We start from the raw sequence: 115,343 nt of genomic DNA, 5'->3' as shown, positions 1-115,343 counted from the left end.
CTCATTCAAAATCGGCCTGAAAAATACATCGTATATTGCGATGACTTGGCTTTTAATGCTGAAGATGAAAACTATCGTAGTTTAAAAAGTGTATTGGACGGCTCATTACAATCTGGTGCGAGTAATTTTATTATTTATGCAACCAGTAACCGTCGCCATTTGTTACCCGAATTCATGCATGAAAATACACCTGTAACCAAGGTCGATGTTCCTCAATATACTGAACTACACCCTCAAGAAGCGATTGAAGAAAAGATCTCTTTGTCAGATCGTTTTGGTTTGTGGTTATCTTTTTATCCAATGGATCAGAATTTATATCTAGAAATCGTAGAACATTATATTCAAAAGGCAAATATGTCTTTTAATGATGAAGTTCGTGCCGAGAGTTTACGTTGGTGCCAAATGCGTGGTCAACGCTCTGGACGGGCTGCTTACCAGTTCTCAAAGCACTGGATTGGTTTAAATGGGTTAAAACAGTTGTTCTAACAATTAAATGACGAATGTCCCGCAAAGCCTTAGCTTTGGCCTGAAAACCGCTTAGATTTGGCAGTTGTTTTTCATAACCTAAAACAAAGATAGTCCTATCCTTATTTAGGTTTATATATGAAAAAACAATTGCCAAAAATTTCAATAGGCAGCAAAGTCCTTGGTAAAAGCTTATTGCTCGCGCAAGGCGCCTTGGATCAAGCAGAAAAATACTCAACTCTTCCTTTTACTCAGTCTCATATCATCCGCCCACGAGTTGACGAAAAATATTATAGCTGGACACATTACGGTATCTTTTTTCCCCTTTTACCCGAACCGCATCGTTATCTAAACATTATGATTTTATTAGGCACGCCCGGTGCGCTAGCCTTTGATCATGACAACATAATTAATGAAGACCCCAGAAAAACAGCCACGTTCTTTTCAAGTACTGCCGCGGTTGAGCAAGCTTTACTTAAGGCTTATATCATTCCCAAAGATACACAAATTAATAAAGATGGAAGCTTAATAGAATTAGGCAAAGAAATTTCAATTCAAGGAAAATTCCCGCAAGTTCATATCCATGGACATTATGATGGGCTTGATTTCGACTTTGATATTGATGTTACAGCACATGTTTCGTGGTTTATAAAAACACCGATTTATGATCATTTTAGTTTATTAGCAAAGTTTAAAGGCTTTTTAAGTTATCAAGCAGAACGCATTGAAAGTGAAGGACTCTGTACATATGAATATGCACGAGCAGTTGGCCCACATAGTTTCATAAACAAACTTCTTCCTGACGCTTATAAACTGCCGCTTGATTTTTTTACTTATCAAATTATTAATTTAAACGACACTACTCAACTTCTTCTTACTAAAGCAGATATTGCGGGACAGACTGTAGCTTATACCCTGCATATTAGATATCTTGATCAGCCAGCTGAAATTTATACAGATGTTAGCTTTGACGTTATTTCTCATCAAGTCGATGACTACATCTCACCGACTGGAGAAAAAATGCGACTTCCGAAATACTTTTCGTGGATTGCTCGAAATGAGAATAAACAAATTATTTTGAATATTCAGGCAGAAATTGACTGCCCATTCCGCTATGGTCATGGGCGTGGTTATGCTAGTGGCTATAAATTTACTGGTAATTACTTCGGCAATGAAGTTCAAGGCCGTGGCTATATCGAATACATTGATGTCGAAAACCAAAATGCCTTTCAAGATGAATAGTTTTATTCAGGAATCGTGAGTTCCGTCATTGGCCAACGTGGTGTTGTCGTTACTGCCAAACCATCATGTTGGCCTACTTTTAAACGTTGATAACCAGCAAAAGCAATCATTGCACCATTATCAGTACATAAGGCAGGTTCAGCATAGTAAACTTGTGCCTTAATTTTACCCAATGAACTTTCCAACTGTTCACGTAATCGTAAATTTGCGCTTACGCCACCTGCGATAACTAAACGTTTCAGTCCAGTTTGCTTTAGAGCTTTTACTGATTTTTTTACCAAGGTATCTACAATTGCTTCTTGGAATGAAGCTGCAATATCCGCGTCTCGGTTTTCACCATTCAATTTTTTCAATTGCACAGAAACCGCTGTTTTTAAACCACTAAAAGAAAAATCTAAACCTTGGTGAAGCATTGGTCGCGGAAATTCAAATGCTGACGGATTACCACTTAAAGCTAATTTTGCAATATTGGGACCGCCTGGGTATGGCAAGCTCATCATTTTTGCAACTTTATCAAAAGCTTCTCCAGCTGCATCATCAATAGACTCACCCAAAAGTTCATATTGACCAATACCGTGAGCTGCCATTAATTGTGTATGTCCACCTGAAACTAGCAATGCAACAAATGGAAATTCGGGTGGCTGACTTGAAAGTAGAGGTGCCAACATGTGCCCCTCCATATGATGAACACCAATTGCAGGTTTATTTAAAGAAAAAGCTAAAGTTCTTCCAAATAAAGCCCCTGTCATTAAGGCTCCCATTAAGCCAGGACCACGCGTATAAGCAACTGCATCAATCTCTTGTTTTTTTATTCCACTTTGTTCAAGCAGTTGATTCATTAAAGGAATTAATTTACGAACATGGTCACGAGAAGCGAGTTCAGGTACTACTCCACCATATTCGGCATGAAGTTTAATCTGGCTATAAAGAACCTGTCCCCGTAAGCCGAGTTCGCTATCATAAAGTGCCAACCCTGTTTCATCACAAGAAGTTTCCAAGCCTAAAACAATCATCAAAACTGCCTTTTATATGAGTCAAAATATTGCAATCGCTATTATAGACTTGTGATATGAGTTGTAAATGAGTAAAATACTGACCTTCACTTGTGATCCGGCACAATAGTGTGCTTGATCTTATCCATAATCTAGAGGATTTTACATGCCACAAGTTAAGTTGAAAGAAGGCGAACCAGTTGACGTAGCTATCCGTCGTTTCAAACGTTCATGCGAAAAAGCTGGTGTTTTAGCTGACGTTCGTAAACGCGAATTCTACGAAAAACCAACTCAAGAACGTAAGCGTAAAAAAGCTGCTGCAGTTAAACGCTACCAAAAGAAATTGGCTCGCGAATCTGTACGTACTACTCGCCTTTACTAATTAATTTGTGATTGACTGCTGAATTATGACTACTTTAAAAAACCAAATTACTGATGCATTAAAAACTTCTATGCGTGCCAAAGATATGGCAACAGTGACGGTTTTGCGTAGTCTACAAGCAGCAATTAAGCAAATCGAAGTCGATGAGCGCATAGAGCTTGGCGACGCTCAGGTTCTTGCGGTCATTGAAAAGCAAATTAAACAACGTAAAGAATCGATCAAAGCCTTTGAAGGTGCTGGTCGTGATGATTTAGCTAGTAAAGAACAAGCCGAAGCTGAGATTTTATCTCAGTTTCTACCAGAAGCTATGACTGAGGAAGAGCTTGATTCTCTCATTGAGCAAACGATTTCTGCTCAAGAAGCAACTAGCATGAAAGATATGGGTAAGGTGATGAATTCTCTACGTCCGATCATAGCCGGGCGTGCCGATCCTTCTATCGTTTCAGCAAAAATTAAAGCTAAATTAGCTTAATTTTCTCTCTTAAATTTTATATTCCTTCAAACCAAAATTCCTTTTAGTTTGTGCATATTTGCATATCTGAAAATTTTAAAAGATATATTTTTAGATTTTCATTCGTCGCTCATCTTGCATTTGTTTTAATCTACTGTCTATTCTAGCCGACATTGCTTGATTGTCTTTTGCTAATCGTTGAGCATGCAACATCGATTTAATTGCATTTTCTTCACTCCCCGACCAATATTCAGCTTCTGCTCGATAGCGCAAAACATTAACTGCTCTCAACTTTCCTGCCTTGTCCAAATTAGCAGCTTGCTGTAAAAATTGCCAACCTTGTATATCTCTTGGGTTTTTATTAATAAATCGTTGAACAAGAGTTTGAACTTGTGCAAATTTTCCTTGACGTAATAGCACTTCAGCCAATTTATAGCTAAAAGCTCTATTTTCAGGCATAGTCATTTGTGTAGAAGCAATTGAAGTATAGGCTTGATCCAGCTTGTTTTGCCCTAGATAAATATCGGTCTGCAATAGCGCAACAAGAGGTTTTCCGCTAGATTTGGCTTGATCTAAGGTAGACTGTGCCTGTGCATAATCACCTTGTTTTACGTAAAAAGCTGCCAAAGCAATAAGACCTGCAATATTTTTTTGAGAGGCCAAACTCTGTAGTTGATTTTCAGTAGCCTGATTTGAAACCACCATTGTGTACCATTTTAAAATTTCAAAATCGGCATCATATATACGATTTTTGACTTTAGGCATCTGGTTCGCACGAAGTCGAGCTTCACTCATACGCTCAGTCGTCAATGGATGAGTCAGCCAGAAATCTGGTAAAAAACTTACCCGACTCGTCGCACGGTGCATTGTTTCAAAATAGTCTGCCATACTTTGAGGGTTATAACCCGCTGCATACATATATTGCATGCCAATACGGTCTGCTTCACGTTCCTGATTTCGACTATATGTTAACTGGCTATCCATTAGTGCAGCCTGTGTTCCCAACATCACTGCTGCCCCAGCATCTCCACCGCCCTGTGCAGCGATTGCCACGCCCGCCAAAAGCCCAGCCAAACTTAATAAAGTTTGCCCCTTAAAGGCTTCCTCTGAACGACTAAAATGTCTTTGAGATACGTGTGCAATTTCATGCGCCATAACCCCAGCAATTTCATCAATATTGCGAGCTGAAGCAATAAGGCCAGTATTAAGCGCGAATAAACCACCCGGAACAGCAAATGCATTGATTTGTGGATCTTTAATTACAACTAGACCAATAGGCTGACCAAGTTGAGTCTCACTCAAAATACTTGAAAATACTTGGAAAAATTGATCTTCGAGCCAGATATCTTGGAGAACTGGCATTTGTTTATGAACTTCACGGAATACTTTTTCACCAATAAATTTTTCTTTTTGTTGATCAAGCAAGCCTATCCCACTTCCAATATTTGGAATTTCCACCTGATTCGCAGATGACCGAGGGTCGAAAGACTGTGCATACGCAGCATTTGCTATAAAAGTCGCACTTAAAATAACTGGCAAAAATCTCAAAAGTTTTTCTCTATTAAAATTAAACCATAAAAAAAGCCTACTGATGTAAACCATAAAAAATGATGTTCAATCAATAGACTTTTACTATATCACTCGAAATCGACTAGTTTTGCAATGAAGTGTTATTCATCACTTATACAAAGTTTGGGTTTACCAAATATCTAGGAGTTTTATTCTCTAGAGCATCAACCAGATTTTTATAGGCAAGATTTGCCATTTTCTTACGGGTTTCAGCAGTAGCTGAACCTACATGAGGTAAAGTGACCACGTTTGGCAGTTTAAAAAGTGCTGAATCTTGTAAAGGTTCTTTTTCATACACATCTAAACCAGCAGCAAAGATCTGATTTTGCTGCAAAGCCTCAATCAAAGCTTGCTCATCAACCACTGAACCACGTGCAATATTAATAAAAATAGCGTGTTTCTGCATAAGCTCAAATTGAGCTTTGCCCATTAAAGCTTTCGATTCGTTATTTAAATCAACTGCGGTTACTACAAAATCGGACTGCTGTAGTAATTGATCCAAACCAAGATATTGTGCGTTTAATGGCTCAGCTAATTCAGGCTTTTCACGACGATTATGGTAAACAATATTCATGTTAAATCCATAAAAACCACGTCGAGCAATTGCAGCCCCAATATTACCAAGCCCAATAATTCCCAATGTCTTTCCAAAAACATCCAAACCAAACTGCTGAGGCCCTACAGTTCTTTTCCATTCACCTTGCTTTGTCCAATGATCAAGAAAAGGAACTTTTCTAGCAGCGCTTAGTAATAATGTAAAAGCAAGATCAGCTGTTGTTTCTGTTAAAACATGAGGCGTATTTGATAACCAGATTTTTCTTTGATTTAAATAAGCCAGATCATAATTGTCATAGCCCACCGTTACAGATGAAATAATTTTTAGTTTTTGGGCTGGTGCAAGGTTATTTTCATTCAGTAACCGTCCTGCACCAATCATCCCGTCAGCATCTACAACGTGTTGTCGTATTTGTTCATTAATATCACCCAGTTTTGGGTTAAGAACTACAACATGATAATTCTGTTGTAATCGAGACAAAATTTCTTCATCAATTTGGCTAAATACTACAACTTTTTTCATGTAAATCCCTACTACTCGTTGTTATCTTGCATTAATTTCCATAACCTTTTTTTAAGGAGTGGTTTCTCCAGCATTTCTTTTAAACTTGCTAAATGAATAATATTCGCGTGTTGAATATAAGAACAGTCACCAAGACACAATATCTTTTTCTCTGCTGCGACAGCATCTAAAAAGCCTTGTATATATGAACCAGCACCCCGTTGATCTTGATAAGTCGCTAAAGGAAAAGGCCATTTTAATTCAGCATACTGCCCTATTTTTGCTTTTTGTATGTTGCTCCAAAGCTGTTTTTCTTCTTCGCTTAAATTCGTAACATCTAAAAAAATAACACATTTTTCAAGAGAAAAAGCCTGCAACTCAAATGATGCAATCTTAATTACAGGTGCTTGCACTTCATTGTGAGGTGCTATAACGGGCTGAACATCTATTGAGACTGGCGCCACAATTTCAGGTTCAACTTTTGGAATGTCGTTGATTTGTGGCTTTGTAGGCTGCTCAAGAATGACTGGTTCTACAGAAGGCAATATAATCGGTTCAGGTTCTTCAACAACATGATCTCGCCAAAGGCTTTGAGCATTATTTTTTTGGCACACCTGTGTCTTAGGAATCCATAAATCAATTCCTAAAGTTGCCAGTATATTTCTTTGCTGCCCAATCATGTTTGAATCAATACCTCTACTCAATCTACATTCTAACGGGCTTCAGTTTTTTTTTCAGTGTTTTATTTCGTTCAGCTGTTTTTATAATCATAGATGTCTTTTAAATAATCATAACACTATTTCTTTTTTGCATTTGCTCAACAATTTCTTCTGTCTCAAAGCCGAAACGCCAATAAAGCAATTCAAGTACGTCCAACTCATCTTGAGTGATAATGCGGTCGCTCCACAAGCACATTTCCGCAATCGCTAAAATACTCAGACGGTCACGTAACAATAAACCCGCAATATCATTTAAAATTTCAGCAAGATCTAAAGGCTCATCCGAAATTTCATCATAAATATTCATTTCATCAGGATTGAGCAAAGAACGTAAAATACGATCACGGACTTCTAACTGATTTGGGCTGTTAATTTGTTGAACATGAAGTAAAGCGTCAACCAAGCGAACAATTTGGGGTTTTACTTCTTCAAATGCAGTTGGTAAATGCAGCGGCATCAAATTCAGTTCATATTTAACCCGTTCTAACAAAAGTGCATCCAGCAACCCAATCTCGCCATCTTCTTGAATAATGAGCGCTAGTTTTGTGAGAAATTGCCGCGCAATGCTTGCCGGCATATGTCCAATGTTTTTACAGGCATCATGGAATATCTGAATATGAATACGACCATCCAGATTTAATAAGGCATCAATAATGGCATGGCTAACTGGCGCATCTTTAGGGATGAATTCTCGATATTGACGAATCATCAAAATAGCCACCATTACTTCACGTGACCCTGTAGCCGTTTGTAGCGCACGCTGAATTAGCTCAGGGCGCTTTTTATTGCGACGCACATCACTACTAAGAGGCTTAATGGCATCATTTAGTGCAAAACTAATAGGCGACAACCTTAGTAAAGGCAAGGGCTGTGGAGATGACCACGGAATATAAATTTCTTTCTCAGATTCCTCTAAAAAATGAAATAAGCTAAATAACGGACGGTTACGTAGTTTTTTTAAATTTTCTAATTGTAAATCTTGTAGCAAAGTCGGGTTTAATTCATAAATGCGTTCACGAATACTCGGATGAATATTCATCCAGCTTTGAGGGCTAAGTGAGTTTGCAAAACACATATGTGCGATGGATTCGGAATAAGCACTATGAATTTGAGAACCCGAATGGTGAACATAAATACGCAATAAAGTCTGGGTATTCGCACTATTTTTTAATAATCGCACTGTTTTTTGGTCATTACGAAATGTGCGTCCACTCAGAGTTAAGTATTTAATAAATCGGGTAATCAATACACCAAGGCTACCCGCTAACCAAATTACACCACCCACCGCAACAAAGACGGTTTCAAACTTATGCTTATAACCTGGGCTATAACGTTTAAAACCCTGTTTCGCTAATTTACTACCCCACTGACTAAAGGTTGTTAAACCACTATATAAAATCTTTAATTTAGTGTTTTCAACTGCCTCCCCCGATAAAATCTGATTAAACTCATGGCCCAACAAGCCATATAGTTCAAGTTTATCCAGATTCTGCAAGGCTCCCCATGTCAGAATAATCACAATATCTTTAGGGTGAAAACCTGCTGTGAGTGCATTGACCCCGACTTCATCAGGTAAAACATACAAGGTTGGAACTTTTAGTGAGAAATTCTGCGCCAAATTTTCTGTAATTTTTAATGCTGCAAGTTCTTCTGGGGTACTTTCTTCTTTCACCAAACGACGTGCTTTAAGTTGTTTCGCTAAAGAATGTCCACCTTTACGCAGGATATAAAGTTCGGTAACTACAGACCAAACCATAATAAAAAGTAATAGTGCGACAAAATAAGGACTTAAAATGTGCCACCAAATGGGCTGACTATAATCAAAAAAATGAACGAGCAAACCTAAAATTAAATTTAAAATAAAAATAGTAAGCAGCACAGCAACCAAACACATAGTGATGGACCATGCCATATTCTTATTTTCGATTAGATAGTGGCTTACTTCTTTCAATGTAAATAATCCCAATTACATTGTTAGGTTTCATCATAAAAGAAAAAAGCGGGAAACACCCGCTTTTTTCAGCTATTCCTATTCTTCTTTAATGCCTGTTAGATCTACAGAAGCTGCGTCAACATTCACATCAATGTAACCATCTTTTTTCTTTTTAGCAGAATCATTACGCTTCTGCTCCAAATTATTTAGATAAGCACCATCAATATCACCTGTTACATAGATTCCATCAAATACAGAGCAATCAAACTCAGTTAGATCAGGCACTTTGCTCGTACGTACAGCATTTTTCAAGTCTTCCAATTCTTGGAAAACCAAACGATCCGCACCAATAATTTCTTGGATCTCTTCTACACTGCGTTCTGAAGCAATTAGCTCAGTTTTAGCAGGCATATCAATACCGTAAACGTTTGGATACATAACCTGAGGTGCAGCTGATGCAAAGTATACTTTTTTTGCACCAGAATCACGCGCCATCTGGATGATTTCGTTACAGGTTGTACCACGAACAATTGAGTCATCAACTAATAAAACGTTCTTGCCTTTAAATTCCAACTCAACAGGGTTTAATTTCTGACGTACAGATTTTTTACGCTGTTGCTGACCTGGCATAATGAAGGTACGACCGATATAACGGTTTTTCATAAAACCTTCACGGAACTTAACACCTAGAATATTTGCAAGTTCTAATGCTGAAGTACGGCTCGTATCTGGGATTGGAATAACCACATCAATATCATGGTCTTCACCCCAGTCACGTAAAATTTTATGAGCAAGCTTTTCACCCATTTTTAAACGGGCTTTATAAACTGAAATTCCGTCAATGATGGCATCAGGACGTGCAAAATAAACATATTCAAAAATACATGGGCGGTATTTTGGATTAGCCGCACATTGTCTTGTGAACAATTCACCATCAGCAGTGATAAAAATTGCTTCACCAGGTTCAATGTCACGCTCAATTTTAAAACCAAGCGCTGTAATAGCAACTGATTCAGAAGCGATGATGTATTCCATCTCGCCTTGTTCAGTCATACGTGAACCATAAATGAGTGGGCGGATACCGTTTGGATCGCGGAAACCAACTAAACCATGACCGGTAATCATCGCCACTACGCCATATGCACCTAGACAGCGCTCGTGTACACGAGTAACTGTATGGAAAATATCATCTGGTGTAGGGTTTAAAGTACCGTTCTTCTGCAACTCATGCGCGAATACGTTCAAAAGAACTTCTGAGTCCGAATCTGTATTCATATGACGTAAATCTGTTTTAAACAGGTCATCATGAATGTCTTCAGCATTGGTTAAATTACCATTATGTGCAAGCGTAATACCGTAAGGTGAGTTCACATAAAATGGTTGTGCTTCAGCACTGCTAGCAGAACCAGCAGTTGGGTAACGTACATGGCCAATACCATAATTACCAAGTAATGCTCTCATATGACGAGTATGAAAAACATCACGCACCATACCGTTATCCTTACGAAGGAAAAGACGGCCTTCATGGCAGGTTACTATTCCAGCTGCATCTTGCCCACGATGTTGCAACATCGTTAAAGCATCAAACAACATTTGGTTCACTGGCGATTTACCGGCTATACCAACAACTCCACACATAGCAACCTCGCAGACAAGCTAGGAATTAATAAAAAGGATTCTTTGTCGAATGGTCGGATCGGTTTTCTAAATCTTCCGATTCGTCCATTGGTTTTGAAGGGGTGCTTGATGCACTACCTCCAGATGTTATTTGATGAAGTGCCTCACTTGCTGCATCTTTAGACAATTCGGTAGCTAAAGGCGCATAAGGCAATAAAAATTGTATAAGTTTGGACTGTTTCCAGTGTGGTGAACTTTCAACCCAAGGCCCTACACCCTGCATTGTAATCAACACAACCAACAAGCCTTTTAAAGAACCAAAAGCACCACCCGCTAAACGATTTAATGGCCCCAATTTCAGACTTTTCAAGAGGCCATTTAAAAATGCAGTGACGATCCATGTTAAAACAATGATCATAAGTGCGATAAATGCGAAAGCTGCAATTTTTTGAACAACCGGATCATGACTTAAACCTGACATGGACGGCGCAAGAAGGACAGCATATTTTGCACCCATAATTAATGCAATGATCCATCCTACCAAGTTCGCAAAGGCTTTGATAAATCCTTGTCGCAAACCGTTTAGCCCCCCAATGAGCAAAAGTATCAGAATGATGATATCAATTGTGTTCATATTCACTTAAGTCATGGCTGCAACACATTGTTTTACTAATATAGGACCGGTATAAATCAATCCGCTATAGATCTGTACTAGTGTTGCTCCAGCTTGCTGTTTGGCTACTGCTTGTTCGCCCGACAAAACTCCACCCACGCCAATTAACGGGATTTGTCCTTTTAACGTTTGGGCAAATAAACGTAAGCATTCGGTACTTTTTTCAAAAACAGGCGCACCTGATAAGCCACCCGACTCATTACCATAAGGAAGATTTTCTACACCCTCTCTAGATAAAGTCGTATTGGTAACGATTAAACCATCAATTTTAAATTGCAATAATTGCGCTGCAATAAACTCAACATCTTCTGCTGTTAAATCAGGCGCAACTTTTAAAACCAAAGGAACATAATGGTTATATTGCTCGGCAAGCTCAAGTTGTCTTTCTTTTAAGGTTTGCAATAATTCAGTTAATGCATCACCACTTTGTAAACTTCTTAAGTTCTTAGTATTTGGAGATGAGATATTAACGGTAATATAAGAAGCGTAATTATAAACTTTCTCAAGGCAAATCAGGTAATCATCAACAGCCTTTTCTACAGGCGTATCTGCATTCTTACCAATATTGATACCTAGAATTCCTTTAAATTTTGAAGCTTTGACATTCTCAACAAGTTTATCAACACCATCATTATTAAAACCCATGCGGTTAATAATGGCTTTCGCTTCAGGAATACGGAACAATCGTGGTTGTGGATTACCCGACTGAGGACGAGGTGTAATTGTTCCAATTTCAATAAAACCGAAACCCAGTCCGGCTAAAGAATCAATATGTGCACCATTCTTATCAAGTCCAGCCGCTAAACCTACCGGATTTGGAAATTCAATTCCCATACAGGTTGTTGGTTTTGATTCTACGCTTTGGCGTAGCAGGCCGAACTTATGTGCTTTATCAAGCATAGATAATGTTAATTCATGGGCACGCTCTGGTGCTAAACTAAACAACATCGGGCGAGCAAGTGAATATAACATACCAATCACAGTCTACTGATTTTAGGTAGGCATATTATAGGCACAGGTAGCACAAAACACCATGCTTAAGAACACCATATTTTAATATGTTATTGAACCGTCGCTGTTAATTTAATCTGTCCATCACTTGAAACCATTTCCATTTTTTCAATACTTAAGCCCATTTGCGCAAGTTGGGTTAAAAAGTTCGCTAAAATTGCATAATTCTGATGAGTAACAATAATTTGTAACTGCTCACCATTTTGTTGAGAAGTGACCGTTAAGCCTTGTTGCTGAGCTACTCGTTGTATTTTTTCCGATTGGCCTAATTCGAGTTCATTCGCTGGTTTCATGGTAACTGCATTACTCTGCATCCATACCATTAAATCTTTTAAATCATTTAACCGTTTTTGCTGTTGCTCTGCCAAGGAATGCATTTTCCAAAGTGAAGCACCCACAATGGCAACCACAACAAAAATTGTAGTAAAGACCACCATAACCCGCTCACGCACAGTCAAACGGTCTAAATATTGAATGACCTGTTCAATCCACTGGTCAAAGCGGTTTTGCAATTGAGTTATCATTTTCATTATTGTATTTTCACCACCCCAATTGCCCCACCACCATCGGCTTGAACATTACCTAGCTCAGCTTTGAATCCCTGCTGGTTAAGTTGCTGTGTTAAAGCTTGCAAATCATCTGCCGACTTTGCTTTTAATGCCATAGTTAGTGTTGATGCATCATAAGCTAACTGCTGAGCTAAAATTTGTCTTTGCATTAAAATAGGACCAACACGGCTCAATAAAGAAAGTGCTTGTGTATCGCCTTGTTTACTCATGCGTAAATGACTTTCAAATTGGCTTTTTATATTTTGCTCATTTACCCGACTTGAAGGACCAAACCAATATTTATATTGCTCGACCGTCTGTTCGGCAGTTTGATTAGCCACATTTCTTAACTTTATCCAACGCAAAAAATCATAACTAAACTGAACTACTATAATGGCTAAAACAATAGCGGCACACGCTTTCCAATAACCAGAAACCGTATGCTCTTGCCCTTTAGCTTTAGGCAGAACATTAAAAGGATGCTGTTTAGGTTTATCTAAACCCTGAAATTGATAGATAAATTCAGAATGATGCTCGGCATCTGATGCTGCCACCAAACTTTCGAGTTGCTCTGTTGTTAAACCACTATATTGATAATGAGTTTCGACTGATTGAAACTCTAAAAATAATGCTAAATCATCTAGTGAATTACCCACCCATTTACTTTCACGCACAAGTAATTTCTGGTCAATATTACATAAGACCACTTGCTGCTCTTGAGGTTCCGGTAAAATCAGAAAGTCTGGCAATAAAGCAACGAGTTTAATAGGCAGTAAAGCCATTGCATGCTGCCATGTTTCAACTGTTGTTTTTGCCACTCCCAATACGGTTAATTGATCAGCATGAAAATGATGCACCACTTTCATATGATCAATAGGCAAAGTTACAAATTCTTCAAGCAAATATTTAACACCATCTGCCCCTAGTTGCTTGTAATGAGACTTTGCCATGTGCTGCTGGAGTACCTGAGCATGGCGACTAGGGAAAAAGATGACAGCTTCTTTTCCTTGATGTAATTGCAGGTCTTGTATTAATTGATCAAGACTTGCTGCCTGCAACCAGTTTTCTCCGTTAGACCAATGCCATATTCCATTGGTTTCAGGCATCCATAAATACAGCATAATGGGCTAAATGACCTTTTTAATTATATTGTGGGTATAAAACTATTTTTTTGTGTTGATAAACCAGTTGCAATAACAGCCTGATCATAAATTCGAGCTTCGGCAAGTGCAAATGGATTAAAGTTTTCATGTGTCAGCAGTTCAGCAATATGCCCTACCACGTTCATATGACACACGACTACAATTGACTCATAAGGAACCTGAGACAACCACTCAACTGCTTCTTTCGCATTATCATCTGGTTTAATTTTATCGCATAACAGCACAGGAACATCTTTAAAATAAGCTTGAATATGCGCCAATGTCTCTTGAGCACGCAATAAAGGACTAACTACAAAAATATCAGGCTTAACAATATCTTTTAAAAATGTTGCTGTCTGCTCAGCTTGAGCATGCCCACGAGCGGTAAGTGGACGTTTAGTGTCATTACCATTCACTGGAGGAGCGGCTTCCCCATGACGAACCAATGTCAGTTGCATAAATATTCCTTGTTAATAATTCTTGCATTATAACCGTAATTTATGACATTTCTTCTTCAGACTTCATGATGAGGTAAAACAAACTCAACATCACTACGGTGTCCATTTTTCATAAGAGATAAGGCAATATTTAAAGGTGGCGCACCCTCAAAAATAACCTCATATAAGGCATTGGTAATAGGCATATATACGTCTAGTTCTTCTGCTTTACCACGCACCTGAACAATTGTATTAATTCCTTCAGCTGTTTGCCCCAACTCTTTACTCGCTTGGTCAAGTGTTTTACCTGAACCCAAAGCATAACCAATCTGATAATTACGGCTTAAAGGACTATTACAGGTTGCAAATAAATCACCAACACCAGATAAACCTAAGAACGTTAGCGGATTTGCCCCTTGTTTGACTGCAAAACGACTCATTTCGGCCAAGGCACGCGTTAAAATCATACTCTTGGTGTTTTCACCAATCTTGTAAGCAGCACCAATTCCCATTGCAACTGCATAAATATTTTTAAGTGCGCCACCTAATTCAACACCATGCACATCATCACTACCGAAAACTCGGAATAAAGCACTATGAAGAGCATGCTGCACAGCATAACGAACTAACTCAGAATCACTGGCAATAACAGTACCAGATGGCATACCTGCCATAATCTCCTTAGCGAGATTTGGTCCAGATAACACACCATAAGGAACTTCTGGCAATTCTTCACGAATAATATCGCTCATGAAGCTAAAAGTTTTAGCCTCGACGCCCTTCGTTAGAGAGACAACCGCTTGCGCAGTAATAAAAGGCGCAATTTGTTTTAATACATCACGAAATGAATGACTAGGAATTGCCACCAAAATAATATCTCGATCACACACGGCTTGTTCTAGATCAGACACAGCGCGTAATGATGACTCTAAAACAAAGTCTGGCAAATAACGTTTATTAATATGAGTTTTATTGATTTCTTCTGCTGTTTCGGCATCACGAATCCAGATCATGGTATCGCAACCATTACGTGCAGCTAAATTGGCCATAGCCGTACCAAAGCTGCCTCCACCTAAAACAGTAATACGTAATGCTGTTTTTTTATCAACCTCAACGGGTTCCACTAAATCTGTAAACTTAAATTCAGCCATGCTTTATTATCCTATTTCTTACTTTTGAGGCTCGTTAAGCCTGCCAAACCTTTACAAATTCTTTACTTTCAATCTCTGCACGCGGTGCAATCGCTTTAGCTGCTGTGCCCACATAAATAATACCTGAAATTAAATCATGTGGTTGCAATCCTAAATGCTGTTTTAACCAATTTGATTCAACAACCGCGCCACTACGCCACATGGTGGAAAAACCTTGAACTTGTAAAGACAATAAAAGGTTTTGTACGGCAGCCCCAGTACTCAAAATCTGTTCAAAATGCGGAACCTTAGGATGATCTTGCAATTGCGTAAGCGCTAAAATGAGTAAAGGCGCGCGGAAAGGATGTTGCTTAACTCGTTCAAGTTGCGCTGAGTCAGTTTCACCCAAATCAGCCAGTGCTTTTGCTAAAACCTCACCAAATGCAGCACGTTGTTCAGCCTCGATAACAACAAAACGTGTTGGTTTAAGTCTATGATGATCAGGAGCAGTTAAAGCAGCTTGAAAAGCCAACTCTAATTGATCTGCATTTGGTGCAGGCTCAATCAATTGGCCAATAGATTGACGTTGGTGAATATTCTGATGAATTATGTGTGTTGCTGAATCCGTCATTAATATTGATCTAACTCAAAAAATTCAAAATAGATTAGCATAATCTACAGATAATCCACCATTGTATCTAGAACATAAAAACAACGAGCTCATGCTTTGACATATTTTTAAGACAAAACATCAAAACTAATACAACGTCTTCAAAGTCAATTAGAAAACTTGTGTTCAAATAGTGAGATCTTTTGACGATTAACGATATTAGGTGAAACATGAAAAAAATAATTTTAGCGAGTGCGTTGAGCAGTGTTGTTTTATTACTAGGAGCTTGTGCCACTACCCCTAAAAACACCTTGGCGGTTCAAAAAGAAAATAATCAATTTGAAGTCACAGGCATTGGTAAAACAAATCTAATTGCAAAAAATAATGCGATTATTGCCGCTCAAAAAACTTGTTCAAAAAATACTACGCCCGTTGTTGTAGATGAAAAAACAACATACAACGGTGTATTAAAAGATGTAGTAAGCGAGAAAACAGGCCAAATGGTTGAAGCAGCAGCTGGTGTGATTGGTACATTAACTGGTAAAAATGCATCTCTAGCAAAAGATGATGATTATCAAACAACACTTACTTTCTATTGCAAAATTAATTAATCAAAAAAAATCCCAATCAAATGATTGGGATTTTTCTATTAGCAATAACCCTCTATACGGGTTAATGGCAATTTCTTACCAATTGCTTTTTCAATTTCCGGCAAGTAAAAAGCATCATCTTCTGAAAGAAAACTAATACTTACACCTTGTGACCCAGCACGGCCTGTACGACCAATACGGTGTACATAGTCGTCTGACTGCTCAGGTAAGGTATAGTTAACCACATGAGATACGCCATCAACATGAATACCACGGCCAGCAACATCAGTTGCGATCATGATGTTATTTTTACCCTGCTTAAACTGGTCTAACATTTTTAAACGTTTATCTTGAGCAATTTCACCTGAAAGCATCCCGACCCGATACCCATCTCTCTTTAAATGATCATAAAGACGGCGTACTTGATCACGTCGATTAGCAAAAATCATGACTTTATCGATAGGCTCTTCACGTAAAATATCTTGTAGCAAACGATATTTATCTTGTTTAGCTACTACATAAACACGTTGCTCAACATCGTTATTGGTTTTTTGCTCAGGCTCAATTTCAACAGTGATTGGCTCAAACAACCATTGTCTGGCCAAATTAAGCACGTCATAACTAAAAGTAGCCGAGAACATGAGGGTTTGACGTTCTTCCTTACGCGGGGAATAACGCACGATACGTTTTACAGACGGAATAAAACCCATGTCCAATAAGCGGTCTGCTTCATCAATGACTAGGAATTCAATTTGATCGAGCCAAACTTCTTTTTGTTCTACAAAATCAATTAGACGCCCAGGCGTGGCAACCATGATATCGACAAAATTAGCATCTAGCTGTTTCTTTTGCTTATCAAAATCTACACCACCTAATAGTGTCACGACGTGTAAATCTGAAAATTTTGTGAGTAACTTCGCATCGCTTTCAATTTGCAATGCCAATTCACGAGTAGGCGCCAAAATCAAGGCACGTGGCTCACCACGAAAGCGCTGCTCTTGAATCGGGTTATGTAACAAGTCATTAATTACACTAATAAGGAAAGCAGCAGTTTTACCTGTTCCTGTTTGTGCTCTACCAATTGCATCATGCCCGCCCAACGTATATTTTAAAACCTTTTGCTGAATCGGGGTCATTTGCTTAAACCCTAAAGCATCAATCGCCTTTTTAAGTTGCGGATGTAAATTCAAGGTTTCAAAACCAGATGTCATAAATACGTGCTCTAACAAACAATCTCTCTAATGAGAAGATCATTATAAACAAAAACGCCCCAATTCAAAAATTGGAGCGTCCGTGATTCATCAAAAGATGAATTAGTCTAAAGGCTGAACGTTCTCAGCTTGAAAACCTTTTTGACCTTGTACTACACTAAATTCTACGCGTTGGCCGTCACGTAAAGAACGGTGACCGTCACCAACGATTGCACGGAAATGAACGAATACGTCGTCACCGCCGTTACGTTGAATAAAGCCAAAACCTTTAGTGTCGTTAAACCACTTTACTACGCCTTGTTCGCGAGCTGTCATAAGTCAATCCTCAGATGTTGAAAAAAGGACCTTCCGGTGTTGCAAACAGCAGAGCAAACAAGTTTTTAAAATATTTATAATCTTAAAGCTTGTAATCATTCTGTGAAACTATCAACAATTTCCGGTTACATCCATTTGTTATAGGATTTTTAAACCAATTTAAGTGTGTGGTAAATCCTAAAACGGTTCGAGCTTACCACGGGTTTATGACAATTAATAGAATTTTTTTCAAATATTCCCCCTATTTTTAGTCCTTTTTTTAAACAGCTTATTACAATATTTTTTATAGGTAATTGCTTGTTTCTTCTTTTATAAAATGTGCGGCGTTTATAAAAAAATTTGTTAGAATAATCTTTTTAGTTGTTTTGATGATGAATGACCAACACTTCTTCTACTACAGCACTTATTGAAATTAATGCCTTGGGCCAACCTTGTCCGATGCCTTTATTAATGCTTAAACGCGAACTCAAAAAAGTATCGGGTAAACAGCTATTTTTATTAAAATCTTCTGACCCCCATAGTGAAATAGATGTAACTCGTTACTGTGGTTTGCATCATTTTATGTGTCAAACCACACATATCTCCGAAAGAGAATTTCACTATTTAATTGAAACTCAATAATTCTTTGATAAACTAAAAGATTAGAAATTGCATAAAATTTTACATTTCTCTACCCAATTTTCCTTAATTATGAAGCTGATTCAAACTAAGATGAATTTATTGGTTATCCCATCCGATCCTATAAGGAGAAATCATGAGTGACAGCAGCAATCAATTGATGCCCCTGTCATTGTCTGCGCCCGGTGTAAACCTTGGTGCATATATCAGTACTGTCAATCAGATTCCTATTTTAACGGCCGAGCAAGAAAAAGAACTTGCTGAACGTTATTATTATGACCAAGATCTTGATGCCGCAAAAATGCTGGTAATGTCGCATTTACGTTTCGTCGTTCACATTGCGCGCAGCTATGCAGGTTATGGCCTACCACAAGGCGACCTTATTCAAGAAGGTAATTTAGGCTTAATGAAAGCCGTGAAGCGTTTCGACCCAAATATGGGCGTGCGTCTTGTATCTTTTGCCGTCCACTGGATTAAGGCAGAAATTCACGAATACGTTATCCGTAACTGGCGTATTGTCAAAATTGCAACGACCAAAGCACAGCGTAAATTATTTTTTAATTTACGTAGTTTAAAAAAATCGAGTAAAAAATTAACGCTCGAAGAAGCTCAATCGATTGCGAATGATTTAAATGTAACTGCAGAACAAGTTCTGGAGATGGAAGGTCGTTTAACCGCTTATGATGCTGCTTTCGAAGCTCAAGGCGACGACGATGATGACACCCCACATACTGCACCGGCATTGTATCTTGAAGATAATCGCTATGATCCAGCCCGTTTAGTCGAAAATGAGGACTGGGAAGAGCAAAGTACATCTGCCCTACATAATGCAATGGATCAGTTAGATGACCGTTCGCGTAATATTTTACAACGTCGTTGGTTAGATGATGACAAATCTACTCTCCACGAGTTAGCGGCCGAATATAATGTATCAGCAGAACGTATTCGTCAGCTTGAAAAGAATGCAATGGAAAAAATTAAAATTGCCATGTCTGCAAGCTAAAATAAGTTTAAAAATAAAAGGGCGATTAGCCCTTTTGTTTTATCTGGCTATGTTTAGCCAACCCAATCTATGATAACGTTGCCCTTCATTATTCATTTGCGTTTTTTGTTATGTGGATTGCCATTTCAGCCCTTAATCTTGCCTTTGCAGTCATGTTGGGTGCTTTTGGAGCACATGGTCTTAAAGCTCATGCGAGTCCTGAGCAACTTGTTTGGTGGCATACTGCAACCGACTACTTTTTCTACCATGCTTTAGGTCTCTTAGCACTTGGTATTTTAAGCAAAGTTATCCTTACGTTCCCCATTAAATTGCCATTCATATTGATTCAGATTGGTATTTTATTCTTCTGTGGTTCACTCTATATCATGGCGCTTGGATTACCGAGAATTTTAGGGGCAATTACCCCAATTGGTGGAGCATTTATGATAGCTGGATGGCTCGTTTTGGCTTGGAATGCCCTCAAATACGCAAAATAATTGGAATGTGATCATGCAAATTTATTTAAATGGCGAATTAACGGACACGCCTTGTCAAAACCTAATGCAGCTCATTCAGGCTTTGGCACTTGAAGGAAAAAGATTTGCGGTCGAATACAACCAGCAAATTATTCCAAAAAGCAAATTAGAGCAGATTTCTATCGCTCAACATGACCGTATCGAAATTATTCACGCTGTTGGCGGCGGCTAAGTCGGAGTTATCCATGCAAGACACCCCTCTCATTATTGGTTCACGTTCTTTTCAATCTCGTTTATTGGTAGGAACTGGCAAATATAAAGACTTAAATGAAACAGATTTAGCCATTCAAGCGAGTGGTGCAGAAATCGTTACTGTTGCAATCCGCCGTGTGAATATTGGACAACATCCAGATCAGCCAAATTTACTCTCTGTCATTCCGCCAGAAAAGTATACAATTTTGCCAAATACCGCAGGTTGTTTTGATGCTGACAGCGCAGTTCGTACTTGTATGTTAGCGCGTGAACTTCTAGACGGTCACAACTTGGTAAAACTTGAAGTTTTGGGTGACGAAAAGACCTTATATCCAAATGTAACCGAAACTTTAAAAGCAGCTCGAACTTTGATTGATGATGGTTTTGAGATTATGGTTTACACCTCTGATGACCCGATCATTGCTCAAGAACTTGAAAGTATGGGTTGTGTTGCAATTATGCCTTTAGGCAGTCTTATTGGTTCAGGTTTAGGTATTTTAAACCCACATACTATTTCAATTATTAAAGAAAATGCAAAAGTGCCAGTTTTGGTAGATGCAGGCGTTGGTACAGCAAGTGATGCCGCAATTGCTATGGAACTCGGTTGTGACGGCGTATTAATGAATACTGCGATTGCTGCGGCTCAAAACCCTATTTTAATGGCTTCTGCAATGAAAAAAGCTGTTGAAGCTGGGCGTGAAGCATTTTTAGCTGGTCGCATGCCACGTAAACGTATGGCAAATGCAAGCTCACCAGAAACAGGTTATTTCTTTAAATAATTTATTTCTAAGGAATCACTGATTTTTCAGTGGTTCCTCTCTCCCTCATATAACCATTTTTAATTTTCTAAAAGTTTTAAAATCTATATCGCTTTATTCAAATCAACAGATCTAAATTCTTATATTTACTTAGGCTATGCCTAATATCCTCTGTAAATTTTGCTTTGCTCTTAACTCAAAATTCTGTTGAAAATAAGTTGTCTGATAAAGTGGGTCTGACTGATAAAAATGCACTAGAACTTCTTTTCTTTTGATTGAATATACTTCTGGATCGACCCAAGCATATTCCTGCTGAATTTGCTGTTCATATTGCATAAAACGTTCTGGAGTTGCTGCCAAAATAGCTAAATCGATATCCAATAAAAATTGTAAATCTAACTCATCAGTCGGTATATGCTTTTGCGTGGCAAGAATCCACTGCTTTATTTTCTGAACGGTATTTACTGGTAAATCTTGAGCCATACATTGCTCAAAAAGCTCAGCACTTTTAAGCTCATTATCTTTAGCTTGTGGGTTATAGATCGCATCGTGGAACCAAAGTGCCAATGCAACCGCATAGGCATCATTCAAATCAGATCGAACTGATTCGAGTAAAGCTAAGCATTCATATAAATGTTGAACAGTATGATAGGCCCGCTGCTTTTCACTATAAGCAGCGATGAGTATATTTAAGATTTTTTGTGGCTCAGAAAAATGATAATGCTGATGCAGCTCAAACCAAACATGTTCCAGTTTTAATAAGTAAAGCTGCATCATCATATATTAACCACGCTCAGGACTATTGCTCATCGCGTTTAAATACTAGCTCTTTTGCTGATGAGTTTTCAGCATCAAAGTAGTATCCATCGGTGTTGAACGCTTTAATATCTTCAGCTTTATTTAATTGGTTTTCAATCATAAAACGAGCCATTAAACCGCGTGCTTTTTTCGCATAGAAACTAATGACTTTATATTTGCCATTCTTCTGGTCAAGAAAAACAGGCTTCACAATTTCAGCCTTAATTTTCTTCTCGTTGACCGATTTGTAATACTCATCTGAAGCAAGATTTACGAGTAATTCAGATTTAATTGCCGCCAAGTCTTCATTAATCTGGTTCGTGATAATTTCACCCCAGAACTCATACAAATTATGACCACGTAAATTTTTTAATTTAGTGCCCATCTCAAGACGATAAGGCATCATTAAATCTAAAGGACGTAATAAACCATATAAGCCAGATAGCATACGTAAATGCTGCTGTGCAAAATCAATATCTTTATCTTTTAAATTATAGGCATCCAAACCTGTATACACATCACCTTTAAACGCATAAATCGCCTGACGAGCATTTGAAAAATCAAATTCAGGCTTCCAATCTCTAAATCGGTCTGCATTTAGTGTGGCAATTTTTTCACTGACACTCATTAAATTGGCAATGTCGGAAGCAGAGAGTTTTCGGCAAACCTCAATTAATTGTGCTGAGTGTTCTAACAACCGAGGCTGAGTAAACTCATCTGTAGGTAACGCTGTTTCATAATCCAAAGTTTTTGCAGGAGAAATTAAAGCAAGCATAGACAACCTGAAAAAATTATTCTTAATCCCAACTATAACAGTAGATATTTTTTAATGCTAACTCGTGTTTTCAATGACGACTATCGGTAAAATAGCATCACGTATTGTTATTTAGCGGTTCTTATATGTCTGAGCAAACTTTCATCCAGGGTCCAGTAGGTAAAATTGAACTTTTCGTTGACCGCCCTGAAGGTGAAATCAAAGGCTTTGCGGTTGTTTGCCATCCGCATCCATTGCAAGGTGGAACCCCTCAACATAAAGTCCCTGCCCTTTTAACCCAAATCTTTAATGAATATGGCTGTATTGTTTATCGCCCTAGTTTCCGTGGCTTAGGCGGCAGTGAAGGTATTCATGATGAAGGTCATGGCGAAACCGAAGATATTTTAGCCGTAATTGAACATGTTCGTAAGCTACATGAAGGCTTGCCATTTTATGCAGGCGGCTTTAGCTTCGGCTCACATGTTTTGGCAAAATGCTTTGCACAGCTTAATCCTGAATTACGACCTGTACAGTTAATTTTGTGTGGTTTACCAACGGCTACCGTAGTGGGTTTGCGCCACTATAAAACTCCAGAAATTCAAGGTGATATTCTACTCATTCATGGTGAGCAAGATGATATTACCTTGCTTTCAGATGCAATTGCATGGGCAAAACCTCAAAAGCACCCAATTACGATTTTACCTGGCGCTAACCACTTCTTTACAGGCTATTTAAAACAGCTTCGCCAAATCATTACACGCTTTATTATTATGAAATAAACAATAGTTTGATGGACATAGATTGAGTCTATGTCCATCATTTCATAAGCCCTGTAACTACTAAAAATTATTCCAACTTAATCCAAAACGGGCCAAATATTTTTTCACTCGATCACTATCGTTCGTTGTATTACGTTGTTGACGAGACACTGAAAAGAGTTGTCTTCCCACCTCTGCCATTGATTTTGAATTTTCACAAACTTTAAGTACCCCACGTAATTGAATCTGGTCAAATTCATCTATTTGCTCTAGTTGTTCAGAACTCAAATAGTTCAATAGAATGTCTGCATCTCTATTTCCATCATTGCAAGATGCGGTCTGAATAAGCCAAAGTTGCTTTAACCGTTGAATTTCTTTTTCTACAGTTTCACGGCGAATTAACTCACCTTGCGATAAAGTTGCTAAACGAGTCACGCTTGCGGCTAAATCTCTAAAATTTCCTTGCCATGATGCATCTGCTGATTTAGCAAATTTTAAATACATTTCTAAAGCATCACGTTGAAAACGTAATTGTCTTTGATGAATTGCTGCAAAACGTTGTAGCTCAAATTCAATGTTAGGAGCAATATCTTCTATACGGTCTTTTAAATTTGGTAAAAAGAATGTCCATGTATTCAAACGGGCCCATAAATCTTCACGAAAACGACCTGCCTGAACTTCATTACGTAAATCACGGTTAGTACCCGCAATCAGCTGAAAATCTGCCTGAATTTCCTTATCACTTCCAACTGGAAAGAAGCTTTTGTCTTCAAGCGCTTTAAGAAGCATTGCTTGTTCATCAAGCCCTAACTCACCAATTTCATCTAAAAACAAAATGCCTTGGTCAGCACTTTTTAGTAGACCAGCACGAGAAGCTGCTGCTCCTGTGAATGCACCTTTTATATGACCAAATAAAGTGGACATGGCACTATCACCGCGTAAAGTCGCACAGTTAACATCAATAAAACGACCGCTTAATTGAAATTTATCTTTCTTTAACTGAAAAATCTGTTTTGCCAAATGAGACTTACCAACACCTGTTGCACCCATAATTAAAATAGGCGCACTAGAGCGGGTTGCAACTAATTCAACCTCCTCAATAAGCTGATTAAACGCTTTATTATGAGTAGAAATATTTTCTTTAAGTTGTTGCCAATTTTGCTTTAGTTCATCATCGAATCGCTGTTTTAAAACATCGTATCGAGATAAATCCAGATCAATAATTCTATATTCACCTTCTGGGGTCTTTTGTTGATTAGGTGAACTCTGAATAAGTTGAGCTGGCAAATAATGTGCATCGACTAATAAATACCAACAAATTTGGGCAACATGTGTTCCCGTAGTGATATGCAATAAATAGTTATTTTTTTCGACATCAAACGGATATGTTTTTACAAAATCATAAAGTGCCCCATATACCTCTGCAAAATCCCAAGGATCTTTAATACTGACTTTATGTCCAGAAATCTGTGTTTGTGGAGAAATTTCTTTCGCGTCTGCTGCTATAGATTTAACTAAATTATGATGTTGCCGATCATGTAACAACACCAATTCATCTACAAGCAAATCTTCATGCATTAACAGGCTAATTGTAGGACGCCAACGCTGCCAGCGATCTGGCCTTCTTCCCTGATCAAGTGTAGAACCGACAAAGCCAATAACGACTGTTTTCTTTGCATCCGCCATAATTTCTATAAAATTTTATAAGTGTCTATAATATACAATACGCATTTGACCAAAAAATTCCAAGAATATGCTTCATTTTACTTTTTTAGGCACATCTTCAGGTGTACCCACCCTGACACGTAATGTTTCAGGATTAGCAGTTCGCAATAACAAGAATAAGGACTGGGTTTTAATTGATGCAGGCGAAGGGACACAACACCGCATTCAACAAGCCAAACTTTCCTTACAAAACCTAGTTGCCATTTGTATTACACACGTTCACGGCGACCATTGTTATGGTCTAGTTGGTTTACTTGCAAGTGCAGGCATGAATGCCCGCAGCAAACCATTAATCGTGATTGCACCAAAAGAAATTCAGCAATGGTTTGAAATCACCGCCCAACTTACAGATTTATATTTGTCCTATTCACTCCAATTTATTGATGTGAATGAAGCAACTCAGCCACAACAGATCACCGATGAATTCATTGTTCAAGCACACCCACTAAGCCATCGTGTTCCAAGTTTTGCTTTTAGCATTTATATAAGATCTATTCAGAAGAAGTTAGATACCCAAGCTCTAACTCAGTTAGGCGTACCTCAAGGCGATATGTGGGGCCATTTAAAACGAGGCTACAATATTGAATTTGAGGGACAAACATTAAAAGCTCAAGACTTTATCAAAGTTCAAAACCAGCAAATTCATGCAGTTATAGGTGGAGATAATGACCGACCAGAGCTATTAGCTGACGCTTGCAAAGATGCTCAACTCCTTATTCACGAATCAACTTACTTGCAAACGGTTTTAGATAAAGTAGGAAAAGGTCCAATGCATAGCTCAGCAAAAATGGTAGCTGAATTTGCAGAGCAGCAATCTCTGGGTAATTTAATTCTGACGCATTTTAGCCCTAGACATCAGGATAAAGCTGGACAGCACGCTATTGCTGAAGAAGTTCGCCAGTTTTATAAAGGTCATTTTTATTTAGCAAATGATTTTGATGATTTTACTTTAAACGAAGCTGGACAGCTTTTAAAAGTCGATAAAAATCGTAAAGCTCATTAATAATATATATCCAAAAAGATATTTAAATATATTTTTAGATATATATTAAACATTAAAATCTCCAATAAAAATTAGTCACACAGAGAAACTAATTATTTTTATATATTATTTTCAATAACTTATATTTAAATTAAGTGCTTTTTAAAAAAGTTGGCACACTCAGTGCAATAGTACAAAGCACACAACATCATTGGGATATTGTGAATAACACCTGCCTGCAAACGCTTGGCAGGCAGGCTTTGAAAGGAAAAGAAAATGTCTGTCATTGAAGAAATTAACCAACAAGCTCAATTTGAACAAAAGCAGCAAGAACGTGCTTACCAAGTTCTGCAAAATGAAAAAACTATGCCAGTCAAAATGTGGACTAAAGGCGTGCTTGTTGATGACAACTCAAAACAACAATTATTGCAAACTGCTCAAATGCCTTTTATTTATAAATGGATGGCTGTCATGCCAGATGTACACTTCGGTTTAGGCGCAACTATTGGTAGTGTGATTCCAACCAAAGGGGCAATTATTCCTGCTGCTGTGGGTGTAGATATTGGGTGTGGAATGATGGCAACCCGTACAAGTTTAACTGCCTCAGATTTACCAGATAACTTACATTCTTTACGTACTGAACTTGAACGTTTAATTCCACATGGAATGACTAAACGCGGGCGAGATCGTGGTTCATGGGAAACTCCACCAGAAATGGTAGATCAAGCTTGGGCGAATTTGGTTGCAGATTTTGAATACATTTGTGCCAAACATCCACGTTTGAAAAACACCAATAACCGCAAGCATTTGGGAACTTTAGGTACAGGAAACCACTTTGTCGAAATTTGTTTAGATGAACATGAACATGTTTGGATTATGTTGCACTCAGGATCCCGTGGTGTAGGAAATGCTATCGGTAATCATTTTATCGAACTTGCCCGTAAAGACATGCAGAAGCATTTCATTAATTTACCAAATAAAGATTTAGCATATTTAGTCGAAGGCACTGAACACTTTGATGATTACTGGTTTGCTGTAGGTTGGGCTCAACGCTTTGCGATGAAGAACCGAGAAATCATGATGCAATCTGCGATTAAAGCCTTGGCGACTATTGTACCAAAGCCTTTTCAGGCACGTTTGGAAGCAGTGAACTGTCACCATAACTATGTGGAAAAGGAAGAACACTACGGTGAAGAAGTAATGGTTACCCGTAAGGGTGCAGTCCGTGCGCGTCTAGGTGAATACGGAATTATTCCAGGCTCAATGGGTGCAAAGTCCTTTATTGTACGTGGACTTGGAAATCAGGAATCTTTCTGCTCATGTTCGCATGGCGCAGGCCGTGTTATGAGTCGTACTGAAGCAAAACGACGTTTTACTGTGGAAGATCAGATTGCACAAACTGAAGGTGTGGAATGCCGTAAAGATGCTGCAGTTATTGATGAAATTCCATCGGCATATAAACCGATTGAAGATGTAATGAAAGCTCAGAGCGATTTGGTTGAAGTGGTTTATACATTAAGACAAGTGGTGTGTGTTAAGGGTTAAATATGGAAAAAGGTTGTTTAAATATTCGAAGCTATAGAATCAGGGCAAATGAAGAAAAGCATCTGATTCTGCCTGAACAACCCTATTACATCCTTTTGGTTGTGGAAACCGATCAAATTCTGCCTAAATGGCGTAATTGGATTTGTGAGCAGATTGTCTATTCCAAACTCTGTATTCAAGCGATGGTTACAGGATATGAGTGTTCTGTTTGGCATGATGTCCTAGATGAAACATATCTAGTTCTTTATAACTATCAACCACAAGCCGATCATTGCTTTATGACAACTTGGCATGAAGATGAAACTTTAGAAGACATTACTGAATGTGCAAAAACTACTATGCAATTAGAAGATATTTCGAACTTAGTGATTGTGCATATTGAATAAAAGGTAAATAAAATGAAACTCGCAGAAGCACTTTTACTTCGAAGCGATCAACAAAAAAAGCTCGCTTCGTTAAAGCAACGAATCAATGCCAATGTATTGGTACAAGATGGCGATGAACCAAGTGAAGACCCTAATGAACTCATCAAACAGGTGTTTGCTTTAACCCAAGAAAGCAATCAGTTGATTTATCGTATTCATCTAACCAATGCTCAAGCAAAGTTAGAAGATGGAAAAACGTTATTATCACTACTGAGCTTAAGAGATAGTTATGCTGAACAGCATAAGATCTTAATGGATGCGATTACCAATACGCATCGTGAACCTGATCGTTACAGCTCACGTGAAATTAAGTGGAAGAAAGTCATTCCTGTTTCTAGCTTACAAAAGCAGGCGGATGATATCAGTGCGAAACTCCGTGACTTAAACATCAAAATTCAAGCTGCCAATTGGCAGATCGATTTAGTTGAGTAAACAACAGATTTTGTGAATTTAGTTCACAATCAAAGTTTGAGCATACTGGGCGAGTACAAGATCCTGCGTTACTCCGATCTGAGGGATTGAAAATAATTCAGGCGGCTATGGCAGCATGTGAGCCGTGCACCGATATTCACTTATCAGGCTCAGCACTATGCACCTTGTAAACCTTTGCCGAAAGCAAAGTTACACGTTACTTCGCACTACCATGTACTGACAGTATGTTCAATTAAATGAAAAAATAAGGAAAATAGAAGTGAATAAAGTTTTGGCAAATATGCTAACAACCATTCAAATTGATGGCTCACAAGGTGAAGGTGGTGGACAGATTTTAAGAACTGCCCTTGCACTTTCAATGATTACAGGCCAGCCGTTTGAATTAATTAATATACGTGCTGGGCGTAAAAAACCAGGTTTAATGCGTCAACATTTGGTTTGTGTACAGGCATCTCAACAAATTAGCCAAGCTTATGTTGAAGGTACTGAGTTACATAGCCAACGGTTATATTTCGCACCTCAACATGTTCAAAGTGGGAAATATCAATTTCAAATCGGCTCCGCAGGTAGTACAACACTGGTTTTACAAACTATTCTACCTGCTTTGTTATTACAAAATGAAATCTCTGAGCTTACTATTTCAGGTGGCACACATAACCCGCTTGCACCAACGGCGGATTTTATTGAACAGTGCTTTTTACCTGCTCTAACAAAAATTGGAATTCACGTCGACTTTAAATTAAATAAAGCAGGCTTCTTTCCTATTGGTGCAGGTGAAATTCAAGTTACGATTCAGCCGTGGCAACATCGAAACAGCTTAAATTTATTAGATCGTGGTGCTTTGCAATGTACTGAGGCTTTTGCAGCAGTATTAAATCTTTCAGAAGAAGCGCAAATTGCACAACGAGAATTAGCGACTTTAAATAAAAGACTGAAATTGGATACACAAAAGCAATTTCAGCTGAATGGAATCAGCCAAGGCAATACGGTGTATGTCAAACTTGAACATAAGCATCATACCCAGCTATTTACCTCTTTAGGCGAAATGCGAAAAAGTGCAGAACAAATTGCCAATCATTTGGCCGAAAAAGTGAAGCAATATACGGAATCTAATGCTGCTGTGGATGAGTATTTAGCAGATCAGTTGTTATTGCCTTTGGCCTTAGGTCAAGGTGGTGAGTTCACCGCACAATGTATTAGCGAACACTCTCGTACTCAAGCAGCCATGATTGAAAAATTTATTGATTGTGAAATCGAATTTATCGAGTTAGGTACAAATCATTTTCATGTAGAGGTCAAAGTTTAAGAAGCTCACTAATGAGCTTCTTATTTCTAAAAAATTACTCTACAGATGCCAAAGCCGTCACCAACAACTTCCAGCAATTATCTACAGTATCAACTTTTACTCGCTCACCCGGTGCATGTGCACCTTGAATATCAGGTCCAAATGAAACCATCTGTAAATCTGGATAGTGCTCGGCAATAATCCCGCACTCTAAGCCTGCGTGAATTACTTTGAGCTTTGGCTCAATGTTAAACGCCTTTTGATAGGCCTGCTGTAAACACTTTAAAGCAGCTGAGTCAGGATTTGGTGTCCAGCCCGAAACTAATGGTGTGAGTGTAGAGGCGATATTAAATTGACTAAAATGCGCCTGAATTTTCTTTGCAAAATCTTCAGCTTCTTGGTTCACCATTGAGCGGACCATTAAGACAGCTTTTCCACCCTCTCGATTTAATTTTACAACCCCAATATTATTTGAAGTCTCAACCACATCTGGGAGCGCTTGACTCATACTTGCAACGCCGTATGGGCTTGTTGCCAAAGCTTGCAACCATTCGTTTTGCTGCTGTTGAGCAATCACTCCCGTCACGTCAGCGCTATTCGGTTGAACACTTAATTGTAGATTGTCATCAATACCCTGTAGCTGTTTTTTCCATGTCGTTTGATATTCAGCGAGTAATTTTTCTAATTCAGGTAATTGGTTAGGCGAAATTGCAATAGTTGCAACTGCTTCTCGAGGTAAAGCATTACGAGCTGAACCACCACTAAACTCGACAAGACGCCCACCAAGTTGTTGTAAATACTGATTTAAAAAGCGGGCTAAAATAACGTTGGCATTGCCGCGCCCTAAATGAATATCTACACCAGAATGACCACCTTTAAGGCCAGCAACCTGAATGTTCACAACACTCAAGTTTTCAGGGATTGGTTCATAATTAAGTGGCTGCTCGACTTCAACATCAATACTGCCAGCACATCCAAGATATAACTCGCCCCACTCTTCTGTATCAATATTGAATAACCATTTACCTTTTAACACACCCGCTTGCAAAAGCCGCGCACCACTCATGCCCGCTTCTTCATCCACTGTTAAAAGAACTTCAATTGGCCCATGAGCAATATCATTTGAATCTAATACAGCTAAAGCTAAGGCTACCCCAATGCCATTATCAGCGCCTAAAGTGGTGTCTTTGGCAATTAACCAACCATTCTCAAGCACTGGACGGATCGGGTCTTTAAAGAAGTCATGTACAGTACCTGTGTTGGCTTGTGTGACCATATCTAAATGGCCTTGAAGAATGACTCCAGATACATGTTCTTTACCTACAGTCGCATTCTTGCGGATAATCAAATTACCCACTTCATCTACATAAGTTTCTAAATTTCGACTTTCAGCCCAGTTTTGTAAAAACTCACGAAGTTGCTGTTCATGCTTTGATGGACGAGGAATAGTGCAAAGTGTTTGAAAATGCTGCCAAACGACTTGAGGAGATAACGCCGCAATATCAACTTGTGTCATGAAAACCACACTCTAATTATGTAAATATCTTAATAATTTCAATATACACAACACATTAAAGATAGGTAGAGATTTGAGTAAAGATTTTGTATTTTTATATTTAATTTAAACAGAAAGTACGACTTTTCTAAAAGCCGTACTTCATGAAAAAGTTTTAAGAATCGTTTTATTTAATTTTTCCATTCAAATGCTGAAAAGCTTTGATCGGCTTTCAAACTATTTTCAACAGCCTGCGCGAGCTGACGAATAATACTTTGTGTTTCAATTTTCTCAAACCAGTCTTGTTCTTCATCTGGATTGGCAGAGATTTCACACATCAAATGCCCATCATGGTCTGTTTTTTGGCAAGTAATAGACAAGGGTAAAAGATGATTATCAATACTCACTTCTACTTTTTCATGTTCATGCACAATATGTTGCGCATCAAAACCATAATGCCCCAATTGTTTAAATAATAAAGCTGCTACATATTCTTGGGTGATATGGCATTCATTTGGTGGATGATCAAGCACCCCATGTTGTGGGCAACTAGCAATAAATTGTAATTTTTTCATCCTTTGTCCTAACACTATTATCATTATCTGCGCTTAGCATAAGCAATAAACAAACAGCAGCCAAGCCTTTAGCCCGCTGCTGCCGTTGCTATTGTGTTAGCAATTATAAAATGTGTTAGGTAAAAAGTTATTGGCTAACTTCGATCGTTAAGCCTGCACGATTCGCCAACTCAGTAAAAGTTGGGAAGCTGGTAGCAACTGTTTCAGTACCCTGAATCGTAATCGGACCAGAATTACGAAGGCCTGCCATACTAAAGCTCATGGCAATACGGTGGTCATGGTGCGATTCAACTTCACCACCAGTAAAAATTGGTGACCAATCGCCAGACTTACCCTTACCTTCAATAATGATGCCATCTTCAGTTGGTGTGCAGTCAATACCCATGATTTTTAAGCCATCTGCCATCACTTGAATACGGTCAGACTCTTTCACGCGAAGCTCTGCTGCCCCAGTTAATACGGTCTGGCCTTCCGCACAAGCTGCTGCAATAAATAAAGCTGGGAATTCATCAATTGCTAAAGGTACTTGGTCTTCAGGCATGTGAATGCCTTTAAGCGTGCGTGAACCCTTAATATGAATATCAGCAATCGGCTCACCACCAGCAATACGTTCATTTTCAACAGTTAGGTCAGCACCCATTTGTTTTAAAATTTCGATCACACCAGTACGTGTTGGGTTAATACCTACAGCTTCAAGCACAACGTCGGCGCCTTCAGTAATTGCAGCACCCACCATAAAGAAAGCAGCGGATGAAATGTCTGATGGTACTTGAATGTCAGTACCTACTAATTTACCGCCACCAACAAGGGAAATTTTGTTGCCTTCGGTTTTAACATCATAACCAAATGCACGAAGCATGCGTTCAGTATGATCACGTGTTGGCTCTGGTTCAGTTACCGAAGTTTCACCTTCAGCCCATAAGCCTGCAAGTAAAATACCAGACTTCACTTGAGCTGATGCCATAGGTAAATCGTATTGAATACCTTTTAATTGCTGAGCACCAGTAATGCTTACAGGTGGTGTACCTTTTTCACCTGTAGTTTGAATTTGCGCGCCCATTAAACGCAATGGCTTAGCAATACGCTCCATTGGACGTTTAGAAAGTGACGCATCACCTGTCATCACTGAATCAAACTTTTGTGCTGATAACATGCCTGAAAGCAAACGCATGCTTGTACCAGAGTTACCCATATACAATGCACTTGCAGGTGCTTTTAAACCATGCATGCCTACACCATGAATGGTCACTTCACCATTCTTTGGGCCTTCAATGCTTACGCCCATATCACGGAAAGCTTGCAAAGTTGCTAACGCGTCTTCACCTTCAAGAAAGCCAGTGACATGAGTCGTGCCTTCGGCAATAGCACCAAACATAATGGAGCGATGTGACACAGATTTGTCACCCGGTACGGTAAATTTACCTTTAAAAGTTTTATTTCCCGGTAATATACTGAATTGCTGTGTCACCTTATTTTTCTCCATTAAAGGTTTTTTGGCTAACATATGATTGAAATGCTGACGTGCTGCCTGAGCATGTCCAAGCAAACCCATTAATGCATGAGAGTCTTCGTTTTCAATCAATTTTCTAAGTACAGTAAGCTGCTTTTCGAAGCCATCTACAGCATTTAATATAGCTGTTTTATTGGCAAAGAAAATGTCATGCCACATTTGGGGATCACTGGCAGCAATCCGCGAAAAGTCACGAAAACCACCTGCTGCATAACGGAAAATATCGAGATTATCTTCACGGTTTGCAAGTTGCTCGACCAGATTAAATGCCATCAAATGTGGTAGATGACTCGTATGGGCCAACACTTCATCATGCTTGGCAACATCCATACAAATGACTTCGGCTTTTGCTGCCGACCAAAGTTGAATCAGTTTATCAACAGCCCATTCTGCACTTGTTGGTAACGGCGTTAAAATCACTTTATGATTTGCAAATAAGTCAACTTTACCCGCGTGAACACCTGTATGTTCACTACCTGCAATAGGATGCCCTGGCACAAAACCTTCTGGTAAATCTTCACCAAATACAGCTTTTGCTGCATCAACGACATTACCTTTTGTACTTCCCACATCGGTTAAAATTGTGGTTGCTGACAAATAAGGTTTAATTTGCTCAAGCACTTTTTGCGTAGCACGCACTGGCAAGGCTAAAACGACTAAATCTGCCCCTTTCACGGCTTCAACTGGATCAGAAAATCCTTCGTGTATTAAGCCAAGTGATTTTGCATCTTCTAAAGTTTTATGTGAGCGCGTAGATGCAACAATAGTTGTCGCCAACTTTTCTGCAACAATAACACGAGCTAAACTCGACCCGATGAGTCCTAAACCAATAAATGCAACTTTTTTAAATAGGGGGTGTGACATAACTTCAACTTTGCTTTTGCTCAAAGATATTTAAACCATTGAGCAATTTGTTTTTAAGCATAATGACATGCTTATCTTAATACATGTCATTATTCCAACATAAGTGATTACAGAACAGCGGCAGGATAAGAACCTAAAATACGAATCTCTTTCACCATTGGGCGAATATCATTAATCGCAGCAGCAACATTCTCTTGTTCGATATGACCTTCTAAATCGATAAAGAATACATAGGCCCATTTTTCAGGTAATGCTGGACGAGTCTCAATACTTGTTAAGCTAATATTATGTTTTGCAAATGGCGCTAAAATTTCTAATAAAGCACCCGCACGATCATGCGCTGAAATCAATAATGATGTTTTATCATTGCCACTTTGTGGAATTTTTTCACGACCAATCACTAAGAAACGTGTTGTATTTTCCGGATTATCTTCAATATTGCTATGTAAGATTTCAAGGTTATACATGCCTGCTGCAATATCAGATGCAATCGCAGCCGAGTGCCATTCATTACGAATACGGCGTGCAGCTTCTGCATTTGAGTTTAAAGCAACACGCTCAACACCCGGATAATGTGCATCTAACCATTGGCGACATTGAGCCAAAGTTTGTTGATGCGCATAAATCTGCTTAATACTGTCTTTACGTGTATTTTCAGAAACAAGGAATTGATGGTGAATACGTAATTCAACTTCACCAATCACGTTTAAATTCGATGTTTTAAAGCAATCTAAGGTATGGTTTACAACACCTTCAGATGAGTTTTCAACTGGAACTACACCGTAATGGGCACTACCTGCTTCCACTTCACGGAAGACTTCATCAATAGTTGGAAGTGGGCGTACAACCGCATCTTTACCAAAATGCTTAAGCACAGCAGATTGAGTAAAAGTACCTTCTGGCCCTAAAAATGCAATACTTTGCGGTGCTTCTAAAGCAAGGCAAGCAGACATAATTTCACGGAACAAACGCGCCATGGTTACATCAGACAAAGGACCTTGATTGCGCTCCATGACTTTACGTAAGACTTGTGCTTCACGTTCAGGACGATAAAACAAAGGATTCTCTTCGGAAGCAAATTTAGCTTTCGCAACTGCTTCAGCAAGGCTTGCGCGTCGATTTAATAATTCTTGAATCTGTTGATCCACGCTATCAATATCTTCGCGAATTTGTTCTAAACTAAGAGAAGTCGTTTTGTTTTGATCATCGTTGATCATTGGAATGCAGCCTCAGCAAAATCATCTTTTAAACGAGAGTATAACAATAGTCTGCTTTGATTTGTTAGGCAATATAGCTGTAAGAGCTTTTTTCATTAACCTTTTTACGCACATTCCCTGAATTACTTTATTTGATAATGATTTTCATTTATCATTTGCGTAATAAATTTTATTATTGCTCATTATGCATAAATCATTTTTGCTTTTACCTTGCTGTTTTCTTTTGAGCTCATTAATAAGTAGCTCTGTTTTGGCTCAAACTTCTACACAAAATCAATCAAAAATTGTTTTTCAAAACAATCAGGCACAATTTCAAATTAACTCTAAAAATACAGGCCATGATTATCTTATTCAAATTTATAAACCACCAGTTGCTCCACCGCAACATGGTTATCCGATACTTTATATATTAGACGGAAATGCAACCTTTCCAAGTGCAGTCAATATCGCTCAATCTATTGGGGCAGGTTCTACAAAATTAGGTCTAGACCCGCTCATGATCGTTGCGGTCGGTTATCCTAAACAGAAAACTTTTGATGTACAAAAACGTGCTTATGACTACACCCCTAAACCTTCTGCTGAATTTCAAAAGCAAGGCAGATATAAGTATGGTGGTGCTGACCAGTTCATCACATTTTTAAACGATGAACTCAAACCTGAAATCGCCAAACAGTTTCCAATTAATAGCCAGCAGCAAAGTATTTATGGCCACTCATTTGGAGGGTTATTTGTGCTTTATCAATTTTTTCAAAAACCTGAAGCATTTCAACGTTACATCGCAGCCAGCCCTTCTCTCTGGTTTGATCAAGGCATGCTATTTCAAAAATTAAACCATTGGCAGAGTCAAAAACAAAGTAATTCTCCGATGCTTTTGACTACAGTCGGCACTCATGAGCAAGGAGGACCTCGTACTCAATCTGATCATAACTTTAATGAAAAAGATTTCTTTAAAGCTTTGGAAAATCGCCGCTCAGCCCAATTTGCTTATTGGCATTTTTATAATCCTGCTGAACAACATATTACCAATTTGTATGCGAGTTTGCCGAAAGCACTTATGTTTGCTGCATGCCAAAATTTAGAAAACTGCAAATCTTTATTTGATGAGCCTACAGAACAAACAACTGAATAAAACCCACTTAAATTTTAAGAGGAGCATTTCACTCCTCTTAAAGATAGACCTCTCAATACATAGATTAGTTATACTGTCTGAAGATGTCATAACAACAGTAAAATAGAATGAATAAAATTATTGTTTTAGGTCTACTGAGTTTAATTAGTGTCAGTCTAACGGCTTGTGGCGGCTGTCCCCTAATCGCGGGGTGCAATGGTACTGATCCGTCCCCGTACTATATAACTACTGCCAGTAATCAAGTTCGTGGTATTCCAATCCCACCCCAAACCAAGCTGACCTACCAGTCGCAACATTTCAGGCAGAAATTTGAACAAACACATGCTTTAAAAGAGAAAAATTTATCAGGCATCTCTTTACCAACTGATACAGCAATCGTTTGGGGTGGCATGCCAGTAGACATGCTTATACAGTTTTATAATCCCGAAATGAAAGGATTTTCAGTCTATCCTGCCAAAGGATTTAAAACAGAATTATCAAATGAGTTTTTACGTTTATGGAAAGGTTGTGAAAGTGATTTAAACATTAACTTAAAGAATCCAAATGACTGGTCATTTAATCCTAAAAATATGGAAATAACTGGTTGTGGTGTCGTCTTTCAAAAACGCAGTGAGTATACCGAAGACTCGTTTCGTCAAGATGAAGCCGATGAGTTTTTAAAAAAGATGAATCATGCATTACAGCAATTACCTAAACAACAAGACTACCCTGTCATTCATCGTCCTAGCAAATAATTAAAAACAAAACAGCCTGTTTCAAGACAGGCTGTTTTTACTCTGCTTAATTAGGCTTTGCCAATTAATCCACGCGCTACGATTTCTTTCATAATTTCATTTGTACCACCGTAAATACGCTGAATTCGGGCATCTACAAAGAAACGAGAAATTGGATATTCGGTCATATAGCCATAACCACCAAAAAGTTGAAGCAAGTTATCTGCGACTTTCATTTGCATATCGCTACTGAAACTTTTCAATGCTGCAGCCGTTTCTACATCTAGTTTACCTTCTTGATATAGAGCAATATTTCTTTCATAAAAAGCCGCTGTAGCAAGTTCATCAATTTTCGCTTGCGCTAAAACAAAACGCGTATTTTGGAATTGTGAAATGGGTTGACCAAATGCTTGGCGTTCTTTTACATAAGCCGTTGTCAAATCAATTGCACCGCGGATTGCACCAATTGCAGTGGATGCAATTGCAGTACGTTCACGTGGTAATTCTTGCATTAAATAAGCAAAACCTTGCCCAGCTTGACCAAGTAACTGGTTTTTAGGCACTTTCACATTGTCAAAAAACAGCTCAGATGTGTCTTGAGAATGTAGGCCGATTTTGTCTAGATTTGTGCCTTTTTTAAAGCCTTCCAGATGTGTATCTGCCAATAATAATGACACACCTTTTGCACGGGCTTGAGGATCTGTTTTTACGGCAAGCACAACAAGATCAGCATGCTGCCCATTTGAAATAAATGTTTTTGAACCATTTAACACATAATGATCATCTTGCAAGATGGCGCTGGTACGCATTGATTGTAAATCCGAGCCTGCTCCTGGTTCAGTCATACCAATTGCACCAACAACTTCACCTGTTACCATTTTCGGCAACCAATATTGTTTCTGCTCTTCTGTCCCGATGTGTAAAATATATGGTGCAGCAATTTCAGAATGACAAGAAATAGCTGTCGATAATGCACAAAAGCCAGCACGTGCAGATTCTTCAACCAACATTAATGAATAGTATGTCGGAACCCCATAACCACCATATTCTTCAGGGACATCCACACATAAAAAGCCATTTTCGCCCAGTTGATTCCAAACCGAACGAGGCATGATTCCTTCACGTTCCCATTGATCATAGTGTGGCGCAATATGCTCACCCATAAAACGTTTAAAATTATCGCGGAATAATTCTAAATCTGCATCGTATGCCAACATAATATTTTCCTTCAGCTTTATTGTTTTATCGAATCTCATTGCTGTGCATGCTAATCATTTTTTTAGCTACTGTCATGGCATAGCTGCTCATTAAAACTGTACTTTTCAGTCAGCCAATAAAAAAGGAAGCTTTAGCTTCCTTTTTTATATAGGTTTATTCGAATTAATCTAGACCTTCAGCGACTTGAGGACTTTTTGGTTCCATCATTTTTCTGTCGACTTCATCTGGATTATTTAAAGCATCATTGAGCTTATCTTTATCTAAAGCACCGACCCATTTAGCAACAACAATCGTTGCTAAAGAGTTACCGACAAGGTTAGTTAAAGCACGTGCTTCTGACATGAAACGGTCAATACCAAGAATCAATGCCAAACCTGCAACTGGAATATGTCCTACAGCAGACAAAGTTGCCGCCATAACAATAAAGCCAGAGCCAGTTACACCCGCCGCACCCTTAGATGAAATTAAGAGTACTAATAACAAAGTGATCTGATGTTGAATATCAAGCTGAGTATTCGTTGCCTGAGCAATAAAGATTGCTGCCATAGTCAAATAAATTGACGTTCCATCAAGGTTAAATGAATAACCTGTTGGAATAACCAAACCGACTACAGACTTTTCACAACCTGCAATTTCGAGTTTACGCAACATGCGAGGTAAAACAGATTCAGAAGAAGATGTACCAAGTACAATTAATAACTCTTCACGAATCATGCGAATCATTTTGAGGATACTGAATCCACTTATACGGCTGATTGTACCCAAAATCAAGAAGATAAAGAGTAAACATGTAATATAGAAGCAGAGAATTAATTGCCCTAATTGTACAAGTGAACCAACGCCATATTTACCAATGGTGAATGCCATTGCACCGAATGCACCAATCGGAGCCAGTTTCATCACCATGTTCACAATGTTAAAGAACACATGTGCAACTTGATCAATAAATTTTAAAACTGGACGTCCTGCATCACCTAACTTATGTAAAGCAAAACCAAAGAGAATTGCAAAAAGAAGGACTTGTAAGATTTCACCATTTGCAAATGCACCAACAACCGTATCCGGGATGATGTGCATTAAGAAATCAATGGTAGATTGTGACTCACCAGAACTGACGTATTTTTGAATGCCCGAAGTGTCTAGAGTGGTAGGGTCAATATTCATCCCTACACCCGGTTTAGCGATGTTAATTACAACAAGGCCAATTAGAAGTGCAATTGTTGAAACAACTTCAAAGTATAACAACGCAACGCCGCCAGTTTTTCCGACTGACTTCATGCTTTCCATGCCAGCAATACCGCTGACCACGGTACAGAAAATAACGGGTGCGATGATCATCTTGATCAAACGAATAAAGGCATCACCTAATGGCTTGAGTTGCTCACCTAAACCTGGGATATGTTGTTCGACACCATTGACAATTTGCGTTGTGCTTGGGGAAAAATGTCCTACCAGAACACCCGCAATAATCGCAATAATCACTTGAAAATAAAGTGATTTATAAATCGGTTTTTTAGCCATAACTTTACTTCAATCTATATTTCCAAGTCCGTTGGAAATACCAAAATGAAACGTCTATTCTTTACGAATACACAGCCCTAACCTTTCACATGAACACCGCAAAAGGGAAACGGTTCTTTGTAAACAAAAAACCTTCCTACTACCTCAATGAAAACAAAAAAAAGTTGTTTTCTAAAACAGGAGAATACCTGAAGTTCCTAACCACTTTGAGTAGTTAGAAATAACCTCTTACTTTTTAATAAAAAGCTGAAGATATAGGAGAATCACAGAAAATTATGATATGAGTGCTCAAAAAAGCACGAGAAAGTGTACTCGAATTAAATAATGATTCGATTAAATTTTTGGCTAATACGCGCAAAAAACACTCATGTGGCCCTAAGACTTTAGTATAAGAAACACTTTTGATATTTTTTCGACAGTTTTTTATGTCATATTGATTAAATACTTGTGGACATTTCATTTTGAGCTGCCTGCATCCCATCATTTTTATTGTTTTTGAACTACGATGAATACTAAACGTAATATCTATAAAGATGCTGAACACCCCTTCGCTCAATATGTCCGTATTTTAGGGAAAGGAAAAAGTGGTTCACGCTCTTTAAGCTATGAAGAAGCGTATCAAGCGTTTACCATGATTTTAAAAGGTGAAGTGCTTGATGTGCAGTTAGGCGCTTTTTTAATGCTGCTTCGGGTTAAAGAAGAATCTATTGATGAACTCGCAGGATTTGTTCAAGCGACTAGAGACCAGCTTAATTTCCAGCCTTTAGAGGTTGATTTAGACTGGTCATCTTATGCAGGTAAACGTAAACATTATCCTTGGTTCTTGTTAGCAGCCCTCACCCTTGCTCAACACGGTTATAAAATTGTTATGCACGGTGCATCAGGCCATACCCTTAACCGAGTCTATACCGAGCAGGTTTTAGAATATGTTGGTTATCAAATTTGTCATTCTGAACAAGAAGTGCGTACTCAGTTAGCAGAGCAAAATTTCGCTTACTTACCTTTAGACGTGATTTCACCTGTTTTAAGTGAACTGATTTCTTTAAGAAATGTGATGGGATTACGCTCACCTATTCATACTTTAGCCCGCTTAATAAATCCTTTTAATGCAAAAGCCACCTTACAAGCTATATTCCATCCAGCTTATAGAACTTCCCATCAACATAGTGCACTGCGCTTAGGCTATCAAAATAGTGCAGTCATTAAGGGTGAAGGCGGTGAATTTGAGCGAAATCCAGATGCAAAAACACTCATTTGCGGTATTAAAAATGGTGAACTCTATGAACATGAGTTACCAAAGCTCACACCTGAACGTAGTCCAACGGAAGAAGAATTAGATTTAGCAACTTTTAAAGCAGTATGGTTAGGTCAGCAGCACCATGAATACGGTGAAATGGCAGTAACAGAAACCATCGGAATTGCACTATATACCATGGGAGTTGTTACTAGTTTTGAAGAGGCAATGCTGAAAGCAAAAGCGTTATGGAATAGTCGTTTCTAATATATGAATAACCAAGGTTATATCGGATAGCCTTGGTTTTAAGGCTCAATATAATAAAAATCTGGCCAAAATGGATATTCCTGACCTGAAGAATGAATATTTCTTAGTTTCAAGTGATCACCTATTTTGATTGTAATCTTATTAGAATCGTAGGAACCCGAAAGATAAGCATCTCGTTGTTGACCAATAAGTGTCTTACAATATAAATGATGCGCTTTGATCTTTTGGGAGCTTCGTATTGTTTGCGACTCCAGCACCTGAATCCCAATCAATAACATGGGATAACCGTCGTTCTTTATACTTGTATATTTAGCTTGAGGTGAAGTGTATTTCCGACTCGCAACAACCTTCACGTTGAGTAAACATTCAATCGGCTGTTTGGCTAATGCAGCACCACTAAACAATATTAGAAATAATAGTACGTAAATAGGTTTTAAACGTTTCATAGGATTCTTTATTATATTTTGATAAACATAAAAAAAGCCCAGTAATCACTGAGCTTCTTAAATTAAACAAAACGAATTGGTTTAAACTCAGGTTCCTGCTTGTGATGATCATCATCACACTCTTCACCCTCTTCTTTCGTACCGCGGTCAATATAGCCGCTACGCTGTTCTTCTGGTAAGTTTTTCAACTCCCAAGCGATGACAGCTTGCATACAAGTCTCACGCTGCTCTTTTGTTAAAACAACGCCATTTGGCCATTTACCAATTTCTACTGCTGTTTTTAAACGCTCTACAATTTCAGGGTTTAAAACAGATAGCATTTGTTCAATATTCATGATTCATCTCTTTGAAAAGATTCAAAATCTTGGTTCCAACCAAGTTTGGTACGGCAGGCCATATAGAAATCATAACCTGGTGGATGCAATAAACTTAGTTTAAATGGATGTTTGCGGATGTGTAAACTATCTCCGACATTCAGCGATATACTATGTTGTCCATCAGCACTCACCATCGGCAAAACTCGATTTTCGCGAATAACAATTTTAATTTCGCTTTGCCCGCCGACTACGATGGGACGTGATGACAATGTATGGGGATGCATTGGAACTAATGCAATCGCATCCATACTTGGATGTAAAATTGGTCCACCGCCTGACAAAGCATAGGCAGTTGATCCTGTTGGAGTAGAAACAATTAAACCATCACTATGCTGGCGATAAACATATTGACCATCAATGTTGAGTTCAAAGTCAATCATATGGACGGACTTACCCGAATGCAAAACAACATCATTTAAAGCGATTGCATCATAAATAACTTCGCCATTTGTTCGTACTTCCATTTCAAGTAAGAAACGGCGATCAAGCTGGAAATGCCCTTGAAGCACTTGGTCAAGTTTAAAAATGGCTTCTGAAGGTTTGATATCAGTTAAAAAACCTAATCGCCCACGGTTGATGCCAATAACAGGGGTATTGTAACGGACCAATGCTCTGGCTGCATGGAGTAGAGAACCATCGCCTCCAACCACAATAACTAAATCAGCAACTTCACCTAATAGATGACGGCTTACTATCTGTGCATGATCATAAGGCACTAATTCGGCTGTTTCCTGATCAAAAATGGGGTTCAAACCTAAGTTCAACAAATGATCATGAATTAAACATAGTGTTTCTACAACTGATGATTTATCTGGTCGACCGATTAACCCGACGTTTCTGAAGGACTTATGTGAAATTTGCACGAATGAGTAAGCTCCGCTGCGATACTCGGCTATAATAACATTAACCCGATTAATTTAAAAAAACATAACTACAAGATGCTGTAAAATTCAATCTAACTTTTCCAATTATTCACAGTTTTATCATTGCAAATTGATGACAAGCTATCGCATCATTACAGGCATTGTTAGGGTTTTATCTCATTTTTATGAAGTTTGAACGTGGTATCGGTTTCTTTGCACTAATCTTTTCCATTTTGGTCATTGGTGCTTTTATTGCTCTTAGTATCTATCTGATTCGTTTAGATAATATTATCCGTGAAAAATTTGAAGGCCAGCGGTGGGATATTCCTGCCAAAGTGTTTGCACGACCTTTGGAAATTTATAACAACGCGCCTATTTCTCAAGCAAATTTCACTCAAGAATTAAAGTTATTGGGTTACAAAACTTCAAGTAATTATGACAAGTCTGGAAGCTATGTTGCTCAAGGCAGCAATATGTATATCCACACACGTGGTTTTGACTACGGTGACAGTGTTGAACCTGAACAAGTCTTAGAGTTAAGTTTTGCAAATGATCAAGTTGTTGAAGTTAGAAGTACTAAACCCTCTTCAACCGGCGTTGCACGCTTGGAACCGTTACTCATTGGAGGAATTTATCCTCAACACAATGAAGACCGTGTACTCATTAAACTGAATAATGTCCCTAAACCGCTCATTGAAGCTTTAATTTCTACAGAAGACCGCAATTTTTATCATCATCATGGTATTTCAATTCGCGGTACAGCTCGTGCATTGGTCAGTAATGTCACTGGTGGAAAACGTCAAGGTGGCTCAACCCTGACTCAACAATTAGTTAAAAACTTCTATCTCACCCCTGAACGCACACTAAAACGTAAAGTCAATGAAGCATTAATGGCTTTACTCATCGAACTGCATTACAGCAAAGATGAAATTTTAGAGGCGTATTTAAATGAAGTGAATCTGGGCCAAAATGGTAGCTATTCAATTAATGGTTATGGTTTGGCTTCACAATTTTATTTTGGTTTACCGTTACGTGAACTCAGTGTCGCACAACAAGCTTATTTAGTTGGACTCGTTCAAGGTCCTTCTTTATATAACCCTTGGAAAAACCCTGAAGGTGCAAAAAAACGCCGCGATACCGTGTTAAATAACATGCGTGTGATGGGTTATTTAACCCAAGCCGAATATGAAGATGAAATTGCACGTCCTTTAAATGTGTTAAGTAAACCAAGTTTAGGCCCTGCAAAATTCCCAGACTTTTTAGATATTGTACGTCGTCAATTACGTACAGAGTATCAAGAAAGTGATTTAACCAATCAGGGATTACGTATTTTTACGACCTTAGATCCAATTACTCAAACTCAAGTTCAAAATGCGTTTAAAGCTTCAGTAGATCGCTTAGCCAACAGCAATCCAGCACGTTTGAAAAATCTACAAGGTGCTGTACTGATTGCACATCCTGAAAACGGTGAGTTAGTTGCAGCGGTTGGTTCTACACAAGACTTTACTGGTTTTAACCGTGCTTTAGATGCGAAACGTCAAGTGGGTTCTTTATTGAAACCTGTGATTTATTTAAGTGCTATTGAATCTGGACGTTATAACTGGGCAAGCCAAATTGAAGATGCGCCGATCAGTGTTCCTGTAGATGGTGGTAAAAGCTGGACACCTAAAAACTATAGCGGTGGTGGACATGGTGTAGTCAGTCTGAGTGAGGCATTAGCAAACTCATACAACCTATCTGCTGTACGCTTAGGTCAGGAGTTTGGTCTATCTACATTTAGCAATAATTTAAGAAAGTTTGGTGTTGAGTCAACGATTCCTGCCTACCCTTCTATTTTCCTTGGGGCAGTCAATATGTCACCAATGGAAGTGCTCGGAATTTATGAAAACTTCGCTACAGGCGGTTTTAAATATCCAACTCGTGCAATTCGATCTGTCGTAGATGCCAATGGTCGTCTGCTTGACCGTTATGGCCTGAATGTTCAACAAACGATTGATCCGGCTGTTGGCTATATCATGAATTATGGTTTACAACAGGTCATGTCTTCGGGTACTGGTCGTTCAGCCTATAGCAGCTTATCTCCAGCTTTAAAATTGGCTGGTAAATCAGGTACGACTAACGATACACGTGACTCATGGTTTGCTGGTTACTCAGGTAATCACGTTGCTGTAGTTTGGTTAGGTTTAGATGACAATAAAGTAACTGGTTTAACAGGTTCATCTGGTGCATTGCCAGTATGGACTAACGTGATGAAACAGTTACGCCAAACTCCTGTGAATATACGTCAACCAGACACTGTACAGTGGCAGTGGATTGACCGTGCAACGGGTGATTTATCTGCTCAGGCTTGTGATGGCGCTATGTATATTCCGATGCTAACGCATACGGTTCCACATCGTGCTACGCCATGTGCAGCACCGTATTATCAAGTTGATCCAACATATACGCCACAAAGTGATAACACAACTCCTGACTCTCAGGATGATAATACCGACAGTTATATTCGTGAAAGTGAAAGCCAGATGCAACAAGATCTGTCAAATAACTCACGTGTGATTTCAAGTGGTAGTTATAACAACTAAGCGTTAACAGGAAAGTAGGATATGTTGAAGAAAGGTGTTTTTTATATTGGTGCTGTACTTATGGTCGGCTGTACAACTTTGCCTGATCATTCCAACCCCAAAGAGAAAACACCTGCTCCACCAGCGAAAAAGAGCACGGAAACTCCATCGGGTGTAAAAATTACACCTTATGAACATCCAGAAATTCAACGCAAAAATTTACAGGTTATTGTTCCTCAGCAAAAAAAGCCTCAACATTTTAGTGATGATGGCAGCCAGTTGCCTGCATTTAAAGTTTTAATGCAAAAAACACAGCAGGCTTACAAAAACCAGCAATGGTCAGAAGCTGAACGCTATGCGCTTCAAGCACAGCGTTTAGCACCACAAGCCGCAGAAACATATCTATTTCTTGCCCTTACGGCAAATCATAAACAGCAATATTCTAATGCTGAATCTCTAGCGCGACGTGGTTTAAGTTTTGCCCAAAGTCAGGCTATGAAAAAGCAGCTTTGGTTGACCATCTTAAAAGCTGGACAACAACGCAATAATCAAAAAACTGTTCAAGAAGCGCAACAAGCATTAAAAGCCCTCTAGCTTTTAATGCTTTTCTATTTTCTTATTAGAAATTACGAATACCTGCTAAGCCATATGCACCATGCTGTTGTGCAGTAGCTAAATCATCAGGATGCACGCCTCCCAATGCAAAAACCGGAATCTGGCTTTTTTGGGCGAGATCAGCAAAACGTTCCCAACCTAATGCCAAGGCTTCTGGATGGGTCTCTGTTACTTTGACAGGACTTACAAAAACAGCATCACAGCCAATTTGCTCAGCCTGCTTTAAAGAAACTGCATCGTGGCAAGCAGCAATAAAACGTAAGCCTACTGTTAAATCGCCCTTATGCAAGTTCATGAGCTGAGATTGTTTTAAATGAACGGTCTTAATCTGTTTCTTTAACTCAGGACTCAACTGCTGCCAAATATCTGTATTAATAATTAAGTTTGATAACTGATTTTCATCTAAAGCACTTAATTGTTCTAAATACCTCTGATCAGCATCAGCTTCTTCTATACGCCAATACAATAAAGCATCACTGCCTTCTACAGGTGTAAGCATATTGCTGATTTTAATAAAATGCGGCCAATACAATCTTTTTATGATGTCTTTATTGGCTTTTGGAAAGTTTAAGTGAAGTAATTGTTCACGTGTGTACCATGCCCATGGCTGATGAATAAGATTTAATAGTTCATCAGGCACATAACTATGGAATAAATGTAAATTGACAATAATGTCATCATATTCATGGTGAATATAATCAAACTGATGCCAATCTTTTAAACCAATACCCACTTCTTCATAGATTTCACGGCGACAGGCTTCTTCGGGTGTTTCACCTTGCTCAACCTTTCCTCCTGGAAACTCATGCTTTCCACCTTGATGCTGCTGCTCTTCGCGCCATCCTACTAATATTTTTCCACGATGGATCAAGATTGCTATAGCGACATCGACTATTGGTTTGGGCATCTTTTTACTCTCTAAAACTTTTCTCAAGTGTAAGCAAATTTTATCATTTTATAAAATTTTAAAAATCTCATTGACAGATCTATTCGATAATGATTATCATTTAAATCGTTCAAGAACATACCACGGAGCACAACAAATGAACGCACCTTTTAGCTTATTTACTCGTAACAATGAAACAGCTCATGCCTTACCAATGTTACATTCTAACAACCTCTTTGCATTAGGCCGTGAAATCCGCATTATGCATGCTGGTGAGGAATATCGTTTACGCCTCACTCGCAATAATCGTCTAATTTTAACTAAATAAAAATACACTCGCGTTTCAATAATATTCGTGGGAAAACAAAAAATGGATAGCATGGGTAACCATGCTATTTTTTATAAAGGTAGATTAACCTCCACCCTCAAACCACCCTGTTCAGCATGCATAAAATGTAATTCACCATTATGCAATTCAATAATTTTTCGTGTAATCGAAATTCCCAACCCTGAACCTTGCTGCTGAGTACCTAATACCCGAAAAAAGCGCTGTCCTAAACGTTGCAATACCTCATCATCTACACCATTTCCTGTATCTTCTATAGCGACCTTAATTTGCTGTTCATCCTGATCAATCTCAACATGAATAGAGCCTAAAGTCGGGCTATAACGAATGGCATTATCGAATAAATTTCTAAAAGCAATAAATAGTAATTCTTCATTCGCAAGGGTTTTAGTTTCTGTCGACAAGTTATTTGTTTCTATCAACATTTGTTTAGCTTGCGCATCTAAAGTTACAGTTTCAATGACTCTAGCCAATAAATAATTTAAATCGATAATCGTCTTGGGAAGTTGTGGCTGCTCTGCTTCATTGGGTTCTAAGCGAGCCAGAAGGAGGAGGTTTTCAAGTATTTTTGTACTTCTTGAAACGTCTTCTTGTATGCGCTCAAAGTCCTGATGAAGCTCTGGAACATGTTGATATTTACGCTGTAAAACCTGAAGACGCATTTGTATGGCAGATAATGGAGATCGTAACTCATGAGAGGCATCTGCGGTAAAACGCTGTTCAGCAACGAGAGCCCTTTGCAACCTTGCAAGTAATTGGTTTAGCGCATCAATCACAGGTTGAATTTCTGTAATGACATCTGGATCTTGAATAGGTTCTAAATTTGATGCTGTTTTTTGGGCAATACGTTTAGAGAGTAAATTTAACGCAGCCAATTGTTGCTCCGTACGCCAACTTACAATCACCCATTGTAGCAGCCAGAACAACACCATAAGGCCACTATACCCAGCAAGTGCTTTGAGTACTTCTTCGATACGTGTACTGATTGGCTGAAAGACTTCAACCTGTAGTTGAGAGTCTTCTTGTTGTGCAGCCAGACTACGCCATAATTGACCATCAAACCAAAAATATGAAAAACCTTCTGATAAATTACCTTGTTCAAAAAGCTCGTGCTGATAGCTATGAGAGTGAGTAAGTAATTGCCCAGAACTTAATAATTCATACTGAATATCAAATTCGTCACTGAGCTCATCAAACTGTTTCATAGAGTGTTGAGAAAGATCAGAAACCAGTAAAGTATCTGAAATTTCATCCATGATTTCGTCTTGCACTGACATGTTGTGATAAACAGAAAATATGGTGAGTAAGCTTAAAGCTAGCAAGCCCACCACGACACTACTCCACATCGTGGTTTTAACCAGTTGCGACTGCAAGGATGAGCGATTAGATTTCATTTTAAATCTCCCATACGGTAGCCTAACCCCCGTATGGTTTTAATGCTGCTACTTCCGATTTTTTTTCGGAGCTGATAAATAAATACTTCTATCGCGTTACTTTCAATTTCTTCACCCCATGCATAGAGCGCTTCTTCTAATTGATCACGCGTAATAATATGCTCAGGATGAACCATAAGCTTACGTAATATTTGGAACTCTTTAGCTGTTAAATCAATAGACTTTCCAGCACATGATACAACTTTCGCTTGTGTATCAAGTTGCAGATCGCCCCATGTTAAAACCGATTGCTGACTCAACGTTTGCTTGCGTAATTGAGCGCGGATTCGAGCAGATAGCTCTTCTAAGCTAAAAGGCTTAACCAAATAATCATTTGCACCTAAATCTAGTCCTTCCACTCGGTCATGAATACTGTCACGTGCTGTAATAAAAATAACAGGAACATTTTTTTGTTTATGGCGGATCGTTGTTAAAACTTTTTCACCAGCCAGTTGAGGCAACCCCCGATCAAGCAAAATACAGTCATAATCATGCTGTTCAATTGCTGTAAGCGCATAATCACCTCTTTCAACCCAATCGACCTGATAACCGTCTAACTCTAACCACGATTGAATACTTTCAGCTTGAGAGCGATCATCTTCTGCAAGCAAAATTCTCATCTATTTTTCCTGTTATATCCTGATTTGATCTTGCCAAGCCTTTATAAAAAAAGCAAAGCCGCATCATTTAAATGCGGCTAAAAGTAGTATATCTAGAGATCAATTCATTAGAACTGAACTTGATCCACATCAATTTCTACACGTTTTAAAGGCTTATAGTCGATGTCTACTTCACCAATTAAAGTCACATTTGTATTTGGTGAAATAGGACGACCTTGCCAAAGTTCATCATCTACATCAATCGTAATGCTACCTGTCTTGTCACGAAATTGGTATTTTTCATCGCCTAAAGATTTTACAACCTGACCATGTACTTTAACCGGTGTATTATCTTTAGCCGTTAATGCATGCTTAACAGTTGTTACGGTTACTGGAGCAATTGCTGCCTGATTCACAGGTGTATTCGCCATAGCGACACTAGCAGCTGTTAGACCTGTAGTCATTATCATTGCTTTAAGCATTTTCATAAGATTACCTTTTTAATCACATCTTGGAATAACATAAGTACATCATGCATAAATGAGGTGAATCTTAAGAAAAAGTTAATTTAATGGCACAACCCGTAATACCTCTTCTAATGTCGTAAGACCATCAATGACTTTACGAGCACCCGCAATTCTCAAGGGTTCTATACCTTCTTTTTTAGTTTGTGTTCTCAAATCATTTAAGGTCATATGGCTACTAATAAGATGCTTAAGCTCAAGACTGACTGGCATAAATTCATAAATACCGACTCGTCCCTTATAACCTGTATGACGACATTGTTCACACCCTACTGCCTGATAAACTTTTTCTGGCATGTCCATAATGTAGTCGAATGTTAGGTGTTGCCACTCGTCCTCATTAATATGAGTTTGCTGTTTGCAGTGCGGGCAAAGCTGCCGTACTAAACGTTGCGCGAGCACACCCAAAATTGTGGCTGCTGTTAAAAATGGCTGCACGCCTAAATCATGCAAACGGGTCAAACTAGACGGCGCATCATTGGTATGTAAAGTTGATAAAACCAAATGACCTGTTAATGCAGCCTGAATGGCCATATTCGCTGTATCTTGATCACGAATTTCCCCAATCATAATAATATCGGGGTCTTGACGCATGAGCGCACGAACACCATCTGCAAAGCCTAATTCAATTGCATTGTTGACCTGCATCTGGTTAAAACTAGGCTCTAACATTTCAATTGGATCTTCAATGGTACAGACATTAACCTGATCTGTTGCGAGCTGCTTTAACGAAGAATATAGCGTTGTCGTTTTACCTGAACCTGTAGGACCAGTGACTAAAATAATGCCATGGCTATTTTTTGTTAACTGTTGCCACTGTTGTAATAAACTCTCTTCAAAACCCAGTTGATGAAACGAACGTACCAACACATCGGGATCGAAAATACGCATAACCAGTTTTTCACCAAATGCAGTGGGCAAGGTTGATAAACGTAGCTCTGTTTCTTGCCTCTTTGGCGTCCGAGTTTTTAATCGACCATCTTGCGGTTTGCGCTTTTCGGCGACATTTAAACGTCCTAAAATTTTAATACGAGCAATCACTGCAGTTAGCGTATTTGAAGGCATGTTGTAAATGGTGTGCAAAACACCATCGATCCGGAACCTGACTTTGCCATTGTCCTTACGCGGTTCCATATGAATGTCACTGGCACTCTGCTCAAACGCAAACTGTAAAATCCAGTCGACTAATTTCACAATATGCTGATCATTGGCATCTGGGTTTTGACTATCCCCAAGTTGTAAAAGAGCCTCAACATTTTTATTATCACGATCGTGGGCTGCATCTTTTTGAGCAGAGTTTACTGCTCGACTGACCTGATAATATTCTCGTAAATAACGTTGCAACTGTTCGGGATTAAGTAATACCCGCTCAATTTTTTTAGGAGCTAGACTTCGTTCAAGATTATTGAGCCAATCTGTTTGAAATGGCTGGTCTGTTCCAATCACAATTCGATCGGCATGGATTTCAACAGCTAAAATATGATTACGAATGGCAAATTCTTGCGACATTACCTGTGTTAAAGCACTCACGTCCGCCTTTAAAGGATCAATCACAAATAAAGGTAGCTGAACCCGATCTGCAAACCATAAACACAAACGGTTTAAACTTAAATGGGCCTGTATGTGCTGCTGATCTTTTAAATTAAAATGTGCAATCCATTGTAAAGGATGCCACTTTAACTGGTCTTTTTGGCGGTGGCTGGACTGTACCAGTAATTTATCTCGTTCTGTGATACGGCCTTCTTGTAATAATTGTTCTAGACACCAATAGGTATCTATTTCTACATGTGCATTCATGCGTTATCCCCAATATATTTTTATAATATAGCAGAGATGTTTTAGATTTAGCTCACCCCAAAATCGTTAAATCCATTATTTAAATATCCTTCAACTTCAAATAATTAAACCAATTCTCAACTTGATATTTTTTTGCGTCATAGGTCATGTTTATAAAAATATTTTGTATGTTGCTATGCCTAAAAAAGATACTATGCTGACTATAATAAAAAGCATAAACTGGAAACGAACACATGATTTTAAAATGATTAAAATCCACATATAACTATAAGCATAAGAGGAAGTAATATGGAACTTCCAATGACAATGTCATTACAAACTGCATCCTTTGAGGAATTCATTACTATAATTGCTGCTGCCCTTGGCTGTGGCTTATTAATTGGTTTAGAACGAGAGCGCAGTAAACTCAAACACGAATATAAAACTTTCGCTGGTTTCAGATCTTTTGCAATTAGTGCTTTATTAGGCGCGATCTGTTTTTTATTCGGCATTTCAATTGGGATTGTTGGAGCTTTAACCATCGGTGCAATCAGCATCGTTTCCCTCAAAAACCAGCCAAATGATCCGGGCGTTACTACCGAACTTGCATTTATCATGACTTATTTCATTGGAGCACTCTGTATTTGGAATATTTCATTGGCAGCAAGTTTAGCAGTCATCATGACCGCTATCTTAATAGCTAAGCAGTCTATGCATGGTATCGCCAGTCAGTGGATTACCGAAGCAGAATTGCGGGATGGAATTTTTCTACTCGCCCTACTTTTAATTGCTTTACCTTTAGTCCCGAATAAGCCGTTTTGGGGACCAGTTTTAAATCCCCATGTTATTTTAAAATTGCTCACTTTAATTTTATTTGTACAGGCACTAGCTCATATTGCTAAACGATTATTATCTTCTAAAAATGCGCTATTACTTTCGTCTTTGGCTTCAGGCTTTGTTTCCAGTACAGTGGCAATTGCCACTTTAGGTTTAGAAGTACGCTCTGGTCGAGCAAATGCAACAACAAACGCGGGGGCAGCCCTCATGTCTTGCGTTTCAACGCTTATTCAAACTTTAATTATTGTAATCGGTATTAGCTTTGCTTGGTTTAAGCTAATTATATTTCCTACAATTATTGCATTAGTTGTTTTAGCTGTCTGGGCCTTCATTTTATTACGAAAAGCCGAACCTAGCACTTCGACTCCTGAATTAGATTCAAGAATGTTTAGTCTTAAAGAAGCCATTATTATTGCTGCAACACTCGCTATCATTCAGTCGGGGGTCTATGGCTTAAATTTATATTTAGGGGATGCCGGATTAATTGCGGGAACCCTACTCGCATCTTTATTTGAAATACATGCGGCTATTATCGCGGTAATTGTACAAGGTGAACCTGATAGTGCTCATATGTCCCCTTTATTAATTGCTTTTATGGGAGGCTTTGCAGTGCATGCCATTGCCAAAAGTATAAACTCTGCAATTTCGGGCGGGCTGCCCTATGCACTTGCTTTCGTTCCCGCCCAGCTGATTCATATGGCTATATTCATTACTTTACTTTGGCTCAACATCCATTGGTTCTAAAATAGAATTTATTGCACAGCAGAAGCTTTGAACATATCCACTACGGTAACTTCAATCTGACCGACTTTAAAATGAATATCGAAACTTGAAAATTTCATTTTATAAATTCTGTCTGGATCTTCTTGATAGGCAGGCCGTGGGTCTAAAGCCAATACCTGCTCAAGCTCATCAAGGTATTGATCATTCATTTCTTTATTTTGTAAAAAATATTTTTGAGCATTTAGAGCAGGTTCAGACCAAATGACAGACTTACGCTCTGGTTCTGCATGTGCATAACCACTTTGTGCATCAGCAATCGCATCAGAATATTGAACATAGGGTTTGATATCTAGAATTGGAGTTCCATCTAATAAATCACTTCCTGTGACATACACTCGTACTGACTTACCGACTTTTTCCACTTTATTCAGCTTTACAACTGACAGTCCAATTGGAGATGGTCGATACATGCTACGTGTAGCAAATACGCCAATTTTTTCATTGCCACCTAAGCGTGGAGGACGAACCTGTGGACGGAATTTATCTGCATTGCCCTGATTTTTATTGTCATGAAACTGCCAAACTAGCCAGAGATGACTAAATTGCTCAATTCCTTCAAAAGCCAACAAGTCATTATAAGGTTCTACCATGTCGATATATGACTCGATATTTACCAAATTAGGCTGGCGTGGAATACCGAATTTTTCTCGATATGGAGAGCACATGTGGCCGATTATCGGGAAGGTGACAGAATTGATCATCACTTTTTCTTATAAACACAATTAAATATATTCAGTTTATCGGGAATGAATTTAGATTAGAATAGCAATCTGTTTTCTTTTAATCGTGATCGAGACCTTTAATGGCTGCTTTTAACGTCGAACGCATTACTCATGTTCACCACTGGAATGACACCCTTTTCAGTTTTAAAACTACACGCGACACTAGCTTACGTTTTAAAAATGGTCAGTTCGTAATGATCGGACTTGAAGTGAATGGCAAACCGTTAATGCGCGCGTATTCGATTGCAAGTGCAAATTACGAAGAAGAGTTAGAATTCTTCTCAATTAAAGTACAAGAAGGTCCTTTAACTTCGATTTTGCAAAAAGTACAAGTTGGCGATGAAATTTTAATTTCTAAAAAACCGACAGGTACATTGGTTCATGATGACCTTTTACCGGGTAAAAACTTGTACCTTTTATCTTCTGGTACTGGCCTTGCACCATTCTTATCAATTATTCGTGACCCAGAAACTTACGAACGTTTTGAAAAAGTAATCGTTGTTCATGGTACACGTTATATTTCTGAATTAGCTTATCAAGACCTTATCTTGAATGAACTTCCAAACCATGAGTTCTTTGAAGAATTAGGTATTAAAGACAAACTTGTTTACTACCCTACTGTAACTCGTGAACCTTTCCACACTCAAGGCCGTGTAACAACTGCAATTGAAACTGGTGCTTTATTCGAAAAAGTTGGTTTACCGCGATTTAACCGTGAAACTGACCGCGCAATGCTTTGCGGTAGCCCTGCTTTCTTGAAAGATGTTGCTGCGTTACTTGACGAACACGGTTTAGTTGAATCACCTCGTATGGGTGTAATGGGCGACTACGTAATTGAACGTGCTTTCGTAGAAAAATAAGTTTTTCTAATTAAAAAAACCGAGGCCAAGTCCTCGGTTTTTTTTATATTTGTTTTATAACTTGATTGTGCCATCGATACAGGTAACAGCGCTTCCACCCACTAAAATTTTATCTTGATATAAATTTAGTTGAAGCTGTCCGTCACGTCCTAAAACGCGACCTTGTGAAGAAAGTACCTGATCATTTTGTGCGGGCAAAATACCATGGTAACGAATAAAAGACGCTACGCTACCATTACCACTACCACAAACTGGATCTTCATTTATTCCAATTGAAGGAGCAAATGAGCGGACTTCTATGTGTTTTTGTTCATCATTATTTTCATAAAAACCATAAACCGTCGCTCCACCAACTTTCATTTCTAAATCATGTTGTTTTAAAGCAGCGAAATCTGGTTGAGTCGCTAAAACAGCTTCGGCATTGACCGCTTGTAATACAACCCAACGCGCCCCAACATCAACCAATGCAGCATTCCATTGAGTGTCAATCTGACATTTTAAAATCTCTGCCAATTTTTGAGTCTGTGTCGTATCTAATGGCGTAATTTTAGGTTGTGGTAGTTCAAAGGAAATATGATTCAATTCACTTACTGTAAGAGCAACTAAACCTGCACCACATTGCTGTACCAATTTTCCTTCTTTAGCAGTAATTAGACCAGCTTCAAGTAAAGCATGGGCTGTGCCGATTGTAGGATGGCCTGCAAATGGTAATTCATTTTGCGGAGTAAAAATTCGAACCTGATAATCGGCTTGCGAATCTGTAGGAGGCAGCACAAATGTAGTTTCAGAGAGATTGGTCCAATTGGCAATCGCCTGCATTTGCTCAGATGTTAAGGTACTAGCGTCCATAATCACCGCGACAGGATTTCCTTTAAATGCTTGTGAAGTAAAAACATCAACTTGTTTAAATGCTACAACGGACATAGACCACTCCTACTCATTTTGATATTAAAAATTATGGTTTTAAATCCTCACCATGCTTTTGATCTTACTGAGATATCTTTAATGGTTACAGTATCAGTTTTTATTAAAAATAATAGACACAGTTTTTAAGTTCAGAACTCGATCAAATGGACCAACCTAAAGTAATCACAATATTTGAGATAAATAACAGATCACTATAAAGTGTACCCATTGCTTTGGCTTTTTAATGAATTGATATGTACAAATATAAAAAAGTGAGTGATGACTTAACACTTCAAATCCATAATGGAAGGCAGCCTATTGGTTCGCGTCTACCTTCAATACGAGACTGTGCAAACCATTATCAGGTCAGCATTAACACCGTAAAAGAAGCGTATCGTCAACTTGAAGATCAAGGTTTGATTTCTGTTCGTCCTCAATCTGGTTACTATGTTTGTCATGCACCTTCAAACTCGCTAGAACTCGAAGAACGTTATGTCAGTGAAGAAAAAGTGCCACTTTCAGGTATCAGCTGCTTCCTCGCTCAAATCGTTAAAAAGCAAATGGACCCAGCCTATATTAATTTGGCTCTAGCTTGCCCCTCAGGAGAAAATTTCTACCCGATTGAACGTTTAAAACGCTTAACTGCTCAAGTTTTACGTACACAACCAGATATTTTTAAAAGCTATACCTTACCACCGGGGTCAACACGACTACGCACACAAATTGCTAGACGAAGCTTGCAACTCGGTATGTTTCTTTCAGCAGATGATATTGTGCTGACTCATGGCACCATGGAGGCTTTAAGTCTCGCGATTATGGCAACAACTCAAGCGGGTGACACCATCGCCCTTGAGATCCCGACTTTTCATAATTTGTACCCGCTCCTGCATAATTTAGGCCGAAAAATTGTAGAAGTTCCCACTTCGCCACATACAGGCATGTGTCTAGATACACTTGAAGAACTCTTAAAATCTCAAAGTGTACAAGCCATATTAACGATTCCAACAGGACACAATCCCCTCGGTTTCAGTATGCCTGAAAGCAGCCGCCGTCGCTTGGCAGAGCTAGCCAATCATTTTCAAGTTCCTATTATTGAAGATGCGATGTATGCCGAATTGCAACTAGCCGAACCTCTCTTACCCAACATTAAGGCATTTGATCAAAATGGATGGGTGTTGGTATGTAGTAGCTACACCAAAACTGTAGCACCCGACTATCGAATCGGTTGGTTAGAAGCTGGGCGCTTCCGTAATATTGTGCAGCAACTAAAATTTACGACAACGGTGGCCGAGCCTGCTTTACTCACCGAAACCTTAGGACTTTTCTTAGAAAATGGTGGTTATGACCTGCATTTACGTCAGTTAAAAAAACGCTATCAACAACAAATTGATACCATCAAATCTTATATTTGTCGTTATTTCCCACTCGGTACTCGAGTCAGTCGCCCACAAGCAGGGTTTATTTTATGGTTAGAACTCCCCGAATCTATTGATACGCTGGAACTCTTTCATCAAGCTATGGATGAAAAAATCTTATGTATGCCGGGAATTTTATGTTCGGCTGATAAACGTTTTAGTCATTGTTTACGTATTGCAGCTTGTTTTGAGTTAAATCCCAAAATGTTAAATGCTTTGATGCGCTTAGGAGAGTTAGCAAAAAATATGCTACCCGCGCAAAAAGATATAGGTCAAATCCCTACTAATTCAGTAGGTTGAATCAAAAATGCAGAGTTAATAAAATAAAACCATAATTTTTTTATGCCTTTTATTTTATGAATACCGAACTCCTCTCTCCTGCAGGTTCACTCAAAAATATGCGCTATGCATTTGCCTATGGTGCAGATGCCGTATATGCAGGCCAACCACGTTACAGTTTACGTGTGCGTAATAATGCTTTTGATCATGACAACTTAAAAATCGGAATTGATGAAGCTCATGCTTTGGGTAAAAAGTTTTATGTTGTGGTGAATATTCAGCCACATAACAGCAAATTAAAAAACTTTATTCGTGATCTTGAACCAATTGTGGCTATGCAACCAGACGCACTCATTATGTCTGATCCGGGCTTAATTATGATGGTGAGAGAGCATTTTCCTGATGTGCAAATTCATCTATCTGTTCAAGCCAATGCGATTAACTGGGCAACTGTTAAATTCTGGAAAGATTACGGCCTAAGCCGTGTGATTTTATCGCGTGAGTTGTCTTTAGAAGAGATAGAAGAAATCCAGCAACATGTGCCCGATATTGAACTCGAAGTTTTTGTGCATGGCGCACTATGTATGGCCTACTCAGGTCGCTGCTTACTTTCTGGATACATGAACAAACGTGATGCCAACCAAGGTGCTTGTACAAATGCTTGCCGTTGGGACTATAAGCTACATGAAGCCCAAGAAGATTTGAATGGTGATGTGATTCCAGTCACTCAGCTAAATGAGTCAGAAAAGTCTTGCTGCTCATCAACACAATCAGAAACAGCCTCGGCTCAAACCCTATTAGTACAACGTAATGATGAAGAAATGTTTGCTGCCGAAGAAGATGAACACGGTACCTATTTTATGAACTCGAAAGATTTACGTGCTGTACAACATGTAGATCGTTTAACAAAAATGGGCATAGCCTCGCTTAAAATTGAAGGCCGTACTAAATCATATTTTTACTGTGCCCGTACTGCTCAAATTTATCGAAAAGCGATTGATGATGCATTAGCAGGAAAACCATTTGACCCAAGCTTAATGTCTCAGCTTGAAGGTTTGGCAAACCGTGGTTATACCGAAGGCTTTTTAAGACGTCATGTGCACAGTGAATATCAAAACTATGCCGATGGCTCATCACATTTTGACTATCAACAATTTTGTGGAGAGGTTTTAGAACGTCACGGTGACTATATTCGCATTGAGGTTAAAAACCGTTTTGTGGTTGGGGACTCACTTGAACTCATGACACCGCAAGGCAATATTACCTTTAGCTTAACCGAGATGCGCGATTTAAAAGGTAACCCAATTATAGATGCCAAAGGTTCAGGCCATTTCGTTGAGATTCCACTCTCCCAAGATGTTGATATCAGTTATGCACTACTCGTACGCAACTTACCACATGCGAAGGAAAGTATTACTGCATCGACATTAGCTTATTCAGCGAGTTAAAAATGGCACTTTTAATTACAAGTGAATGTATCAATTGTGATATGTGCTTAGCTGAATGCCCGAACATCGCTATTTTTGAAGGGAGCAAAGTTTATGAAATTGATCCACTTCGTTGTACCGAGTGTGTAGGCTTTTACGATGCGCCAACATGTAAGGCGGTTTGTCCAATCGATTGTATAAAACAAGATCCAGCACATATTGAAACCCAAGATCAACTATTAGAGAAATTTAAGGGATTAAATTTGCTCGGCTAATCTATCTTTTAAAAAGTTTATAGAGGATCAAGCTAAAGTCGCTGATCCTCTAAATGACTGCACGGATCAATGATTAAATAAACGAATAAATAGCTGAGACCACTTTGCAAGTGATAAAATCAAATGATCAGTTCAGTTTAATTTACTTGTATTTGTGTACCAAAGAAATTGAACAATCGTTAAAACTGATCTAACCATTTCAATATTTCATATAGATTGATTAAAACTCACTCTGGCGTAGCTCCCCATGTCTTATCTTTATTTAGCAATTGCGATTGCTTGTGAAGTCATTGCAACTTCAGCTTTAAAAGCATCTCAAGGTTTTACTGTTCCAATTCCTTCGATTATTACTGTTGTGGGTTATGCAATTGCTTTCTATTTATTGTCTCTGACGCTAAAAACAATTCCGATCGGAATTGCATATGCTATTTGGTCGGGTGCAGGTATTATTTTAATTTCTGCAATTGGCTGGATATTTTACAAACAGCATTTAGACTTGGCAGCCTGCATTGGTCTTACTTTAATGATCGCAGGCATTATCATTATTAATGTGTTTTCTAAAAATACTCATCTATAAAATATAATTAAAAAAACAACCGAGTACGGTGAGAATCTTTTATAAAAAATTTCACCATACTCGGTATGAACAGCTTATTTTAAACTGCCCGTTAGAAACTGCTTTAAGCGTTCACTTTTCGGATTATTGAGTACTTCATCAGGATGACCCTGTTCTTCAATCTTCCCTTGATGCAAAAAAATTACTTGATTAGACACATGACGCGCAAAGCCCATTTCATGTGTCACCACAATCATGGTGCGCCCTTCTTCAGCCAAACCCTGCATTACTTTTAGTACTTCACCCACCAACTCTGGATCAAGCGCGCTGGTTGGTTCATCAAACAACATAACTTCCGGTTCCATAGCCAAAGCACGAGCAATCGCTACACGTTGCTGCTGACCACCAGATAAAAATGCAGGATATTTACTTTCAACACTTTCAGGCAAACCAACTTTGCGTAGATATTTCCGCGCACGCTCTTCTGCCTCGGCACGTTTTACCCCAAGTACATGAATCGGTCCTTCAATAACATTTTCTAGCACCGTCATGTGTGACCATAAATTAAAATGCTGAAACACCATCATGAGCTGGGTACGCATTTTTTGTAGTTGCTTTGGTTCAACCACTTTTAAATTGCCTTTTTTATCAAAGACTGTACGTAGTTTTTCACCATTAAGTTTAATGGTGCCATTGCTAGGTTGTTCCAAAAAGTTAATACAACGCAGCAAAGTACTTTTACCTGAACCAGATGAACCGATGATACTAATGACATCACCAGCATTTGCATCAAGTGATATCCCTTTAAGTACTTCATGATCACCAAATGTCTTATGTAAATCACGAATCACTAGTTTTGCAACTTGTTCCATTATTTATGTCTCCTAATGATTCGATGGCTTTAAAAATGCCAACCAACGTTTTTCCAACTTACGAAATAGCCAAATCAAAATAAATGCCAGCATCGCATACAATACTGCGGCAATTCCAAAAGCATTGAAGGTGTCATAGGTTGCCGCATTCACATCACGCGCAATTTTTAAAATGTCAGGAACAGTTGCTGTAAATGCAATGGTTGTCGCATGCAACATTAAAATGACTTCATTGCCATAAAATGGTAAAGCACGGCGCAACATCGACGGAATAATAATGCGGGTATAGCGTTTCCATTTTGACATTCCAAAAGCTTGTGCAGCTTCAATCTCGCCATGTGGAATAGAACGGATCGCCCCAGCGAAGATTTCAGTCGTATATGCACCAGTATTGAGCGCGAATGCCAAAATGGTGCAATTTATGCCCTCTCGAAAAAACGCATCAAGCGTCTGATGTTCATGGATGTAATCAAAGCTGTAAATACCTGAGTAAATAATCAGCAATTGGATGTACAGTGGTGTGCCACGAAAAACATATGTATACAACCAAACTGGGCCACGCAACCAAAGATTTTCTGATACTCGTGCAAGTGATAAAGGCACAGCAAGCACAAAACCAATACCAATAGAAAGCACCAATAACCAAGCAGTCATCGCTACCCCGGTCATTTGTAAACCATCGGTCCAAAGGTATGCCTGCCAATATTGTTGAAGGATTTCAATCATAATTGTCCCTTCCTCACACCAGCAGAATAACGACGCTCAAGCCACATTAAAATCAGGTTCGAGACGGTAGTAATGGCCAGATAAATCGCGGCAGCCACGATGCTGAAAAAGAACAGTTGCATGGTACTTCTACCTGCATCTTGCGTAATTTTTACAATATCAGTCAGACCAATAATAGAAACCAGTGCGGTTGCCTTAATCAAAACTTGCCAATTATTGCCAATACCTGGCAATGCAAAACGCATCATTTGAGGAAATAATACACGTCGAAAAACCTGCCAAGGGGTCATACCATAGGCCATTGCTGCTTCAATTTGACCCGTTGGAACAGATTGAAATGCACCACGAAAGGTCTCGGTAAAATATGCACCATAAATGAACGCTAAAGTAATCACACCCGCCACAAAAGGATTGATATCAATTTGATCCATTTGCAGTGATTCAGTAATTTGGTTTAGACCCAACTGCAAGCTATAAAATAACAACAGCATAATGACCAAGTCAGGCACACTACGGATGAGTGTGGTATAGGCGGTCGCAATATAGCGTAAGGCTTTAAAACTAGAGAGTTTTGAGCTCGCACCAATTAAGCCAATAATGACAGAAAGCAAAAGTGACAACAGCGCAAGCTGGAGGGTCATCCATGTCCCGCTGAGAAGGAGTGGCCCATAGCCAGATAAAAACATGACTCATCTTCTCCTTAAAAACAATATCTAATATTGATGAGATGAGAATAGATTTAAAAATGTCGGCCCTCAGCCGACATTTTTCACATCATTAGTAAATGTTAAAGGAGAAATATTTTTTCTCTAGTTTCTTGTATGTACCATCCGCAATAATTGCTGCGAGTGCTTTGTCAATATTCGCTTTCAAATCTGCATCTTCTTTGCGTAAACCAATAGCCGCGCCTACACCCAGTGTTTTTGCATCAACTACATTGCCACCGACAAATGCAAAGTTTTTGCCTTTTGGTTGTTTTAAGAAAGCACCATCAACCATGATTGCATCTTGTAAAGTTGCATCTAAACGACCTGACATCATGTCTTGATAAATCAAATCTTGGACTGGATAAGGTACAACGGTTACACCTTTTGTTGCCCAATAGGTTTTAGCATAAGTTTCTTGAATTGTGCCCTGTTGTACACCTACACGTTTACCTTTCAAAGAGGCAGCTGTAGGCAATAACGGCGAGCCTTTTTTTGCAACCATACGTGTTGGTGTGTTGTAGATTTTGCTACTAAACAAAATTTGTTTTGCGCGTTCATCAGTGACCGTCATTGATGAAAGAATGCCGTCAAATTTTTTCGCTTTAAGTGCTGGAATCATCCCATCAAAAGAGTTTTCAACCCAAACACATTTGGCTTTGAGTTTTGCACAAATGGCATTACCCAAATCAACGTCAAAACCAGTTAACTTGCCATTTGGTGTTTTATATTCAAACGGCGCATAAGAGGACTCAGTACCAAAACGAATCACCTTCCAATCCTTTGCTTGAACATTCGTCGCAACAGCAGCCAAAACTAAGGTTGTTGAAACGAACATTTTTTTCATAAAGCTTGCCATCTTGAAGCTTCTCCTTAAAATCCAAATAAGGTGATAAAAACTTGAGTATTTCTAAATTACTCTTCTGCCGAAATAATTGCAATTTCTATACCATAAGTTAAGGATTTATGAAGATGTCTAAGCAATGGATTGTACCAACTGATTAAATGTTGAAAAATCACTCAAACTGCGAGGCTAATTCTTGAGTGTATAAGCTTCTGCCATATTTTCATTTTTGACCAATGTCCGAATGGTGTATTCATGGTTATGTTCTTTGGCACTGGCAAATTCACATTTCTGATCCCATACCATTGAGCAACCACTCAACAATGGACAACCTGCAAATAATTCGGCCACCCAATCAACAAAAACACGAACTTTAGGCGATAAATGACGGTTTTGTAGATAAACGACTGATATTGGCATTGGTGCTGGCAACCATTCAGTCAGCACTTCCTTGAGTGAGCCATCCTCCAGATGTTTCGCCACCATATAATATGGGCATTGAATTAAGCCAAAACCCTGTACAGCCAAATCAACATATGAATCACCATCGTTAACAGAAACGCGCCCTTTCACGCCAACGCTATGAATCTCACCATCAACCATAAAATCCCAATCGATATTACGTCCGGTACGACTATTAAAGTAATGCACGACCTGATGTTTTTGTAGATCATCAATGGTTTGCGGTTCACCATGTTCAGCCAAATAACTAGGTGCAGCAACAGTCACACACTGAATTGTTCCGATACGACGTGCAACCAAACTTGAATCTTTCAACTGACCAATACGAATGACACAGTCCACCGCATCTTGTACCAAATCGACTGGACGATCACTCATTCCAATCACCAAATCAATATCGGGATACTTGGCATGAAAATCACAAAGCATCGGAATCAGGATCAGCCGCCCAATCGAGGCTTTAACATCAATACGTAGTCGGCCTCGTGGCCCACGTTCCGAGTCATGAAAATTCGATTCGACATCTTCAACATCGGCTAAAATTCGCGAAGTACGTTCATAATAAACCGCACCATCCGGTGTCAAACTGAGTTTACGAGTGGTTCGGTTCAATAAGCGAACTTGTAAATGTTTCTCTAAACCCTGAATGGTTGTGGTCACAGAAGCACGCGGTAGGCCTAAACTGTCAGCCGCTAAACTGAAACTATTTGTTTCGACAACTTTGTTAAATACTTTCATGGCATGAAATAGATCCACACGCACACTCCTATCAATGCATTTTTTAATTCAAATACATCAATTGTTATAAAAATACGAATAGTGTTATCGAATTTAATATATTTATTCGTGATTGACAAACTTTTATGCTCCGTCCATCCCCCAAACCCTGTTTCTCCCATACGGACCATAATTAAAAGTCTGAAAACAGGTATCCAAATAAGTAGGAGCACCTCATGTCATTTTCCCGCAAACAGTTCGCACTGTCTGCCATCTTTGTTGCCCTTTTAGCAACAGGAGGCAGTTTTATATTTCTACATGAAAATGCCGATGCAAAAGCTGCACCGACCCAAGCCCAACAAGCTGCTACTGTTGATATTTCTAATGTCATCAGTAAAACCATTACCGATTGGCAAGAATATTCCGGTCGCTTAGAAGCCATTGATCAAGTTGATATTCGGCCTCAAGTTTCGGGCAAACTCATTGCCGTTCATTTTAAAGATGGGAGTCTGGTTAGAAAAGGCGAGTTACTTTTTACAATTGACCCTCGTCCATTTGAAGCAGAACTCAATCGTGCACAAGCACAACTTGCTTCAGCCGAAGCGCAAGTCACCTATACAGCAACCAATCTTTCCCGTATTCAACGTCTAATTCAAAGTAATGCTGTATCACGCCAAGAGCTTGATCTGGCAGAAAATGATGCACGCTCAGCCAGTGCCAACCTACAAGCAGCCAGAGCAGCCGTTCAATCTGCACGCTTAAATCTGGAATATACCCGTATTACTGCACCGGTTAGCGGTCGAATTTCGCGTGCCGAAGTAACCGTGGGTAATGTGGTTTCTGCGGGCAACGGAGCACAAGTTTTAACAAGTTTGGTGTCTGTATCGCATCTCTATGCATCTTTCGATGTTGATGAACAAACTTATCTCAAATACATCAGTAATCAGCGCAATTCAGCACAGGTTCCTGTCTATATGGGACTTGCCAATGAAACTGGTTTCTCGCGTGAAGGGACTATCAACTCAATCGACAATAACCTAGATACAACCTCAGGCACGATTCGTGTTCGTGCGACTTTCGACAATCCAAACGGAGTTTTATTACCGGGTTTATATGCTCGAATTCGTCTTGGTGGCGGCCAACCACGTTCAGCCATTCTCATTAGCCCAACAGCCATTGGGGTCGATCAAGATAAGCGTTTTGTCGTTGTTGTCGATGCTAAAAATCAGACTGCTTACCGCGAAATAAAAATCGGTGCACAACAAGATGGCTTGCAAATCGTGAATAGCGGATTACAAGCGGGTGACCGTATTGTGGTGAATGGTTTACAGCGTATTCGTCCGGGTGACCCTGTTACGCCGCACCTCGTCCCTATGCCGAATGCACAAATCACTGCAAGTACTAACACGCCTCAACCTCAGCCAACAGAAAAAACATCAACTCCGGCAAAAGGTTAATCACATATGAATATTTCTAAATTCTTTATTGATCGGCCAATCTTTGCTGGTGTTTTATCAGTACTGATTTTACTCGCTGGTCTACTTTCCGTATTTCAGTTACCGATTTCCGAATATCCAGAAGTTGTACCGCCATCTGTGGTTGTGCGTGCTCAATATCCAGGTGCAAACCCAAAAGTAATTGCTGAAACTGTTGCCTCTCCGCTTGAAGAATCAATCAACGGCGTAGAAGACATGCTGTATATGCAATCTCAAGCAAACAGCGACGGTAACTTAACCATTACAGTGAACTTCAAACTCGGTATTGACCCAGATAAAGCTCAACAATTGGTTCAAAACCGCGTGTCTCAGGCAATGCCTCGTTTACCTGAAGATGTACAGCGTTTAGGTGTCACCACCTTAAAAAGTTCTCCCACTTTAACCATGGTGGTACATCTGACCTCTCCAGATAACCGCTATGACATGACTTACTTACGTAACTATGCGGTACTGAACGTAAAAGATCGTTTGGCACGCTTACAAGGTGTAGGTGAAGTCGGTTTATTTGGTTCTGGTGACTACGCTATGAGGGTGTGGTTAGACCCACAAAAAGTAGCGCAACGTAACCTCACAGCCACTGAAATTGTGAATGCAATCCGTGAACAAAATATTCAGGTTGCGGCAGGTACAATTGGTGCATCACCAACTAATTCACCTGTACAACTTTCAGTGAATGCTCAAGGTCGTTTAACGACTGAGCAAGAATTTGCAGACATTATTTTAAAAACTGCACCCGATGGCGCAGTCACCCGATTGGGTGATGTTGCTCGTGTTGAACTTGCAGCCTCACAATATGGCTTGCGTTCATTGCTTGATAATAAACAAGCTGTAGCGATTCCAATTTTCCAAGCTCCGGGTGCCAATGCTTTGCAAGTATCCGATCAAGTGCGTAGCACAATGAAGGAGCTTTCAAAAGATTTCCCATCTTCAATTAAATACGACATTGTTTACGACCCAACTCAATTCGTACGTTCTAGTATTAAAGCAGTCGTTCATACCTTACTTGAAGCAATTGCACTGGTTGTTGTCGTTGTTATTTTATTCTTACAAACATGGCGTGCGTCGATTATTCCATTGCTTGCAGTACCGGTTTCTATTATTGGTACATTTGCACTTATGCTTGCCTTTGGGTATTCCATCAATGCGCTATCGCTGTTCGGGATGGTACTTGCCATCGGCATTGTGGTCGATGACGCGATTGTCGTCGTCGAAAATGTCGAGAGGAATATTGAAGCAGGTTTAAGCCCAAGAGATGCAACTTATCGCGCCATGCGAGAAGTGAGCGGTCCAATTATTGCGATTGCCTTAACCCTCGTTGCGGTCTTCGTACCTCTTGCCTTTATGACGGGTTTAACAGGGCAATTTTATAAACAATTTGCCATGACGATTGCCATTTCAACTGTCATTTCGGCATTTAACTCCCTTACGCTCTCTCCTGCTTTGGCAGCCATGTTACTGAAAGGACATGACGCTAAACCTGATGCATTAACACGCATTATGAACCGCATATTTGGACGTTTCTTTGCGCTGTTTAACCGCGTATTTACCCGTGCGTCAGACAACTATGGTAAAGGTGTGAGTCGTGTCATATCTCATAAAGCATCGGCAATGGGTGTCTATGCAACACTTCTAGGTTTAACCGTTGGTATTTCTTATATTGTTCCGGGTGGCTTTGTTCCCGCTCAAGACAAACAATATTTGATTAGCTTTGCTCAATTACCAAACGGCGCTTCATTAGATCGTACCGAAGCGGTTATCCGCAAAATGAGCGATACAGCACTTAAGCAACCTGGTGTAGAAAGTGCGGTTGCCTTCCCTGGTTTATCTATTAACGGTTTTACCAACAGCTCAAGTGCCGGTATTGTCTTTGTGACGTTAAAGCCATTCGATGAACGTAAGGCCAAAGACTTATCTGCAAATGCAATTGCAGGTGCTCTCAACCAGAAATATTCAGCCATTCAAGATGCCTATATTGCAGTTTTCCCACCACCACCAGTGATGGGCTTAGGTACGATGGGCGGCTTTAAACTCCAACTTGAAGACCGAGGTGCCTTAGGCTATTCAGCCTTGAATGATGCTGCACAAAACTTTATGAAAGCAGCTCAGTCAGCCCCTGAACTTGGTCCAATGTTCTCAAGTTATCAAATTAATGTACCTCAACTGAACGTAGATCTGGACCGTGTAAAAGCTAAACAGCAAGGTGTCGCTGTAACAGATGTTTTCAACACCATGCAGATTTATTTAGGCTCTCAATACGTCAATGACTTTAACCGCTTTGGTCGTGTTTATCAGGTTCGTGCTCAAGCCGATGCTCCTTTCCGTGCGAACCCTGAAGATATTTTGCAACTAAAAACCCGCAACAGTGCCGGACAAATGGTGCCGTTATCTTCCTTGGTGAATGTGACTCAAACCTATGGTCCAGAAATGGTGGTGCGTTATAACGGCTATACCTCCGCAGACATTAACGGCGGCCCGGCACCGGGTTATTCATCTAGCCAAGCGGAAGCTGCTGTTGAACGTATTGCTGCACAGACATTACCACGCGGCATTAAGTTTGAATGGACTGATTTAACCTACCAAAAAATCTTGGCTGGTAATGCCGGACTCTGGGTTTTCCCGATCAGTGTATTACTGGTGTTCTTGGTATTGGCAGCACAATACGAAAGCTTAACTCTGCCTTTAGCTGTAATTCTAATTGTGCCAATGGGTATCTTGGCGGCTCTGACAGGTGTTTGGCTTACGGGTGGAGATAACAACATCTTTACGCAAATTGGTCTGATGGTACTGGTCGGGCTGGCCTGTAAAAATGCCATTTTAATTGTCGAATTTGCAAGGGAACTTGAAATGCAAGGTGCAACTGCATTTAATGCCGCAGTTGAAGCGAGTCGTCTGCGTTTACGCCCAATTTTAATGACTTCTATTGCATTCATTATGGGTGTAGTCCCACTGGTCACCTCAACAGGTGCAGGTTCTGAAATGCGTCATGCCATGGGTATTGCAGTGTTCTTCGGCATGATCGGTGTAACGTTGTTTGGTTTATTCCTCACCCCTGCCTTTTATGTCCTGATTCGTACACTGAACAGCAAACATAAACTGCATTCGGCAGCTGTTCATGAAGCGCCATTAGCTAACCCACATGATCACTAAGGAGGACATTTGATGGCTACAGTAAAACAAAGCTTATTATTGTCCTCACTCATGGGAAGCCTGCTCCTTGCAGGCTGCTCTTTGGCTCCTGAATATCAACCTGCAAAGGTAATAGTTCCAGTCAAATTTAAAGAGTCAGACCCTAAACTTGAAGATAGCAACTGGAAAATTGCTCAACCTGCCGATGCACAATCACGTGGCGAATGGTGGCGTGTTTTTAATGACCCACTGTTAAACGAACTAGAGCAACAAGCAATTGCTGGTAACCAAAACCTTAAAGCTGCTGCTGCCAATATTCAGGCTTCACGTGCGTTACGTTCAGCAGTACAAGCTGAACGCTTACCAAGTGTTGGTGCTGGCTTTGGCCCAACTCGTCAAAAACCCTCTCCGGCTTCATTGGGTTTAGATGACAACGCTCATACATCTGCACAAACCTTATGGCGTGCTCAAGCGAATGTTTCATATGAGCTCGATTTATTTGGTCGTATCGCCAGTAGTGTCAATGCAGCAACAGCTGATGTACAGCAACAAGAAGCGCTATACCAGTCGGCACTTTTAGCGTTACAAGCAGATGTTGCTCAAGGCTATTTTCTAATTCGCCAGCTTGATGCTGAACAAGTAATTTATAATCGCACTATTAAGTTACTTGGTGAGACTCGAGATCTAGTTCAAACTCGATTTCGTAATGGTTTAGTCAGTGAATTAGATGTTTCTCGCGCGCAGACCGAACTGGCTACAGCCCAAACCAATGCACTAACGATTGCCCGTAACAGAGCAACTGCAGAACATGCACTTGCTGTTTTACTTGGAAAAACGCCAGCTGACTTCAATCTAGCAGCTCAACCCTTAGCAACAAACAGCATTCGCCTTCCGGCAGGTTTACCATCAACTTTGCTTGAAAGACGACCTGACATTGCTGCTGCTGAACGTGCTATGGCAGCAGATAATGCACGTATTGGAATTGCACGCGCTGCTTTCTTCCCAAAACTAGACCTGACAGGTGCGCTCGGTTATGAATCATCAACTTTAGGTGATTTAGGTAAATGGTCGAGCCGTACATTCTTGCTTGGACCAGTCGCGGGCACTATTTTATCTTTGCCCTTGTTTGATGGTGGGCAACGTAAGGCTGGAGTTGCTCAAGCGCGTGCAGCTTATGAAGAAAGCGCGGCGAATTATCGCCAAACAGTGCTGAATGCATTCCGCGAAGTTGAAAATGGTTTGTCTGATCAACGTATTCTCGATCAGCAAATTCAGGCTCAAAACCAAGCGCTCTCTTCTTCTCGTCATGCAAATCAGCTTTCTCATTTACGTTATCGAGAAGGTGCTATTAGCTATCTTGATGTAATTGATTCGGATCGGACTATTTTGCAACAAGAACAACTTTCTGCACAGCTTAACGGCAGCAGAATGATGGCTAGTGTAGATTTAATTCGGGCATTAGGTGGTGGATGGCATGATGCAGATTCATCGGTAAAAACTAAAAGTTAATTCTTACGTAATTAACTAGATATAAAAAAAGCGCCATATGGCGCTTTTTTTATATCTACAACTTATTGTGCGTATACAGGGAATTTTGCACAAACAGTTTCAACTTTCGCTTTTACGTCAGCAATAACTTTTTCGTCACCTTTGCTGTCAATCACATCAGCGATCCAACCAGCAAGTTCACGTACTTCAGCTTCACCGAAACCACGAGTTGTTACTGCTGGAGTACCGATACGGATACCAGAAGTCACAAATGGAGAGCGTGGATCATTTGGAACTGAGTTTTTGTTAACAGTAATGTGAGCAGCACCTAACCAAGCATCTGCCTCTTTACCAGTTACGTCTTGTTTAATTAAAGATAACAAGAACAAGTGGTTGTCAGTACCGCCAGAAACAACGTCATAACCACGAGCGATTAATACTTCAGCCATAGCTTGAGCATTTTTCACAACTTGTTGTTGGTAAGCTTTGAAGTCATCAGACATTGCTTCTTTGAAGCAGATTGCTTTAGCAGCAATCGCATGCATCAATGGACCACCTTGGTTACCAGGGAATACAGCTGATTGAAGTTTTTTCTCGATTTCTTCATTCGCTTTCGCAAGGATTAAACCAGAACGTGGACCACGAAGTGTTTTGTGAGTCGTAGTTGTGGTTACGTCAGCAATTTGAACTGGGTTTGGATATACACCCGCAGCTACAAGACCTGCAACGTGAGCCATATCAACAAAAAGATAAGCGCCAACTTTGTCCGCGATGTCACGGAAACGTTGCCAATCTACAACACGGCTATAAGCAGAGAAACCAGCAACGATCATACGTGGCTTGTGCTCTAATGCTAAACGTTCAACTTCTTCGTAATCTATCTCGCCAGTTTCAGAGTTTAGACCATACTGAACCGCGTTATAAGTTTTACCAGAGAAGCTTACTTTTGCACCGTGAGTCAAGTGACCACCGTGAGCCAAGCTCATACCTAAAACAGTATCGCCTGGATTAAGAAGCGCTAGATAAACAGCAGAGTTAGCTTGTGAGCCAGCGTGTGGTTGAACGTTTGCGTAATCTGCACCAAAAAGTTCTTTAGCACGATCAATCGCCATTTGCTCAATGATATCCACATATTCGCAACCGCCATAATAGCGTTTACCTGGATAACCTTCTGCATATTTATTCGTAAGTTTTGATCCTTGCGCTTCCATCACAGCAGGAGAGCAATAGTTTTCAGAAGCAATTAACTCGATATGTGCTTCTTGACGCTCACCTTCAGAAGCAATTGCTTGAGCTAATTCTGGATCAAATTCAGAAATGGAAATATTGGCAAACATTAGCGGGGGTCCTATAAAATTAGGGCTTTTAAGCCGTGCTAAGATTGCGACATATTGTAGCATGAACTTTATAATTAAACAGAATGAAGTTAGCTCAGTTTTAAATAAAAATGGCTCAAGTTTTATAAAAAATGAGCCATTGTTTATAAATCAATAAAAAAGCTGGTTTAAAGCTTATATTTTAAATTTTTTCATCGTTAACCCTAGATTAAAATAATGTTAAAAATACTTTAAATATCAATAACTCTATTGAGCTGTTAGCAAAGTCTGAACATTTCCAACAATGTTGTCCACATTACTAGTCATCGCTGTATTATGGTCCCAGTTACCAGTCACATAACTATTAATTTTAGTGCCTACGGTAGTAGCATTAAATATCAATAGATCAGTTGCTAATTTAGGAACTGTTGTATCTGCTAGCCCCTGATAAATGATGATTGGTGTAGATACTTTTGCTTGTAGCGGCTGCGAATCTTTATCTAAGAATGTTTTAACCAATGGTACTGCCATAAAGTTAGGTTGTGTACGTGTGTAACCATCAAGTGTCCCACCATTAGCTTTTTTATAATCATCCATAGCTTTTATAAAAGCATCCTCCAAAGGCCCAGCACAAATTGTTTCTGCTTGTGCGGCAGTACCTGAGATTTGTGAAGTAAATACTTGTCCATAATCAAAGCTCGGTTGTGTGTTGCGAATACCAGCTGCAACCAGAGCTGTATATGTATCAAGCTGTGCATAGGTTCCAATTTTAATGTCTATCGGTGCATTCGCAACTTGTGCCTCTCCAGCTACTAAAATATTCCCTAAATTAGAAGCAGGTGCTACCGCTACCGTACCTTTATAGTCTAGCTGCGCACGACTCGCATATTGTGCAGCACCTAACGCAGCATTCCCCCCTTGGGAATGTCCGACTGTAAGCCATTTTTTTGAAGTTAATAAATTACGCTGTAATAAATAATTACGTGTTGCAACTACAGCATCCGTAATTGAGAAAGCCTCACTTTTAACATTTAAAAATGGATGTATGCCTGGAGTACCTAAACCTTCATAGTCAGGTGCGACAACAACATAACCAGCTGCAAGTAACTTACTAATTAAATCTTTTGTACTGTCTGTTAAAGCTGCCTTACTTGGCGCACAGGCATCTGCCACACCCGTAGTGCCATGTGCCCAAACCACAATTGGCCAACCGCCTGCTGGTGGTGGTGTATTTGGTGTGAATACCAAACTGGTTGCCTGCACCTCTTGCCCACTTTGGCCCAACATTTTATAAGTCAAAATACTACTTTCTGCAGCAACTGATCCTAAGTTGGTACTGGTGTAAGCATCAACTTTAACAACTGGATTTTGTATGTTGTTGGCAGGAGTACCGGATGCATCAACAATCGGTGAGTCATCGTCACTACTCCCTCCTCCACAGGCGACTAAAAATAAACTCGTGCTGAAAACACTGGCCATGAACAGTTTCATTTTCATTGGTATATCTTCCCTTAAATTCCATTTTTGTTGTGCTTTAGTTTTTTTAATCAACATTTTCTAATGTCTTAAAAACAATTACGCCTAATCTTTATTTTTCGCAAGTTCTATTGGATGAAATTAATCTATGAAAACTTTATTTTTAATATAAATTGACGTTCTCGCTAATTTCTGGCTCTACTCCATGTTTTAAAGTGAATAGCCAACTGTTACCATTCATAGCTACTCGTAATTATTTAAAGGGCCAAATATGCAAGCCATTATTTTAGATACAGAAACACATACACTAAATGGTTTGCCTATTGAAATTGCGTATGCCCCGATCGAACTTAAAGAAGGCAAACTCACCTTAGATAAAAGCAAATTGTTTGATCAGTTATATCAAGTGGGTGCGCCTATCTCTTATGCTGCGATGGCAGTACACCACATATTAGAAACAGATTTAGAAAACCAGCCTCACTATAAAACCTTTAAATTGCCAGAGACTACAACTTATATTATTGGCCACAATATTGATTACGATATTGCCGCGATTGCTCGTTGCGGTGCGGATGTATCAAATATTAAACCGATTTGTACTTTGGCTTTGGCACGTAAAGTTTGGGCAGATGCAGAGGCTCATAATATCTCAGCACTCATCTATATGATTTCTCAAGGCAGCAGCAAAGCCCGGGAAATGCTTAAAGGTGCTCACCGTGCCGATGCCGATATTATTTTGACTGCTAATATTTTGATGCATATTGTCTATCATTTAAATATTCAAGATATTGAAGAGCTCTACCGAGTTTCTGAAGAAGCACGTATCCCCACGACTGTTAACTTTGGTAAGCATAAAGGCACAGCAATTGCTGAACTTCCTAAAGACTATATTCAATGGCTATTACGCCAAGATGAGCTTGATATCTATCTTCGCAAAGCATTAGAAAGTGCCTTTTAAGATTTTAACCAAATGATATTTATAGATTATTCATCATATTGTCATTTTTAAGTTTTATTATTAACCCCATTTATATTTTATTAAAAACAGTACTGTTCAACTCAGAAGATTGGACAGTCTGATTTATTTTTTATATTGGGGAAAAGCAATGGCTGGTTTTTATAGAACCAATTTGGGAAGAGTTGCGCTTCAACAACGCAATATTGTTTTAAATGCGAAACAAAGACGTTTATTACTCTTAATAGACCATGAAGATTTTCAGAACTTAAATGGTGAATTTAAAAAACGTATTGCTTCTCCAGAGCTGATTCAACAGCTTATCGACTTAGAACTTATTGCCCCAATTGCCTCTACCGAAACATCTACTAATGAAGAAATTATTTTAAAAACATCAGCCATAAATAAAGTAGAAGAAAATCAAAAAGAATCTGTTGTTAGCTCTATACCGCATTCTGCTCATCTTGTTGGAGAAATCCAGCTTTCCGAGCAAAAAACTTTAGATCAGTCCAATACTACATATTTTCAACCAGTAATATCTTCTGAGGCTCTTTCTTTCGAAGAAATACAACAGTTAATGATAAAAACACTTAACAGCTATTGCGGACTAATGACTAAACCGCTTGTTCAAAAAATAGAGAAAACTTCAACAATACAAGAGCTTAAATTATGTCAAATGCAATGGATTACTAATTTACAAGAATCACGCATTCCCCCTCAAGAACTTGCAAGTGCTTTACGTACAATTAACTATTCAATTCAGCTTCTTTCACAAAGCATATAAAATATTGAACAACTTGCTGTTTAATTAAGCATTAAAATCACTTGGCACGTATTTCGTGCTTTACCTGCAAGTGTTTTTTTCCTATGATGTGCCCCACACATGCGCTCGTAGCTCAGTTGGATAGAGTACAGGTTTCCGAAACCTGGGGTCGTGGGTTCGATCCCCGCCGGGCGCACCAGCTTTTATATAATAATTTCTCAATTTATCTTAATTTTATAAAATTCCGACTATTTTACTTGGTTTATTAATCATTATCGCTCAAAATATACCCCTCTTTCATAATGTGAGAATTTCATGACTGATGCTTTGGTTTTAAGAGATTTGTCCAAAACATATCGTAATGGTTTTCAGGCGTTAAAAGGTATTAACCTCACTGTGCCTGAAGGTGAATTTTATGCGTTGTTAGGCCCAAATGGTGCCGGCAAATCAACAACCATTGGTATTATCAGCTCCCTCACAAAAAAAACCTCAGGAACAGTTGAGATTTTTGGGCACAACCTCGATACCCATCCTTCTCTGGCAAAACAGCAGCTTGGCGTCGTTCCTCAAGAATTTAACTTCGGGCAGTTTGAAAAAACATTCGATATTTTAGTCACTCAAGCTGGCTACTACGGTATCCATAAAAAGATTGCAGAAAAACGTGCCGAACATTATTTAGAAAAACTCGGTTTGTGGGAAAAACGTAATATACAAGCACGTATGCTGTCTGGCGGTATGAAACGCCGTCTGATGATTGCCCGTGCCATGATGCATGAGCCTAAACTTCTTATTTTAGATGAACCTACTGCTGGTGTAGATATTGAATTACGCCGTTCTATGTGGGATTTTCTAACCGAAATGAACGAAAGCGGTACTTCTATTATTTTAACGACCCACTATTTAGAAGAAGCAGAAATGTTGTGTCGTCGCATTGCGATTATTGACCGTGGTGTAATTAAAGAAGATACCAGCATGAAGAGCTTCCTTAATCAGCTCAATGAAGAATCATTTATCTTTGATTTAGCCGAACCGATTGGGCCGCTCCAGTTAAACATTATTGGTGTCAAGTTCAACTTAATTGATAGCAATACTTTAGAAGTTACGATGGATAGAGCGCACACATTGAATGACCTATTCCAGTTATTAGAATCTCAAGGTATTCGTGTTCACAGCATGCGTAATAAATCGAACCGTTTAGAAGAGTTATTTGTCAAAATGGTCGAGAAAAATCTTGAAGGAGAGGCAAAATGAATTTTAGCCAACTGCAAATTGCTCTCTGGACCATCGTTCGTAAAGAAGTACGCCGTTTTCTACGTATTTGGCCACAAACCTTATTACCACCAGCAATTACAATGAGTTTGTACTTTGTCATTTTTGGTAATTTGGTTGGTTCACGCATTGGACAAATGGGTGGCGTGAGCTATATGCAATTTATTGTGCCTGGCTTAATTATGATGGCTGTCATTACTAATAGTTATGCCAACGTGTCTTCCAGTTTCTTTAGCGTAAAATTCCAAAAAAGCATTGAAGAACTCATCATGAGTCCTGTGCCACTACATATTATTTTGTGGGGCTATGTGATTGGTGGTATTTGCCGTGGTGTATTAGTTGGCACAATTGTAACTGCAATGAGCATGTTCTTTACTGACCTTTTCATACACAACTGGTTCGTAACTATATATACAGTCTTAATTACTTCGGTTCTTTTCTCATTAGGTGGTTTTATTAATGCAGTCTATGCAAAATCATTTGATGATATTTCTATTATTCCAACCTTTGTTCTTACACCCTTAACTTATTTAGGTGGTGTGTTTTATGCCATTAGTTCCCTTGGTCCTTTTTGGCAAAAACTTTCTTTAATTAACCCTATTGTTTATATGGTTAATGCTTTCCGTTTCGGCATTTTAGGTCATAGTGATGTGAATGTTTCATTCTCTTTAATCATTGTGACATCATGCTGTGTTGTACTTTACGGAATTGCTTACTATTTACTTGCTCGTGGTTCAGGAATGCGTGAATGAGTGTCGAACAGTCTTTATTGGGTAAAGAAACCCAATATCCAACTAATTATCAACCTGATGTTTTATTTCCAATTGCTCGTGCTCAGTCTCGTGAAGCCTACTCGCATATTGAAGGCATCACACAAGGTAAAGATTGGTGGCATGTTTTTGAAATTTCATGGTTAAACGCTCATGCTATTCCGCAAGTTGCTATTGGCAGAATTACACTGCCTGCATCTTCACCGAATTTGATTGAATCTAAGTCATTAAAACTTTACTTCAATAGTCTTAACTTCACTCAGTTTGAGTCTAAACAATCATTTATTGAAACTGTTGAAAAAGATCTCTCTGCTGCGGCTGGTGCAAAAGTTGAGTTAACCCTATTTCAAGTAGATGATTTAGAGATTTCTAAGCCTCAAGGTATTTGTGTTGATGACCTCACTCCAGAGCGTTTAGAGCAGCATCCTGATGCCACTCTTTTAAAACTCGATGATTCTGGTGAAGAAGTCGAAGTTGAATTGTATTCTCATCTTTTAAGAAGTAACTGCCCAGTCACCGGACAACCGGATTGGGGTACAGTTTTTATTCGTTTTAAAGGCAAAAAACCTTGTTATCGTAGTGTTTTAGCTTATATTATCTCGTACCGTCAGCATAACGGCTTTCACGAACAGTGTGTTGAGCAGATCTTTGCCGATATTTGGCAAAATCTACAGCCTGAAAAGCTGATGGTTTATGCAACTTATACTCGTCGCGGCGGACTTGATATTAACCCTTGCCGAGTATCGGATCTTTCATGGATGCCAAAACCGATTCGATTGGCACGACAATAAAACGAATAATTTGAGGATATACCATGCCGTTTTTTGGTTTTACCCCTTCTGAAGGCTTATTGAACGATATGCAGACTGGAATTGCGAATAAAAATTCTAGTGAACCTTTATATCCACTTCGCGATAAGATTGCTTTACAACTTAATGAAGAAATTATTGATAATGTCTTGATTCAGTTAGTTCAGCATTTTCCTACAAGTGAAAAGCGCGATACTGCCGAAAAACTAGCAGGTTATGTCAAATCAACCGTTGCTGTCCTTTTAAAGCAACTGTTAAGCAAAGCACCTAACGATGTAGTTAAACAATCAGTTGAGTTCTCTGAAAAAAGCTTATTTAAAGACCCACAAGGTCAATACAAAGTAGGCGTAAATTTAGATGCAGGTTTAGTGACTAACCTTAAGCATAACTTTACTGAGCTTGAAGCAGGAAATGACATTAATAAAGCTGCTTTAGCTGAATTATATAAACAGTTCGGCGATACGATGATCAAACACTTCATGTCTGATTTTAATAAAACATTAGACCTCGGTATGATCAAACGTAAAGCAGCAGATATTGGTGCAGCAGCCGTAACAAAAGCTGTTCACATTGCAATCGACAAACTGATTCCAAGCTTAAATCGCACTGAACTTAAAGCGATGGCTGAATACCATGATGGTCTATTCTTTAACTAATAAAAAATAGACTATCGGAAACCTAGCGTTAGCTAGGTTTTTTTATTGCAAAATATTGATATACATTGCCATTCACCACGTTTATGTTAGCATGCGCCAAGCACTGATTGACCTTAGTTAACGCCGCATGTCTCCTAGCCCACAATATAAATTTTTACGCCAAGCTCCTCGAGATGGTCTTAGCACCGCTATGCAACCATCAAAGTGGCAACAACTCCATGTTGACCCTTGGTTATGCCTATTTCTGCTCTTAAATGCTTTATTAGGTTTAACCGTACTATATAGTGCTTCTGCACAGGATGTGGGGTTAGTGAGTAAACAAGCCATGAGTTTTGGTATTGGCTTTATAGTTATGTTTGGTCTAGCCCAAATTCCGCCCAAGGTCTACCAAGCTTTTTCTCCATATTTTTATTTGTTTGGCTTATTTTCACTTGTGGCAGTCATGGTGTTTGGCGAAGTCCGAATGGGTGCTCAACGCTGGATTGATATTCCCGGTTTCGGAAGTGTCCAACCCAGTGAGTTCATGAAAATCGGCATGCCCATGATGGTTGCATGGTTTTTAGCACGTAAACCCCTTCCCCCTAGCTTTTCACAAGTTGTTTTATCCTTAATGTTAATTGGTATTCCTTTTTTACTAATTGCAGAACAACCCGATTTAGGGACATCAGTGTTAGTGCTAGCAAGTGGCATATTTGTTTTATTTTTAAGTGGACTATCATGGCGTATGATCGGTGCCGCAGGAGCGTGCGCTGCGGTCATCATTCCGATTGCGTGGGAATTTCTTTTACACGACTATCAACGTCAAAGGGTTTTAACGTTGCTTGACCCAGAGGCGGATGCACTCGGTACAGGTTGGAATATTATTCAATCTAAAACTGCGATTGGTTCTGGTGGTTTTTCGGGTAAAGGATTTCTTGAAGGTACCCAATCACATTTGCACTTTTTACCCGAAGGTCATACAGACTTTATTATTGCCGCGTATTCCGAAGAATTTGGGCTCATCGGTGTACTTATTTTAGTTATTCTTTATTTTGCTATTATTTTTAGAACATTCCAAATCGGCTTACAAAGCTTCCATAACTATGGACGTTTAGTTGCTGGCGCCTTTGGTTTGTCTTTTTTTGTTTATGTATTTGTAAATGCGGGAATGGTCAGTGGTATTTTACCTGTAGTAGGTGTTCCTTTACCTTTTATGAGTTATGGTGGAACAGCTATTATTACTTTAATGGCCACCTTTGGTTTAGTCATGTCCATTCATACACATCGATAATCTGGAATTTTAAAACGATATGTTGTCTCAACACTTAAATAAAACTTTAAAAATGCTCGCTTTGTGTACTGGTTTAATCAGTACAAGTCACTTCGCTCAGGCCAACGATTTTGCAACACATCCTGATTATGTAAATTTTAAACAAAAAACCATGAGCGCTTATGGGTTAAGTGGCGATCAAGTTGATGCAGCCATGAATGGTGCAAAAAATTTACCAAACATTCTAAATATTATGACTCGTCCAGGGGAAAGCAAACCTTGGTATGACTATCGTTCTATGTTTTTGGTTGAAGGGACAATTCAACGTGGCGTCCGTTTTAAAAACCAATATGCAGATGCTTTAAATCGCGCTGAACAACAATATGGTGTATCTCAAGCTGTCATTTTGGGCATTTTGGGTGTTGAGACAGGCTATGGCGCGAATAAAGGTTCTTTTATTACACGTGATGCCTTAGCCACACTTGCTTTTGGCTACCCTCGCCGTGCTGAATATTTTGGTGATGAGTTAGCAGCTCTTATTGCATGGACTTATAAAGAAGGTTACCCAACAAATAGTATTGTAGGTTCCTACGCAGGTGCAATTGGCTATCCACAGTTTATGCCGAGCAATATTAGTAAATATGGGGTCGATTATGACGGTAATGGGCATATCGACTTAAGAAACTCTGCAGAAGATGCAATCGGTTCAATCGCAAACTACTTAGCAAAACAAGGATGGCAACGCGATCAACCTATCGGCTTTATGGCGCGTTACACGGGATCAAATCCGGAAAGTATTATTGCTAAAGATTTAACTCAGCCTTTTCCATATGGTGCATTAAAGACACTAGGCATCTCACCATTAAATCCTTTAGTTAAAATTGATGATCTGGATATGGTAAATGTTATTCAATTACAAGACTATAATGGTCCGATTTACTATTTAACTTACCCAAATTTTCAAGTAATTACGACCTATAATAAGAGCCGTATGTATGCGACTGCTGTATGGTTATTAGGCACTGAAGTGGCTAGCCGATAGGCTAGCTTTTTTATGAGTTATGTAAAAGTCAATAAATATTTTTGTTAAATAGATCACAATACGCACAAATTTAATATTTTGTTACACTTTTGATTATTTTTTAACCCATAACTGTAAGTTTTTGCCCTTTTTGTAACGATTTCTCGTTAAAGACTAGACACTCTCCGTAAGCGATGAATATTATCCACCCCAATGTAGCAATTGCAAAAGTGAATAATCAGACATGTTCACTTTAAATTTCAGTCAATCGCTGAAAGAAAAAAGTACATGTTCTCAGGAGTTTATACAAATGCAGTTATCGCTGAAATACGTTCTTGCACTGACGGCTAGTTTAAGTATGGCCCCATTGCACGCTGAAATGGTGCAATCTTCATCATTAAATAATGATGTAGATGGCTCTAATTTAGCAGCTCGTGTATTGAGTAAAGATACTCAAAATTTTAATTCTCGTTTTTCTAACATTAACAGTCTTTCAATCACTGAACGTTCTGGCGACCAAATTCGTCGTCAAGCTATCGCAGCAAAAATTGAAATCCCTGAAGATGAGCCTTCAGTGATTGAAAAACTTAACACAGTAGCTTCAAACACTGTTCGTAAGTTTAGCCAAACTGGCATGGCTTCATGGTATGGTCGTCAATTCCATGGTCGTAAAACAGCAAATGGTGAAACATTCGATATGAATGCTCTCACTGCTGCTCACCGTAGCCTACCATTGAACTGTTACATCCGAGTAACCAACAAAGACAATGGTAAAAGTGTGGTTGTAAAAGTAAATGACCGTGGTCCTTTCCATGGCAATCGTGTACTTGACCTATCATACGGTGCAGCTAAACGTCTTGGCATTACCAATGCTGGAACTGCAAAAGTAAATATTGAACGTGTTGATGGTCCAACTTCATAAGTTATAGCCTCTAGAGTTCATGTAAAAAGCCGCAATTTTTTCTGCGGCTTTTTTATGTTTTAAACTATAAAAATAATTTCTAACTTAGGTTTAAAAAATTATCTTTTTTAGCCCTTCTCCACCCTTAAATTTGAATATTTTTTACACAAAAAAGTACGTTTATCTTATCCAAGCTTATTTTGCTTCTAAATTGCACTTAGAGCGACTTTATTAAATTTCCGCTACCCTAGTACCATTTTTATAAAATTAAGGCTAATTATGGCGTTTTTAGAGTAGATAAGTAGAGCTTTTTCATGCAATTTTCCCACCTATCTCAAAATCACACTTTTTTTGATGATTTCATCATCTAGCAACCTATAAAAAATATTCTGAAATATTGCATCATTCTCAAGGTTACATTGAGTACTTTTTCTATCACCCAGACATTACGTTTTTCTCATGTTCTTTTTAAATCTTTATTGCCAAGTTCCTATAGTTGAATAATACCGGTTTCTTGTCGCCCACCTTAAGAACAGGATAAAATATATTCAGAAAAATAAATCAAAGCTAAAACAAGGAGTGTGCCATTAATGAAATCCATTACAGAATGGTTTGATGAATATAGCGAAAGCCATCAAAACCCAACCAACAAACAAATTCACTGGCTCTGCGTTCCTGCCATTTTATTTTCTATTATTGGAATCATTGCCCATTTCAGCGCTTTACTCACAGCTCTATTACTTGTACTGACTCTCGTATTTTATGCACGTTTAGATCTTGTACTTGCTGTTGCAATGGCTGCTTTACTAGTGGTTATGGCGTGGCTTATTTACACCCTACCTGTAGGAGTAGGATTTTATATCGCTATTTTTGTAGTTGCTTGGGTCGGACAGTTTTATGGCCATAAAATCGAGGGCAAAAAGCCATCTTTCTTTAAAGATTTACAATTTCTACTGATTGGACCAGTTTGGTGCATGGATGCCTATCTAGGAAAAGTCTTACCTAAATGGAAAAGCAGACAAAAACACGCTCTTTCCTAATGATTAAATTAAAGCTGGATCATCTCGATTCAGCTTTTTACATTTTACTGATTTATTAGAAAATTTATAAAATAGAAAAAAACTAAACTAGCGATAACACTTAAAAGCACTCTTTTTAGATAAATGGAAATCACAATACAAAAGATTGCTGCATAAATATAAGAATTATCTAAAACTCCTTTTAAATTATCGCCATCAAAAAAAACAACCGGAATACAAATTGCTGTTAATAAACAGGGAGCAGAATAATTAAGCATCTTATTCATAATAAGAGGCAGTTTAATTTTAACGTTAGGCTCTAAAAAATAATAACGATTAAAAAAGACGATTGCTGCCAAGCCTAAAATCATGAACCAAGACATATTATCGCTCCTTCTCTATTTTTTCAGTTAACACAGCAACCAACATCCCTAGTAATCCTGAAAGTAAAATCGCCCCTTCAACTTGATAAAATTTAAAGAAAAATCCGCTAAAACAGGTCATTAGCACACCAGCAAGTACAGGCAACCCCTTACATAACGGTACGATCATGGCAACGAAAATAGCTACAATTGAAAAATCTAAATGATAATTTAATAAATCAGGAATCACTGTTGCTAAAAGTATTCCTACCAGGCTAAACACTACCCAGAATAAATAAAAAGATAGACCTGCACCCAACAGATATTCTGGCTGCCTTTTTTCACCAGATGCACACACCGCAAATAATTCATCTGTTAATAAAAAACCCAAACTTAATCGTTTCGAAAGAGGCAAAATAGAAATGTCATTTCTTAAAGTTAATGCATAAATAAAATGCTGAGCTGTTAAAAAGAAAATCGTCACATAAATTGTAAAAGTGGATGCACCTTCCATTACCATGCTTAAGCTAACTAATTGCGCTGCTCCAGCAAAGACAATTCCTGACATCGCAAGCGCCTTATAAAAAGATAAACCTGCATGAATTGCCATAGAGCCTGCTAAAATTGCCCATGGAATAACAGAAATTGACAACGGTAAAATATCCATTGCACCGCGCAAAAAAAGATAGGATGGCTTATTTTTTGGAAACTCAACCGACTGATTAAGCTGAATATTCATATATAGAATCCAATATAAGAAGCATCTCTATAAAATGCTTGATGAAGGCCGACTTATATTGAATAAAATTGCTGTAAATAAATTTTTAATAATTTAGTTATTTAGACTAGCTACATATTGAGTTGGTGTCACTCCCATTGCTTTTTTAAAGTGGCGATTAAAATGGCTTTGATCAGAAAAGCCACACTGCTGTGCCACCATCGCAATTTGGTCACCCTGTTTTAATAATTGTCTTGCTTTTTGTAAGCGCGCTTGAACAAGCCAAGCATGAGGTGGCAAGCCCACATATTTTTTAAATTGTCTTAAGAAATGCCATGCGCTCAAGCCCACCATGTCAGCCAGATCTTGCAAAGAAAAATTCGTTTCAGGCATTTCTACCAGTAATTCTTTAACTCTTAATATTTTGGAATTTGCCTCTGGCAACTCACAAAAAGTCTGATTTGATTTACCATGTCGCTTCATTAGACAGGCTAAAGTAGACAAATACATTGTTTCTTTGAGTAAGAAATTATCTTTTTGTTCTAATAAATCAAAGAGTAAACAAAGTTGTTGGGCCAAACCCAAGTCACGAATCACAGCTTGAGGAAACCATGGTGCACCATGCGGATTTTCAAAAAAATCTTGGCTAACTTCTGCCAACATTTCAGGTGTGGGATAAATCGCTCGATATCGCCAACCCGACTCAACAGCAGATGAGCCCGTATGAATTTCGTCAGCATTTACTAAAATAATATCGCCTTTGGGAGCTACATGTAGCTGGCCTGTCCTAAAAAAAGACTGTGCGCCCTCTTCAATCACGCCAATACAATACCCTTCATGAGTATGCTTCGAAAATTGCGTTTGGTGATAATGTGCTTTTAATAACTCTAAACCGCCCAGCTCTCGCACATGCAGATAATCGGCTTGCTCCCGCTGCATAAATACGTCTCATCCATTCAATAAAAAAACCATAGCATGTTTTAAGAAACTGAATAGAATAAAATTGCTCTATAAAAACAATCTCTTTATTAATTTATTCAGCTTTATTGATAGATTTGCCCATCATGTTTGAGCCAACCGCTTTCATGACGACTTTGTGGATCACGATGAGTCCAGTGTAATACACCACCTTTAGGGTTGTATTCATATTCACCATAAAACTCTACCACGTCACCTTTTTTTAAATTAGGAATTTTAGGTGCTAAATCGATATTATGTGCGACTAAAATTGAAAGGCCATTTTTTAATACAAGGATAAATTTCTGGTGTCTCGACCCATCATTATCATCTCTTAAAATTGCTTTTACTCGACCACTTCCCTGCACTTGAACATTACTTTGTCTCTGCTCATGAGCAGCTTTTATGTTGTCGACTCCATTACTTGGTAATCTAGTTTCTGTATGCTGGGCTTCAGATATAGTTGATGACGGTAATTGATTTTGCTTATGCCCAGATAAATCCAGACCAAAATATGCAGCAACCAATAAAATAATGACACTGCCAATACTAAGATTTTTTTTATTTACCATTCTAAGCCCTCATTTTAGTCGAGATAAAAAAAGCCCCAAAGGGGCTTTTTTTATCGTGATACGAATTACTTCGCAGCAGCTTGAGCAGCAGCAACTTCTTCAGCGAAGCTAAGTTCTACTTTTTTCTCGATACCTTCACCAACTTCGAAACGTACGAAGTTAGCAACAGTAGTACCAGTTGCTTTTAATACATCAGCAACTTTTTTGTCGTTGTCGATTACATACATTTGACGATCAAGAGCAACTTCGTTCAAATATTTATCAACAGAACCAGTTACCATTTTTTCAACGATATTAGCTGGTTTGCCAGATTCTAACGCTTTCGCTTCAGCAATTTCTTTTTCTTTAGCGATAAGGTCAGCAGGAACAGCTTCAGCATTTACAGCAACTGGGTTGAATGCAGCAACGTGCATTGCAATACCTTTACCAGTATCAGCATCACCTGTATAAGAAACTACAACACCGATTTTTAAACCGTGTTTGTAGATAGCCAAGCTTTCGCCTTCAACGATTTTCGCGCGACGAACTTGGATGTTTTCACCGATTTTTTGAACAAGAGCAATACGTGCTTCTTCAACAGTAGTACCATCTTCAAGTTTCAATTCAGCAATTTTAGTCGCATCAGTTTCATTTGCAGCAAGTGCAGCAGCAGCAACTTTAGCAGAGAAACCAGCAAAGTTTTCGTCTTTAGCAACGAAGTCAGTTTGACAGTTTACTTCTAAAAGAATCGCTTTATTGCCTTCTTGAACGATTGTGATTGCACCGTCAGCAGCAATGTTACCTGCTTTTTTAGCAGCTTTTGCTTGACCTGATTTACGAAGGTTATCAATCGCTAATTCAACATCACCATTAGATTCTGTTAATGCTTTTTTGCATTCCATCATTGCAAGACCAGTACGGTCACGTAATTCTTTTACCATGCTCGCAGTAACTGCAGTCATGTTGTTCTCCTAAATACGGTAGAAAAATAAATCTTTTCAACAAAAACGGCCCAAAGAAACTCTGGGCCGTTTGCACTCTCGACGCTTAATTTGCCACCATTACATGTCGCAAAAATGACAAGCCTGCGTCAAAACGCATTAAGCCTCTGGAGCTTCTTTAGCAGCTTCTTCGCCTTTAGCTTGTGCATTTGCTTGTGATTGAGCATATTCTTTACCAGCAAGAATCGCATCAGCCATAGCAGAAGCATAAAGTGTAACCGCACGGATTGCATCGTCATTACCAGGAATAACGTAGTCTACGTTGTCTGGGTTAGAGTTTGTATCAACGATACCGATTACTGGAATACCAAGGTTTTTAGCTTCTTTAATCGCAATTGATTCGTGATCCACGTCAATTACGAATAATGCGTCAGGTAAACCACCCATGTTTTTAACGCCGCCTAAAGCACGTTCAAGTTTTTCCATCTCACGAGTACGCTCTAAAGCTTCACGTTTAGTAAGCTTAGCAAAAGTACCATCTTGAGATTGAGTTTGAAGATCTTTTAAACGGTTGATAGATTGGCGAAGAGTTTTCCAGTTCGTCAACATACCACCTAACCAACGGTGATCAACATATGGTTGACCCGCACGTTGTGCTTGTTCACGGATGATGTTAGAAGCAGCACGTTTTGTACCAACGAACAAAACTTTGTTCTTTTTGCTTGCTAATTGGTTAGCGAAGTTCAAAGCATCATTTAACGCAGGAACTGTGTGCTCAAGGTTGATGATGTGAATTTTGTTGCGCGCGCCAAAAATGTATTGACGCATTTTTGGGTTCCAGAAACGAGTTTGGTGACCAAAGTGCGCGCCTGCTTGAAGAAGGTCGCGCATGCTTACGTTGTAATCTGCCATTTTCTTTACCTTAAATTTTGGGTTAGGCCTCCATATATCCGCATTCTCCACCCTTTTACAGGCACCCAGAGTAATGTGACGATATATGTGCGGATTTTTTACCCCATCTATCAAAATTGTTCGTAAAAGATATTCACGAAAAGCATTTGATAAAATGGGCGGCTATTTATACCATAGACACTTGTAAATTACCAAAAGTTTTTAGAGATCATGAACAGTACTTATACAGCTCCACGTCGATTAATCAAAACTCCAGATGAAATTGAAAAAATGCGCATTGCAGGACGACTGGCGGCTGAAGTTCTAGAGATGATCAAGCCCTATATTAAGGCAGGTGTAAGTACACTTGAACTTGATACCATTTGCCGTAACCACATTGAAAATGTACAGCATGCTATTCCTGCCTGTGTCGGCTATGGTGGCGCTCCTGGACGCCCTGCTTTTCAGCACTCTATTTGTACTTCGGTTAACCATGTTGTCTGTCATGGTATTCCCTCTGAAAATAAAATCTTAAAAAATGGTGACATCCTGAATATTGACGTAACTGTTATTAAAGATGGCTATCACGGTGATACCAATATGATGTATGTCATTGGTGGCGAAACTTCTATTTTAGCTAACCGTCTATGCAAGGTTGCTCAAGAAGCCATGTACCGAGGTATGGCAACTGTTAAAGATGGTTCATATTTAGGTGATATTGGCCATGCAATCCAGAAATATGTCGAATCAGAACGTTTTAGTGTAGTGCGTGAATATTGTGGTCACGGTATTGGAACTGTTTTCCATGATGAACCTCAAGTATTACATTATGGTCAAGCCGGTACCGGTATGCGTCTGGAAGCAGGTATGACTTTTACCATTGAACCTATGGTAAATGCAGGCGTATGGCAAACTAAACTCTTAGGCGACAAATGGACTGTGGTAACGAAAGACCATAAACTTTCAGCTCAATATGAACATACTATTTTAGTGACTCAAACGGGCATTGAAGTTTTAACTGCACGCCCTGAAGAAGACTTATCTCGCTTCAACCAATAATTTAACTACATTTAATAAAAGGCTACTTTATGTAGCCTTTTATTATTTATTATGTATTTTTAATTAATAAATATTGCTAAATATAAACAATTATTTCAAAAAAATTACAATTATTAATTTTTAATAAACAATCATTTTAATAAAACACGGTATGGTTGGCTCAATAAAAATCAGTAAACAAATGTCGGACATGGAGTCCTTTTATGATGAAAAAGTCATTATTTTGTATGACAGCTGCCTTTTTTGCTCTGCCTACAGTCACCTCTGCCGCTTCCCCATATTTTAGTTTAAAAGATGGTGATGGCTTCAAACGTTTTTCAGTCTCAGCTGGTCCCTTATATGTCAAGCCTACAGGAAAAGCTCAACCTTTCAGAATTAATACTTCTGTTAAAGAGAATGAGAAATCCAAGGTTGGAGATATTAAAATCAAAACCATTCAGGACAATATTTCAGACGATAATAGTAATATTGTGCTTGAAAAACTTATTGATACTCTTGGTGGATTAGGTGCCGATGAAATTCCATCTTGGTTAAGCGGAACAGCTGAAGTTCGAGGTTTGAGTCAATGGGAGGCCGAGAATACTGGCTTAGAGGCAGATGATGTTACGACTTTAGGACTCATGAGCAATTACTTTTTTACAGACAACATTTCCTTAGAAGTAAAAGCAGGTATTCCTCCTAAAGTTGATTTACAAGGTAAAGGTAAAATTTATGCTCCTTTTTCAGCTACCGCTACACCAGCGGGAGGAATTGCTGGTTCTATGGAGCTTAATAATAATCTTTTCATTACAGATCTTGAAGGACATGGAAGTGCCGCTTCAGCACGCGCTTGGACTCCAGCATTTGAGTTTCAATACCATTTTGGCAAAACTGGCGTAAATAAATTTAGACCTTATGTTGGTCTAGGTGTGATGTATGCCTATTTTAGCGAATTAGAAATGAACCCAGAAATTGAGAAAGATTTAGTCAATGCTGGCCATATGATTGTAAACATTAAAGACGGGAAAGCAGGAGCAGCTTTGGAAAGAAAAACTAGCTCTGGTGATCCAAAAGTTGACCTTGAAGCATCGGATGCTATTGCTCCAGTAGCAACTTTAGGATTTACCTATGACTTTAATGACAAATGGTACGCTGTAGGTTCTGTCTCTTATGCTCACTTAAAAACAGATACGACCATTACAGTGAGCGACGCCAAGTATGGTGAATTAATCAATGCAAAAGCGGATATCGAAATTAACCCGATTTTAGGTTATGCAGGGATCGGTTACCGCTTCTAACTTTTGCATCATAGAAAGCTATAAAAACTTACGCACGTTTTTATAGCTTTCTTTCAATCTATTCCGTCTAAAAATTGCTTCTTTTTAAATCAAAATGCTAAAAAAATGAGCATTTTTTATAAACACAACAGATAAAACTAACTCCCTATACTCTTATAACCCTCCTCTCGTTTCGATCTTCTTTTTTTAGTTATTTTTATATCTACAAACTAACTTAATAAAATTAGAAAGTAATTTTTCCTTTTTAGTAAAATTCATTTTTTGGCATGGCCTTTGCTTTATTCATTGCATGATGAATCAATGATGATTCAATGAATAAACCAAGACGGCCAACGATGTCCGCTCTGATCGGTCTGCAGATAGGCAACTTATTGCCATGCAAATTAAATTTCGTTCAGTTCAGGGGGACGGCGTATGTCTTCAAATGTAAATCTAGATGCAAAAAAAGCAACTGAGATTAAATTATTCAGTTTTTCAACTCCAGCAATGCGTGCCTTCCACATGACATGGCTCGCTTTCTTTGTATGTTTCTTCGCATGGTTTGCTTGTGCACCATTAATGCCCGTTATTAAAGGTGAGTTTGGATTAACAAAAGACCAAATTGCCAATATTAATATTGCTGCTGTTGCCATTACGATTTTAGTTCGACTTATTGTCGGGCCACTCTGCGATAAATATGGTCCACGCATTACGTACACCACCCTCCTATTAGTCGGCAGTATTCCAGTATTTGGTGTAGCTGCTGCCAATAGTTATGAATCTTTTCTGTTCTTTCGCTTACTCATTGGCGCAATTGGCGCAAGCTTCGTAATTACCCAATACCATACAAGCATTATGTTTGCTCCTAACATTGTAGGCACAGCAAATGCAGCGGCGGCTGGTTGGGGAAATGCTGGTGGGGGTGCAACTCAAGCCTTAATGCCTTTATTGCTCGGTGCAATTGTGATGTTTGGTGTTGAGCAAGCCATGGGATGGCGTGTGGCATTAATTGTACCTGGCGTAATGATGGTTATTGTTGGCATTCTTTACTGGAAATTAACTCAAGATTGTCCTCAAGGAAACTTTAAAGAAGTCCGTGCACAAGGTATTGAGGTTGGTAGTGGTAAAAAAGGTGGTACGGCAATTTTAATGCAAGCCGCTCGTAACTATCGTGTCTGGATTTTATTTTTAGCGTATGGCGCAAGTTTCGGTATTGAGATTTTTATTCATAACGTTGCAGCAATGTACTATGTTGATCAGTTCAAAATGGATTTGAAAACCGCAGGTTTAACTGCAGGAATCTTTGGTTTGCTGGCATTATTTGCTCGTGCACTTGGCGGGATCATCTCCGATAAAGTAGCGCTCAAAAAAGGATTAGATGGTCGTACAAAAGTGCTCGTACTCATGATCTTAGGTGAAGGTTTATTCTTAATACTCTTCTCACAAATGAATGCTGTTGCTCTCGCAATCATTTCGATGACCATTTTTGCACTGTTTACTCATATGGCTTGTGGTGCAACTTATGCACTTGTTCCGTTTATTGACCGTAATGCATTAGGCGGCGTTGCAGGAATTATTGGTGCAGGTGGCAATGTGGGTGCTGTCGCAGCTGGTTTCTTACTGAAAGGATTGCTTGATGTTCAAACTTGCCTGTTTATTTTAGGTGGTCTAGTTATGGTTGCAGGCTGTAGCGTAATTTTGATTCGCTTCACCACCGAACATAAAGAAAAAGAACAAGTTCTTTTTGAACAAGCATTACTTGAACGTAATTCCGCAGCTTAATTTTTATAAGAAGCAGAGATCAAATTGGCTCTGCTTCTTCTCTTTTTGCATAAAGCAATACAATCCCTACTAACTCTTTAGCCCGCCTTAAATATTCTCTCTAAATATATCGATATTACTCGATATATCTTCTACAATAAATCATCACATTATTATAATTTTCCATTAATCATGACTAAAACTGGCAATCAATTTTCTCAGCCCCTCATCTATATGTTGATTGGCAGTGCAATTATTCTAGCTCTTTCTCTAGGAGTCAGACATGGTTTCGGACTCTATCTAGTACCGATGAGTCATGAGTTTGGTTGGGGGCAACATGTTTTTAGCCTTGCTATTGCTATGCAAAACCTGATCTGGGGAGTCGTTCAACCTTTTACCGGTGCAATTGCCGATAAATATGGCAGTAAAATTGTAGTCGCTATTGGTGGGCTACTTTATACCCTCGGCCTACTCTTAATGGCTTTTAGTTCTAGTATTTTAATTTTAAATTTGAGTCTAGGGCTAATTATTGGCTTAGCTTTATCAGCAACCTCATTTACGGTTTTACTCAGTGCAGTAGGTCGAGCTGCACCTCCGGAAAAACGAAGTATGGCAATGGGGATTGCGAGTGCTGCCGGATCTTTCGGTCAGTTCATTATGTTGCCATCTACCCTGCTCTTACTTAAAACGGTGGGATGGTCAGCAGCCCTAATGGTGAGTGCGCTATTAATTGCTTTTATTATTCCGCTAGCGCTTATGTTAAAAGGGTCAAGCAATCAAACACCAAAAGCAATTGCTCAACCTCAACTCACATTTAAACAAGTGCTTAACATTGCCAGAAAACATAAGCCCTTCTGGTGGTTAGCTTTAGGCTTTTTAGTTTGTGGATTCCAAGTTGTCTTCTTAGGCGTTCATTTGCCAGGCTATTTAATCGACCATGGATTTGACGCGGCTACTGGTACTATATTTCTGGCATTGGTGGGGCTATTTAACGTAGTAGGAACTTACGGTGCAGGTTGGTTAGGAGATCGCTTCTCAAAGCCTAAATTATTAATGGCGCTTTACGGCAGCCGTGGCATCGCAATCATTGCCTTTTTACTATTACCTTTAAGCACTTATACGGTATATGCTTTTGGCGTCATTATGGGCCTTTTATGGCTCTCTACAGTTCCGCTCACAAATGGCATTGTGGCAAATATGTTTGGCGTTAAATATCTTTCGATGCTGAGTGGTATTGTGTTTTTCACCCATCAAGTCGGTTCTTTCTTTGGTGGATGGCTTGGCGGCGTTAACCATGACTTAACAGGTAATTACAATGCGATTTGGCTATGTTCTATAGCCTTAAGTATACTAGGGGTAATCGTACACTTCTTTGTTAATGAGGAGGCAGTTATTCATGACGCATAATGCCTTACTTTTGAAAACAATTATGACTTTTATCATAGCTGCGCTTTTGGTGCTTTCTATAATTTTATGGAAACAAACACCAGATTTATTTGAATATTTTAACCAAGCGTTTTGTGCCCACTAAAATATAAAGCACGTAAATCACTCCTCAGAACTGTCATAAAAATATAAAAATCGTATGATCTAATGCAAATAAAAAAGCCCGCAGATTTGCGGGCTTTTTTATTAAAAACTTATTTAAAATCAAAACAAGCGATTCATACCATTGAGCGCAGCTACGCGATATGCTTCAGCCATTGTTGGATAGTTAAATGTCGTTTCAACAAAATATTTCAAGGTATTATTTGGGCTGTGCATAACTGCTTGCCCAATGTGGATAATTTCAGCAGCGTTATTACCAAAACAGTGAATACCTAAAATTTCCATCGTGTCACGGTGGAAAAGAATCTTTAACTCACCCACTGTATCACCCGTAATTTGTGCACGAGCTAAATGACGGAAAGATGCTTGACCAACTTCATACGGAATTTTCTCTTCCGTTAATTCCTGTTCATTTTTACCAATTGATGAGATTTCCGGAATGGTATAAATACCTGTAGGAATATCACGTACTGGTTTAGCATCTTCACCACTCATGTTTGCGCCAGCACAGCGCCCTTGGTCATAAGCAGCCGAAGCTAATGAAGGCCAACCAATCACGTCACCAGCAGCATAGATGTTTTCAACTTCAGTTTGGTACTGATCATTTACTGAAAGTTGACCACGGTTGTTTGGTACTAATCCAACATTCTCAAGACCCAAACCTTCCGTATTACCTGAACGGCCATTACACCAAAGAATGGCATCGGCTTTAATCTTTTTACCACTTTGTAAGTGTAGAACAACGTGGTCATCAAACGTTTCAAGATGATCCATTTGTTCATTGTGACGAATCAAAACACCTTGTTCACGCAAGTGATAAGACAAAGCATCAGCAATTTCATCATCTAAATAGCTTAGTAGTTTTTGCTGTGTGTTAATCAAGTCAACTTTATGGTCTAGACCAATAAAGATTGAGGCATATTCACAGCCAATAACACCGGCGCCGTAAATAATGATCTTTTGAATTGAGTAATCAAGATCAAGAATTTTGTCTGAATCAAATACGCGAGGATGATCAAAGTCGAGACCTTGCGGATGATAAGGACGACTACCTGTAGCAATCACAACTTGTTTACAAATAATTGTTTCTTTAATGCCTTCATGGCTAAAAACTAAAACTGTATTTTTATCTTGAATATATGCACGCCCGTGGAATACACCGATCTTGTTACGGTCATAAAAGCGTGTATGTGTATCAACCTGTTGTTGAATCACTTTATGTGCATTACGCAAAACCTGTTTCATGGTGAACTGTTTCCATTCACCTACTTTTTGAAACATTGGATCACGCTGATAGCGAATAATACTAGAAACTGTTTGACGTAATGCTTTACTTGGAATGGTTCCTACATGTGCACAGTTACCACCGAGTTGATCACGCACATCTACAATTGCAACACGCTTACCAGCTTTTGCAAGCTTCATTGCCGCGCCTTCACCTGCAGGTCCAGAACCGAGAACTACCGCATCGTATTTAACGAAATTCCCACTAACGACCTCTTTTTTACGTGGCATTGAAAGCTCCTTCCTCTCTTGAATGACCATATTTTATAATAGATTATGACTAATATGCGGTGAATTTATGTATTTCTCAACCCTATATTTCTGAATAACCACATTTATTATATGAATAGTTATTTTCCGCTATTAACTGAAGAACTTCGCTATAATACAATGTCAATGTCTCTATAAACGAGTGGAAAAGTTAAATATGTCAGAACACCGTAAACCTGAACAGGGTGTAAAACTTCGTGGCGCAGAAAAAGTCGCAAGAATTCCTGTAAAAGTTGTACCTACGGTTGAAGTGCCGCGTAAACCTGACTGGATTCGTGTCAAGATGACGGCACCAGAAGAAGTTCAGCGTATTAAAACGACTTTACGTGCTCAAAAACTCCATACCGTTTGTGAAGAAGCAGCTTGTCCTAACCTCCCAGAATGTTTTGGTGGCGGTACGGCAACATTCATGATCATGGGTGATATTTGTACACGCCGTTGCCCTTTCTGTGATGTTGCACATGGTCGTCCAAATGCATTAGATGCTGACGAACCTCGTCACATGGCAGAAACCATTTCCAATCTGAAACTCAAGTACGCAGTAATTACTTCTGTTGACCGTGATGACTTGCTTGACGGCGGTGCACAACACTTTGTGGACTGTATTAAAGAAGCTCGTGCGCTTAGCCCAACTACATTGCTTGAGATTTTAGTACCTGACTTCCGTGGACGTATGGATATTGCTTTACGCATTATGACTGAATGTCCGCCAGACGTATTTAACCACAACATTGAAACGGTACCTCGCTTATATAAAGCAATGCGTCCAGGTTCAGACTATCAACATTCTTTAACCTTACTCAAAATGTTTAAAGAATATTGCCCAGATATCCCAACAAAATGTGGTTTGATGGTGGGTATTGGTGAAACTGAAGAAGAAGTCATTGCATTACTTGATGACTTACGCGCTCACGATGTTGACTATGTCACTATTGGTCAATATTTACAGCCTTCTAAACAACACGCACCAATTGACCGCTTTGTAACACCAGAAGAGTTTGAACGTTATGCAGAGCATGGCCGCAAACTTGGTTTTAGAAATATTTGGTCTGCACCAATGGTTCGTTCAAGTTACTTTGCTGATCGTCAATACCATGGTGAACCAGTACCAGAAGTTCGTCGTAAAGTAGACCCTGCCAAAAAAATTGCTGTTCAGGTCGTCGAAGCTTAATAAATTAAATATCTATAAAAAGCCCTCTGTATTAGAGGGTTTTTTATTTGTATAAGAAAATCAATAACATTTCTTGACAAATCAATAAAATAACCCCTTACACTTTCACTCAAAAATATCTTATACCTAAAAGTACGATATATCCCTGCTCTAGCATATACATCAATATTTGCGACATAAAAACTCAAATTTAAACAGCAACAAAATAGCTAGTTAAGCCTTAAATATCTCCTCGCTTTTGTAACTTCATCTACTTGAGGGCTTAGCTAGTAAGGAGCAAGTATGATTTTCCTACTCTTTATATTAAGTCTTATTATTCAGCTTATTGCAGTATGGGCAATTTTCTTTTTTAACTTAAATAAAGTTCTTGGTAGCGGTGTGGCCATTATTGTTGCCATACTTTCGGCGTTCTTGCTAACACCATGGTCTCTGCTTTTAGGTATTCCAATTATTGCACTCAGCATCATTATTTTAGTTGAGCCATTACGATTTAACCTGATTACCAAGCCAGCCTATAAGACTTTAGCGAATTCAATGCCGAGCATTAGTACCACAGAACAAGAGGCTTTAGAGGCTGGTACCAGTTGGTGGGAAAAAGAGTTATTCATGGGGGCACCTGATTGGTCTCAATTTGAAAAGTATCCCTACCCAACGTTGTCAGAAGAAGAGCAAAGCTTTATAGACAATGAAGTTGAGCTACTTTGTAGCATGCTCAATGAGTGGGAAATTCATCATCACTTAAAAGATCTTCCACCAGAGGTTTGGCAATTTATTAAAGATAAAGGTTTTCTAGGCCTCATTATTCCAAAGTCTTTTGGTGGTAAAGAATTTAGCTCATTCGCACAAAGTCGTATTATGAGCAAAATTGCTTCACGCTCACTCACCACCGCGGTGAGTTGTATGGTTCCAAACTCATTGGGGCCGGGTGAGCTGCTCATGCATTACGGTACCGATGCTCAAAAACAACAATATTTACCCGGTCTTGCTAAAGGTGAAGAGATTCCATGTTTTGGTTTAACCAGTCCAGAAGCGGGTTCAGATGCAGGTGCCATTCCAGATTCAGGGGTTGTTTGTTACGGCGAATATGAAGGTGCTCAAGTTCTTGGTCTACGCATGAATTTCTCTAAACGCTGGATTACGCTTGCTCCGATTGCCACTGTTGTCGGCCTCGCATTTAAACTGTATGACCCTGAGGGTCTACTCGGCGATAAAAATAAAACAGAATACGGTATTACCTGTGCACTCATTCCTGCAAGCCATGCGGGGATTAAAATAGGAGCACGTCATTTTCCAGGTTCTCCATTTATGAATGGAACCGTAGAAGGAGAAGATGTTTTTATTCCAATTGACTGGATTATTGGTGGGCAAGAAAATGCCGGTAAAGGCTGGCGCATGCTAATGGAGTGCTTAGGTGTTGGCCGTGGTATTTCCCTTCCAGCTTTAGCAACAGCAGCAGGTGAAATGAGCTATCTCACCGTAGGAGCTTTTGCAAAAATTCGCCAGCAATTTAATATCTCTGTTGGCAAATTTGAAGGTGTGCAAGAAGCTACCAGTGAAATTGCCAGCGATGCCTACATGCTTGAAGCATTCCGTTATTTAGTCACTTGCGGATTAAATCAAGGTGGAACACCCGCCGTGATGACTGCGATGGCAAAATATTATGCAACTGAAACGATGCGCAAAGTGGTCAATCACGGAATGGATATTGCCGGAGGACGTGCAATTCAACTTGGGCCACGTAACTTCCTTGCACTCACCTATCAAGCAATTCCAATTGCAATTACAGTCGAAGGTGCAAATATTTTGACACGTTCATTGATGATTTTTGGTCAAGGTTCAATGCGTTGTCACCCTTATCTTTTTGAAGAATTGCAACTTCTTCAGTCTGAAGATAAAAGCACTTCAGTCAAAAAATTCGATGATTTGTTATTCAAACATTTAGCCTATACCTTTAACCGCGGGGCAAAATCATTTGCCTATGGTTGGACAGGTGGCTCAAACGATGCGCCTCAATCAGTAGATCAATTTACTGCCAGTTACTATAAGACGATTAACCGTTTTAGTGCCAACTTTGCTTTAGTTGCAGATATGGCGCTTGGTTTACTGGCAGGAGACTTAAAACGCAAAGAGATGCTGTCAGGACGTTTGGCCGATATTCATGCTCATCTTTTTATTTCTACTGCAATTTTAAAGTTTTATGAAGCGGGTCAAAAAACTGAAGCTGAACAACTTCACGCTAAATTAGCTCTGCAAAAAGCTTTCTTGAATATTCAGGAAGCATTTTGGGGTTTATTTGAAAACTTCCCAGCTAAACTTCCAGCAGCATTTGTAAAATGGATCTGTTTCCCTTTTGGTCGTGTGATTTCAAAACCCGATGATGAGTTAAAACAGCAAGTCGCTGAACTCATGATGCAAGAACATCCTTTCAGGGAACAACTCAAACATCATGTATTTTATTCAACTAAAGCCGATGATGTGACTGGTCGTTTAGAACATACATTCCAAATTTTACGAACTCTTGAACCACTTTGGGATAAGTTTAAAAAGGCTGAATCTAAAGGGAAATTTAAAGGACTGACTTTCGAAGAGAACATCGAACACGCTACAAAAGAAGGTTTTATTTCTGAAAGCGAAGCTCAACAATTATTGCAATACAACGCAATTCGATTCGACAGCATGCTTACAGATATTTTTGATGAAAACTTAAATAAAGATCTTCCTTTATCGAACCCTCATCAAATTTAGTGACTGATGCCTCCACTAATTCACTATTGCAATCATTTTTGATTCGCATTAATTAATAAACAGCCATAAAAGCGTCAATCGACGCTTTTATTTTTAGGAGAAATTAATGTCTAAGCAAGATTACGAAAATGGATTAAAAGTTCGCACAGAAGTGATGGGAGAAGCTTTTGTAAAACGTGCGCAAGAGAATACCGTACCATTTACTCAGCCATTGCAAGACTGGATTAATGAACATGCATGGGGATCTACTTGGCAGCGTGAAGGTGTGCTACCGCGTAAATATCGTTCATTAATTACTTTGGCAATGTTAACTGCACTTAAGTCACCAACAGAACTCAAAGGCCATGTTCGCGGCGCGCTCAACAATGGTTGTACAGTTGAAGAAATTCAAGAAACGTTATTGCATAGTCTGCCATATTGCGGTGCACCTGCTACACAAGAGGCTTTTCGTGCTGCTTTAGAAGTGATTCAAGAATATCAACAAAAATAACTTTAATATGAGCCAGCACTCTACTGGCTCTTTTTTATCTAATTCAATTTGATTGAATGCATTTGAAAATTACGATCATCAATCACGATAGCCTGACAACAAATCCCTTCCACTTGACGTTGCTTTTCAAAGACTGCCGCTGACATCGGTTCAAAACTATCAAAAAAACAGATTTCATTTTGATCTATAGAATAAATGAGTGACTGATTTCCGATACCTTCTAAAGTGTCGTAATACACAATCGCCATTTTTCCATTTTGAATTGCAGCTTGAATATCCTGATAGCTTAACGCTGGGCTCGTGGGTATTTTCAATACATTTGCTTCTTTATAACTCATGCGTTCGCTTGGGCTAATATTTGGGTCTTTATCCGAATGAAATGACACATCAAACCCAAACTTCTTTAAAGCAACAGCCAAGGCAATTGTATAGGTCCCGTCTTCATCATATCGACAAATTTGAATCAGCTCGGAAATATCAATTTGAACCCCATGATGCCAAAGTACCATCCAAACCGCAAAAACACCGCTATTCGCTTCGAGGTTTGCCAAAGATTCGGGAATATTTAAGGCCATAATTTAAATCTAAAGTCGTAATTAAGCAGATAATAAACAAAACTGGATTGGCACTAAAAGCTTTTCCAAGTACAATGTTTCGCTAGTCGAGGGATGCTGCGACAAGTGATCGGCACTAAAGATCAATTTGCCAGGCTCGACAATCGGTTAAACGCTCGTTTTTAACCAACAACGGCATCCGCGAACAGAACGATCCATACTATTTTTTCCCTAGGAGATCCTGATGAACGCGGTTAATGCTTCATTTACAGATTATAAAGTTGCTGACATCTCACTTGCTGACTACGGTCGTAAAGAAATCAAACTTGCTGAAGCAGAAATGCCAGCTCTAATTGGTTTACGTAAACGTTATGCAGCTTCTAAACCACTTGCTGGCGCAAAAATTCTTGGTTGTATCCACATGACCATTCAAACAGCGGTTCTTATTGAAACGCTTATTGAATTAGGTGCTGAAGTTCGTTGGACTTCATGTAACATTTTCTCGACTCAAGACCATGCTGCTGCTGCTATTGCTGCTCGCGGTATTCCTGTTTTTGCTTGGAAAGGCGAAACTGAAGAAGAATATGTATGGTGTTTAGAACAACAAGTTAATGTTAATGGTCAACCTTGGGATGCCAACATGATCTTGGATGATGGCGGTGACTTAACTGCTCTTGTTCATGACAAATACCCTGCACTTTTAGAACGTATTCACGGTATTACTGAAGAAACCACAACAGGTGTTCAACGTCTTATCGAAATGTGGAAAGACGGTTCTTTGAAAGTACCTGCTATCAACGTAAATGACTCTGTTACTAAGTCTAAAAATGACAACAAATATGGTTGCCGTCACTCATTAAATGATGCAATCAAACGCGCAACTGACATGCTTTTGTCTGGCCGCCGTGCGCTTGTGATCGGTTATGGTGATGTTGGTAAAGGTTCTGCTCAATCTTTACGTCAAGAAGGCATGATCGTCCGTGTAACTGAAGTTGACCCAATTTGTGCAATGCAAGCATGTATGGACGGCTATGAAGTTGTATCTCCATACAAAAACGGCGTACAAACAGGCAAAAAAGAAGATATTAACCAAGACTTACTTGGCAACACTGACCTTGTTGTAACTACTACTGGTAACTACCACGTATGTGATGCTGCAATGTTAGATAGCTTAAAAGCTGGTGCAGTTGTATGTAACATCGGTCACTTCGACACAGAAATTGATACTGCTTATTTACGTGGTTACAAGTGGGTTGAAGTTAAGCCACAAGTTCACCAAGTTTATCGTTCTGAAGATGAAAATAACTACCTCATTCTTCTTTCTGAAGGTCGCCTTGTAAACCTTGGTAATGCAACTGGTCACCCATCACGCGTGATGGACGGTTCTTTTGCTAACCAAGTTTTAGGTCAAATTCACTTATTCCAAGAGAAATTTGCTGACCTTCCTGCAAACGAAAAAGCTGCAAAAATTCGTGTAGAAGTTCTTCCTAAGAAACTTGACGAAGAAGTTGCTGCGGCAATGGTTGCAGGTTTCGGTGGTGTACTTACTCAATTAACTCAAGAGCAAGCTGGCTATTTAGGTGTTGCTGTTGAGGGACCATTCAAGTCTGACGCTTACAAATACTAAGAACTTAAGGGCAGACGGTGAACCGACTGCCCTTTTTTCTAAAAATATTGTTTCGCTGTTTACAAGGATTTGACATGACTAAACGTATACCCATTTCTTTTGAATTTTTCCCACCGAAAACTGATGCCGGTGCTGAAAAACTTCGTATTGTTCATCAAGAATTACAACCATTAAATCCAGATTTCTTCTCGATTACTTATGGTGCTGGTGGTTCTACTCGCGAACGTACTCTTGCTGCTATTGACGATTTCAATGGCAAAGGTACACCAGTTGCTCCTCACCTTTCGTGTATTGGTGATGATAAAGCGCGTATTGCTGAGCTACTCGACCTCTATAAAGCTCAAGGCATTAACCGTATTGTCGCTTTACGTGGTGACTTACCTTCTGGCCAAGTCGGACTTGGCGAGCTTCCATATGCTCAAGATTTAGTACGTTTCATTCGTGAGCATTCAGGTGATCATTTTCATATTGAAGTTGCAGCTTATCCAGAAATGCACCCTCAAGCTGAAAACCTTGATTCAGATATCCAACGTTTTATTGAAAAAGTACAAGCTGGTGCTAATGCAGGAATTACTCAATTCTTCTTTAATCCAGACTCATACTTTTATTTTATTGAGCGCTTAGAAAAAGCTGGAGTTAATATTCCGGTAGCTCCTGGCATCATGCCTATTACCAATGCCAGCAACTTAATTCGCTTTGCTGATGGTACTGGTGCAGAAATTCCTCGCTGGATCCGTAAGCAATTACAAGCCTATGGCGATGACAGTGAGAGTATTAAAGCTTTTGGTCATGAAGTTGTTGTTAAACTATGTGAACGCTTGATCGCAGGTGGTGCACCAAGCTTACATTTTTATTCAATGAATCAAGTCGAACCAACTCGTCAACTCGTCGTTGATCTTGGTTTAAATTAATTTTGTAAGGCGTACCCAATGAATCGTTTTTTTATCGAAACTGAACTTACAGTTGGCTCAACAATTCAACTGACAGAAACAGTATTTCATCATTGGGTGCGTGTTTTACGTGCACAATTACAAGAACAAGCTACTCTCTTTAATGGTCAAGGTGGCGAATATCTCGCGACACTGACCGAAATTAATAAAAAAAATGCATTTGTCACGATTGAGAGTTTTAACCCTACTAACCGTAGTGCCCCTTTTAAAGCTGTCCTTGGGCAGGTCATGAGTAAAGGTGACCGAATGGATTACGCCATTCAGAAAGCAACTGAACTTGGAGTAAATCAAATTCAGTTGCTTACAAGTGAGCGCTGTGAGATGCGCTTAAAATATGATCGAGATCAAAAAAAATTAGATCACTGGCAAGCTGTTGCAATTGCTGCTTGTGAACAATGTGGTCTTAATATCGTTCCAGAAGTGTTAGCGCCCATTTCTCTAAGTGAATGGCTAAGCTCTACTCAGCTTCCCGCTTCAAAATTTGTTTTAGCACCAGAAAAAGAACAAAAAGATGTATTAGCAGGCATACAACCTGAACTTGCCTTATTAATTGGCCCAGAAGGCGGTTTAAGTGAAAATGAAATTACTCAAGCCAATCAAGCTGGTTTTATGAATTGGTGTATTGGTGACCGTGTCTTACGTACAGAAACTGCACCTGTCGTTGCCTTATCTATTTTAAATTATCGGTTTTTATCAACCTAAGTTCATTGAACATTGATTAAATCGTTATTTAAAGTTAATTTACTTTTATTGTATGAATAAAATTTCAAATTCTTTATCACTGATAAATCAGATTCTTTCTGTATATATGTAAAAAAAAATAGGATAGAAAAATCTTATGTCCGGGCTTCAGGAAGAATATTTACAGCATCAAACAAAAATTGAGCAGCTAAAACTTTCAATTCAATATATACGCTGGTATTTGATTAGCTTAATACTGTTATGTCTGATCTCATATGCTATTTTTTCTTATTATTTTTCATCTTCAATAACCATATTTAACTGGTCTATCGGCCTCACTATTGCATCTTTTACCTGTCTATTATTCGTTCCAAATATTTTAACCCACTATCGTACTATTAATTTTATTAAAAAAGCTGATCTTATATTACAGAGTATTTGTTTTATTTCAGGAATTTTATTAGGGATAACCGTTACAGTTATTCACTTCTATCTTCCTCAAGAGTTAGTTTCGTTACCAGATGCTCATATTTTAATTGCTTTGTTTATCACTTCTGCCCATATCATTGGCCTGACTTTTTTAACGCAACAACCTCGATACTTTTATCTTTTATTCATTCCCAGTACATTACCCCTATTAATCGCTCAATTTACACATACACCCATTACTCAGCTACCTTTTTATTTCGCCTATAATATAGCTTTCATGGCTACAGTACTCTGCGCATACGCAACTCAACGTAACTATCAAAAGATTTCTAAACTATTATTAAAAAATAAACAGCTTGTTCAAATTTCAGATCAACATACTCAGTGGGCTGAAGAATTATGTGTACAACTTCAACAAGAAGTGAATAAATCTAAAGATATTGAAGCCCAGCTCCAATTTAATAACCATTTACTTGAGCAAAAGGTACGTGAACGAACTTACGATCTCACCAAAATGAATGAGCAACTCGAAAGCCATCACTACAATTTAGCTTTTGCACATGAAACGGCTGGCATTCGGCCATGGGACTGGGATATTGAAAATCAAAAATTAGAAATTACGTTTTTCGATCAACAAAAACAAACTCAGACGACCGTTATTCATCTCAATACTATTTTAGATCGTTTACATCCCAGTGATAAAAAGCTTTTTGACGAACGTTTGAAACAACATTTGGACGGAATTACAGATCATTTTAATGTCAATTTTCGAATTTTACGTCGTGATGGTTCTTGGCGATGGATTCATGATGTAGGCCGTGTCATTACAAGAGATCCTAAAACACAAAAAGCGCTTCGTATGGTCGGTATGACCCGAGATATACATCAAGAGAAAAAAGATCAAGAACACTTAAGACTATCGGCAATTGTGCTTGAGCAAGCCGCGGAAGGCATATTTATTTTAGATGAACATCTGAACTATATTGATATTAATCCTTACTACGAAAAATTAACCGGATTTTCTAAATCAGAACTCCTAAATAAAGAATTATTTAGCATTACAATTAATCAAAAAGAACTACAACAACAATTTCATAGCTCAATTACCCAACAGCTCCTCGAAACCGGAGAATATATGGGCCAATTTGACGAAAAGTTTAGTTCTGGCAAAAGCGTATATTTGTGGTTACACATCAATGTGGTCAAAGATGAGTTCAATCAAATCACAAATTATATTGGCTTTGCACGTGACCTCACTGAGCAAAAACGTCAGGAACAGCATCTATCCTATTTAAAAAATTACGATAGTCTCACCCACTTGCCTAATCGCCTTTACTATTACAATCAACTACATCAATATCTTGTAAACCCTTCATATAACATTAAAAACTTAGCATTGATACGAGTAAATATTGACCGTTTTCGAGCTTTTAATGAATTTTTAAATAATGATAGTGGTGATGAACTTCTTAAACAGTTTGCACAACGATTACGCTTAATCAATATTAATGCAATTTTGGTTGCTTATTTAAATAGTGACGATTTTGCAATCATTTATGAAATTTCTCCAATTCATCCAAATATTGAGCAATATTGCCAAAACATCTTGCAAGCGCTCAACGCACCTTTTTATATTGATAATCACGAATATTTTATTACGGCATCTATCGGTGTGGCATGCTTTCCTGAGCATGGCCGACAAATTGATCATCTTAACAACCATGCAGAACAAGCACTTTCAGAAGCAAAACGCTTAGGAGGCAATACCATTTCTTACTATTGCAATAAAGCAGAGCATCCATATAAAACTGCTGACTTAGAACAAGAGTTACGTAAAGCCATTCAAAATGATGAATTTGTCATTTATTACCAGCCAAAAATTAATCTACAAGATCAATCAATTATAGGTTTTGAAGCATTAATTCGCTGGCAACATCCCGAAAAAGGATTAGTAATGCCAAATATGTTTATACCTTTTGCTGAGCGTAGTAGCCTGATTTCAGATATTGGCAAAGTCGTTTTAGATAAAGTTGGAAAACAATTACAAGAATGGAAGAGCCAAGGCTATACAAACATTCAAGTCTCTGTAAATATTGTTGCCCAGCAAATACATCGAGGCTTATTACTCAATGATATTGATGAAATTTTGCAGAAATATAATATACAAGGTTCAGATCTTGAACTTGAGATTACTGAGTCAGCCCTCTTGGACAATACCGATAACGTAAAAACGTTATTACATGCAATAAAACAACGAGATATTTCAATTGCTCTAGATGACTTTGGTACAGGCTATTCCTCTTTAGCTTATCTGACAGAATACCCAATTGATGTATTAAAAATTGACCGTGCTTTTATTTCTAAAATTGGTGATCACAAACAAGAAGCCATTGTAAATGCCATGATTGCGATGGGTAAAAGTATGGGTCTTAAACTGGTTGCCGAAGGTGTAGAAACAGAGGAACAAGTTGCCTATCTACAAAAACAGCAATGTGATTTTTTACAAGGCTATTTCTTTAGTCGTCCTATCCCGGCTGAGCAGATTATTCCTTATCTACAAACAGATTCGCCTATTTCTTAAGGGTTCTCACAGACTATTTTTACATATGCTGCTTTTTCCAAAAATGAGCGTTTTTGACTGTGAGAAATAAAGAAGTAGTGTTATATTCTTTAGCATTTAGCTCACTACAGGGCTATTGGCAATTCGTCTACTATTCTCTTAATTGATAAAAATTAAAGCATAGTAAAAGAACCGAGTTGCCTTCCCCTGAATGAGTGATTTGACTAGTTTGCTTTTTTGTATCAAATAGAGACTCAGATGGACGATCAATCTTTAAAACAGGCCGCTTTAAATTACCATGAATATCCAAACCCAGGGAAAATCAGCGTCACCCCAAGTAAGCAACTTGTCAACCAACGAGATTTGGCTCTAGCCTACTCACCCGGAGTTGCTGCGCCATGTTTAGAGATTGAACGTGATCCATCAACTGCTGCTAAATATACAGCACGCGGAAACTTGGTTGCTGTAGTCACTAACGGTACTGCTGTTCTTGGTTTAGGTAATATTGGCCCATTGGCTTCTAAACCTGTAATGGAAGGTAAAGGCGTTCTCTTCAAGAAGTTTGCTGGTGTTGACGTATTTGACATCGAAATTGCGGAAAACGATCCAGATAAAATCGTGGATATTGTTGCCTCTCTTGAGCCAACTTTCGGTGGTATCAACCTCGAAGACATTAAAGCGCCAGAATGTTTCTATATCGAAAAGAAACTTCGTGAACGCATGAAAATTCCTGTATTCCATGACGATCAACATGGTACAAGTATTATTGTAGGTTCAGCTTTGCTCAATGCATTGCAACTTGTAAATAAGAAAATTGATGAAATCAAAATCGTAGCTTCAGGTGCAGGTGCAGCAGCACTTTCATGTTTAGACTTGCTTTGTGCGCTTGGTGCTAAAAAAGAAAATATTATTGTTGCCGATTCTCGCGGTCTATTAACGACTTCTCGCGAAGGCTTAGACGAATCTAAAAAACGTTATGTTCAAGATATTACAGCATCTCAGCTTCATGAAGTAATGACTGGCGCTGATATGTTCTTGGGTCTTTCTGCTGCTGGTATTCTCACCAAAGAAATGGTGAAACAGATGGCTGAGAACCCTATTATTTTTGCTTTGGCAAACCCAGATCCAGAAATTTTACCTGAACATGCACATGAAGTACGCTCTGATGTCATTATGGCAACTGGTCGTTCTGACTATCCAAACCAAGTAAACAACGCATTATGTTTCCCATACATTTTCCGTGGTGCGCTTGATGTTGGTGCAACTACGATTAATGAAGACATGAAAATTGCATGTGTACATGCAATTGCGCGTATGGCTCATGTAGAAGCTGATGCAGCTACATATGGTGAAAAATCTGCTTCATTTGGTCGTGACTATTTAATTCCACGCCCACTTGATCAACGTTTAATTTTAGAAATTGCACCAGCTGTTGCTAAAGCTGCAATGGACTCAGGTGTAGCAACTCGTCCTATCGAAGATTTCGCTGTGTATCGTCAAAAATTGTCTGAGTTTGTATATAACTCTGCATTCTTGATGAAGCCAATTTTTGCTCAAGCAAAAGCTGATCCTAAACGCATTGCATATGCTGAAGGTGAAGACGAACGCGTATTACGTGCAGTACAAATTGCAGTTGATGAAGATTTAGCTAAACCTATTTTAGTAGGTCGTACGGCTGTAATTGAAGCAAATATCAAAAAATTAGGCCTACGTTTACAACATGGCGTAAATATTGAGATTGTTGATCAAGAACAAAACCCGATGTATGAAGAGTTTTGGAAAGATTACTATCAAACAATGCAACGCAAAGGCATCACTGTTGAATATGCTCAACGTGAAGTTCGCCGTCGTTCAACGTTAATTGCATCTCTACTGGTTAAATTCGGTAAAGCAGACGGTATGTTATGTGGTACTTACAGTAGCTATAACATTCACCTTGACTTTGTACGCAATGTTATCGGTCTTAAAGAAGGCATGAATAACTTCTTCACATTAAATGCATTAATGCTTGAAGATCGCAACTTGTTTATCGCAGATACCTATGTAAACACTAACCCGACTGCTGAACAACTTGCTGAAATGACTATTTTGGCAGCTGAAGAAGTACGTCGTTTTGGTATTACTCCACGTGTAGCACTGCTTTCTCATTCAAGTTTTGGTAGCGACCAAACTGATTCAAGCGCTCAAAAAATGCGTGAAGTTTATCGCATTTTATCTGAACAAGCTCCTGAACTTGAAGTTGAAGGTGAAATGCATGGTGATGCAGCATTAGACGAAAATATTCGTCAATTTGCATTCCCTGGTTCACGTTTTAAAGGTTCTGCAAACTTGCTCATTATGCCAAACCTAGATGCAGCAAATATTTCATTTAACTTGTTGAAAGCGACTTCTGGTAACAACGTTACTATTGGTCCAATTTTGCTTGGCGCAGCAAAACCTGTTCATATTTTGACACCGACAGCAACGACTCGTCGTCTTATCAATATGACTGCTTTAACTGTTGCGGAAATCCAACAACAAGAAAAGTAATTTAGAAAGAGCTTTTTACGAAAAGCCTGTCTAATGACTTGAGAAAACCTCTATTCTGTAGCATGATTGCTTGAAGAATAGAGGTTTTTTCATGCAAGTGTATTTAGTAGGCGGTGCCGTCCGAGATTCTCTACTTGGGCATCCCTATCAAGAAAAAGATTATGTTGTGGTCGGAGCAACGCCTGAACATATGCTCGCCCAAGGTTTTCAACCTGTAGGCAAAGATTTTCCTGTGTTTCTTCATCCTAAAACTAAAGAAGAATATGCACTTGCACGTACTGAGCGAAAGTCTGGTAAGGGCTATCACGGTTTTCAGTTTTTTACTGATACCACAGTAAGTTTAGAAGAAGATTTAATTCGCCGTGATTTAACCATCAATGCCATAGCAATGGATCAAGATGGCAAAATATATGACCCCTATGGTGGTCAGACTGATTTAGAAAATAAAACTTTACGACATGTTTCAGAAGCTTTTGCTGAAGATCCTTTACGTGTTTTACGTGTGGCACGCTTTGCAGCTCGATATTCTTCATATGGCTTTCATATTGCATCTGAAACCTTACAATTGATGCAAACGATGGCTGAATCAGGTGAACTCGATGCATTAACACCAGAACGTGTGTGGAAAGAGACTTCGCGTGCGCTTTTAGAAGACCATGCAGATATTTATTTTCAAACACTACGGGATTGCGGTGCCTTAAAACATCTTTTCCCTGAAATTGACGCATTGTTTGGTGTACCACAACGTCCTGAATATCACCCAGAAGTAGATTGCGGCATACATACCCTAATGTCTTTACAGCAAGCGTGTAAGTCAAACTATTCTCTTGATGTTCGGTTTGCTGTTTTAGTACATGATTTGGGTAAAGCATTAACGCCTGTTAACGAGCTTCCTCGCCATATCATGCATGAAGAGCGTGGCGTGAAACCCGTTACCGAGCTATGCGAACGTTTAAAAGTTCCGACACAAACTCGACAGTTGGCATTATCGGTGTGTAAAGAACATCTAAAATGTCATCAGATTATGTCTTTAAAACCAGGAACTGTATGGCGTCTATTACAACGCCTTGATGTATTACGCCGTCCTGAAAGAGTGGAGGCTTTTGTACAGGCATGTGAGTGCGATGCTAGAGGTCGACTAGGTCTAGAAGATCGCCCCTATCCTCAAGCTCAGTATATGTTAGATGCGATGCAAGTGGTTCGCTCTATTAAAGTTCAGGACTTACCCGAGAACATTAAGGGTGCTGAAATTGGTGAAATGTTAATTCAATGTCGCATTGATGCTTTAACTGAGTTCAAACATCAACATCAAACACCCACACATTCTTAATTTAAGCCAATAAAAAAGCCTCATTACGAGGCTTTTTTATTTTTACTGTTTAGGCAGTGGTATATATTGAGATTGAGTATTTTGGTTTTTTCTTTCCCCAACTGCTACCACAAAGTTTTCTTGCTTCCCAGCTCTCTCAACCACCACATTAATTTCGCTATTAGGCGCTTGTAATGCAACGTAATTAATCAAATGAGAAGCTGAAGTAATTGATTCATTATTAACCTGAATAATTTTATCACCAACTTTAATACCGGCTGAAGCTGCTGGCCCATTTTTCAGAACGTCAGCAACAACAACACCAATTTGTTGTTTCGGCGCCAATACATCGTCTTGTGTAGGCGGCACTAAACTAATGCCTAACCATCCACGTACAACGCGACCATCTTTCAAAATCGAGTTTAATACTTGTTGGCAAATTTTAGCTGGAATTGCGAAACCAATGCCTAAAGAGCCGCCCGACTGCGAGAAAATAGCGGTATTTACCCCAATTAGGTTACCAGCGACATCAATTAAAGCTCCACCTGAGTTACCTGGGTTAATTGCAGCATCTGTTTGAATAAAGTCTTCATAGGTATTGATGCCTAAATCAGAGCGCTCAGTAGCAGAAATAATACCTTGAGTTACCGTTTGCCCTACGCCAAATGGATTACCAATCGCTAAGACAACATCACCCACTTCATTACCACTGAGCTTAAATGGCAACACGGGTAATTTATCTAAATCGATTTTAATTACAGCTAAATCCGTATCAGGATCTGTTCCAACAATAGTTGCCTCTGCACGACGTCCGTCACGTAATGCAACTACAATTTGGTCGGCCTGAGCAATCACATGATTATTGGTAAGAATATAACCATCAGCACGAACAATAACCCCAGAGCCTAAACTATTTTCATTTTGCTGTTGTTGTTCAGGAACCTGATTTCCAAAAAATTCGCGGAATACTGGATCACTTAGCAATGGATGATTTTGTTTAACTTTCTGGGTCGTAAAAATATTAACAACTGCCGGCGCTGCAACTTTTACCGCAGCACTATAAGACACTACCCCGCCCGCTCGTGAAGTATCAACCAGTGGTTCAACTTTTTCGGCAGGCATTTGCACCCCATCAACTGCAACAGTTGGTTTCGGCTGATGGTATTTTTGCCATGCAATAAAACTGGCAATTACAATAATAAGTAACACCCAAGGTAACCATGTAAAGGTGCGGCGCACGTTCATATCCTCTACGCAAAGAAGCTTTTAATTAAATTAATATATTGAACAAAAAGAGTTTTCAGTTAAGCATTTTAAATTAAATATGTCGATATACATAAAAAACTCAAAAAAGATTTGTCTAGCTTTAGTTACACAACAAAATATGTTTCTATAGCTTTAGCAATTATTTACTACTCAATTCAGGAAATATCATGGCGAATTTGCATGAAATTATTCAGTGGTGCGACCAAACCTTAAAAGCAGCAGAATTTAAAGATTACGCACCAAATGGCCTGCAAATTGAAGGTTCAACTGAAGTAAAACGTATCGTTTGTGCCGTTACTGCTTCCGAAGATGCGATTGATGCAGCTATTGCTCAGGATGCCGATCTATTACTCGTACATCATGGTTATTTTTGGAAAGGCGAACCGTACCCAATTACAGGAATGCGCGGTAACCGAATTAAAAAATTAATTCAAAATAATATTTCACTCGTGGCTTACCACCTACCTTTAGATGCACATCCAAGTTTGGGTAACAATGTAGCCATTGCAGAAAAATTGGGCTTACACCATTTAGAACCACTCGATTTATCAGAGAAACACCCAATTGGTAATATTGGTTATTTAGAGCAAGCTGTTTCTGTTGAAGAGTTTAAAGCAAAATTACAAGATAGCTTTGATTTTAAAGTAGTTCACTTACCAGCCGAGAAGAAAAGCATTCAAAAAGTAGGCTTTTGTACAGGTGGTGCTCAAGATTTTATTGCTAAAGCGGCTTTGCAAAATTGCGATGCTTATATTTCAGGCGAAGTCAGTGAACGAACTTTCTATGAAGCAAAAGAATTAGGAGTTCACTATTTTGCGTGTGGTCATCATGCAACTGAACGTTATGGAGTTCAACGTTTAGCACAAGCAATTTCAAAGAAGTTTGCAATTGAAGCTGAATATTTTGAATTGAATAATCCGATTTAATTAAGTCTTTTTTTCAATCTGTGTTATGCGTATTAATTAGATCTTTATTGTGTATAGTTCTTTAAAACGATGCCCTATTGTGAACAGAATCATTTACAATAGAGCCACTTAATTGTATAACCCAGCAAATGCAAGGAATAGGAACATGACAACCATTACTTTACCTGCACTTCCATATGGCTATGATGATTTAGCGCCACATATTAGTAAAGAAACTTTAGAATACCATCACGATAAACACCACAATACCTATGTTGTTAACTTAAACAACTTAATCAAAGGGACTGACCTTGAAGGTAAAACTTTAGAAGAAATCATCAAAGCAACTGCTGGTGATGCATCTAAAGCTGGTATTTTCAATAACGCTGCTCAAGTTTGGAACCATACATTCTATTGGAATTCTATGAAGCCAAATGGTGGTGGTAAGCCTACTGGCGCAATCGCTGCTAAAATTGAAGAAGCTTTTGGTAGCTACGAAAAATTTGCAGAAGAATTTGCTGCTGCTGCAACAACTCAATTCGGTTCAGGCTGGGCTTGGTTAGTTGCTGATGAAGTAAACGGTAAATTATCTATTACTAAAACTTCTAATGCAGACACTCCACTTGCACATGGTCAAATTGCTGTATTAACAATTGACGTATGGGAACATGCTTACTACATCGATTTCCGTAACTTACGTCCTAAATACATCGCAACTTTCTTAGAAAGCCTTGTGAACTGGGACTATGCAAATGCAAAACTTGCAGGCCAACCAGCTGGTGTAGAGAAATAATTTTATTTCTTTATAAAAAACCACCCTATTTTGGGTGGTTTTTTTATTTTTAGCACCTTAAAAGCATATTAATCAAGCAAACGATTCATTTTCTTTAATATTCTTATTGACGCTTTTAGATTTCATCCATAAAATGCGCATCAGATTCTCCAATAGCTCAGTCGGTAGAGCGACGGACTGTTAATCCGCAGGTCCCTGGTTCGAGCCCAGGTTGGAGAGCCATCTACTAATCTCCCATAGCTCAGTCGGTAGAGCGACGGACTGTTAATCCGCAGGTCCCTGGTTCGAGCCCAGGTGGGAGAGCCAAGATTCTAAAAGCCCGCATTTATTGCGGGCTTTTTCTTATCCAATCATTTAATAATTTTCTATTATTGTTAATAAAATCAATGTTTCGAATATTTTTAAACCAAACGATTAGATATTCTCACTAATTCCGTTATTAAGACTTGACCCCGCCCCCTTTCCTGCCTAAAATCCTTTTCCAGATTCTCCAATAGCTCAGTCGGTAGAGCGACGGACTGTTAATCCGCAGGTCCCTGGTTCGAGCCCAGGTTGGAGAGCCAAGATTCTTAAAAACCCACTCATCATGAGTGGGTTTTTATTTGTATGATGCCTTCACATGTTCGAATCGAGTCACTTATTTTTTATTGTTTTAGGTTGCATCAGCACCTGCATCTTTCTTGCTGTTTGTTTACGCCCTTATTTATTTCCAAAACAAAAATTCTTTGCTCGTCCTGTTATTACCAACTTTGAAACTCAAATGTTTATCCGCTTAAAACAAAGTTTTCCAAGTTATCATGTTTTAGCACAAGTGGCTTTTAGCGCTTTAATTACCAGTAAGGACTATAAAATTCGTAGTCAGTTCAACCGTAAAGTTACCGACTTCGTTGTACTTAACGACAAGATGGAAGTAATTGCCATTATTGAACTAGATGACCCTTCTCACCTTGAAAAAGCGGAAGAAGATCGTATGCGTGATCAAATGCTCACAGAAGCAGGTTACATTGTAAGACGTTACACAAATATTCCGACGGTACGTCAACTACAAAAGGATATTCATTAAAAGCTGCTGTTATTTCTTTTCAGAATTTGCTGCTTCTTTCTCAGCTATTCTTTTTGCCATTTCTAGACGTTGCTGTTCATATTGTTTTTTAGTTTTAGCATCACTTTTTGCAGCCAAGAAAAGTATTCCAATAATCAGGAAAGGAATAAGCAAACCTAATCCCATTAATAACCAAGGGACAGATTTTTTTTCAACGGATTGCTGGCTCATAAATGCTTCAAACTCAAACAGTATCAATTTTAAGGTGTGTAACAATATAACAAAAAAGAGCCACTTTATAGTGGCTCTTTTTTTAAGCTAACTTGTAATTAAACAAATAAATCTTAGAACTTACCTGTGCAATGAGGACTTTGGCTAGCATCCTTCTGTGCATCAGTTAGAACAATACCTGTACCCGCTGTCATATTAGTTTGAATAAAATCTACAGCATTTGCATTTTGACATATGATTGCTTGTGTATGAGTTGCATTCGGTACAATAGTTAGCTTATAGCCTTTATCGTAGGCTGCTTGTGGGAAGTACTTCACAGCATTCGCTTTCATATTTGCGAATAAGCCTTGTGTTACTACAGGCAACACAGCTTGATCTTTTTCGCCTTGAACAATAAATACAGGCGTTTTAATGACTTTCTCGACCGTAGCATTAGTCGCAGGTTGGGTTGCTGTCAAGAAGCTTTGAACAACTTGATCCGTCTTGAATTTATTCAGATCAATACCATACTGTGCAATTTGATGTGTAGGATCAGCCAAGAAAGTTAAAATTCCCGCTTTAAACTTCGCTTGTAAGCCATTTGCACTATCAGGCGCAGGATAACTTAAACAAGCGCCATCATCACCTGTACGTCCATAAGCCAACTCTGCAATATCAGCCGCTCCTGATGTAAAAATTGCCTTAAAGTCATAGCTTGGTTGCTGTGCTTTAATCCCCGCACTTGCGAATGCTGCATATGCTAATAATTCAGCATAACCATCTGCAATTTGGTCAATCATTGCCTGACCTTGAGCCGCTGTAATCACATTATTAGCTACTGCATAACGGACTTGGAGTAGGTTCTCGTCCAGCTTATTTACTGCTTTAGGTTTTCCATTTGCATCAAGATTAAATTGTGGGTCAATATAAATTTGAATAATTGTCCCTAAGCTTGATGCAGGTGCTCCTGCTACAGCACCTTTATAACTTACATCTGTATTGGCAAATTCGGCAGTACCCAATGACGCATGTCCACCTTGTGACTGGCCAATCGACATCCAATCACCTTTTAACTGGGCACCATAATGTTCTTTTACTGCTTTTACTGCAGCTAGCGCTGATTTTGCTTCGCTAGATAAGTTTAAGTACGGATGTACCCCTGGTGTACCTAAACCCTCATAATCTGGTGCCACAATCACATAACCAGCCGCCAATAAAGTCTCAGCTAGGATTTTAAATCGTGGATTAATTGTATTCTTACTTGGCGCACAACCATCACCTACCCCAACAGTTCCATGCTCCCACACGACCACGCGATAACCATCTTTTGGTTGTGTTGCTTTGGGGAACAATACCATTGCTGTGGCAGTTGCTGTTTTTCCTTGAACATTTGCCATGTTATAAGTCATTACTTTAATCGTTGAAGCATTATCAACTTGATCTATAGCGTAATTACTTTCAGACAGATAGGTTTTATCAGGGTTCACACCAATATAGTCATCATTATCGTCATTACATGCTGCAAGAAATAATGTTGAAACCGATAATGTTATAGCTAAAGCAATTTTTGACCGTTTCATAAAATATCCTTTTTATGTTATGTGTTATTTATTCCGCATATTTTTATGCACAAATATTAAGGCATAAAAAAAGTGCTCTGCATAGAACACTTTTCAACCTTACGGTCATTTTTACTATATGAAATTTAAAAATATTCCCAGAAAAATGATTA

111 protein-coding genes, 4 tRNA genes and 1 pseudogene (2 of these 116 running past the window's edge) are annotated in these 115,343 nt (G+C 38.9%); 63 read left to right on the top strand and 53 right to left on the bottom strand.

Annotated features, from left to right (window positions below; genetic code table 11):
- Positions 1 to 486, top strand: partial view of an ATP-binding protein gene (locus ACLBWE_RS06725; protein ID WP_447601885.1) — the 3' portion only. Its footprint begins 390 nt before the window's first position; the window shows 486 of its 876 coding nt (coding positions 391–876); the start codon falls outside the window, past its left edge; it ends in the stop codon at positions 484 to 486.
- 117 nt (positions 487 to 603) lie between these two features.
- Complete coding sequence (locus tag ACLBWE_RS06720) at positions 604 to 1,707, top strand: DUF6670 family protein (protein ID WP_447601883.1); 1,104 nt, start codon at positions 604 to 606, stop codon at positions 1,705 to 1,707.
- Positions 1,708 to 1,709: 2 nt separating this feature from the next.
- Here the strand turns inward: ACLBWE_RS06720 and tsaD are convergent, their stop codons facing one another.
- A complete protein-coding gene (tsaD, locus tag ACLBWE_RS06715) occupies positions 1,710 to 2,720 on the bottom strand; it encodes a tRNA (adenosine(37)-N6)-threonylcarbamoyltransferase complex transferase subunit TsaD (protein WP_447601881.1) in 1,011 nt (336 codons plus the stop codon).
- 145 nt (positions 2,721 to 2,865) lie between these two features.
- Here tsaD and rpsU point away from each other — a divergent pair, with 145 nt between their 5' ends.
- Together rpsU and ACLBWE_RS06705 are read left to right on the top strand one after the other, a co-directional pair.
- On the top strand, positions 2,866 to 3,081 hold the full coding sequence (gene rpsU / locus ACLBWE_RS06710; protein WP_001136722.1) for a 30S ribosomal protein S21: 216 nt from the start codon (positions 2,866 to 2,868) through the stop codon (positions 3,079 to 3,081).
- A 25-nt stretch (positions 3,082 to 3,106) separates the two neighbouring features.
- Complete coding sequence (locus tag ACLBWE_RS06705; RefSeq protein WP_003650763.1) at positions 3,107 to 3,553, top strand: GatB/YqeY domain-containing protein; 447 nt, start codon at positions 3,107 to 3,109, stop codon at positions 3,551 to 3,553.
- Positions 3,554 to 3,643: 90 nt separating this feature from the next.
- On the opposite strand, the gene ACLBWE_RS06700 is transcribed toward ACLBWE_RS06705, so the two are convergent.
- From ACLBWE_RS06700 to ACLBWE_RS06645, 12 genes are all read right to left on the bottom strand, one after another.
- Positions 3,644 to 5,071: a M48 family metalloprotease gene (locus ACLBWE_RS06700; RefSeq protein ID WP_080632212.1), complete on the bottom strand. Its 1,428-nt coding sequence runs from the start codon at positions 5,069 to 5,071 to the stop codon at positions 3,644 to 3,646.
- Between the two features lie 142 nt (positions 5,072 to 5,213).
- Positions 5,214 to 6,179, bottom strand: a complete 966-nt coding sequence (locus ACLBWE_RS06695; protein WP_447601878.1) for a 2-hydroxyacid dehydrogenase — start codon at positions 6,177 to 6,179, stop codon at positions 5,214 to 5,216.
- An 11-nt stretch (positions 6,180 to 6,190) separates the two neighbouring features.
- Complete coding sequence (locus ACLBWE_RS06690) at positions 6,191 to 6,838, bottom strand: hypothetical protein (RefSeq protein WP_447601876.1); 648 nt, start codon at positions 6,836 to 6,838, stop codon at positions 6,191 to 6,193.
- A 100-nt stretch (positions 6,839 to 6,938) separates the two neighbouring features.
- Positions 6,939 to 8,828: a M48 family metalloprotease gene (locus ACLBWE_RS06685; protein WP_447601874.1), complete on the bottom strand. Its 1,890-nt coding sequence runs from the start codon at positions 8,826 to 8,828 to the stop codon at positions 6,939 to 6,941.
- Between the two features lie 78 nt (positions 8,829 to 8,906).
- A complete protein-coding gene (gene purF, locus ACLBWE_RS06680; RefSeq protein ID WP_003650754.1) occupies positions 8,907 to 10,448 on the bottom strand; it encodes an amidophosphoribosyltransferase in 1,542 nt (513 codons plus the stop codon).
- A 25-nt stretch (positions 10,449 to 10,473) separates the two neighbouring features.
- On the bottom strand, positions 10,474 to 11,061 hold the full coding sequence (locus tag ACLBWE_RS06675; RefSeq protein WP_045430238.1) for a CvpA family protein: 588 nt from the start codon (positions 11,059 to 11,061) through the stop codon (positions 10,474 to 10,476).
- Between the two features lie 6 nt (positions 11,062 to 11,067).
- Positions 11,068 to 12,072, bottom strand: a complete 1,005-nt coding sequence (locus ACLBWE_RS06670) for a quinone-dependent dihydroorotate dehydrogenase (protein WP_447601872.1) — start codon at positions 12,070 to 12,072, stop codon at positions 11,068 to 11,070.
- A gap of 89 nt (positions 12,073 to 12,161) precedes the next feature.
- The gene (gspM, locus tag ACLBWE_RS06665; RefSeq protein ID WP_309949260.1) at positions 12,162 to 12,641 is read right to left on the bottom strand and encodes a type II secretion system protein GspM; all 480 of its coding nucleotides are present in this window, start codon (positions 12,639 to 12,641) and stop codon (positions 12,162 to 12,164) included.
- On the bottom strand, positions 12,641 to 13,780 hold the full coding sequence (gene gspL, locus ACLBWE_RS06660) for a type II secretion system protein GspL (RefSeq protein ID WP_348948205.1): 1,140 nt from the start codon (positions 13,778 to 13,780) through the stop codon (positions 12,641 to 12,643). Before gspL ends, gspM begins: the two co-directional genes overlap by 1 nt.
- A 23-nt stretch (positions 13,781 to 13,803) precedes the next feature.
- On the bottom strand, positions 13,804 to 14,259 hold the full coding sequence (locus ACLBWE_RS06655; protein ID WP_003650745.1) for a SixA phosphatase family protein: 456 nt from the start codon (positions 14,257 to 14,259) through the stop codon (positions 13,804 to 13,806).
- Positions 14,260 to 14,315: 56 nt separating this feature from the next.
- Positions 14,316 to 15,389, bottom strand: a complete 1,074-nt coding sequence (locus ACLBWE_RS06650) for an NAD(P)H-dependent glycerol-3-phosphate dehydrogenase (protein WP_133972567.1) — start codon at positions 15,387 to 15,389, stop codon at positions 14,316 to 14,318.
- Positions 15,390 to 15,423: 34 nt separating this feature from the next.
- On the bottom strand, positions 15,424 to 15,999 hold the full coding sequence (locus ACLBWE_RS06645; RefSeq protein ID WP_017388001.1) for a nitroreductase family protein: 576 nt from the start codon (positions 15,997 to 15,999) through the stop codon (positions 15,424 to 15,426).
- 209 nt (positions 16,000 to 16,208) lie between these two features.
- On the opposite strand from ACLBWE_RS06645, the gene ACLBWE_RS06640 reads away from it, so the two are divergent.
- Complete coding sequence (locus ACLBWE_RS06640) at positions 16,209 to 16,589, top strand: hypothetical protein (protein WP_447601868.1); 381 nt, start codon at positions 16,209 to 16,211, stop codon at positions 16,587 to 16,589.
- 38 nt (positions 16,590 to 16,627) lie between these two features.
- Here ACLBWE_RS06640 and rhlB read toward each other — a convergent pair whose 3' ends face one another.
- Positions 16,628 to 17,779, bottom strand: a complete 1,152-nt coding sequence (gene rhlB, locus ACLBWE_RS06635; protein WP_003650737.1) for an ATP-dependent RNA helicase RhlB — start codon at positions 17,777 to 17,779, stop codon at positions 16,628 to 16,630.
- A 102-nt stretch (positions 17,780 to 17,881) separates the two neighbouring features.
- Entirely contained in the window at positions 17,882 to 18,094 is a 213-nt protein-coding gene (locus ACLBWE_RS06630) for a cold-shock protein (protein WP_000126912.1), read from the bottom strand.
- 375 nt (positions 18,095 to 18,469) lie between these two features.
- On the opposite strand from ACLBWE_RS06630, the gene ACLBWE_RS06625 reads away from it, so the two are divergent.
- The 5 genes from ACLBWE_RS06625 (at position 18,470) to ACLBWE_RS06605 (ending at position 21,201) form a co-directional block, all read left to right on the top strand.
- Positions 18,470 to 18,715: a sulfurtransferase TusA family protein gene (locus ACLBWE_RS06625; RefSeq protein ID WP_004643450.1), complete on the top strand. Its 246-nt coding sequence runs from the start codon at positions 18,470 to 18,472 to the stop codon at positions 18,713 to 18,715.
- A 133-nt stretch (positions 18,716 to 18,848) separates the two neighbouring features.
- On the top strand, positions 18,849 to 19,715 hold the full coding sequence (gene rpoH / locus ACLBWE_RS06620; RefSeq protein ID WP_003650733.1) for an RNA polymerase sigma factor RpoH: 867 nt from the start codon (positions 18,849 to 18,851) through the stop codon (positions 19,713 to 19,715).
- A 110-nt stretch (positions 19,716 to 19,825) separates the two neighbouring features.
- A complete protein-coding gene (locus tag ACLBWE_RS06615) occupies positions 19,826 to 20,191 on the top strand; it encodes a DUF423 domain-containing protein (RefSeq protein ID WP_004643452.1) in 366 nt (121 codons plus the stop codon).
- Positions 20,192 to 20,204: 13 nt separating this feature from the next.
- Positions 20,205 to 20,402, top strand: coding sequence for a sulfur carrier protein ThiS (thiS, locus tag ACLBWE_RS06610; protein ID WP_003650729.1), 198 nt, complete (start codon positions 20,205 to 20,207; stop codon positions 20,400 to 20,402).
- 13 nt (positions 20,403 to 20,415) lie between these two features.
- On the top strand, positions 20,416 to 21,201 hold the full coding sequence (locus tag ACLBWE_RS06605) for a thiazole synthase (RefSeq protein ID WP_005039404.1): 786 nt from the start codon (positions 20,416 to 20,418) through the stop codon (positions 21,199 to 21,201).
- Between the two features lie 129 nt (positions 21,202 to 21,330).
- Here ACLBWE_RS06605 and ACLBWE_RS06600 read toward each other — a convergent pair whose 3' ends face one another.
- Both ACLBWE_RS06600 and yaaA read right to left on the bottom strand, forming a co-directional pair.
- Positions 21,331 to 21,960, bottom strand: coding sequence for an HD domain-containing protein (locus ACLBWE_RS06600; RefSeq protein WP_447601861.1), 630 nt, complete (start codon positions 21,958 to 21,960; stop codon positions 21,331 to 21,333).
- A 19-nt stretch (positions 21,961 to 21,979) separates the two neighbouring features.
- Positions 21,980 to 22,753, bottom strand: coding sequence for a peroxide stress protein YaaA (yaaA, locus tag ACLBWE_RS06595; protein WP_447601859.1), 774 nt, complete (start codon positions 22,751 to 22,753; stop codon positions 21,980 to 21,982).
- Positions 22,754 to 22,878: 125 nt separating this feature from the next.
- Between yaaA and ACLBWE_RS06590 the strand changes: the two genes are divergently transcribed.
- The gene (locus ACLBWE_RS06590; protein WP_004643457.1) at positions 22,879 to 23,511 is read left to right on the top strand and encodes an alpha/beta hydrolase; all 633 of its coding nucleotides are present in this window, start codon (positions 22,879 to 22,881) and stop codon (positions 23,509 to 23,511) included.
- 60 nt (positions 23,512 to 23,571) lie between these two features.
- Here ACLBWE_RS06590 and rtcR read toward each other — a convergent pair whose 3' ends face one another.
- Positions 23,572 to 25,176: an RNA repair transcriptional activator RtcR gene (rtcR, locus tag ACLBWE_RS06585; RefSeq protein ID WP_447601857.1), complete on the bottom strand. Its 1,605-nt coding sequence runs from the start codon at positions 25,174 to 25,176 to the stop codon at positions 23,572 to 23,574.
- 67 nt (positions 25,177 to 25,243) lie between these two features.
- On the opposite strand from rtcR, the gene ACLBWE_RS06580 reads away from it, so the two are divergent.
- The 5 genes from ACLBWE_RS06580 to rtcA all read left to right on the top strand — a co-directional run bounded on the left by ACLBWE_RS06580 (position 25,244) and on the right by rtcA (position 29,905).
- A complete protein-coding gene (locus tag ACLBWE_RS06580) occupies positions 25,244 to 26,218 on the top strand; it encodes a ribonuclease Z (protein ID WP_447601855.1) in 975 nt (324 codons plus the stop codon).
- Positions 26,219 to 26,473: 255 nt separating this feature from the next.
- Positions 26,474 to 27,742 (top strand): RtcB family protein, encoded by a 1,269-nt coding sequence (locus ACLBWE_RS06575; protein WP_447601853.1) that lies wholly within the window; start codon positions 26,474 to 26,476, stop codon positions 27,740 to 27,742.
- 2 nt (positions 27,743 to 27,744) lie between these two features.
- Positions 27,745 to 28,128, top strand: a complete 384-nt coding sequence (locus ACLBWE_RS06570) for a DUF7684 family protein (RefSeq protein WP_198495434.1) — start codon at positions 27,745 to 27,747, stop codon at positions 28,126 to 28,128.
- 12 nt (positions 28,129 to 28,140) lie between these two features.
- On the top strand, positions 28,141 to 28,599 hold the full coding sequence (locus ACLBWE_RS06565) for a DIP1984 family protein (RefSeq protein WP_447601850.1): 459 nt from the start codon (positions 28,141 to 28,143) through the stop codon (positions 28,597 to 28,599).
- 259 nt (positions 28,600 to 28,858) lie between these two features.
- Entirely contained in the window at positions 28,859 to 29,905 is a 1,047-nt protein-coding gene (gene rtcA / locus ACLBWE_RS06560) for an RNA 3'-terminal phosphate cyclase (protein ID WP_447601848.1), read from the top strand.
- A 34-nt stretch (positions 29,906 to 29,939) separates the two neighbouring features.
- On the opposite strand, the gene ACLBWE_RS06555 is transcribed toward rtcA, so the two are convergent.
- The 4 genes from ACLBWE_RS06555 to pheA all read right to left on the bottom strand — a co-directional run bounded on the left by ACLBWE_RS06555 (position 29,940) and on the right by pheA (position 35,545).
- The gene (locus tag ACLBWE_RS06555) at positions 29,940 to 31,400 is read right to left on the bottom strand and encodes an aminoacyl-histidine dipeptidase (protein WP_447601846.1); all 1,461 of its coding nucleotides are present in this window, start codon (positions 31,398 to 31,400) and stop codon (positions 29,940 to 29,942) included.
- A gap of 170 nt (positions 31,401 to 31,570) precedes the next feature.
- Complete coding sequence (locus ACLBWE_RS06550; protein ID WP_004643460.1) at positions 31,571 to 31,954, bottom strand: hypothetical protein; 384 nt, start codon at positions 31,952 to 31,954, stop codon at positions 31,571 to 31,573.
- Positions 31,955 to 32,081: 127 nt separating this feature from the next.
- Positions 32,082 to 34,328, bottom strand: coding sequence for a bifunctional prephenate dehydrogenase/3-phosphoshikimate 1-carboxyvinyltransferase (locus tag ACLBWE_RS06545; RefSeq protein WP_447601844.1), 2,247 nt, complete (start codon positions 34,326 to 34,328; stop codon positions 32,082 to 32,084).
- 107 nt (positions 34,329 to 34,435) lie between these two features.
- Positions 34,436 to 35,545 (bottom strand): prephenate dehydratase, encoded by a 1,110-nt coding sequence (gene pheA, locus ACLBWE_RS06540; RefSeq protein ID WP_003650703.1) that lies wholly within the window; start codon positions 35,543 to 35,545, stop codon positions 34,436 to 34,438.
- Between the two features lie 184 nt (positions 35,546 to 35,729).
- Between pheA and ACLBWE_RS06535 the strand changes: the two genes are divergently transcribed.
- Positions 35,730 to 36,674 carry an alpha/beta hydrolase gene (locus ACLBWE_RS06535; protein WP_447601841.1) on the top strand — a complete coding sequence of 315 codons (945 nt, stop codon included), beginning with the start codon at positions 35,730 to 35,732 and terminating at the stop codon, positions 36,672 to 36,674.
- Between the two features lie 107 nt (positions 36,675 to 36,781).
- Positions 36,782 to 37,408: a hypothetical protein gene (locus ACLBWE_RS06530; protein ID WP_447601839.1), complete on the top strand. Its 627-nt coding sequence runs from the start codon at positions 36,782 to 36,784 to the stop codon at positions 37,406 to 37,408.
- 50 nt (positions 37,409 to 37,458) lie between these two features.
- Here the strand turns inward: ACLBWE_RS06530 and ACLBWE_RS06525 are convergent, their stop codons facing one another.
- Both ACLBWE_RS06525 and ACLBWE_RS06520 read right to left on the bottom strand, forming a co-directional pair.
- Positions 37,459 to 38,604: an acyl-CoA dehydrogenase family protein gene (locus tag ACLBWE_RS06525; protein WP_092706209.1), complete on the bottom strand. Its 1,146-nt coding sequence runs from the start codon at positions 38,602 to 38,604 to the stop codon at positions 37,459 to 37,461.
- A 163-nt stretch (positions 38,605 to 38,767) separates the two neighbouring features.
- On the bottom strand, positions 38,768 to 40,126 hold the full coding sequence (locus ACLBWE_RS06520; RefSeq protein WP_447601837.1) for a dicarboxylate/amino acid:cation symporter: 1,359 nt from the start codon (positions 40,124 to 40,126) through the stop codon (positions 38,768 to 38,770).
- A 505-nt stretch (positions 40,127 to 40,631) separates the two neighbouring features.
- Here ACLBWE_RS06520 and ACLBWE_RS06515 point away from each other — a divergent pair.
- Positions 40,632 to 41,627, top strand: a complete 996-nt coding sequence (locus ACLBWE_RS06515; RefSeq protein WP_447601835.1) for a glycosyl transferase family protein — start codon at positions 40,632 to 40,634, stop codon at positions 41,625 to 41,627.
- Between the two features lie 38 nt (positions 41,628 to 41,665).
- On the opposite strand, the gene ACLBWE_RS06510 is transcribed toward ACLBWE_RS06515, so the two are convergent.
- The 3 genes from ACLBWE_RS06510 to ACLBWE_RS06500 all read right to left on the bottom strand — a co-directional run bounded on the left by ACLBWE_RS06510 (position 41,666) and on the right by ACLBWE_RS06500 (position 43,313).
- On the bottom strand, positions 41,666 to 42,073 hold the full coding sequence (locus ACLBWE_RS06510; protein ID WP_003650692.1) for a hypothetical protein: 408 nt from the start codon (positions 42,071 to 42,073) through the stop codon (positions 41,666 to 41,668).
- A 62-nt stretch (positions 42,074 to 42,135) separates the two neighbouring features.
- Positions 42,136 to 42,408, bottom strand: a complete 273-nt coding sequence (locus ACLBWE_RS06505) for a YeaC family protein (protein WP_396462885.1) — start codon at positions 42,406 to 42,408, stop codon at positions 42,136 to 42,138.
- The gene (locus ACLBWE_RS06500) at positions 42,405 to 43,313 is read right to left on the bottom strand and encodes an NAD(+) kinase (protein WP_003650688.1); all 909 of its coding nucleotides are present in this window, start codon (positions 43,311 to 43,313) and stop codon (positions 42,405 to 42,407) included. The genes ACLBWE_RS06505 and ACLBWE_RS06500 overlap by 4 nt, the downstream gene beginning before the upstream one ends.
- A gap of 185 nt (positions 43,314 to 43,498) precedes the next feature.
- Here ACLBWE_RS06500 and mrcB point away from each other — a divergent pair, with 185 nt between their 5' ends.
- A complete protein-coding gene (mrcB, locus tag ACLBWE_RS06495; RefSeq protein WP_151743270.1) occupies positions 43,499 to 45,895 on the top strand; it encodes a penicillin-binding protein 1B in 2,397 nt (798 codons plus the stop codon).
- Between the two features lie 21 nt (positions 45,896 to 45,916).
- Positions 45,917 to 46,468 carry a tetratricopeptide repeat protein gene (locus ACLBWE_RS06490; protein WP_447601831.1) on the top strand — a complete coding sequence of 184 codons (552 nt, stop codon included), beginning with the start codon at positions 45,917 to 45,919 and terminating at the stop codon, positions 46,466 to 46,468.
- Between the two features lie 25 nt (positions 46,469 to 46,493).
- On the opposite strand, the gene ACLBWE_RS06485 is transcribed toward ACLBWE_RS06490, so the two are convergent.
- Positions 46,494 to 47,396 (bottom strand): NUDIX domain-containing protein, encoded by a 903-nt coding sequence (locus ACLBWE_RS06485; protein ID WP_447601829.1) that lies wholly within the window; start codon positions 47,394 to 47,396, stop codon positions 46,494 to 46,496.
- Between the two features lie 136 nt (positions 47,397 to 47,532).
- Between ACLBWE_RS06485 and hemP the strand changes: the two genes are divergently transcribed.
- On the top strand, positions 47,533 to 47,703 hold the full coding sequence (gene hemP / locus ACLBWE_RS06480) for a hemin uptake protein HemP (protein ID WP_004643472.1): 171 nt from the start codon (positions 47,533 to 47,535) through the stop codon (positions 47,701 to 47,703).
- Positions 47,704 to 47,774: 71 nt separating this feature from the next.
- Here the strand turns inward: hemP and ACLBWE_RS06475 are convergent, their stop codons facing one another.
- The 4 genes from ACLBWE_RS06475 to ACLBWE_RS06460 all read right to left on the bottom strand — a co-directional run bounded on the left by ACLBWE_RS06475 (position 47,775) and on the right by ACLBWE_RS06460 (position 52,074).
- On the bottom strand, positions 47,775 to 49,115 hold the full coding sequence (locus tag ACLBWE_RS06475) for a sensor histidine kinase (protein WP_447601827.1): 1,341 nt from the start codon (positions 49,113 to 49,115) through the stop codon (positions 47,775 to 47,777).
- Positions 49,112 to 49,774, bottom strand: coding sequence for a response regulator transcription factor (locus ACLBWE_RS06470; protein WP_004643474.1), 663 nt, complete (start codon positions 49,772 to 49,774; stop codon positions 49,112 to 49,114). The genes ACLBWE_RS06475 and ACLBWE_RS06470 overlap by 4 nt, the downstream gene beginning before the upstream one ends.
- Positions 49,775 to 49,881: 107 nt before the next feature.
- Complete coding sequence (locus tag ACLBWE_RS06465) at positions 49,882 to 50,241, bottom strand: NirD/YgiW/YdeI family stress tolerance protein (RefSeq protein WP_447601824.1); 360 nt, start codon at positions 50,239 to 50,241, stop codon at positions 49,882 to 49,884.
- A 75-nt stretch (positions 50,242 to 50,316) separates the two neighbouring features.
- Complete coding sequence (locus ACLBWE_RS06460) at positions 50,317 to 52,074, bottom strand: GspE/PulE family protein (protein ID WP_447601822.1); 1,758 nt, start codon at positions 52,072 to 52,074, stop codon at positions 50,317 to 50,319.
- Positions 52,075 to 52,362: 288 nt separating this feature from the next.
- Between ACLBWE_RS06460 and ACLBWE_RS06455 the strand changes: the two genes are divergently transcribed.
- A complete protein-coding gene (locus tag ACLBWE_RS06455; RefSeq protein ID WP_447601820.1) occupies positions 52,363 to 53,634 on the top strand; it encodes an MgtC/SapB family protein in 1,272 nt (423 codons plus the stop codon).
- An 8-nt stretch (positions 53,635 to 53,642) separates the two neighbouring features.
- Here the strand turns inward: ACLBWE_RS06455 and tsaA are convergent, their stop codons facing one another.
- On the bottom strand, positions 53,643 to 54,374 hold the full coding sequence (tsaA, locus tag ACLBWE_RS06450) for a tRNA (N6-threonylcarbamoyladenosine(37)-N6)-methyltransferase TrmO (RefSeq protein ID WP_447601818.1): 732 nt from the start codon (positions 54,372 to 54,374) through the stop codon (positions 53,643 to 53,645).
- A gap of 101 nt (positions 54,375 to 54,475) precedes the next feature.
- On the opposite strand from tsaA, the gene ACLBWE_RS06445 reads away from it, so the two are divergent.
- On the top strand, positions 54,476 to 55,255 hold the full coding sequence (locus ACLBWE_RS06445) for a ferredoxin--NADP reductase (RefSeq protein ID WP_003650674.1): 780 nt from the start codon (positions 54,476 to 54,478) through the stop codon (positions 55,253 to 55,255).
- 54 nt (positions 55,256 to 55,309) lie between these two features.
- Here the strand turns inward: ACLBWE_RS06445 and ACLBWE_RS06440 are convergent, their stop codons facing one another.
- The gene (locus ACLBWE_RS06440) at positions 55,310 to 56,179 is read right to left on the bottom strand and encodes a PhzF family phenazine biosynthesis protein (protein WP_209734038.1); all 870 of its coding nucleotides are present in this window, start codon (positions 56,177 to 56,179) and stop codon (positions 55,310 to 55,312) included.
- A gap of 230 nt (positions 56,180 to 56,409) precedes the next feature.
- On the opposite strand from ACLBWE_RS06440, the gene ACLBWE_RS06435 reads away from it, so the two are divergent.
- From ACLBWE_RS06435 to abeS, 4 genes are all read left to right on the top strand, one after another.
- On the top strand, positions 56,410 to 57,876 hold the full coding sequence (locus ACLBWE_RS06435) for an aminotransferase-like domain-containing protein (RefSeq protein WP_080758361.1): 1,467 nt from the start codon (positions 56,410 to 56,412) through the stop codon (positions 57,874 to 57,876).
- A 56-nt stretch (positions 57,877 to 57,932) separates the two neighbouring features.
- Entirely contained in the window at positions 57,933 to 59,303 is a 1,371-nt protein-coding gene (gene trhP, locus ACLBWE_RS06430; protein WP_447601815.1) for a prephenate-dependent tRNA uridine(34) hydroxylase TrhP, read from the top strand.
- Between the two features lie 2 nt (positions 59,304 to 59,305).
- Positions 59,306 to 59,557, top strand: coding sequence for a YfhL family 4Fe-4S dicluster ferredoxin (locus tag ACLBWE_RS06425; protein ID WP_151743280.1), 252 nt, complete (start codon positions 59,306 to 59,308; stop codon positions 59,555 to 59,557).
- 247 nt (positions 59,558 to 59,804) lie between these two features.
- The gene (gene abeS, locus ACLBWE_RS06420; RefSeq protein ID WP_003650669.1) at positions 59,805 to 60,134 is read left to right on the top strand and encodes a multidrug efflux SMR transporter AbeS; all 330 of its coding nucleotides are present in this window, start codon (positions 59,805 to 59,807) and stop codon (positions 60,132 to 60,134) included.
- A gap of 74 nt (positions 60,135 to 60,208) precedes the next feature.
- Here the strand turns inward: abeS and ACLBWE_RS06415 are convergent, their stop codons facing one another.
- The 5 genes from ACLBWE_RS06415 to ACLBWE_RS06395 all read right to left on the bottom strand — a co-directional run bounded on the left by ACLBWE_RS06415 (position 60,209) and on the right by ACLBWE_RS06395 (position 64,477).
- Complete coding sequence (locus ACLBWE_RS06415; RefSeq protein WP_003650668.1) at positions 60,209 to 60,985, bottom strand: ABC transporter ATP-binding protein; 777 nt, start codon at positions 60,983 to 60,985, stop codon at positions 60,209 to 60,211.
- A 12-nt stretch (positions 60,986 to 60,997) separates the two neighbouring features.
- Positions 60,998 to 61,711: an ABC transporter permease gene (locus tag ACLBWE_RS06410; RefSeq protein WP_017387975.1), complete on the bottom strand. Its 714-nt coding sequence runs from the start codon at positions 61,709 to 61,711 to the stop codon at positions 60,998 to 61,000.
- The gene (locus tag ACLBWE_RS06405; RefSeq protein ID WP_005039343.1) at positions 61,708 to 62,397 is read right to left on the bottom strand and encodes an ABC transporter permease; all 690 of its coding nucleotides are present in this window, start codon (positions 62,395 to 62,397) and stop codon (positions 61,708 to 61,710) included. The genes ACLBWE_RS06410 and ACLBWE_RS06405 overlap by 4 nt, the downstream gene beginning before the upstream one ends.
- Positions 62,398 to 62,488: 91 nt before the next feature.
- Positions 62,489 to 63,274, bottom strand: coding sequence for an ABC transporter substrate-binding protein (locus ACLBWE_RS06400; protein ID WP_447601810.1), 786 nt, complete (start codon positions 63,272 to 63,274; stop codon positions 62,489 to 62,491).
- Between the two features lie 174 nt (positions 63,275 to 63,448).
- Positions 63,449 to 64,477, bottom strand: coding sequence for a LysR family transcriptional regulator (locus tag ACLBWE_RS06395; protein WP_447601808.1), 1,029 nt, complete (start codon positions 64,475 to 64,477; stop codon positions 63,449 to 63,451).
- Positions 64,478 to 64,674: 197 nt separating this feature from the next.
- Here ACLBWE_RS06395 and ACLBWE_RS06390 point away from each other — a divergent pair, with 197 nt between their 5' ends.
- Genes ACLBWE_RS06390 through ACLBWE_RS06380 form a run of 3 tightly spaced genes read left to right on the top strand, consistent with a single transcriptional unit; the run spans position 64,675 to position 70,569 of the window.
- Positions 64,675 to 65,895, top strand: a complete 1,221-nt coding sequence (locus tag ACLBWE_RS06390; RefSeq protein WP_447601806.1) for an efflux RND transporter periplasmic adaptor subunit — start codon at positions 64,675 to 64,677, stop codon at positions 65,893 to 65,895.
- A 6-nt stretch (positions 65,896 to 65,901) separates the two neighbouring features.
- Positions 65,902 to 69,081: a multidrug efflux RND transporter permease subunit AdeG gene (adeG, locus tag ACLBWE_RS06385; RefSeq protein WP_447601804.1), complete on the top strand. Its 3,180-nt coding sequence runs from the start codon at positions 65,902 to 65,904 to the stop codon at positions 69,079 to 69,081.
- Positions 69,082 to 69,093: 12 nt separating this feature from the next.
- A complete protein-coding gene (locus ACLBWE_RS06380; RefSeq protein ID WP_348948269.1) occupies positions 69,094 to 70,569 on the top strand; it encodes an efflux transporter outer membrane subunit in 1,476 nt (491 codons plus the stop codon).
- A gap of 62 nt (positions 70,570 to 70,631) precedes the next feature.
- Here the strand turns inward: ACLBWE_RS06380 and glyA are convergent, their stop codons facing one another.
- The gene (gene glyA, locus ACLBWE_RS06375; protein WP_003650657.1) at positions 70,632 to 71,885 is read right to left on the bottom strand and encodes a serine hydroxymethyltransferase; all 1,254 of its coding nucleotides are present in this window, start codon (positions 71,883 to 71,885) and stop codon (positions 70,632 to 70,634) included.
- 61 nt (positions 71,886 to 71,946) lie between these two features.
- Between glyA and ACLBWE_RS06370 the strand changes: the two are divergent.
- Positions 71,947 to 72,039, top strand: a pseudogene (locus ACLBWE_RS06370) (hypothetical protein); the annotation flags it as partial.
- A 92-nt stretch (positions 72,040 to 72,131) separates the two neighbouring features.
- Here ACLBWE_RS06370 and ACLBWE_RS06365 read toward each other — a convergent pair.
- Complete coding sequence (locus ACLBWE_RS06365; protein WP_348948271.1) at positions 72,132 to 73,361, bottom strand: alpha/beta hydrolase; 1,230 nt, start codon at positions 73,359 to 73,361, stop codon at positions 72,132 to 72,134.
- 250 nt (positions 73,362 to 73,611) lie between these two features.
- Between ACLBWE_RS06365 and ACLBWE_RS06360 the strand changes: the two genes are divergently transcribed.
- From ACLBWE_RS06360 to ACLBWE_RS06310, 11 genes are all read left to right on the top strand, one after another.
- The gene (locus ACLBWE_RS06360) at positions 73,612 to 74,298 is read left to right on the top strand and encodes a 3'-5' exonuclease (RefSeq protein ID WP_348948273.1); all 687 of its coding nucleotides are present in this window, start codon (positions 73,612 to 73,614) and stop codon (positions 74,296 to 74,298) included.
- Between the two features lie 148 nt (positions 74,299 to 74,446).
- Positions 74,447 to 75,079, top strand: a complete 633-nt coding sequence (locus ACLBWE_RS06355; protein ID WP_348948275.1) for a hypothetical protein — start codon at positions 74,447 to 74,449, stop codon at positions 75,077 to 75,079.
- A 101-nt stretch (positions 75,080 to 75,180) separates the two neighbouring features.
- Positions 75,181 to 75,257: transfer RNA gene (locus ACLBWE_RS06350), tRNA-Arg, on the top strand.
- A gap of 116 nt (positions 75,258 to 75,373) precedes the next feature.
- Positions 75,374 to 76,309, top strand: coding sequence for an ABC transporter ATP-binding protein (locus ACLBWE_RS06345; RefSeq protein WP_003650650.1), 936 nt, complete (start codon positions 75,374 to 75,376; stop codon positions 76,307 to 76,309).
- Positions 76,306 to 77,079: an ABC transporter permease gene (locus ACLBWE_RS06340; protein WP_016137528.1), complete on the top strand. Its 774-nt coding sequence runs from the start codon at positions 76,306 to 76,308 to the stop codon at positions 77,077 to 77,079. Before ACLBWE_RS06345 ends, ACLBWE_RS06340 begins: the two co-directional genes overlap by 4 nt.
- The gene (queF, locus tag ACLBWE_RS06335) at positions 77,076 to 77,888 is read left to right on the top strand and encodes an NADPH-dependent 7-cyano-7-deazaguanine reductase QueF (protein WP_004643495.1); all 813 of its coding nucleotides are present in this window, start codon (positions 77,076 to 77,078) and stop codon (positions 77,886 to 77,888) included. The genes ACLBWE_RS06340 and queF overlap by 4 nt, the downstream gene beginning before the upstream one ends.
- 23 nt (positions 77,889 to 77,911) lie before the next feature.
- Positions 77,912 to 78,562, top strand: a complete 651-nt coding sequence (locus ACLBWE_RS06330; protein ID WP_447601799.1) for a hypothetical protein — start codon at positions 77,912 to 77,914, stop codon at positions 78,560 to 78,562.
- A gap of 127 nt (positions 78,563 to 78,689) precedes the next feature.
- Positions 78,690 to 79,832: a rod shape-determining protein RodA gene (gene rodA, locus ACLBWE_RS06325; protein ID WP_348948280.1), complete on the top strand. Its 1,143-nt coding sequence runs from the start codon at positions 78,690 to 78,692 to the stop codon at positions 79,830 to 79,832.
- Positions 79,833 to 79,851: 19 nt separating this feature from the next.
- Positions 79,852 to 80,853, top strand: coding sequence for a lytic murein transglycosylase B (gene mltB, locus ACLBWE_RS06320; RefSeq protein ID WP_205468764.1), 1,002 nt, complete (start codon positions 79,852 to 79,854; stop codon positions 80,851 to 80,853).
- A gap of 289 nt (positions 80,854 to 81,142) precedes the next feature.
- Positions 81,143 to 81,754 (top strand): septal ring lytic transglycosylase RlpA family protein, encoded by a 612-nt coding sequence (locus ACLBWE_RS06315; RefSeq protein WP_045430069.1) that lies wholly within the window; start codon positions 81,143 to 81,145, stop codon positions 81,752 to 81,754.
- A 569-nt stretch (positions 81,755 to 82,323) separates the two neighbouring features.
- On the top strand, positions 82,324 to 82,773 hold the full coding sequence (locus tag ACLBWE_RS06310; RefSeq protein ID WP_209734050.1) for an Mpo1 family 2-hydroxy fatty acid dioxygenase: 450 nt from the start codon (positions 82,324 to 82,326) through the stop codon (positions 82,771 to 82,773).
- 44 nt (positions 82,774 to 82,817) lie between these two features.
- Here the strand turns inward: ACLBWE_RS06310 and ACLBWE_RS06305 are convergent, their stop codons facing one another.
- The 6 genes from ACLBWE_RS06305 to rpsB all read right to left on the bottom strand — a co-directional run bounded on the left by ACLBWE_RS06305 (position 82,818) and on the right by rpsB (position 87,193).
- Positions 82,818 to 83,135, bottom strand: a complete 318-nt coding sequence (locus ACLBWE_RS06305; protein ID WP_005046064.1) for an AzlD domain-containing protein — start codon at positions 83,133 to 83,135, stop codon at positions 82,818 to 82,820.
- A 1-nt stretch (position 83,136) separates the two neighbouring features.
- Positions 83,137 to 83,853, bottom strand: coding sequence for an AzlC family ABC transporter permease (locus ACLBWE_RS06300; RefSeq protein ID WP_092706270.1), 717 nt, complete (start codon positions 83,851 to 83,853; stop codon positions 83,137 to 83,139).
- Positions 83,854 to 83,946: 93 nt separating this feature from the next.
- Positions 83,947 to 84,771 carry an AraC family transcriptional regulator gene (locus ACLBWE_RS06295; RefSeq protein WP_427961116.1) on the bottom strand — a complete coding sequence of 275 codons (825 nt, stop codon included), beginning with the start codon at positions 84,769 to 84,771 and terminating at the stop codon, positions 83,947 to 83,949.
- Positions 84,772 to 84,875: 104 nt separating this feature from the next.
- Positions 84,876 to 85,361 (bottom strand): DUF3465 domain-containing protein, encoded by a 486-nt coding sequence (locus tag ACLBWE_RS06290; protein ID WP_447601793.1) that lies wholly within the window; start codon positions 85,359 to 85,361, stop codon positions 84,876 to 84,878.
- Positions 85,362 to 85,426: 65 nt separating this feature from the next.
- A complete protein-coding gene (tsf, locus tag ACLBWE_RS06285; RefSeq protein WP_447601791.1) occupies positions 85,427 to 86,302 on the bottom strand; it encodes a translation elongation factor Ts in 876 nt (291 codons plus the stop codon).
- 138 nt (positions 86,303 to 86,440) lie between these two features.
- Positions 86,441 to 87,193, bottom strand: coding sequence for a 30S ribosomal protein S2 (rpsB, locus tag ACLBWE_RS06280; RefSeq protein ID WP_003650626.1), 753 nt, complete (start codon positions 87,191 to 87,193; stop codon positions 86,441 to 86,443).
- 210 nt (positions 87,194 to 87,403) lie between these two features.
- Between rpsB and map the strand changes: the two genes are divergently transcribed.
- The 5 genes from map (at position 87,404) to ACLBWE_RS06255 (ending at position 92,779) form a co-directional block, all read left to right on the top strand.
- Positions 87,404 to 88,231, top strand: coding sequence for a type I methionyl aminopeptidase (map, locus tag ACLBWE_RS06275; protein WP_447601788.1), 828 nt, complete (start codon positions 87,404 to 87,406; stop codon positions 88,229 to 88,231).
- Positions 88,232 to 88,434: 203 nt separating this feature from the next.
- Entirely contained in the window at positions 88,435 to 89,508 is a 1,074-nt protein-coding gene (locus tag ACLBWE_RS06270; protein WP_447601786.1) for an OmpW/AlkL family protein, read from the top strand.
- 414 nt (positions 89,509 to 89,922) lie between these two features.
- The gene (locus ACLBWE_RS06265) at positions 89,923 to 91,269 is read left to right on the top strand and encodes an MFS transporter (protein WP_198495398.1); all 1,347 of its coding nucleotides are present in this window, start codon (positions 89,923 to 89,925) and stop codon (positions 91,267 to 91,269) included.
- 171 nt (positions 91,270 to 91,440) lie between these two features.
- Positions 91,441 to 92,655, top strand: a complete 1,215-nt coding sequence (locus tag ACLBWE_RS06260) for an MFS transporter (RefSeq protein ID WP_447601784.1) — start codon at positions 91,441 to 91,443, stop codon at positions 92,653 to 92,655.
- Positions 92,645 to 92,779 carry a hypothetical protein gene (locus tag ACLBWE_RS06255; protein ID WP_005039176.1) on the top strand — a complete coding sequence of 45 codons (135 nt, stop codon included), beginning with the start codon at positions 92,645 to 92,647 and terminating at the stop codon, positions 92,777 to 92,779. The genes ACLBWE_RS06260 and ACLBWE_RS06255 overlap by 11 nt, the downstream gene beginning before the upstream one ends.
- A gap of 119 nt (positions 92,780 to 92,898) precedes the next feature.
- Here ACLBWE_RS06255 and sthA read toward each other — a convergent pair whose 3' ends face one another.
- A complete protein-coding gene (sthA, locus tag ACLBWE_RS06250; RefSeq protein ID WP_017387960.1) occupies positions 92,899 to 94,311 on the bottom strand; it encodes a Si-specific NAD(P)(+) transhydrogenase in 1,413 nt (470 codons plus the stop codon).
- Between the two features lie 196 nt (positions 94,312 to 94,507).
- Between sthA and lipA the strand changes: the two genes are divergently transcribed.
- The 3 genes from lipA to ACLBWE_RS06235 all read left to right on the top strand — a co-directional run bounded on the left by lipA (position 94,508) and on the right by ACLBWE_RS06235 (position 98,756).
- Complete coding sequence (gene lipA / locus ACLBWE_RS06245) at positions 94,508 to 95,521, top strand: lipoyl synthase (RefSeq protein ID WP_003650609.1); 1,014 nt, start codon at positions 94,508 to 94,510, stop codon at positions 95,519 to 95,521.
- 282 nt (positions 95,522 to 95,803) lie between these two features.
- Positions 95,804 to 98,266 (top strand): acyl-CoA dehydrogenase, encoded by a 2,463-nt coding sequence (locus ACLBWE_RS06240; protein ID WP_447601780.1) that lies wholly within the window; start codon positions 95,804 to 95,806, stop codon positions 98,264 to 98,266.
- Positions 98,267 to 98,372: 106 nt separating this feature from the next.
- Complete coding sequence (locus tag ACLBWE_RS06235) at positions 98,373 to 98,756, top strand: carboxymuconolactone decarboxylase family protein (RefSeq protein ID WP_000043120.1); 384 nt, start codon at positions 98,373 to 98,375, stop codon at positions 98,754 to 98,756.
- Positions 98,757 to 98,794: 38 nt separating this feature from the next.
- Here the strand turns inward: ACLBWE_RS06235 and ACLBWE_RS06230 are convergent, their stop codons facing one another.
- Entirely contained in the window at positions 98,795 to 99,331 is a 537-nt protein-coding gene (locus ACLBWE_RS06230; RefSeq protein ID WP_447601778.1) for a cysteine peptidase family C39 domain-containing protein, read from the bottom strand.
- Between the two features lie 223 nt (positions 99,332 to 99,554).
- Here ACLBWE_RS06230 and ahcY point away from each other — a divergent pair, with 223 nt between their 5' ends.
- From ahcY to ACLBWE_RS06200, 6 genes are all read left to right on the top strand, one after another.
- Positions 99,555 to 100,937: an adenosylhomocysteinase gene (gene ahcY / locus ACLBWE_RS06225; RefSeq protein WP_045125749.1), complete on the top strand. Its 1,383-nt coding sequence runs from the start codon at positions 99,555 to 99,557 to the stop codon at positions 100,935 to 100,937.
- A 74-nt stretch (positions 100,938 to 101,011) separates the two neighbouring features.
- Entirely contained in the window at positions 101,012 to 101,848 is an 837-nt protein-coding gene (metF, locus tag ACLBWE_RS06220; protein WP_447601775.1) for a methylenetetrahydrofolate reductase [NAD(P)H], read from the top strand.
- A gap of 18 nt (positions 101,849 to 101,866) precedes the next feature.
- Entirely contained in the window at positions 101,867 to 102,589 is a 723-nt protein-coding gene (locus ACLBWE_RS06215; RefSeq protein WP_447601774.1) for a 16S rRNA (uracil(1498)-N(3))-methyltransferase, read from the top strand.
- A 136-nt stretch (positions 102,590 to 102,725) separates the two neighbouring features.
- The gene (locus tag ACLBWE_RS06210; RefSeq protein ID WP_447601772.1) at positions 102,726 to 105,578 is read left to right on the top strand and encodes a putative bifunctional diguanylate cyclase/phosphodiesterase; all 2,853 of its coding nucleotides are present in this window, start codon (positions 102,726 to 102,728) and stop codon (positions 105,576 to 105,578) included.
- Between the two features lie 237 nt (positions 105,579 to 105,815).
- Positions 105,816 to 108,086: an NADP-dependent malic enzyme gene (locus tag ACLBWE_RS06205; protein ID WP_045430018.1), complete on the top strand. Its 2,271-nt coding sequence runs from the start codon at positions 105,816 to 105,818 to the stop codon at positions 108,084 to 108,086.
- Positions 108,087 to 108,177: 91 nt separating this feature from the next.
- Positions 108,178 to 109,416: a multifunctional CCA addition/repair protein gene (locus tag ACLBWE_RS06200; RefSeq protein WP_045430015.1), complete on the top strand. Its 1,239-nt coding sequence runs from the start codon at positions 108,178 to 108,180 to the stop codon at positions 109,414 to 109,416.
- Positions 109,417 to 109,458: 42 nt separating this feature from the next.
- On the opposite strand, the gene ACLBWE_RS06195 is transcribed toward ACLBWE_RS06200, so the two are convergent.
- On the bottom strand, positions 109,459 to 110,634 hold the full coding sequence (locus tag ACLBWE_RS06195; RefSeq protein ID WP_447601769.1) for a S1C family serine protease: 1,176 nt from the start codon (positions 110,632 to 110,634) through the stop codon (positions 109,459 to 109,461).
- A gap of 194 nt (positions 110,635 to 110,828) precedes the next feature.
- Here ACLBWE_RS06195 and ACLBWE_RS06190 point away from each other — a divergent pair, with 194 nt between their 5' ends.
- The 6 genes from ACLBWE_RS06190 to ACLBWE_RS06165 all read left to right on the top strand — a co-directional run bounded on the left by ACLBWE_RS06190 (position 110,829) and on the right by ACLBWE_RS06165 (position 113,422).
- A complete protein-coding gene (locus tag ACLBWE_RS06190; protein WP_447601767.1) occupies positions 110,829 to 111,587 on the top strand; it encodes a Nif3-like dinuclear metal center hexameric protein in 759 nt (252 codons plus the stop codon).
- A 145-nt stretch (positions 111,588 to 111,732) separates the two neighbouring features.
- Positions 111,733 to 112,359: a superoxide dismutase gene (locus tag ACLBWE_RS06185; protein WP_003650584.1), complete on the top strand. Its 627-nt coding sequence runs from the start codon at positions 111,733 to 111,735 to the stop codon at positions 112,357 to 112,359.
- A gap of 146 nt (positions 112,360 to 112,505) precedes the next feature.
- Positions 112,506 to 112,581: transfer RNA gene (locus ACLBWE_RS06180), tRNA-Asn, on the top strand.
- A gap of 8 nt (positions 112,582 to 112,589) precedes the next feature.
- Positions 112,590 to 112,665, top strand: a tRNA-Asn gene (locus ACLBWE_RS06175).
- Positions 112,666 to 112,846: 181 nt separating this feature from the next.
- Positions 112,847 to 112,922, top strand: a tRNA-Asn gene (locus tag ACLBWE_RS06170).
- Between the two features lie 56 nt (positions 112,923 to 112,978).
- Positions 112,979 to 113,422 (top strand): DUF2726 domain-containing protein, encoded by a 444-nt coding sequence (locus tag ACLBWE_RS06165; RefSeq protein WP_281834928.1) that lies wholly within the window; start codon positions 112,979 to 112,981, stop codon positions 113,420 to 113,422.
- A 9-nt stretch (positions 113,423 to 113,431) separates the two neighbouring features.
- On the opposite strand, the gene ACLBWE_RS06160 is transcribed toward ACLBWE_RS06165, so the two are convergent.
- From ACLBWE_RS06160 to ubiA, 3 genes are all read right to left on the bottom strand, one after another.
- Entirely contained in the window at positions 113,432 to 113,632 is a 201-nt protein-coding gene (locus ACLBWE_RS06160; protein ID WP_447601764.1) for a hypothetical protein, read from the bottom strand.
- Between the two features lie 113 nt (positions 113,633 to 113,745).
- On the bottom strand, positions 113,746 to 115,191 hold the full coding sequence (locus ACLBWE_RS06155; protein WP_447601762.1) for an alpha/beta hydrolase family protein: 1,446 nt from the start codon (positions 115,189 to 115,191) through the stop codon (positions 113,746 to 113,748).
- A gap of 114 nt (positions 115,192 to 115,305) precedes the next feature.
- Positions 115,306 to 115,343: the final stretch of a 4-hydroxybenzoate octaprenyltransferase gene (gene ubiA / locus ACLBWE_RS06150; RefSeq protein ID WP_447601760.1), read on the bottom strand. It continues 841 nt past the right edge of the window; only the last 38 of its 879 coding nucleotides appear in the window; its start codon lies off the right edge, out of view — the gene reads right to left on this strand; its stop codon occupies positions 115,306 to 115,308.

It is taken from the genome of Acinetobacter sp. M5A5_2a, from assembly GCF_053345265.1.
Note: the sequence above shows the minus strand (reverse complement) of the source record. Positions and strands in the feature narration are given on the sequence as shown.

Coding starts and splice junctions, on each gene's coding strand:
- tsaD (WP_447601881.1), bottom strand. CDS start 2,720: ATGATTGTTTTAGGCTTGGAAACTTCTTGTGATGAAACAGGGTTGGCA.
- pheA (WP_003650703.1), bottom strand. CDS start 35,545: ATGATCAACGATGATCAAAACAAAACGACTTCTCTTAGTTTAGAACAA.
- ACLBWE_RS06310 (WP_209734050.1), top strand. CDS start 82,324: ATGAAATCCATTACAGAATGGTTTGATGAATATAGCGAAAGCCATCAA.
- rpoH (WP_003650733.1), top strand. CDS start 18,849: ATGAGTGACAGCAGCAATCAATTGATGCCCCTGTCATTGTCTGCGCCC.
- ACLBWE_RS06655 (WP_003650745.1), bottom strand. CDS start 14,259: ATGCAACTGACATTGGTTCGTCATGGGGAAGCCGCTCCTCCAGTGAAT.
- ACLBWE_RS06555 (WP_447601846.1), bottom strand. CDS start 31,400: ATGACACAAGTTGATATTGCGGCGTTATCTCCTCAAGTCGTTTGGCAG.
- metF (WP_447601775.1), top strand. CDS start 101,012: ATGACTAAACGTATACCCATTTCTTTTGAATTTTTCCCACCGAAAACT.
- ACLBWE_RS06455 (WP_447601820.1), top strand. CDS start 52,363: ATGGAACTTCCAATGACAATGTCATTACAAACTGCATCCTTTGAGGAA.
- ACLBWE_RS06475 (WP_447601827.1), bottom strand. CDS start 49,115: ATGAAATCTAATCGCTCATCCTTGCAGTCGCAACTGGTTAAAACCACG.
- ACLBWE_RS06190 (WP_447601767.1), top strand. CDS start 110,829: ATGGCGAATTTGCATGAAATTATTCAGTGGTGCGACCAAACCTTAAAA.
- ACLBWE_RS06340 (WP_016137528.1), top strand. CDS start 76,306: ATGAATTTTAGCCAACTGCAAATTGCTCTCTGGACCATCGTTCGTAAA.
- ACLBWE_RS06535 (WP_447601841.1), top strand. CDS start 35,730: ATGCATAAATCATTTTTGCTTTTACCTTGCTGTTTTCTTTTGAGCTCA.
- ACLBWE_RS06355 (WP_348948275.1), top strand. CDS start 74,447: ATGGCTGGTTTTTATAGAACCAATTTGGGAAGAGTTGCGCTTCAACAA.
- ACLBWE_RS06410 (WP_017387975.1), bottom strand. CDS start 61,711: ATGATTGAAATCCTTCAACAATATTGGCAGGCATACCTTTGGACCGAT.
- queF (WP_004643495.1), top strand. CDS start 77,076: ATGAGTGTCGAACAGTCTTTATTGGGTAAAGAAACCCAATATCCAACT.
- ACLBWE_RS06575 (WP_447601853.1), top strand. CDS start 26,474: ATGTCTGTCATTGAAGAAATTAACCAACAAGCTCAATTTGAACAAAAG.
- ACLBWE_RS06640 (WP_447601868.1), top strand. CDS start 16,209: ATGAAAAAAATAATTTTAGCGAGTGCGTTGAGCAGTGTTGTTTTATTA.
- ACLBWE_RS06330 (WP_447601799.1), top strand. CDS start 77,912: ATGCCGTTTTTTGGTTTTACCCCTTCTGAAGGCTTATTGAACGATATG.
- ACLBWE_RS06255 (WP_005039176.1), top strand. CDS start 92,645: ATGACGCATAATGCCTTACTTTTGAAAACAATTATGACTTTTATCATA.
- ACLBWE_RS06580 (WP_447601855.1), top strand. CDS start 25,244: ATGCTTCATTTTACTTTTTTAGGCACATCTTCAGGTGTACCCACCCTG.
- ACLBWE_RS06705 (WP_003650763.1), top strand. CDS start 3,107: ATGACTACTTTAAAAAACCAAATTACTGATGCATTAAAAACTTCTATG.
- ACLBWE_RS06645 (WP_017388001.1), bottom strand. CDS start 15,999: ATGACGGATTCAGCAACACACATAATTCATCAGAATATTCACCAACGT.
- ACLBWE_RS06400 (WP_447601810.1), bottom strand. CDS start 63,274: ATGGCAAGCTTTATGAAAAAAATGTTCGTTTCAACAACCTTAGTTTTG.
- ACLBWE_RS06720 (WP_447601883.1), top strand. CDS start 604: ATGAAAAAACAATTGCCAAAAATTTCAATAGGCAGCAAAGTCCTTGGT.
- ACLBWE_RS06210 (WP_447601772.1), top strand. CDS start 102,726: ATGTCCGGGCTTCAGGAAGAATATTTACAGCATCAAACAAAAATTGAG.
- trhP (WP_447601815.1), top strand. CDS start 57,933: ATGAATACCGAACTCCTCTCTCCTGCAGGTTCACTCAAAAATATGCGC.
- ACLBWE_RS06590 (WP_004643457.1), top strand. CDS start 22,879: ATGTCTGAGCAAACTTTCATCCAGGGTCCAGTAGGTAAAATTGAACTT.
- ACLBWE_RS06510 (WP_003650692.1), bottom strand. CDS start 42,073: ATGAAACGTTTAAAACCTATTTACGTACTATTATTTCTAATATTGTTT.
- ACLBWE_RS06260 (WP_447601784.1), top strand. CDS start 91,441: ATGACTAAAACTGGCAATCAATTTTCTCAGCCCCTCATCTATATGTTG.
- ACLBWE_RS06265 (WP_198495398.1), top strand. CDS start 89,923: ATGTCTTCAAATGTAAATCTAGATGCAAAAAAAGCAACTGAGATTAAA.
- ACLBWE_RS06440 (WP_209734038.1), bottom strand. CDS start 56,179: ATGTCCGTTGTAGCATTTAAACAAGTTGATGTTTTTACTTCACAAGCA.
- ACLBWE_RS06630 (WP_000126912.1), bottom strand. CDS start 18,094: ATGACAGCTCGCGAACAAGGCGTAGTAAAGTGGTTTAACGACACTAAA.
- ACLBWE_RS06545 (WP_447601844.1), bottom strand. CDS start 34,328: ATGTCACACCCCCTATTTAAAAAAGTTGCATTTATTGGTTTAGGACTC.
- ACLBWE_RS06605 (WP_005039404.1), top strand. CDS start 20,416: ATGCAAGACACCCCTCTCATTATTGGTTCACGTTCTTTTCAATCTCGT.
- ACLBWE_RS06405 (WP_005039343.1), bottom strand. CDS start 62,397: ATGTTTTTATCTGGCTATGGGCCACTCCTTCTCAGCGGGACATGGATG.
- ACLBWE_RS06230 (WP_447601778.1), bottom strand. CDS start 99,331: ATGGCCTTAAATATTCCCGAATCTTTGGCAAACCTCGAAGCGAATAGC.
- ACLBWE_RS06485 (WP_447601829.1), bottom strand. CDS start 47,396: ATGCCCAAACCAATAGTCGATGTCGCTATAGCAATCTTGATCCATCGT.
- ACLBWE_RS06625 (WP_004643450.1), top strand. CDS start 18,470: ATGACCAACACTTCTTCTACTACAGCACTTATTGAAATTAATGCCTTG.
- sthA (WP_017387960.1), bottom strand. CDS start 94,311: ATGCCACGTAAAAAAGAGGTCGTTAGTGGGAATTTCGTTAAATACGAT.
- ACLBWE_RS06650 (WP_133972567.1), bottom strand. CDS start 15,389: ATGGCTGAATTTAAGTTTACAGATTTAGTGGAACCCGTTGAGGTTGAT.
- ACLBWE_RS06300 (WP_092706270.1), bottom strand. CDS start 83,853: ATGAATATTCAGCTTAATCAGTCGGTTGAGTTTCCAAAAAATAAGCCA.
- rtcR (WP_447601857.1), bottom strand. CDS start 25,176: ATGGCGGATGCAAAGAAAACAGTCGTTATTGGCTTTGTCGGTTCTACA.
- ACLBWE_RS06160 (WP_447601764.1), bottom strand. CDS start 113,632: ATGAGCCAGCAATCCGTTGAAAAAAAATCTGTCCCTTGGTTATTAATG.
- ACLBWE_RS06600 (WP_447601861.1), bottom strand. CDS start 21,960: ATGATGATGCAGCTTTACTTATTAAAACTGGAACATGTTTGGTTTGAG.
- ACLBWE_RS06390 (WP_447601806.1), top strand. CDS start 64,675: ATGTCATTTTCCCGCAAACAGTTCGCACTGTCTGCCATCTTTGTTGCC.
- purF (WP_003650754.1), bottom strand. CDS start 10,448: ATGTGTGGAGTTGTTGGTATAGCCGGTAAATCGCCAGTGAACCAAATG.
- ACLBWE_RS06215 (WP_447601774.1), top strand. CDS start 101,867: ATGAATCGTTTTTTTATCGAAACTGAACTTACAGTTGGCTCAACAATT.
- ACLBWE_RS06240 (WP_447601780.1), top strand. CDS start 95,804: ATGATTTTCCTACTCTTTATATTAAGTCTTATTATTCAGCTTATTGCA.
- rpsU (WP_001136722.1), top strand. CDS start 2,866: ATGCCACAAGTTAAGTTGAAAGAAGGCGAACCAGTTGACGTAGCTATC.
- ACLBWE_RS06530 (WP_447601839.1), top strand. CDS start 36,782: ATGAATAAAATTATTGTTTTAGGTCTACTGAGTTTAATTAGTGTCAGT.
- ACLBWE_RS06565 (WP_447601850.1), top strand. CDS start 28,141: ATGAAACTCGCAGAAGCACTTTTACTTCGAAGCGATCAACAAAAAAAG.
- ACLBWE_RS06380 (WP_348948269.1), top strand. CDS start 69,094: ATGGCTACAGTAAAACAAAGCTTATTATTGTCCTCACTCATGGGAAGC.
- ACLBWE_RS06695 (WP_447601878.1), bottom strand. CDS start 6,179: ATGAAAAAAGTTGTAGTATTTAGCCAAATTGATGAAGAAATTTTGTCT.
- ACLBWE_RS06470 (WP_004643474.1), bottom strand. CDS start 49,774: ATGAGAATTTTGCTTGCAGAAGATGATCGCTCTCAAGCTGAAAGTATT.
- rodA (WP_348948280.1), top strand. CDS start 78,690: ATGTCTCCTAGCCCACAATATAAATTTTTACGCCAAGCTCCTCGAGAT.
- rhlB (WP_003650737.1), bottom strand. CDS start 17,779: ATGACATCTGGTTTTGAAACCTTGAATTTACATCCGCAACTTAAAAAG.
- ACLBWE_RS06525 (WP_092706209.1), bottom strand. CDS start 38,604: ATGTTGGCATACGATGCAGATTTAGAATTATTCCGCGATAATTTTAAA.
- ACLBWE_RS06460 (WP_447601822.1), bottom strand. CDS start 52,074: ATGAATGCACATGTAGAAATAGATACCTATTGGTGTCTAGAACAATTA.
- ACLBWE_RS06205 (WP_045430018.1), top strand. CDS start 105,816: ATGGACGATCAATCTTTAAAACAGGCCGCTTTAAATTACCATGAATAT.
- ACLBWE_RS06445 (WP_003650674.1), top strand. CDS start 54,476: ATGGCTGCTTTTAACGTCGAACGCATTACTCATGTTCACCACTGGAAT.
- tsf (WP_447601791.1), bottom strand. CDS start 86,302: ATGACTGCAGTTACTGCGAGCATGGTAAAAGAATTACGTGACCGTACT.
- ACLBWE_RS06615 (WP_004643452.1), top strand. CDS start 19,826: ATGTGGATTGCCATTTCAGCCCTTAATCTTGCCTTTGCAGTCATGTTG.
- ACLBWE_RS06505 (WP_396462885.1), bottom strand. CDS start 42,408: ATGAATATTGAACAAATGCTATCTGTTTTAAACCCTGAAATTGTAGAG.
- ACLBWE_RS06415 (WP_003650668.1), bottom strand. CDS start 60,985: ATGGAACAAGTTGCAAAACTAGTGATTCGTGATTTACATAAGACATTT.
- ACLBWE_RS06365 (WP_348948271.1), bottom strand. CDS start 73,361: ATGAAAATGAAACTGTTCATGGCCAGTGTTTTCAGCACGAGTTTATTT.
- ACLBWE_RS06295 (WP_427961116.1), bottom strand. CDS start 84,771: ATGCAGCGGGAGCAAGCCGATTATCTGCATGTGCGAGAGCTGGGCGGT.
- hemP (WP_004643472.1), top strand. CDS start 47,533: ATGAACGCACCTTTTAGCTTATTTACTCGTAACAATGAAACAGCTCAT.
- ACLBWE_RS06425 (WP_151743280.1), top strand. CDS start 59,306: ATGGCACTTTTAATTACAAGTGAATGTATCAATTGTGATATGTGCTTA.
- ahcY (WP_045125749.1), top strand. CDS start 99,555: ATGAACGCGGTTAATGCTTCATTTACAGATTATAAAGTTGCTGACATC.
- glyA (WP_003650657.1), bottom strand. CDS start 71,885: ATGTTTGCCAATATTTCCATTTCTGAATTTGATCCAGAATTAGCTCAA.
- ACLBWE_RS06235 (WP_000043120.1), top strand. CDS start 98,373: ATGTCTAAGCAAGATTACGAAAATGGATTAAAAGTTCGCACAGAAGTG.
- adeG (WP_447601804.1), top strand. CDS start 65,902: ATGAATATTTCTAAATTCTTTATTGATCGGCCAATCTTTGCTGGTGTT.
- ACLBWE_RS06690 (WP_447601876.1), bottom strand. CDS start 6,838: ATGATTGGGCAGCAAAGAAATATACTGGCAACTTTAGGAATTGATTTA.
- ACLBWE_RS06305 (WP_005046064.1), bottom strand. CDS start 83,135: ATGTCTTGGTTCATGATTTTAGGCTTGGCAGCAATCGTCTTTTTTAAT.
- abeS (WP_003650669.1), top strand. CDS start 59,805: ATGTCTTATCTTTATTTAGCAATTGCGATTGCTTGTGAAGTCATTGCA.
- ACLBWE_RS06515 (WP_447601835.1), top strand. CDS start 40,632: ATGAATACTAAACGTAATATCTATAAAGATGCTGAACACCCCTTCGCT.
- rpsB (WP_003650626.1), bottom strand. CDS start 87,193: ATGGCAGATTACAACGTAAGCATGCGCGACCTTCTTCAAGCAGGCGCG.
- mrcB (WP_151743270.1), top strand. CDS start 43,499: ATGAAGTTTGAACGTGGTATCGGTTTCTTTGCACTAATCTTTTCCATT.
- ACLBWE_RS06155 (WP_447601762.1), bottom strand. CDS start 115,191: ATGAAACGGTCAAAAATTGCTTTAGCTATAACATTATCGGTTTCAACA.
- map (WP_447601788.1), top strand. CDS start 87,404: ATGAACAGTACTTATACAGCTCCACGTCGATTAATCAAAACTCCAGAT.
- ACLBWE_RS06675 (WP_045430238.1), bottom strand. CDS start 11,061: ATGAACACAATTGATATCATCATTCTGATACTTTTGCTCATTGGGGGG.
- ACLBWE_RS06360 (WP_348948273.1), top strand. CDS start 73,612: ATGCAAGCCATTATTTTAGATACAGAAACACATACACTAAATGGTTTG.
- mltB (WP_205468764.1), top strand. CDS start 79,852: ATGTTGTCTCAACACTTAAATAAAACTTTAAAAATGCTCGCTTTGTGT.
- ACLBWE_RS06570 (WP_198495434.1), top strand. CDS start 27,745: ATGGAAAAAGGTTGTTTAAATATTCGAAGCTATAGAATCAGGGCAAAT.
- ACLBWE_RS06670 (WP_447601872.1), bottom strand. CDS start 12,072: ATGTTATATTCACTTGCTCGCCCGATGTTGTTTAGTTTAGCACCAGAG.
- ACLBWE_RS06520 (WP_447601837.1), bottom strand. CDS start 40,126: ATGGCTAAAAAACCGATTTATAAATCACTTTATTTTCAAGTGATTATT.
- ACLBWE_RS06200 (WP_045430015.1), top strand. CDS start 108,178: ATGCAAGTGTATTTAGTAGGCGGTGCCGTCCGAGATTCTCTACTTGGG.
- ACLBWE_RS06490 (WP_447601831.1), top strand. CDS start 45,917: ATGTTGAAGAAAGGTGTTTTTTATATTGGTGCTGTACTTATGGTCGGC.
- thiS (WP_003650729.1), top strand. CDS start 20,205: ATGCAAATTTATTTAAATGGCGAATTAACGGACACGCCTTGTCAAAAC.
- ACLBWE_RS06270 (WP_447601786.1), top strand. CDS start 88,435: ATGATGAAAAAGTCATTATTTTGTATGACAGCTGCCTTTTTTGCTCTG.
- ACLBWE_RS06465 (WP_447601824.1), bottom strand. CDS start 50,241: ATGAAAATGCTTAAAGCAATGATAATGACTACAGGTCTAACAGCTGCT.
- gspL (WP_348948205.1), bottom strand. CDS start 13,780: ATGCTGTATTTATGGATGCCTGAAACCAATGGAATATGGCATTGGTCT.
- ACLBWE_RS06165 (WP_281834928.1), top strand. CDS start 112,979: ATGTTCGAATCGAGTCACTTATTTTTTATTGTTTTAGGTTGCATCAGC.
- ACLBWE_RS06290 (WP_447601793.1), bottom strand. CDS start 85,361: ATGGTAAATAAAAAAAATCTTAGTATTGGCAGTGTCATTATTTTATTG.
- tsaA (WP_447601818.1), bottom strand. CDS start 54,374: ATGATCAATTCTGTCACCTTCCCGATAATCGGCCACATGTGCTCTCCA.
- ACLBWE_RS06315 (WP_045430069.1), top strand. CDS start 81,143: ATGCAGTTATCGCTGAAATACGTTCTTGCACTGACGGCTAGTTTAAGT.
- gspM (WP_309949260.1), bottom strand. CDS start 12,641: ATGAAAATGATAACTCAATTGCAAAACCGCTTTGACCAGTGGATTGAA.
- ACLBWE_RS06550 (WP_004643460.1), bottom strand. CDS start 31,954: ATGAAAAAATTACAATTTATTGCTAGTTGCCCACAACATGGGGTGCTT.
- ACLBWE_RS06185 (WP_003650584.1), top strand. CDS start 111,733: ATGACAACCATTACTTTACCTGCACTTCCATATGGCTATGATGATTTA.
- yaaA (WP_447601859.1), bottom strand. CDS start 22,753: ATGCTTGCTTTAATTTCTCCTGCAAAAACTTTGGATTATGAAACAGCG.
- ACLBWE_RS06345 (WP_003650650.1), top strand. CDS start 75,374: ATGACTGATGCTTTGGTTTTAAGAGATTTGTCCAAAACATATCGTAAT.
- lipA (WP_003650609.1), top strand. CDS start 94,508: ATGTCAGAACACCGTAAACCTGAACAGGGTGTAAAACTTCGTGGCGCA.